Origin of the sequence: Streptococcus sanguinis (genome assembly GCF_013343115.1) — a bacterium.
Taxonomy (GTDB): Bacteria; Bacillota; Bacilli; order Lactobacillales; family Streptococcaceae; genus Streptococcus; species Streptococcus sanguinis_H.
This window is the reverse complement of record NZ_CP054570.1, coordinates 230,685-346,027: the sequence shown is the minus strand read 5'-3', so window position 1 is coordinate 346,027 and position 115,343 is coordinate 230,685. Positions and strand designations below refer to the sequence as shown.

Below are 115,343 nucleotides of genomic sequence, written 5' to 3'. Positions count from 1 at the left end.
CTCATGCTCCATCAGGCTAATCTCTATAGCGGACACACCAGCAAAATGCTCATTAAAAAGCTCCTGAACAGACTCTGCCGAAGCTCCGTTATGTAAATCCAACAAGATAGACTTGAGGACTTCAATGCGTTCAGTAGCCATGCCTAAATCCCCACCACTTCATAGCCGTTTAATTCCAGAGTTTGCTTGATTTTATTAAGGTCAATGCCATTCATACCAGCACCTTTTTTGATAGAAACCACGCGCCCGACTGTATTGCGCATAACGGGATTGGCCAGAGGCGTAAAGCCCAACTCGACCAGAACATCCAAAACTTCTGGCTGCTTCTCAATCACTTCTGCCACTGGGATAGACAAATCAATCACATTATCCATAGCTGCTCCTTCATCGTCATTTTTCTACAATTATACCATAAAAAAGCTATCAAACTCAAAGCAAAAAAAGCAGGAGTGTCTGCTCCTCTTATGCTTATTCAAAAGAAATGGAATAGCGAATTGAGATAGACATGATGACAGACTTCTGCCTTCCATTATTGCCTTAGGAAACGATAAGAAAATATAAAGCACATTTCTTCGTCTTTTTTCCCTTTTGTGATAAGCTAAGATTAGTGAATTGAAAGGGTTCTCGTATGTATCTTGCAGACTTAATGGAAAAGAGTGAAGCGGGACAGTTTATTGTCCTATCTTATTTACAGCAGCATTCTACATCTAGTTTGAAGGACGTTATGTCTGAAACCGGCTTCTCGAAAGCAACCTTGACCAAGTACATTAGCTTGATTAACGACAAGGCTATGGACCATCATGCAGCCTTATCCATCCAGCTTCAGGACGAAACACTCAGTCTGTCCATCGGACCGGATACCAAGGGACGGGACATTCGCAGACTCTTTTTGAGCAATGCTGTCAAATACCAGATTTTAAACCACTTGCTCTATCATCAGCAGTTTTTAGCCCATCAATTAGCCCAAGAGCTCATGATCAGTGAAGCAACACTCGGCCGTCATATATCTGGTTTAAATCAGATTTTATCAGAGTTTGAGCTATCTATCCAAAACGGCCGCTTAAAAGGTCCTGAGCATCAAATTCGCTATTTTTATTTCTGCCTCTTTCGCAAGGTCTGGTCCAGCCAAGATTGGGAAAAAGAACTTCAAAAACCAGAAAGAAGGCAGGAAGTTGCCGTCTTAGAAGAACTCTGCGGAGCCCAGCTCTCTCAAGGGCAGCGATTGGACTTGGCCCTTTGGGCACATATCACACAACAGCGCCTAAGAGTCAATGCCTGTCAATTCCAAAACATTGAGCAGAAAATGCAGGGCTATTTTGAGAATATCTTCTACCAGCGCTTGCATCGCCGGACAAATGATTTCTTTGCCGGTCAGCACATTACCCTGAGTCAGGAAGACGGGGAAATGATGATTTTCTTTTCATTTCTGCTTTCCCATCGGATTCTGCCTCTGCACACCATGGAGTATATACTGGGCTTTGGTGGTGAAATTGCCAGCCTGATTACGCAAATCATTCAAGAGATGAAGTCTCATGACTTGTTAGGTGACTACATTGAAGACCAAGTGACCTACGAACTCAGCCAGCTCTGCGCCCATGTCTTTCTTTTCAAAGGCTGTCTCTTGCAAGACAAATACAAGCATGACTTGGAATTGCGCCATCCTTACTTATGGAGCGAATACGATTATCGACAAGTGGCAGACACTATTTTTAGCAAACTGCCTATTTTCCAGCAGGGAACATCTCTGGATAAAAAGGTGTTGTGGGAATGGCTCCAGCTGATGGAGTACATCGCTGAAAACGACGGTCAAGTCATCAAGATAGGCATGGACTTGATAGATAGTTTTATCGTTGTTTCCAGGATGACGGCCATTTTAAGGCGATACTTAGAGTACAATCGCTTTATTACGATTGAATCCTACGACCTTACCAGAAATTATGACCTCATCATCACCAACAATCCCATCCATCAGGCCCAGCAAGTTCCCATCTATTATTTAAAAAATGACTTGGATTTGGAAGATTTGGCTCAAATCCGTCACATGATATTTCATTAAGAAACTTGGAGAAATCCAGGTTTCTTTGTGATTTTCGCACAATCTCCTCAGATTTTTTTAAAATTTTAAAAAAGTTGATGAACAAGAAAGCGCTTTATTTTATATACTAGTTACTGTAGAGGAAACATCCTCAAGATTTTTACTAGGAGGACAGTTCATGTCACAAGAAAAATACATCATGGCCATCGACCAAGGAACAACTAGTTCACGCGCCATCATCTTTAACAAAAAAGGAGAAAAAGTTAGCTCCAGTCAAAAAGAATTTACTCAGATTTTCCCTCAAGCTGGATGGGTTGAGCACAATGCCAATGAAATTTGGAACTCCGTGCAGTCTGTTATTGCCGGTGCCTTCATCGAAAGTGGAGTCAAACCTAATCAAATCGAAGCAATTGGAATCACCAACCAGCGTGAAACAACTGTCGTTTGGGATAAAAATACTGGTCTTCCTATCTATAATGCTATCGTTTGGCAGTCTCGTCAGACTGCTCCTCTGGCTGAGCAACTAAAAAGCCAAGGCTATGTGGAAAAATTCCACGAAAAGACTGGTTTGATTATTGACGCTTACTTCTCTGCTACCAAGGTTCGCTGGATTTTGGACCATGTAGAGGGAGCGCAAGAAAGAGCTGAAAAGGGCGAATTGCTCTTTGGTACCATCGATACCTGGCTAGTTTGGAAATTGACTGACGGGGCTTCTCACGTGACTGACTACTCAAATGCAGCCCGTACCATGCTCTATAACATCAAGGATCTTAAATGGGATGATGAGATTTTGGAAATCCTCAACATTCCAAAGGCTATGCTTCCAGAAGTTCGTTCTAACTCAGAAATCTATGGTAAGACTGCTCCATTCCATTTCTACGGTGGAGAAGTTCCAATCTCTGGTATGGCTGGTGACCAGCAGGCAGCTCTCTTTGGACAGTTAGCTTTTGAGCCTGGCATGGTTAAGAATACTTACGGAACTGGTTCCTTCATCATCATGAATACTGGTGAAGAGATGCAACTATCTGAAAACAACCTCTTGACAACCATCGGCTACGGTATCAACGGCAAAGTTTACTATGCCTTAGAAGGTTCTATCTTCATTGCTGGAAGTGCTATTCAATGGCTGCGTGACGGTCTTCGAATGGTTGAAAATTCACCAGAATCTGAAAAATATGCTCTCGATTCTCACAACAATGACGAAGTCTATGTCGTACCTGCCTTTACAGGTCTAGGCGCTCCGTATTGGGATCAAAATGCACGTGGATCTGTCTTTGGCTTGACCCGCGGAACCAGCAAGGAAGACTTTATCAAGGCTACTCTGCAATCCATCGCTTACCAAGTACGAGACATCATTGATACTATGCAGGTGGATGCCAAGACTGCTATTCAAGTCCTCAAAGTTGATGGCGGTGCTGCTATGAACAACTTCCTCATGCAGTTCCAGGCTGACATATTGGGAATCGATATTGCTCGTGCTAAAAACTTAGAAACAACTGCTCTCGGTGCAGCCTTCTTGGCAGGCCTGTCAGTAGGTTACTGGAAAGACTTAGACGAACTCCGCACTCTCAATGAAACTGGAGAACTCTTTGAACCATCTATGAATGAATCCCGCAAGGAACAACTCTACAAAGGATGGAAAAAAGCCGTTAAGGCAACCCAAGTCTTTGCAGAAATCGACGACTGATACTGATTTATATTTTGATAATCAAGTCAGTAGAAGCATGAAACGACTAAGTTAGAAAGTGTATAAATATGGAATTTTCAAAGAAAACACGTGAATTATCGATAAAAAAAATGCAGGAACGCACCTTGGACCTCCTGATTATCGGCGGTGGGATTACTGGTGCTGGAGTAGCCCTGCAAGCTGCAGCTAGTGGCCTGGAGACCGGTCTGATTGAAATGCAGGACTTTGCCGAAGGGACTTCTAGCCGTTCTACCAAACTGGTCCACGGTGGTCTTCGTTACCTCAAACAATTCGACGTAGAGGTGGTCTCAGATACAGTTTCTGAGCGTGCAGTGGTACAGCAAATTGCCCCTCATATTCCAAAACCAGATCCTATGCTCCTTCCAGTCTATGAAGAAGATGGCGCTACCTTCAGCCTCTTCCGCCTCAAAGTGGCTATGGACCTCTACGACCTCTTAGCCGGTGTTAACAACACTCCTGCTGCCAACAAGGTCTTGAGCAAGGAAGAAGTCTTAGAACGGGAACCTGAACTCAAGAAGGAAGGCTTAGTCGGCGGTGGTGTCTATCTTGACTTCCGCAACAACGACGCACGTCTCGTAATTGAAAATATCAAACGCGCCAACCAAGACGGTGCTCTCATTGCCAACCACGTTAAGGCAGAAGGCTTCCTCTTTGATGAATCTGGAAAGATTACAGGCGTTGTTGCGCGTGATCTCTTGACATATGAAGTCTTCGAAATCAAGGCTCGCTTGGTCATCAACACAACTGGACCTTGGAGCGACAAGGTGCGCAATCTATCAAATGACGGTGAGCAATACTCACAAATGCGTCCAACCAAGGGTGTTCACTTGGTGGTTGACTCTAGCAAGATCAAGGTTTCTCAGCCAGTCTACTTTGATACAGGCTTAGGAGACGGCCGGATGGTCTTTGTTCTTCCGCGTGAAAATAAAACCTACTTTGGTACGACTGACACTGACTACACTGGTGACCTGGAGCATCCAAAAGTAACACAAGAAGATGTAGATTACCTCTTGGGCATTGTCAATAATCGCTTCCCAGAAGCAAACATCACGATTGACGATATCGAAAGCAGCTGGGCGGGTCTTCGTCCTCTGATTGCAGGAAACAGCGCTTCTGACTACAATGGCGGAAACAACGGTACCATTAGCGACGAAAGCTTCAATGCACTGATTGCGACCGTTGAAAGCTATTTGGCTAAAGAAAAATCCCGTGAGGATGTCGAGGCGGCTGTTACGCAACTCGAAAGCAGCACTTCTGAAAAACACTTGGATCCATCTGCTGTGTCCCGCGGTTCCAGCTTAGAACGTGATAACAATGGCCTCTTGACCCTTGCTGGCGGTAAAATCACAGACTATCGTAAGATGGCGGAAGGTGCTATGGAGCGCGTGGTTGACATCCTCAAAGCAGAATTCGACCGTAGCTTCAAGCTCATCAACTCTAAGACCTACCCTGTTTCAGGCGGAGAGCTTAATCCAGCAAATGTGGATTCCGAAATCGAAGCTTTTGCTCAACTTGGTGTCTCACGTGGCTTAGACAGCAAAGAAGCCTTCTATCTTGCAAACCTTTACGGCTCCAATGCTCCTAAAGTCTTTGCCCTCGCTCACAGCATCGAGCAAGCACTAGGTCTCAGCCTAGCGGATACCTTGTCACTGCATTATGCTATGCGTAACGAATTAGCACTCAGCCCTGTTGACTTCTTGCTTCGCCGGACAAACCATATGCTCTTTATGCGGGATAGCTTAGATGCTATTGTAGAGCCTGTTCTGGATGAAATGGGACGATTCTACGACTGGACAGAAGAAGAAAAAGCAGCTTATCGAAACGATGTTCAAGCTGCCCTTGCAAATAACGATTTAGAAGAATTAAAAAAATAGAAAATACGAGAAGAGGCGGTAGGCAAAACAACTGTCTGCCTCCCCTTCTTTTAAATGGAGTAACATAAATGATGAAAGAAATATTTGGCGAATTTTTAGGAACACTGCTCTTGCTCCTTTTGGGAAATGGTGTAGTTGCAGGTGTGGTTCTTCCCAAAACCAAGAGCCACAATTCAGGCTGGATTGTGATTACCATGGGATGGGGGATTGCTGTTGCCATCGCTGCTTTTGTATCTGGCAACCTTGGCCCAGCCCATCTGAATCCTGCCCTAACTATCGGAGTAGCTCTGAAAGGTGATTTGCCTTGGGCATCTGTTCTTCCTTACATCCTCGCTCAGTTTGCAGGTGCTATGGTCGGACAGTTCCTCGTCTTCCTGCAGTTCAAACCTCACTATCTAGCTGAAGAAAATCCGGCTAACGTCCTGGGTACATTCAGCACAGGCCCAGCTATCAAAGATACCTTCTCTAACCTGATTAGTGAAATCCTTGGAACCTTTGTCCTTGTGCTGACTATCTTCGCTCTCGGACTTTATAAGCTGCAAGCAGGCATTGGTACTTTTGCTGTCGGAACATTGATTGTCGGGATTGGTCTATCACTCGGTGGAACAACTGGCTATGCCCTCAACCCGGCTCGTGACTTAGGACCTCGCATCATGCACAGTATCCTTCCCATTCCAAACAAAGGAAATGGCGATTGGAGCTATGCTTGGATTCCAGTTATCGGACCAATTATTGGTGCCGTCCTTGCAGTCCTAGTCTTCGGTTTATTCTAATATAACTTATTGCTATTTGAGAACACTTGACGAGTGTTCTTTTTTTTACTAAGTGATTAGACGGAGACTAACCTTCCGAACTTACTCTTCCGATAAAAACCATTGTAATTTTGACAAAAGAAAAGACTTAGCCCTGTATTACAAGAAAACTAAGTCCTTTTTAGAATGATTTTGTCAGCTCTTGCGAGCTGCTTACGATTAACTCAAACGAGAGCTATCTCTCTTGGATAATTTCACCACTGCTTCGGTCCGAGCAGTATGCGGAAACATATCAACCGACTGGATATAGTGAACATCGTAGACCTGACAGAGCTTGACTAAATCCCGAGCCAGAGTTGAGACATTACAGGAAACGTAGACCATCTTCTCAGGTGTATAGCGGACAATTGTCTCCAGCAGCTTATCGTCCAGACCAGTTCGCGGCGGATCAACAATCAAGGCATTCGCCCGATAGCCCTCAGCATACCAGCGAGGAATAATCTCCTCTGCCGTCCCAGTCTCGTATAGCGTATTGGTAAAGCCCATCCGTTTCGCATTGCGCTTGGCGTCTTCAATGGCCTCAGGGATGATGTCCATGCCACGCAGAGACTTAACCCTTTTAGCAAAGGCAAAGCCGATGGTCCCCACTCCGCAATAAGCATCAATCAAATGGTCTTCTTTCGTCACATCCAACGCCTTGACCGCCTCCCCGTAGAGCACCTCTGTCTGCTCAGGATTGAGCTGATAGAAAGCTCGAGGTGATAGGGAGAACTCATAGTCCAGCACTCCTTCTTGAATATCCTTCTCGCCCCAGATAATCTCTGTCTTATCCCCATAAATTTCACTGGACTTGCTCGTATGATAATTGACCGCCACTGTCTCCAGCTCTGGAAATTCAGCCACTAGGTCTCGGACGACTGGAGAAAAGTCTAGCTTGCGCCCCGTCACAAAAATCATCTGCACCTGACCTGTCTTTCTAGCCCTGCGAATCATGACCGTTCGTACCCCAGCAGTCTTTCTCTCATCATAGATGGGCAGCCTATACTTGCCTAAAAGCCGAGCTACCTTATTTATGATCTTTTGCGTTACCTTGTCCTGAACCAGACAGTTTTTCAGCGAGACCAGATAGTGGGAATTCTGGGCATAGAGCCCAGCCTTGACCTCATCCTTGAACTTCCGAGTCTGAAACTGCAACTTGGCCCGATAATAGAGCGGCTCCTGCATACCAATGGTCGGACGAATCTCGTAGTTTTCGTAACCAGCTGGCGCAAACTTTTTCAAGGCCTGACGCAGCAAATCTTCCTTAAACTCCAACTGCTTGTCATAGTGGAGGTGCATGATTTGACAGCCCCCACAGCTATCATAAATCTCACAAGGCGCTTCCACCCGGAATTTCGAGCGCTTGTTAATTGTTAAGAGCTTGGCCTCGATAAAATTACGCTGAACCCTGGTCACCTGACAGTAGACTTCCTCACCCTTCAAAGCCCCTGGCACAAAGACCAGCGTTTTCTTATAAAATCCAATCCCTTCCCCATTAATCCCCATTTTCTTAATTTTCAAAGGGATTCTTTGCTTCACTTTCACATTCATGATTCTATTATACCACGCTGCCTCGCATTAGTTGAGAATATGTTACAATAAAAGTATGAAAGCAGAAAAAACATCCCTTCCAGTAGACCATTTTCCTGAGCAAATACGAACTTATCTAGAGGGAGCCACTTTTTACGACAGCTCCTCACATTCTGTAGCCAGTGTTTTCTATGCCGATACGGGCTATTATTTGAAAATCGATCAAAAAGGCCAGTTAGCACAAGAAGCCACACTTGCCAAATGGTTTGAAGAGCAAGGACTCGGTGTGCCGGTCATTCACTACCTAACAGCAGATAAAGACTACTTACTGACTAAAGAAGCCGAGGGTAAGGACGCCCTAGCCTTTCTCCAACAGCCAGAAGAACTTTGCCAAACGATGGCTGTCACACTCAGAAAACTTCACAGCCTCCAACCCCAGCATTTCCCAATCCAGCATCGCCTCCAACACTATAAAGAACAAGCAGAGGAAAATTACCATAAAGGTTGCTTTTATCAAAAAGCTTTACTGCCTCAGTTTCATATCCAAAGCCGTGAGGAAGCATATCAGCTTATCCAAGAACAGGGACACTTACTGACGGTGGATGCCTTGATTCACGGAGATGCCTGCTTACCCAATTTCATTTTGAAAGACGCAGCAACCTTCTCCTGCTTTATTGACCTTGGACTCGCTGGCCTTAGTGATCGCCACCTTGACCTTTACTGGGCAATCTGGTCTCTTACTTATAATTTATCTGACCCCCAATACGCAGAGCTCTTTCTTGACTACTATGGCCAGAAGGATGTTGATACAGACAAACTGCGCTTGATAGCTGCCTTTGAAGCATTTGGCTAAAAGAAAGGATTCTACCAAAATCTCTTATGAAAATCACAAAAATCGAAAAGAAAAAAAGACTCTACCTCTTGGAGTTGGACGGCAGTGAAAAGCTCTATATTACAGAAGACACCATCGTCCGCTTCATGCTGTCCAAAGGAATGGAAATCACAGAGCAGGAACTATCAGAAATTCAAGACTATGCCCAATTTTCTTACGGAAAAAATCTAGCCCTCTATCATCTCTCCTTCAAGCAAAGAACTGCTAAGGAAGTTAAAGACTACTTAACGCCGCACGACATCCAACCAGAAATCATCAGTCAGGTCTTGGACAATCTAAAAAAGGATAATTGGATTAATGATAGAAAGTATGCTAATTCTTTTATCCAATCCAACCTTCTCACTGGTGACAAAGGCGCTTTTGTTCTAAAGCAAAAACTCAGTCAAAAAGGGATTTCTAGCACTATCATAGAAGAGGAATTAAACCAGTTTGATTTTACTGTACTAACAGACAAGGTTGCCGAAAAGCTGCTCAAAAAACACCAAGGAAAACTGCCCAGCAAGGCTTTACAAGATAAAATACTTCAATCTTTGATAAACAAAGGTTTTTCCTATAGCCAAGCCAAAACTGCCTATCAGCATTTGCAAATCGAAGAGGACCAAGAAAATCAGCAAGAGCTTCTCTATAAAGAGCTAGACAAGCAATACCGCAAGTACTCAAAAAAGTATGACGGATATGACTTAAAACAGCGTCTGACCCAAGCTCTCGCTCGCAAAGGCTATGATTTCTCCGACATCGCTAGCGCTCTGAGAGAATATCTTTAAGATTTTCTATGAAAACTTATGCATTTCTATGAAAATATGTTACAATAAAGAAGATAAACTTATAAATTGTAGAAAGTTGGTAAGTTATGAAACTTCCAAAAGAAGGCGACTTTATTACAATTCAAAGTTATAAGCATGATGGGAATCTTCACCGCACCTGGCGAGATACCATGGTACTAAAGACAACAGAAAACGCCATTATTGGCGTTAATGACCACACACTGGTAACAGAAAGTGATGGCCGACGTTGGGTAACACGTGAACCTGCCATTGTCTATTTTCATAAAAAATACTGGTTTAATATCATTGCCATGATTCGAGACAATGGAACTTCATACTACTGCAACCTAGCCAGTCCTTACTATCTGGATAATGAAGCTCTAAAATACATTGACTATGATTTAGACATCAAAGTCTTTGCTGATGGTGAAAAACGCCTGTTGGATGTAGAAGAATATGAACGCCACAAAAGACAGATGCACTATTCTGATGATTTGGATTTCATTCTCAAAGAAAATGTCAAAATCCTAGTTGATTGGATTAACAACGGAAGAGGTCCATTTTCAGATGCTTATGTCAATATTTGGTACAAACGTTATGTTGAACTAAAGAATCGATAAAGTTGTCAAAGAGCGTAAGCTCTTTTTCTTTTATCTAATTCGGCCTCACTAGAGGTCAAATTCTTGCAATCTCAAGCATTTTCGGGTATCATATAAGAAAATCCAGACTGTAAGAAAGGAGTCTCCCATGGCATTTACAAATACTCTCGGACGATATGCCAGCTTTGGCATCATGACGAGCCTCCCTGAAGAAATTGTCGATTCATTCTGGTACATCATTGATAACAATCTCAAAGGAGTCTTCGATCTTCGCCCAGTCCTCAAGTTCGAAATCATCAATAGCCAAGGAAGAGTATCTCTTCGCTTCTCACAAAAGAACTTCAACACCATTATTTCATTTGACTTAAACTATCAATTTGACCCTTTCTTTCCTAGAAAAGTCTACATCGTTGATAACAAGGGTAAAGAAACCATTATGCTATCTGACGAATACTCTTTGATGTAGTAAATCAAACTCAGCACATATAAAAACCTCTGAAAGCAACAAACACTGCTATCAGAGGTTTTTATCTTTAATATTACTCATCTCAAACGGAAAGTACATTCGAGCAGAATGATAGATGCAAAACACCCGAAACACTAGTCTTTAAAATCAATCTAAAGACAGTTAAATAATCAAATCTCTTGCTCCCTAATATAAATAAACACAAAGAGAAAATACAGTAGTTCTAAAAGATTGAATCTCTAATTAAAAAGAACTATAACTAAGAAATCTTAATATCAGAATATCTTAGCTAATTTATGGATACCGAACACACAATTTTATTAAAACAAAAAAGATAGATCAGTATATCTATCTTCTATGTTATCTAGTCGGGAAGACAGGATTCGAACCTGCGACACCTTGGTCCCAAACCAAGTACTCTACCAAGCTGAGCTACTTCCCGGTGCTTAAACAATCTAAAAACGGAGCCCTAAGACTTCGCTTCCAAATGCACCCTAGAGGAGTCGAACCTCTAACCGCCTGATTCGTAGTCAGGTACTCTATCCAGTTGAGCTAAGGGTGCCCACTATTCATATTAAATTAATTATAGCAAAAATAAAGAAAAATTCAAACAATTTAATGCACCCTAGAGGAGTCGAACCTCTAACCGCCTGATTCGTAGTCAGGTACTCTATCCAGTTGAGCTAAGGGTGCTCATCTTCTTCTACTGCCTCTTACAAGTCTATGCCGAGGACCGGAATCGAACCGGTACGATCGTTACCAATCGCAGGATTTTAAGTCCTGTGCGTCTGCCAGTTCCGCCACCCCGGCCGCCTCAAGCGAACGACGGGATTCGAACCCGCGACCCCCACCTTGGCAAGGTGATGTTCTACCACTGAACTACGTTCGCATCCTATTCAAAAATGCCGGCTACATGACTTGAACACGCGACCCTCTGATTACAAATCAGATGCTCTACCAACTGAGCTAAGCCGGCTCATTATTATCTTATATGCGGGTTAAGGGACTTGAACCCCCACGCCCTAAAGCGCCAGATCCTAAATCTGGTGCGTCTGCCAATTCCGCCAAACCCGCTCTTATGACCCGTACTGGGCTCGAACCAGTGACCCTTTGATTAAAAGTCAAATGCTCTACCAACTGAGCTAACGAGTCTCTTACTTTTATTGAAATCTTCTCGACTTCAACGGTCCCGACGGGAATCGAACCCGCGATCTTCGCCGTGACAGGGCGACGTGATAACCGCTACACTACGGGACCTATTCTTTTCAGAATATGGGAGTTAACGGGATCGAACCGCTGACCCTCTGCTTGTAAGGCAGATGCTCTCCCAGCTGAGCTAAACTCCCTTCGCTAAGCGACTACCATATCTCACAGGGGGCAACCCCCAACTACTTCCGGCGTTCTAGGGCTTAACTGCTGTGTTCGGCATGGGTACAGGTGTATCTCCTAGGCTATCGTCACTTAACTATTGAATTAACTGTCCTGTCCTCTCAGACAAGCCTTGTCAACTCAAAATTGAATACAATATCAAATCTCACATTTCTCTAAACCATCCGCTGCACTCTGATGAAGCTCTTATTCTAGGATAAGTCCTCGAGCGATTAGTATTAGTCAGCTCCATGTGTCACCACACTTCCACTCCTAACCTATCAACCTGATCTTCTCTCAGGGCTCTTACTAACTTGCGTTATGGGAAATCTCATCTTGAGGTGGGTTTCACACTTAGATGCTTTCAGCGTTTATCCCTTCCCTACATAGCTACCCAGCGATGCTCTTGGCAGAACAACTGGTACACCAGCGGTAAGTCCACTCTGGTCCTCTCGTACTAGGAGCAGATCCTCTCAAATTTCCTACGCCCGCGACGGATAGGGACCGAACTGTCTCACGACGTTCTGAACCCAGCTCGCGTGCCGCTTTAATGGGCGAACAGCCCAACCCTTGGGACCGACTACAGCCCCAGGATGCGACGAGCCGACATCGAGGTGCCAAACCTCCCCGTCGATGTGAACTCTTGGGGGAGATAAGCCTGTTATCCCCAGGGTAGCTTTTATCCGTTGAGCGATGGCCCTTCCATGCGGAACCACCGGATCACTAAGCCCGACTTTCGTCCCTGCTCGAGTTGTAGCTCTCGCAGTCAAGCTCCCTTATACCTTTACACTCTGCGACTGATTTCCAACCAGTCTGAGGGAACCTTTGGGCGCCTCCGTTACCTTTTAGGAGGCGACCGCCCCAGTCAAACTGCCCGTCAGACACTGTCTCCGTAGATGATAAACCTACCGGGTTAGAGTGGCCATAACACAAGGGTAGTATCCCAACAACGCCTCCATCGAAACTGGCGTCCCGATTTCATAGGCTCCTACCTATCCTGTACATGTGGCACAGACACTCAATATCAAACTGCAGTAAAGCTCCATGGGGTCTTTCCGTCCTGTCGCGGGTAACCTGCATCTTCACAGGTACTAAAATTTCACCGAGTCTCTCGTTGAGACAGTGCCCAAATCATTACGCCTTTCGTGCGGGTCGGAACTTACCCGACAAGGAATTTCGCTACCTTAGGACCGTTATAGTTACGGCCGCCGTTTACTGGGGCTTCAATTCATACCTTCGCGTTTCCGCTAAGCACTCCTCTTAACCTTCCAGCACCGGGCAGGCGTCACCCCCTATACATCATCTTACGATTTAGCAGAGAGCTGTGTTTTTGATAAACAGTTGCTTGGGCCTATTCACTGCGGCTGACCAAAGTCAGCACCCCTTCTCCCGAAGTTACGGGGTCATTTTGCCGAGTTCCTTAACGAGAGTTCTCTCGCTCACCTGAGGCTACTCGCCTCGACTACCTGTGTCGGTTTGCGGTACGGGTAGAGTATGATACAACGCTAGAAGCTTTTCTTGGCAGTGTGACATCACTCACTCGCTACTAAACTTCGCTCCCCATCACAGCTCAACGTTAGAGGTATAAGCATTTGACTCATACCACGCCTCACTGCTTAGACGTACATCCATTCGTACGCACGAGTTAGCCTACTGCGTCCCTCCATCACTTCATACTCTAGTACAGGAATCTCAACCTGTTGGCCATCGGATACACCTTTCGGTCTCTCCTTAGGTCCCGACTAACCCAGGGCGGACGAGCCTTCCCCTGGAAACCTTAGTCTTACGGTGGACAGGATTCTCACCTGTCTTGCGCTACTCATACCGGCATTCTCACTTCTATGCGTTCCAGCGCTCCTCACGGTACACCTTCTCCACACATAGAACGCTCTCCTACCATACCTATAAAAGGTATCCACAGCTTCGGTAAATTGTTTTAGCCCCGGTACATTTTCGGCGCAGGGTCACTCGACTAGTGAGCTATTACGCACTCTTTGAATGAATAGCTGCTTCTAAGCTAACATCCTAGTTGTCTGTGCAACCCCACATCCTTTTCCACTTAACAATTATTTTGGGACCTTAGCTGGTGGTCTGGGCTGTTTCCCTTTCGACTACGGATCTTAGCACTCGCAGTCTGACTGCCGACCATAATTCATTGGCATTCGGAGTTTATCTGAGATTGGTAATCCGGGATGGACCCCTCACCCAAACAGTGCTCTACCTCCAAGAATCTTCATGTCGACGCTAGCCCTAAAGCTATTTCGGAGAGAACCAGCTATCTCCAAGTTCGTTTGGAATTTCTCCGCTACCCACAAGTCATCCAAGCACTTTTCAACGTGCCCTGGTTCGGTCCTCCAGTGCGTTTTACCGCACCTTCAACCTGCTCATGGGTAGGTCACATGGTTTCGGGTCTACATCATGATACTAAAGCGCCCTATTCAGACTCGGTTTCCCTACGGCTCCGTCTCTTCAACTTAACCTCGCATCATAACGTAACTCGCCGGTTCATTCTACAAAAGGCACGCTCTCACCCATGAACGGGCTCGAACTTGTTGTAGGCACACGGTTTCAGGTTCTATTTCACTCCCCTCCCGGGGTGCTTTTCACCTTTCCCTCACGGTACTGGTTCACTATCGGTCACTAGGGAGTATTTAGGGTTGGGAGATGGTCCTCCCAGATTCCGACGGGATTTCACGTGTCCCGCCGTACTCAGGATACTGCTAGGTACAGAATCTATTTAAAATACGAGGCTCTTACTCTCTTTGGCTGACTTTCCCAAGTCATTCTTCTATAAATTCTGAGTCCACAGCGCAGTCCTACAACCCCGAAGAGTAAACTCTTCGGTTTGCCCTTCTGCCTCTTCGCTCGCCGCTACTAAGGCAATCGCTTTTGCTTTCTCTTCCTGCAGCTACTTAGATGTTTCAGTTCACTGCGTCTTCCTCCTCATTCCCTTAACAGAAATGGGTAACAGGCATCAACCTGTTGGGTTCCCCCATTCGGACATCTCCGGATCGAAGCTTACTTACAGCTCCCCGAGGCATTTCGTCGTTTGTCACGTCCTTCATCGGCTCCTAGTGCCAAGGCATCCACCGTGCGCCCTTACTAACTTAACCTTATTTTGACCTTTCAGTCTTAAACTCATTAATATTCACAGCGTTTTCGGTTTATTTTCTTGTTACTATTTGATATCGGTATTCAATTTTCAATGGACAAGTTCTTTATCTAGTCAAACTAGATAATGGAGCCTAGCGGGATCGAACCGCTGACCTCCTGCGTGCAAAGCAGGCGCTCTCCCAGCTGAGCTAAGGCCCCACATAGCCCTCTCAAAACTAAACAAGACGCAAGTGCATTCCGTGTGTCCTTACGGACTCCTTAGAAAGGAGGTGATCCAGCCGCACCTTCCGATACGGCTACCTTGTTACGACTTCACCCCAATCATCTATCCCACCTTAGGCGGCTGGCTCCTTACGGTTACCTCACCGACTTCGGGTGTTACAAACTCTCGTGGTGTGACGGGCGGTGTGTACAAGGCCCGGGAACGTATTCACCGCGGCGTGCTGATCCGCGATTACTAGCGATTCCGACTTCATGTAGGCGAGTTGCAGCCTACAATCCGAACTGAGACTGGCTTTCAGAGATTAGCTTGCCGTCACCGGCTTGCGACTCGTTGTACCAGCCATTGTAGCACGTGTGTAGCCCAGGTCATAAGGGGCATGATGATTTGACGTCATCCCCACCTTCCTCCGGTTTATTACCGGCAGTCTCGCTAGAGTGCCCAACTGAATGATGGCAACTAACAATAGGGGTTGCGCTCGTTGCGGGACTTAACCCAACATCTCACGACACGAGCTGACGACAACCATGCACCACCTGTCACCTCTGTCCCGAAGGAAAACTCTATCTCTAGAGCGGTCAGAGGGATGTCAAGACCTGGTAAGGTTCTTCGCGTTGCTTCGAATTAAACCACATGCTCCACCGCTTGTGCGGGCCCCCGTCAATTCCTTTGAGTTTCAACCTTGCGGTCGTACTCCCCAGGCGGAGTGCTTAATGCGTTAGCTGCGGCACTAAGCCCCGGAAAGGGCCTAACACCTAGCACTCATCGTTTACGGCGTGGACTACCAGGGTATCTAATCCTGTTTGCTCCCCACGCTTTCGAGCCTCAGCGTCAGTTACAGACCAGAGAGCCGCTTTCGCCACCGGTGTTCCTCCATATATCTACGCATTTCACCGCTACACATGGAATTCCACTCTCCCCTTCTGCACTCAAGTTAAACAGTTTCCAAAGCATACTATGGTTAAGCCACAGCCTTTAACTTCAGACTTATCTAACCGCCTGCGCTCGCTTTACGCCCAATAAATCCGGACAACGCTCGGGACCTACGTATTACCGCGGCTGCTGGCACGTAGTTAGCCGTCCCTTTCTGGTAAGATACCGTCACAGTGTGAACTTTCCACTCTCACACCCGTTCTTCTCTTACAACAGAGCTTTACGATCCGAAAACCTTCTTCACTCACGCGGCGTTGCTCGGTCAGGGTTCCCCCCATTGCCGAAGATTCCCTACTGCTGCCTCCCGTAGGAGTCTGGGCCGTGTCTCAGTCCCAGTGTGGCCGATCACCCTCTCAGGTCGGCTATGTATCGTCGCCTTGGTGAGCCGTTACCTCACCAACTAGCTAATACAACGCAGGTCCATCTGGTAGTGATGCAATTGCATCTTTCAATTAATTATCATGCGATAAGCAATTTCATGCGGTATTAGCTATCGTTTCCAATAGTTATCCCCCGCTACCAGGCAGGTTACCTACGCGTTACTCACCCGTTCGCAACTCATCCAAGAAGAGCAAGCTCCTCTCTTCAGCGTTCTACTTGCATGTATTAGGCACGCCGCCAGCGTTCGTCCTGAGCCAGGATCAAACTCTCATTAAAAAGTTTGAGTTCGCACTCATTACTGTCCACTGACAGATTTATTTTCGTTTTTTGACAGGTTACATATCTCTATGTCACCCTGCACTTGGTTCGTCTTGTTCAGTTTTCAAAGGGCTTTGTCTTTCGCGACAACTATATTAGTATATCACCTATACCCACCAACTGTCAATACCTTTTTTAATCTTTTTTGATTTTTTTAAAGTTTATTTTTCAGTTCTAAGTATAAAGTTAATTTCTTTGTGAGCAGGAAGCTGGTTTATGCCACCTGAGTGCATGACTTTCTATAATCTAAAAAGGTTGAGAAACTTGCTCTCAACCTTTTTAGATTATTTATTTGACTTCTAACAGGCCAATATCTCCATCCTCACGACGGTATATAACATTTGTGCTGCTGTCCTCAGCATCGGAATAGATAAAGAAATCATGTCCCAATAAATCCATCTGCAGAATCGCTTCTTCCAAGTCCATTGGCTTCAAATCTATGTGTTTTGAACGAACAACTTTTGACGGAATTTCTTCTGCTTCTTCAGCAAAGGAATCTGTGAAAAGCTGACTTGTAGCAACTTTATTGCGATTCTTTCTTTCAATCTTGGTCTTATTTTTGCGGATTTGGCGCTCAATCTTATCTGTGACCAAATCAATTGATCCATACATGTCCTGAGAGATATCTTCTGCACGAAGAGTGATGGAGCCTAGCGGAATTGTTACTTCCACTTTCGCAGTCTTTTCACGGTAAACCTTGAGGTTCACACGCGCATCAAGTTCTTGCTCTGCTTGGAAATACTTCTCAATCTTCTCAAGTTTAGAAACTACGTAGTCACGGAGAGCATCTGTTACTTCTAGGTTTTCACCACGGATACTATATTTAAGCATATAAGTACCTTCTTTCTAAACATAAATGTTTTATTTATAATATCATTATAACGCTTTCATTCCTTTTTTGCAAATTTTTTCTTATCTTGCGATTGAAAATGTCAAAATTTCTTTCACTCCTGCTTCCAGCAAGATTTGCTTGGCTAATTGCAAGGTTTTTCCAGTCGTATAGATATCATCAACCAGCAAAATTTTATCCGGCAAATCAACTCCATTCTTAATTTTAAAAGCCTGCTGCGTCTGCAGACGCTCCTCACGTGTCTTGCTCGACTGTGCTAGGGTGTCTTTTTTCTCTAAGATATCTCTGTATGACAAGTTTGCAGCATCTAAAATCCCCTGAACTTGATTAAAACCTCTCACTTGAAATTTTTCGATACTGACTGGAATCGGAACAATGGTATGCTCTCTAAACATTTTGACTGCTTTTTTAGCTGCTTTTGCAAATACAAAGCGCAATACATAGTCTCCCTGAAACTTGAATTGACTGAAATATTCCTTCATTGCTTCATTATAGGTAAATAGTGACTGATGCTGGACTTGATTCCCCTCTTTCTCCCATTTTTGGCAATCTGCACATAAATCTGATTGCCCGTTTCGAAAACAGCGTGGGCAATGCTCTTCAGATATGCGTTCAAAATTTTGATAACAAGTGGAGCAGCAGCTTGGTCCTTCTTCTTTTAATAGAAAAAGCCGTAAAAAACTGCCTTTCTCCTTAATTTGCTCCTTACATAAAAGACACTCTGTCATAATCCCGCCTCCTTATTCATATCTCTCATTTCCCGAATTGCCTTTTCCATAGCAAGGGTAGTCCCATCATGAAAAAATAGCAACTGTCCAGTCGGTCTATCCATACTACGGCCAACTCGGCCTGAAATCTGAACCAGAGCACTACGACTGAACAGGCGATGATTGGCTTCCAAGACAAAAACATCTACACCAGGAAAGGTTACTCCACGCTCTAAGATAGTCGTTGTCACCAAAATAGTGATCTCCTTGCGACGAAACTGCTCGACAATCTCTAGGCGATTTTCTGTTGTGGAGGCGACAAAAGCCAGTTTTTCATCAGGCAGAGCTATCTGCAAAGCATGAGCAAAATCCTCTCCTCTTTGAATTTCTGCAGCAAATATTAAGAGAGGAAATTGGGTCTCCCTCTGTTTTTCTATATAGTTCAAAAGTTTAGGTGCTATTTTCTTCTTCTGAAGATGTTTTTGAAAATCAGATAACCAAATTTTCTGAGGGATGGTCAAGGGATTACCATGAAATCTTCTGGGAAGACTCAGGCGTTTCAACTCACCTTTTTGAACTCTTTTATCCAGTTCATCTGTGGAAGTGGCTGTCAGAAAAATAGTTGTAGCATCCTCTTTAACTGAACGCTCTACAGCGTGATACAGTATGGGATTATCCACATAAGGAAAGGCGTCTACCTCGTCCACAATCAACAAATCAAAAGCCCGATAAAATTTTAAGAGCTGGTGGGTGGTCGCAATTACCAAGGAGCTGCGAAAATAAGCTTCTGACTCCCCATGCAGAAGGGCTATTTCACAAGAAAAGTCTTCTTTTAGGCGCCGATAAAGTTCTAAACAAACATCAATCCGCGGACTGGCCAAGCAAACAGACCCTCCTCTATCAATAACTCTTGCAATCACTTGGTAAATCATTTCTGTTTTTCCAGCGCCAGTAACAGCATGCACTAACGTATTCTGTCTTTTCTCTAGCGCATCCAGTAAGCCTTTGGAGACCTTCCCCTGAAACTCTGTCAGTTGCCCCTGCCATTTAAGCACCTGTTTTTTAGGAAAATCCTCTTGAGGAAAATAGTAAAGTTTTTGGTCACTCCGTACCCGGCCCAATATTAAGCATTCTCTACAATAATAAGCTCCAACAGGTAGCTGATTTTCTCGTTCAATCAAGCTGTTGCAGCGTCCACAGTGGAGCTTGCCTTTTTCTTCTCGGATACTGGGAATTTCTTTTGCTTGTGCTCGCAAGCTAGGCTCTAACTGATTTTCTGTAAATATCCGTCCTAAACAATCTTGTAACTCTAACATACTTATTTATTCGTAATTTTTTGGCAAAATTCGTCTTTTTTTGTAAAATATAGTTATGGAATTTAAGACAATTAAAGAAGATGGTATGGTTCAAGAGGAAATTAAAAAATCCCGCTTTATCTGCCATGTAAAACGAGTTTACTCTGAGGAAGAGGCTCGCGCTTTTATCGCTGCTATAAAAAAAGAACATTACAAGGCTACTCATAACTGCTCTGCTTTTATCATTGGAGAAAAGAGCGATATTAAGCGGACCAGCGATGATGGAGAACCCAGCGGAACAGCTGGAGTTCCCATGCTGGGAGTCTTAGAAAAGCATGAATTGACCAATCTTTGCGTGGTGGTTACTCGCTATTTTGGCGGTATTAAACTAGGAGCCGGCGGTCTGATTCGAGCTTATGCCGGCAGTGTTGCTTTTGCTATTAAGGAGATTGGGCTGGTTGAAATAAAAGAACAGGCTGGCCTACGCCTAAAACTGTCTTACAGCCAGTATCAGGATTTTGCAAATTTTCTCAAGGCGGAAAATCTTGCTGAATACGATACTGAATTTACAGATACTGTCTCCACTCTTCTTTTCGTTGACAAAGGTGAAAGAGAACTGCTTAAAGACAAACTGACTGAGTTTTTTAAGGGCAAATTGGAGATGATGGATCAAGGACTGCGCCAAGTAGAAGTCCCCTTGATGTTTTGACATAAAGAAAAGCTATGGCTCTCATAGCTTTTTTATATTTTACAAAGCGCTTGTTTCATTTTATACTAATTCTATTAAATTATATTGAGGTATGTATTCTATGTCACGTATTTATCAAAACATTACAGAACTAATTGGGCAAACCCCCATTGTCAAATTGAACAACTTGGTTCCAGAAGGAGCTGCAGAGGTGTATGTGAAGTTAGAGGCCTTCAATCCTGGTTCTTCTGTCAAAGACCGTATTGCTCTCAGCATGATTGAGGCGGCTGAACGCGATGGCCTTATCAAGCCTGGCGATACTATCGTTGAAGCAACCAGCGGAAATACTGGTATTGGTCTTTCATGGGTCGGAGCAGCCAAAGGCTACAAGGTTGTCATTGTTATGCCAGAGACCATGAGTGTGGAGCGCCGCAAAATTATCCAAGCTTATGGTGCTGAGTTAGTCTTGACTCCAGGTAGCGAAGGAATGAAAGGCGCTATTGCAAAAGCACAAGAAATCGCACAAGAACGAAATGGCTGGCTGCCACTGCAATTTAATAATCCGGCCAATCCAGAGGTTCACGAACGAACTACAGGAGCAGAAATTATCGCTGCTTTCGGTGAAACCGGACTGGATGCCTTTGTAGGCGGTGTCGGAACTGGCGGAACTATTTCAGGTGTATCTCACGCTCTCAAAAAAGTTAATCCGGACATCCAAATCTACGCAGTCGAAGCAGACGAATCTGCTATCCTTTCTGGTGAGAAGCCAGGCCCTCACAAAATCCAAGGACTTTCAGCTGGATTCATTCCAGAGACCTTAGATACAGAAGCCTACAACGGTATTGTCCGCGTAACTTCTGATCAAGCACTGGAATTCGGACGCTATATTGGCGGTCAGGAAGGCTTCTTAGTGGGAATTTCATCTGCCGCTGCTATTTTCGCAGCTATTGAAGTAGCGAAAAAACTAGGAGCTGGTAAGAAAGTCCTTGCTCTGGCTCCTGATAACGGCGAACGCTACCTGTCTACCGCTCTCTACGAATTTGATGCTTAGTATTTTTTGAAAACATGTCCATTTCAATTCAGCACTCGGCTATGATTTGAATGGCAATTCTATCTAAACAAAATATCCTGTTCTCTTATTGAACAGGATATTTTTTAAGCTTCTTCTTTTAAAAATTTTTTTGCCTCTTTGATCCAGATAGGCAGCTGTCTACCTAAAGGCTCAAAACCAATTTTACAGCGGTCGTTTGAGAAGCGGTGGCGTCTAGGGAGGCGGTGCTTTTCTTCTTCCAGGGTCCGCATGGACAGACTGGACTTCCCAGAAAATTCATCATAATCCACAACCTGAACCAAGACTTGCTGGCCAACCTTTACACTATCATGGATATTTTCAATATAACCCGGACGAATTTCTGAGATATGAATCAGACCAATTGTTCCATTTTCCAGCTCAACAAAAGCTCCATAAGGCTGAATCCCTGTGATTTTGCCTTTTAATTTATCACCGATTTTCATCAGTCTTCAACCTCAATCGTTTCAATCACAACATCTTCCACCGGCTTATCCATAGCCCCCGTCTCAACAGCTGCAATCTTGTCCAAAACGTGGTAGGACGCTTCATCAGCCAGCTGACCAAAGACAGTGTGGCGCCGATCCAAATGCGGTGTTCCTCCCTGACTGGCATAGACTTCAGCGATAGCTTCAGGCCAGCCGCCGCGGCTTAATTCCTTAGCTGAATAAGGAAGATTTTTATTTTGAACAATGAAAAATTGACTGCCATTAGTATTTGGCCCAGCATTTGCCATGGAAAGAGCCCCACGAATATTGTACAATTCTGGTGAAAACTCATCTTCAAATTTGTCGCCATAAATAGACTGACCGCCCATACCGGTACCAGTAGGATCGCCACCCTGAATCATAAAGTCCTGAATAATGCGGTGGAAAATCACACCGTCATAATATCCATCTTTAGCAAGGGCAATAAAGTTAGCGACTGTTTTTGGTGCCTGTTCTGGAAACAGCTGAACTTTCATGTCCCCATGATTAGTCCTGATAGTCGCTTTTGGACCTTCTGCTGCTGCAAGTTCTACTTGTGGAAAATGTAATTCTTTTTCTACCATACCTAACTCCTCTAAAGCGGCAAAAATACCGTCTTCTTCTACTGTTTTTGTAATATAATCTGCTCTTTTTCGCAGTTCTTCATGGGAAACGCCCATGGCAATGCCAATTCCGGCATAGTCAAACAATTCCAAATCATTGAGTCCGTCGCCAAAAACCATGACATTTTCAGGTTTGAAGCCCAGATGCTCGACAACCTTGGAAACTCCGGCTGCCTTGGAACCTTCTGTCGGCACGACATCTGACGAATGAGGATGCCAGCGAACCAAACGCAGATGCTCCGCTAACGCCTCTGGCAACTGCAGGCCATCTCCTCTATCCTCAAAAGTCCAAAGCTGATAAATATCCTTGTCTAAATGAAAGTCTGGATTTACAGGCAAATCTGGATAAACCACATCAATGGCCTCTGAAATCAGAGAATTTCGATTGGACAAGGCTGCTCCATGGCTGCCGACCAAACCATATTCAATTCCTTCCTCCCGAGCCCAAGCAATATAGGATGTCGCTCTATCGGACGGGATAACCGTCTGAGAAATCACCTTCCCTTTGCTGTCTTCGACATAAGCTCCATTCAGCGTAACGAAAAAGTCTGGCTGCAAAGCTCTCAGCTCCGGCACGACACCAAACATTCCTCGACCAGACGCAATACCCGTCAAAATCCCTTTGTCTTTCAACTGCTTGAAAACTGTCTGGATAGAATCTGGGATAAAACCTGTATCCTTGACTCGCAGGGTATCATCTATATCGAAAAAGACAATTTTTATCTTTTTTGCCTTATACTTTAATTTCGCGTCCATATCTCCCCTTGTCCAATCTTAATCTTTTCTATTATACCATTAAAAGTCTTCTTGTGGGACAAGATGGTGCTGAAAAGCATAAACAACTGCCTGAGTGCGGTCGCTCACTTCTAATTTGGACAGGATATTGGAGACATGAGTCTTAACCGTTTTGAGGGAAATGAAAAGCTCATCCGCAATCCGTTGATTTTCATAACCCTTGGCTAAAAGCCCCAAAATATCACGCTCGCGAGCTGTCAAATCCTCATGGAGCTCGATATGGTTACGATGGTACTCCACTTTCTTGCTGACCTCTGTTTCAATGGCAAATTCTCCCTTGGCCACTTTTTTAACGGCACGCAGAATTTCTTCAGCGCTGGAAGTCTTAAGCATGTATCCATGAGCGCCTGCATCCAGAACAGGATAAATTTTTTCATTATCCAAATAAGAAGTCAAAATCAGAATCTTTGCTTCCGGCCACTCCTTTAAAATGGCCAGTGTCGCTTCAATCCCATTCATCTCAGGCATGACGATATCCATGATAATCACATCCGGACGACTTGCCAAAGCCTTCTCCACACCTTCTTTGCCATTAACTGCTTCGGATACTTCAGCTATATCCTCTTGCAGTTCCAGGTAACTTTTCAATCCCAATCTGACCATCTGGTGGTCATCCACTAACAATATCTTCATGATCTTCTCCTTCTAGTAAAGGTATTGTGATTTCAATAGAAAGACCTTTTCTGGGGGCTGTCAAAAGCTTAAAGGTACCCGCCATATCCCGTACACGGTCTTCCATATTTTTCAAGCCGTAACTGAGTTCATCCTGAGCCAGCGGATCAAAACCGACGCCATTATCAGATACCTTGATTTTAAGCTCATTAGGCGCCTGATAGAGGTAAATATCCAACCGACTGGCCTGGGCATGCCGCAGTGTGTTGTTGATAATTTCCTGCATGATTCTGAAAACATGCTCCTCCATCTGTTTGGGTAGATGCCCAACCTGATGATTGAAGTGAACATCAATGTCGCTTTTATCAGTCAGCTCCTTGATAATCACATCCATGCCTTCTACCAGAGTCTTATTTTCCAACTCTGTAGGCCGTAGATGGAGCAGAAGAATCCGCAAATCCTTCTGGGCTGTGTCAAGAATATCGGCAATCCCCTTGAGCTGTTTTTGCAGCTTTTCTCCATCAAGCCGTTCTACATTTCCAGCCACTCCTGAAAGAATCATATTGGCTGCAAATAATTCCTGACTGACAGTATCGTGCAAATCGCGCGCAATCCGCCGCCGTTCTTTTTCGATAATTTTCTCTTCCGTCTGCAGGGTTTGGTTCTCAGACTTTTGGAGATTTTCTGTCAGACGGTGCAGCCTTCTCTCAAGCTGATGCAGAGAGCTATCCAGTTCAGGCTGATCTGTCGGCTCCAGCCTCCGTCCATCCAGCAAACGCCGAAGATTTTTTTGCACATGGGCTACCGACAGATATTGTATCAAGCGGGCTGCTATCACAATCAGAATGGTCAGTGATAAACCAATAATCACAACAAAGAAAACAAATGACTGCAACAACTCCAAATCATCAAAGAGCTCCTGCCAAGTAAAATCAAAAATATTGAAAATATAGTGAAAGATGATAAATAAGACAAAGAAAGTATAGAGGAGAATGAGAAAATAATTTGATTTCTTCACTTTCTGACAACCTCCACATTTCCTAAGAAGCTGACGAGGACAATCTTCACTGTCTTATTGGCCCGTTTATAGTCTGGTGTCGTCAGCGAAATGGTTTCATTGCGCAGCTTGCGGGATGGATGATGCAGAAAGTTCAGTTCCCCGTAAAGAGTATTGATTTGCAGCTGAATTTCCACATCCAGCGGCACAATAATCTTGGTATCACCAAACCCCTTTCGAATGACAATGACATTATCATGGTTGACCAAAATCACGTCTTCCAAATGAATGGTGTCTTTCCCAACAATGCGCAAGAGATTGATGTCGTGGAATTGACAGCTATCCTTAGAAAAATGCTGCAGGTCCCCCAACCAGCGATTCTTCTCACTCTGAATTTCCACATCTTCTTCGTAAACGAGATGGGTTTCTTGATTTTCCTTATAAATGTATGGGTAGGCCACAATCATTCCATAAACCAGCGCGAATAAAAGGGCAGCAATGACGTAGGGATTGAGCATGATAATGAAAAACAGCATAATCATGGAAGCAACCAGCAGAAAATTCCCTTTTTGCTTGCCGAAGTAATAATAGAGCAGCAGCAAAAAAAGGACCAAGATAATGACAACTCGTGAAAAATCAGCTGCCAACATGGTCACCAATGCCATGGATAATAAGACTGTTTCAACAAAGACAAATAATTGAACCTTCCACATAGCCGTTTCCTTTCTCTACCTTCCTATTTTAACAAAATTAAACCAAAAAACCTCCGTCCAAGGCATGAAATAGGGAAATTTGTCCAGCAAAAAAGAAAAACCATCCGTTTTAAGCTAAAAAACTTAAAATGGACGGTTTATTAATCAACTATCAGATGAGCTAGAACTTGTTCCATGTCCACTATCTTCAGACGATGAGCTGCTCTTTGAGCTACTGCTAGACGATGATGATGACGAACTAGATGACGATGGTGTTGTTGCTTCTGTCACGTAAAGAGTGATTTTTTCATTAGACTTGAGATCGATTGTCTGACCTGCTGCTGGTGACTGGGAAGTTACCAAGTCTGCCTGAGTCGAAGTGACCGAACGGTCAACAACTCGCTCAATTCGGGAAGAAGAAATTCCCATTTGGATCAAGTAAGACCGTGCATTGGCGTAGGTGTACTGCATGCTGCCAAAGTCAGGCATGGACACACTAGTCACTTCTTTCGCCACTGTCAGCTTAATCTTATGATTAGAAGTCAAATCATAGGTCGAACCAGCTGCCGGAGACTGACGAATCACCTGACCTGGCTCGTACTCGTCCGATTCTTCCTCAACAATCTCAATCAATTTCTCAGAAACATTATAGTTTGTTTTCAGATTTTCAACCACGGCTGATTTTGCTTGTCCGACATAATCTTCCATCACAAAGGTCTTGGGTCCCTTGGAGATAATCAGGTCAATCTTGCTGCCTTCGCGGCGCTGACTATTTGCCTGTGGATCAGTTTTAATGACTTTGCCAGATTCAACATTGTCACTGTATTCTTCCTTCTCCTCTCCGACAACCAGCTTCTTAGCTTCGATAGCGGAGCGAGCCTCTGCCACAGTCTGACCAGAAACATCTGGCACGCTGGTATTGGATGGGCTATTATAAAGAAGGACAACAAAAGCCGCCAAAACCAATAGGACTGCAAAGAAAAGAACCTTGTAACGCGTTCTCAAACGACGTTTCTTTGGAACTTTCTTAACCGCATCAGCTGTCTCTTCCTTAACTTCATCCGCTTCCGTTTTAGCCGGAGTTGGCTTAACAGGTGGAACTGCCGGCTGCGGTACAGGTGAGATTTTTGGCAAGGTCTTGGTGTCTGCTTTCGCAACATCATCAAAGACTAATTTCTTTTCATTCCGGCGCTCATAAGATAAGCTGCTGGACAAGTCAACATACATCTCTGCAACTGACTGATAGCGATCCGTCAGTTTTTTGGCTGTTGCCTTAATGACCACATTTTCCAAGGCCTGAGGCACATTAGGATTTTCAGAAATGATGGATGGCAGCGGCTTTTGGAAATGCTGAAGAGCAATCGTAACGGCACTATCCCCATCATAAGGGATATGACCAGTCAGCATCTCATAAAAAATAATCCCCATCGCATAAATATCACTCTGAACAGTTGCTTTAGAGCCACGTGCCTGCTCAGGCGATAGATAATGAACCGAGCCCAGCATTGAGTTAGTCTGAGTCAGACTTGTCTCCGCAAAGGCCACCGCAATTCCAAAGTCTGTTACCTTGGCATTGCCATCTGGGGTCAAGAGGACATTTTGTGGTTTCAGGTCACGATGGACAATACCGCGTGTATGCGCCAAGCGCATCGCCAGCAAGATTTGTCCCATGATTCTGACTGCTTCTTCATTTGAAATCGGAGAATTCTCTTTGATATAGCGCTTGAGGTCAAGACCTGCCACGTATTCCATAGCCAGATACTGCTGGCCATCTTCTTCCCCAATATCAGTAATCCGAACGATGTGCGGATGGTCCAAGTCAGCCATCGCCTTAGCTTCCCGCTGGAAACGCGCGACAGCGATAGGATCTGTCTGGTAATTGGTCCTAAGAACCTTTACCGCAACTTCCTCACCATCCAAAATCAAGTCTTTGGCCAGATAGACATCTGCCATACCTCCGCGGCCAATCTGCTTGATAATTTTATATCGCCCGGCAAAGATTTTGCCGATTTGAATCATGCCTTATCCTCCTTGTCAAAGCGAACCAGAGCAACTGTGATGTTATCCAGCCCTCCAGCATTGTTGGCAAAGCGAATTAAGGTTTCTGTTTTTTCAGACAGACTGATGTCGCTGGTGACAATGTCACAAATTTCACTGTCTGAAATCATATTGGTCAGACCGTCACTGTTAAGCAGGAGGTAGTCACCATCTTCCAAGGTAATCATGCCATAGTCAGGCTGCACTTCGTCTTTTTGACCAATAGACTGGGTAATGATATTCTTCTGCGGATGACGCTCCGCTTCTTCTGGAGTAATTTGTCCAGCTTTCAACAAAGCATTAACAAGCGAGTGATCATTAGTCAGCTGGCGGTATTCATCACCGCGAATCAAGCCGATACGAGAATCGCCGATATGAGCATAGATGGCTTGATTATCAATGATAGCCAAGGCTTCCAAAGTCGTTCCCATGCCCTTGTATTCTTCATCTTGACCAAATTGATGAATACGCTGATTTTCCTCTTCCAAGTGCTCCGCAAACCATTCACGCACCTGATTCACCGAATCAATCTGTGTATCAACCCAAGCAGCTCCTAAGTCTGTCACAGCCATTTCGCTGGCAATGTTTCCAGCTCTGTGACCGCCCATACCATCTGCCAAGATGATAAGGGTCTTGCCCGCCCGATTCACAAAAAGATTGGCATAATCTTGGTTATTTGTACGCTTTTGACCAACATCTGTTAATAATGAAATTTCCATACTGTCAGTTTCCTCCTCTTATTCCGATATCTTCCTAAATTGACTGATAAAAAATCCGTCGCTTTCATATAATTCCGGCGTAATCAAGATACAGCCGTCTTTGACGATATCTTTTCTTTCATGGTCTAATAAGACTTGCTCAAAGTTCGGATGACTGGCCAGAAATTTCTCGACAACCTCAAAATTCTCTTTGGCCATAATCGTGCAAGTACTATAAGCTATTATACCACCTTTACGTAGACTTTGACAAACGCTGCCTAGTATATCCAGCTGAATTTTTTGTAAATTCTCAAAATCTGCATTTTCTTTATTATATTTTATATCCGGTTTGCGACGAATTAAGCCAATACCAGAGCAAGGAGCGTCCACCAGGATTTTATCAAAAGCATCTGGGCCAAACGTCTCAAACACCTTAGTCGCGTCTAGCTTTTTAGTGGTAATTTTATCTGCCAAGCCCAGCCGTGCTGCATTTTCTTCTACAAGCTCTAACTTATGATCGTAGAGATCTAAGGCTGTAATGTGACCGTTCGTCAGATAGGAAGCCATGTGGACAGTCTTGCCGCCCGGTGCACTGCAGGCATCCAGAATCTGCTCCTCTCCTTCGATGGCCAGAGTCGGAGCCACAAGCTGACTAGACTCATCCTGAATCGTAATCGCTCCGCTTTCAAAGAGCTGGTGCCCAGCAAAATGCCCCTGTTTCTTAACCAAGGCTGACGGAGATAAGAGCGAGTCCTCAGCCCCTAAAAGCTGGCGAAGCTCTACCTTGCGCGACATATCCGTCACGCGAATGCTGGCCTTACTACGAACAAAGAGACTGGCAAAGATAGCTAGAGCCCTTTCTTCGCCATACTCTTCTATCAGGTCTTTGACCAGCCAGACCGGCAGAGAATACTGGATCGAATAGCGCTTGTTTTTGCGCTTGATTGTTTCAAAATCAGCCACACCCTCACGCTCAATCCTACGTAACAAGGCATTGATAAATTTCTCACTGCCACGCTTACGGATTTTCGCAATTTCAACAGCCTCATGAACAGTTGCATGCTGAGGGATTTTATCCAGATAGAGCATCTGGTACAGACTGAGCATAAGCAGAATGTAGAGCCAGTTATCTAATTTGTCCCTATCCTCAATCAGATGTGATAGATACCATTCCAGGGTGATTTTCCGAGCAACTGTGCCGTAAACTAGCTCTGTTACCAGACCTTTATCTGCTTGACTCAGCTTGCTTTGACTCAGAGCTCGGTTTAAGGCGATATTGGAATAGGCTCCTTCTTCAAAAACTTCTTCCAAAATTTCCAAGGCCTGCCAACGGGCCGTTTTTTGCTTACTTTCCAAAAGTATCTCCTATGGACAGGCTGCGGCCCAGTCCATTCAAAAAATCAACGATAGCCATCTTGGGCTTACCAGCAGGCTGAACTGTCTTCAGCGAGAGGGCTCCCTTACCAGCTGCAACCACCAGTTCTTTTTTACTAATAGACAATATCTGTCCCGGCTGACCGCTGCCAGCTACCATATCTGCTTCATAAATCTTAAAGCGTTGTCCCTGCAGCAAGGTATGAGCTACTGGCCAAGGATACATGCCACGAATTTGATTGAAAATTTGTCGGTTTGTTTTGCTCCAGTCTATCCGCTCTTCTTCTGGGCTGATATTCGGAGAGAAAGTGACCTGGCTAGGATCCTGTGGCTGAGGAATAATCTGCCCTGCCCTATAAGCTGGCAGCACATCCAATAACAGATCTCGACCAATAATCGCCAATTTTTCAAAGAGAGTTCCGACATTATCTGTCTCTTCAATCGGCGTCGCCTTGCTGGCTATCATGTCTCCAGCATCCATTTCCTTGACCATTTCCATAATCGTAACACCCGCTTGCTCATCTCCATTGATCAGAGCATAGTGAATGGGAGCCCCACCTCGGTATTTAGGCAACAAGGAGGCATGAACATTCACTGCAAAATCAACACTGTCCAGCAAGCGGCTAGGCAAAAACTGTCCGAAAGCAGCTGTGACAATACCATCTGCTTCTAAGTTCATCAACTCCTCTAAATCCGAGCTTTGAGCCAGCTTTTCCGGTTGATAAACTTGCAGCCCGTATTCCAAGGCCAATTCTTTTACTGGAGTCATGCGAATCTCTCTTTTACGGCCGACGGCACGGTCCGGCTGCGTTACCACTGCTAACACTTGGTATTGACCGCAGTCCAGCAACCCTTTTAGGACAGTCGCTGAGAAGTCCGGTGTTCCCATAAATATTATTTTCATCATTTTCAACTATTGATTCCTTTTTTGTTCCTTCCCTTATTATATCAGAAGTCGCCTACAACAACCTTAACCTCGGCTAAAAAGCTTTACATAAAATTTTGTGGTTCATTATCAATTGTCAGGCGTAAATCTTTATTGTCCCGATTCTGCGTCCAGTCCAAGACTTGATTTAGCGTCGCCTGCAGCTTGTCTTCAAAGCGATATTTGAGCAGAATCTGATAATGATAGAGATTGTGGGTACGGGCAATGGGCTTCGGCGTTGGACCCAGGATTTGCACTTTTTCTGACAGACCGCTTCGCAGAATATCCATAACTTCATAAGCTTTTCGCACTGCTGTCTCTTCATCCTTGTGCGACAGGGTTAGACCGACCGTAAAGTAATAAGGCGGATAACCTAGCTGCCGGCGGATTCCCATTTCATAAACATAAAAGCCCTCGTAATCCTGCTGCTTAGCAAACTCAATGGCATAATGATGAGGATTGTAGGACTGGATAAAGACCTGACCAGCCTTTTCAGCCCGACCAGCCCGGCCCGCCACCTGAGTCAGCAGCTGAAAGGTTCGTTCTGAAGAGCGAAAGTCCGGTAGATTAAGAGCAGTATCTGCATTGAGAACACCAACTAGCGTCACATTTGGAAAATCCAGCCCCTTAGCAATCATCTGGGTGCCTAAGAGAATATCTGCCTTACCCTGACCAAAGCTTTCTAAAATGGCTTCATGGCTGCCTTTCTTACGGGTCGTATCTACATCCATCCGCAAAATGCGAGCCTGTGGAAAGAGCTGAACCAGCTCATCATAAGCTTTCTGCGTCCCTGTCCCATAATAGCGGATGCTGCGGCTGGCACAGTTAGGACAACTCTGAGGGATGTTCTTAGTAAAACCGCAGTAGTGGCAGTTCATGGTCTTGGTGTCCATATGCAGGGTTAGAGAAATATCACAGTTGGGACAGCTGTCAACGGTCCCACATTCCCGACACATGACAAAGCTAGAATAACCCCGCCTATTAAGCATGAGAACCGTCTGTTCTCCCTTATCCAGACGATCTTGAATAGCCTCTAGCAAGACTGGGGTGAAATTACTGGCTTCATGCTGCCCGATATAATCCCGGAAATCCACCACTTCCACTTGAGGAATCTGCGCCAGCGGATTTGCACGCTTACTGAGCAACTGAAAATCATAGACACCACGGCTTGCTCGAGCACGGCTCTCCAGGCTCGGAGTCGCCGACCCCAGCACTAAAACAGCTTGATTGTACTGAGCTCGCAGGAGAGCCACCTCTCTGGCATGATAGCGAGGATTGGAATCCTGCTTATAAGAGGATTCATGCTCTTCATCAATGATAATGGCTCCAATATTTGTCAAGGGAGCAAAAATAGCTGAACGCGCGCCGACAACGACCTGGGCAGCTCCTCGCTCCACCTTGCGCCACTCATCATATTTCTCACCGTCAGACAGACCTGAATGCAAAATAGCAACTTGATCGCCAAATCTAGAAATAAAGCGATCTGTAACCTGCGGAGTCAGAGAAATCTCTGGAACCAGCATGATAGCGGTCTTGCCCTGAGCCAATGCCTCTGCGATGACCTGCAAGTAAACTTCGGTCTTCCCACTGCCCGTAACTCCTTCTAAGAGAACTGGCTGAGAATGACTCTGACCAATTTTCTGAGTGATTGCCGCAACCGCTGCAGCTTGTTCATCGTTTAAGGTCAGACTTTGCTGCTGCCGCTCCTTTTGGAAATAAGCAACAGAACGGCTGATTTCTCTATCCTCAATGCTAATTAGATTTTCTTTGATAAAGTAATTAATAATATCGCGCGAAAAGTTTTCTCGCAAATCAGCCAAAAGCTGGCTATCCTGCTGCTCTAGCAAGACTTCTTTTAATGCTTGTTTTTTCTTAGCCTGTCGGGGAAGGTCATGATTTTGCAAAGCGGTATGATTGACCTGATACCATTTCTCAGTCTTAATATGCTTCTTGTCCGTCGCCTGATACTCCAGCCGAATACGGCCAGTCTGAGTCAGTCGCATCAGCTTAGCCTGGCTTTTCTTGTCCAAATCAGAAAAGCGAAGACTGTCCTCCTGACCAAAGATAGCTGAACGTTCCTCATCATTCAGCAGCTCTGTCGGATAGAGCAATTTATCATAACTGGAGTTGAGAAGACTAGGCAGCATGGCTTTTAAAAGGCTAATTTTATAGGAAAAGACTGACTTGCGCAGCTCGTCCGCCAGCCAGAGCTGTTCCTGATTCAGCACGGGACTGAAATCAAGGACTTCCGCAATCTCCTTCAGCTCTTCTCGGTCTCCCATCTCATCAAAGCCGACCACAATCCCCTGAATCAGGCGATTTCCCTGTCCAAAAGGGACATGGACCCGCATGCCAGCTGCCAGCATTCCTGCAAACTCTTCTGGAATAGCATAGCTATAGGGCTTGTCCGTCTGCATCAGAGGAACATCCACAATAATCTTTGCTAGCTTCACATTCTCACCCCACTTTCCTCAACATCATTACAGAAAAAATAAGATTGAGCATCCCCAACCTTAAATCTTCTCACCTTCTTCTTTTTCTTTAGCGATTTGCTCTTTAATCTTGCGTTCTTCTTCTTCTTTACGCAGGCGCTCTTCTTCTGCCCGACGGCGAACTGCCTCACGCTTGCCTTCTGGATCTGGATGGATAACGACATTGCCGGATTCAATTTCTTCCAAAGCACGAAGAGTGGATTTGACAGACTTGAATTCCTGCGTAGCGGGAGCCCCAGCTTCAAGCTCATGAGCGCGCTTGGCTTCTAAAATAACCAAGGAATATTTTGACGGAACCTTGTCCAGCAAAGTGTCAATAGACGGTTTTAACATCATAATTTTCTACCTAATTTCTAACTTTCTATCGAATAATCGTTTCATTTTTGGGAAGCATGTCCTGATAACGGCCGATAACACGGTCTACTCGGAAATGCTCTGCTTCAATCACGCGCTTGACACGGTCGGCAGCCAGCGGCACCTGATCATTGACAATGGCATAATCATACTCGCGCATAAGGGCAATTTCTTCTTTGGCCTTTTCAATGCGCTGGGCGATAATCTCAGCACTGTCTGTCCCACGGCCGACCAAGCGGTCTTTGAGTTCTTCTAAGTCTGGAGGAGTCAAAAAAATAAAGACGGCATCTGGAACTTTTTTCTTGACTTGCAAAGCTCCCTGAACTTCAATCTCTAGGAAGACATCAATACCTTTATCCAGCGTTTCATTGACATAAGTCAGAGGCGTACCATAGTAGTTTCCTACATACTCCGCATACTCCAGCATCTGTCCCTGACGAATCAACTCTTCAAACTCCTCGCGAGTGCGGAAGAAATAGTCAACTCCATCCACTTCGCCTGGGCGCTGCGGACGAGTCGTCATGGATACCGAGTACTGGAATTGGTTATCAGTGCTTTCAAAAATTTCTCGTCTAACAGTCCCTTTTCCTACACCAGAGGGACCAGAAAAGACGATTAGTAAGCCTCGTTCCGTCATCATGTCTCCTTCACAGTCTTTCTATCTAGTGTAACAAAATTAGACTGATATTTCAAGAGGATAGGAAGAAATGTATGTGTCTAGAGTTTTGAGAAAATAGAAAAAAAGCAAGTAATCATACGGAAAATAAAATAGACCAGCAGAACATTCAAGAAAAAAGCAATCTGTTACCAGACTGCATTTCTTCTTTATTTTGCGTAATCAACGGCCCGCATCTCACGGATAACCGTTACCTTGATATTGCCCGGATATTCCAAGTTGTTTTCGATCTTTTCACGCACATCGTGCGCCAAAATCGTAATCTTGTCATCCTTAATCTTGTCAGGCTGAACCATAATCCGGATTTCCCGGCCGGCTTGTAAAGCAAAGCTGTTCTTGACACCCTTGAAGCTATTAGCGATTTCTTCCAAATCTTGGAGACGCTTGATATAGCTTTCCAGAGATTCACTGCGGGCACCTGGCCGAGCGGCACTGAGAGCGTCTGCTGCAGCTACGATAACGGCAATGACACTTTCTGCTTCCACATCCCCGTGGTGGCTGGCAATGGTATTAACAACGACTGGATGCTCCTTGTACTTACGAGCCAGTTCTGTTCCAATTTCCACGTGGCTGCCTTCAACCTCACGGTCAATAGACTTACCAATATCATGGAGAAATCCAGCACGGCGGGCTAAATTGGCATTTTCACCCAGCTCAGCAGCGATGATACCGGAAAGCTTGGCCACCTCAATAGAGTGCCGAAGGACGTTCTGACCATAAGAAGTTCGGAACTGCAAGCGCCCCATGATCTTCATCAAATCAGGATGCAGGTTAGGAGCTCCGATTTCATAAGCTGCGGCCTCTCCGTACTCACGGATACGATTGTCAATTTCCAGACGGTTCTTCTCAACCAACTCCTCGATGCGAGCTGGGTGAATACGGCCGTCTTTCAAGAGTGCTTCCATAGTCATACGAGCAATCTCGCGGCGAATCGGATCAAAACCTGAGAGAGTGACCACTTCAGGCGTATCATCAATGATGACATCAATACCAGTCAGACTTTCAAAAGTTCGGATATTGCGACCTTCCCGGCCAATAATCCGACCCTTCATACTGTCATCTGGAAGATGCACCGTTGAGTTGGTTTGCTCAGCGACATAATCACCGGCAATACGCTGCATAGCTTGGACCAAGATATTCTTCGCAACCTTGTCAGACCGCTCTTTGATATCTTGCTCCGCATCCCGAATCCTAGTCGCAATCTCTTTAGAAAGCTTGTCCTCGGTCTGCGTCAAAATAATATCACGCGCTTCTGTCTGTGATAGCGAAGCAACTCGCTCCAGCTCTGCTGCCTTCTGCTTTTCAAGTTCCGCTACTTGTTCTTCACGCGCATCAATGTGTTTAGATTTATCTGAGAGACTTTGTTCTTTTTGCTCCAAAGCCTTTTCTTTGTTGCTTAAATTATCGTCTTTGCGGTCAAGGGTAGAAGCGCGCTCTGTCAAGCGGCTTTCGATTTGTTTTAACTCTTGACGTTCAGACTTAAATTCTGCATCAACTTGTTCACGATATTTTCTGGCTTCTTCTTTTGCCTCCAAAAGTGCTTCTTTTTTAAGCGAACTTGTTTCTCGCTTGGCTTCTTTGACAATCAAATCAGCTTCGCGTTCAGCTTGTCCGCGTAAATTGGTTGCTTCTTGTTCAGCATTTAAAAGAGTAAGCTCTGCAGCTTCTTTAGATGATTTCATCTTAGCTGAGACACTTACATATCCAATCACTAAACCAATGATGGCAGCAAAAACAGACATAATTATAGGAAATAGGTCCATGTTTTTACTCCAAATCTATTTAATTGTTGAATTCAAAATTCCATACTATTCTATCACAAATCTAAAAAATTCACAAACCTATTTTTTGAAAAACAAGAAAGCTTTTGTCCATTTTTTAGAGACAAAATCTTCAAAGTTTGTAGAAGCCTGAGTACCAAAACTTTCTCAAACCATAAGCAAGATTGTTCAATTTTTTCATTTTCCTAAGATGTAAACTTTATTCCCAAATAAAAAATTTTTATGCTATAATCAGAGAAGAAAAGGTGTCAATGAGACGGGCTTTTTCTTACCTAACAAGACAAACTTATGGCTTGATCTCACTAGAAAAACCTTCTCGCACTCGCTACATTGTAAAGGAGAAACCATGTCTAAAGAAGTTATCGTTGAAAGCTTTGAGCTGGATCACACCATCGTCAAAGCGCCTTACGTTCGCCTCATCGGAGAGGAAACTGGCCCTAAAGGCGATATCATTTCCAATTTTGATATCCGTCTGGTTCAGCCTAATGAAGATTCCATTCCGACTGCTGGCCTGCATACCATCGAGCATTTGCTGGCTATGCTGATTCGCAAGCGCATTGATGGTATGATTGACTGCTCGCCTTTTGGCTGCCGTACTGGTTTTCATATGATTATGTGGGGCCAACACAGCTCCAGCCAGATTGCTCAGGTCATCAAATCCTGTCTGGAAGAAATCGCTGAGTCAACTAGCTGGGAAGATGTCCCTGGAACAACCATTGAATCCTGCGGAAACTACAAGGATCACAGCCTCTTCTCAGCCAAAGAATGGGCTAAACTTATTCTCAGCCAAGGAATCTCAGATGATGCCTTTGAACGCCATGTGATTTAAAACAATAAAAAGTTCTCGAAATCGAGAACTTTTTTTGTGCATATATAATGAAATTCATCAACAAACTAGAAATCAAGTGAGTCAGCATGACCCGGACCATTTCCGACGAAGTAGCCAGTCTTACAGTTGATACTGAAGAGGTAGGTGCCGTCTGGCTTGAAGAGGTTATAGTAGCCGTTTCCTTTAATAATATTGACGCGTTCCAGGATATAGTTATCACCAGAAATATAACCACGCTCACGAGAAGTTTGCAAAATTTTCTCCAGAACGCCAGGGTTGAATGTCCAAGCTGGATTGTTGACGTCATCAATAGCCGCTTGGTTATAAGGGACTCGACTGAGATCTCTCTGCAGATTTACTCCGTTGCTAGGAAGACCATAGCCAGAGTAAGAGCTGGAAGCCCCTGAACCAGATGCACTTGAACCACCACTTGTACTTGCACCGGTGCCTCCCTGATCAGTAGCAGGCGCTGGTGTTGGTACTTGTTGACTACGTCCTTGGGCAATCGCTGCCTTTAGAACTTCATCGAGCTTAGCATTGCCACTTGATACATCTGAGAAGGTCGCATTTGTATTAGCCTTGGCTTCCTTGTTCAAGACGCCGTCAGTGATAGCTCCGCCGTCAAACTGCGAATTGACACTTTGAATAGCTGAAATTTGTTTCACTAGGGAATCATACTTGCTCTTGGCTGCATCATAGTCTTTGCTGCCTTTTAGCTTTTCAAGTAAGGTTTTTAATTTTTCCAAGTCGCCGAATTTACTGTTTTTGACAGCTGTCTGATTGCTATCTGTGAAAAATGCAGCATACTCATCATTAAAGGACTTCAGATCCTTGGCAGTATTATCAGAGCTAGACGAAGACGAGCTCTTTTTGCTGGACTGCGATGTTGAAGAGCTTGAGCTTGTAACGGTCTTGTGGCCCCAATTATGCCCCAGAGCAAAGTAAAGCCCTGTGCCCGCTACAGCAATCCCGAAAAGTCCTAAAACTGGATAAAGGAAAGCTTTTTTCTTGTAGAAAGGTGCCTTAGGAACCTGTAATTCCTTCTCATCAAGCGGCTCCGGAATAGGACCGTAAGATGTCTTTTGAACGGGAGCAGCGGGAACCGCATCTTCCTGCTCTGAGCGTTGACTGCGAGAACCTAAGGGGTTTGGAGCTGCTTCTGGCTCACTTGCTGTCTCAGTGCCTGTCGACTGAGTTACTAGAGTCTCCTGTTCACTTTCAACCTCTTGCCGTCTTTCTTTGATGAAGTCGGTCAAATCAGAAGAGGCTTGCTCAGCTTGAGCCGCTTCCTGCTCCTGCAGCTTTCTGATTTTCTGGGTTTCAAATTTTCCTGCTTCGATTTCCTGACGGTGCTGCTTGATATACTTATCCAGCACATTGTCGCTTTCATTCACACCGGCTTCCAGCTCCTCTTTCTTACGAGTAGCTTGTCCGACTGTCATTTCCTTGGCCTCTTCAAAATCAAGGACAGACTCTTTCTTTTCTTCTTCCGGTGAGTAGTTTTCTTCTTTCGTCACGGCAAATCCTTTCTAATCTAACTGACGTTTGACCCGCTGGCCAAAATACTGATATAAATCAACTTTTAAAGTTCCATTATAAAGTTTGCGTTTTTTATCGGCCTGACTGCCATATTTGCTTTCAAAAGCTTCATCGCTAGTCAGGATAAACTTGCTCCAGGTTTTGAGCGGAGCAAAGGTTTCTCCCATTTCCTGATAAAGACGAGTCACAGCCTCATCATCTAGGAGGCGCTCCCCATATGGCGGATTAGAGATAATCACACCATTAATCTTATCTGTATGCAAATCCTGCAGACGCATCTGCTTGAAGCGAATCTGCTCTGCAACTCCTGCTTGCTCAGCGTTTTTTCGAGCTAGTTCTACCATACGGCCATCGATATCCGAGCCAGAAATATCCAGCTGAATGGTCTGATCAATCTGACTGAGTGCAGTCGAGCGAGCCTGTGCTACCAGATCTTTATCCACCCAATTCCAGTCTTCAAAGGCAAAAGAACGATGGAGTCCCGGCGCCATCTTCATCCCAATCATAGCAGCTTCGATACAAAAAGTACCAGAGCCGCAAGTCGGGTCTATCAAAGGCTTATCTGGATACCAATTGGACAGGAGTAAAATGGCCGCTGCCATATTTTCCTTGATCGGTGCGCCACCTTTCTCAGCCCGATAGCCACGTTTGAAGAGGCTAGACCCTGTTGTATCAATCATGACCGTCGCTACATCTTTTAGAATAGAAACCTCTATCCTAAACTCAGCTCCATTTTCCTGCAAAGGAACCCCTTCCGGACGTGCATAATGCTTCTGCAGCTTCTTGACAACTGCCTTTTTAGAAATAGCCTGAACACTGGGCTCATTGTGAAGTTTTGACTTGACGCATTTAGCCTTGGCAATAGGAAATTTAGCTCCCAGCGGTAGATAATTCTCCCAATCCAGAGCAAAAACTCCCTGAAAGAGCTCTTCAAAAGTCTTAGCTGGAAAACTGCCAACTACAATCTTAATCCGATCGGCCGCGCGCAACCAGAGATTGGTTTGAATAATGGTACTGACATCACCCTCAAAGCGAATCCGACCGTTTTCAACCTGACAATCAAGCCCCAGCTCTCTGATTTCACGGCCGACGACAGCTTCTAGCCCTGCCGCTGCGGTCGCAATTAAATTAAATTTTTCTTTCATCTTGGCTTTTTAAATGGATTCCAATCTATACAAACAAAGGGAGTGAGACAAAAATCGTGATTTCGTCACATCGATTTTCCTCACTCTCCCTTTTTAGATTTTGGGCTGAGAAGGTTTCACTGCAATTTGTCAATTAACTCATTACTTGAAATGCCCATCAGGCAGATGAAGCAACAGCTAGTTGAACTTGGCAGAGAATAGAGCGCTCAGCCACTCTCTTGCTATTCTATTATAAAATTTAAAGAGGACAGGACTTGCCGTCCCAGCCTCAGCCTATATGCAATTTTCTGTAAGCCATGTTTTGTTCCGGAAATGACTAGGTACCATTTCCTTCGATAATCATCTGTCTACTGTTTCCAGTCAGAGTGCTATGTTCGCTTCCACGCACTCCATGCCCCGACCAAAGTTTGGGTTGCTAGCTTGAGGGGTTTACCGCGTTCCACTTCTTCTGTTTCCAGAAGAACTACGTCACTGTGGCACTTTCAGACCTAATCAGACATATCCAAAGACTTAGCCCTTTCAGTCGCCGTAACGGAAAAATCCGTCCCTAGGCTTATTTCTTCGCCTAGCACAAACACTACCGGCATCACAGCCAGTGCTAGCATGGACTTTCCTCATGAAAATCTAAAATTTCCACGCGATTATCCAAAAATTGCACTGTTCTAAAAAGAACCATTATTCACGATCCAGAATTTGTTTTCCGAATACTTCCTTTTCAAGACGGTTCAAGCGCTTCAAGATATCAAAATTAGTCGCAGAAGTCATCTGAGGGAAGCTTTCTGCAGTTGACTGAGTCGCTTGTGTTGATTGGACAGGCTGAGTTGGCTGAACTGGTGCTTTTTCAACTGGCTTCGCAGCCAACTCTTCCTTGAGACGGCGATTTTCCTCACGCAGCTCCTTTACCAAGGCTGCATAAGTCTCATAATCCTTGATAATATCATCCAAAAACTCATCCACTTCGGACTTACTATAGCCGCGTACTTCGCGTTTAAAATCCTGATCAAAAATATCTTTTGCTGTAAAAATAATACTTGCCATCTTCTCTCTCCAATCTAGTTTATCATATTCAATTATAAACAAAATGCCTAATAAAAATCAAGATTTATCATCTAATTTCCCGAAAAATTTTCAGCCACTTCATTCAGGTCATCAAATGTTAATTTTTTGATAAAATATTGTTCTTGTTTTTTCATTTCTTGGTAAAGATATTTCAATTTTGTCTCCTGTTCTTCATCGTAAAAGAGGTAAGCGCCATCTGTATTTTGAATGATAAATTGATTGTAATCACGAAACTGACTGGGATTTTGATAGGTCGGATAAGCATACTTGACAAAATCGGTTTGCTTAAAAGCAGCTAATTTTGCTTGATTGGCTTCGTTCCAATTTTCACCTTGATTCTCAAAGAGAAAGATGGTTGCCGTCTGAAATTCATAGTCTTTTTTCAATTCATTAGCTAAATCCAAAACCCAAGACTCGAAGCCCAGATTGCCCATAAAAACCAGCCAATCTACTCCATCTTCCAAAAAACGGATTAAGTCCCTCTTAGCGGCTTCTTTTATAATTTTTATTCTCATATCTTTTTCCGTCGAAATGCCGATTTCAAAGGCTTTGTAGCCTGTTATTAGTAGACTGGTCATTTATTCTCCCTTAAAAAAGTTTTTTGTGGTATAATAGAGTGATGCTATTGTACCAATAAGGAGTTTTATGGTCAACTATCCGCATAAGCTAAAGACAAAAAGCAGTATCAACAGGCCTGTTCCCGGCATTGTTAACTTTGCCAATCGTGGGATGTCTTTTGAAAAGATGATCAACGAATCTAACAACTACTATCTAAGCAGAGGACTCGCTGTCATCCATAAAAAGCCCACCCCCATTCAGATTGTCAAGGTTGATTATCCGCACCGTAGCCGAGCCAAGATTGTAGAGGCTTACTTTCGGCAAGCTTCCACAACAGACTATTCTGGTGTCTACAAGGGCCATTATATTGACTTTGAAGCCAAGGAAACCCGACAGAAAAAATCGATGCCCATGAAAAATTTTCATTCGCATCAGATTGAGCACATGGAGGCTGTCCTTGAGCAAAAGGGCATCTGCTTTGTCTTACTGCATTTTTCCAGCTTAAGGGAGACTTACCTGCTTCCCGCTTCTTATTTAATTGAGTTTTACAAGATTGACAAGGGAGGGAAGTCCATGCCCTTAACCTACATTCAAGAGCATGGTTATCCGATTGAAATGCAGCAACTTCCCAGCATCCCTTATCTTGAAATTATCGAACAAAAACTACTAGGTGGTATTATAAATGAATAAACAAACTCTTATGCAGGCTTTGAAATATCTTGCAAGTGCACTTATAACCCTGCTTATGATTGGATTCGTGATTGGCTGTTTGGTATTTACCTACTATGCGGTCAAGGCTCCTAAGCTTTCTGAAAAAGACCTCATCGCGACCACATCCAGTAAGATTTTTGACAGCAATAACAATTTGATTGCGGACCTAGGCGCTGAAAAGCGGGTCAATGCTGAAACTAGTGAAATACCTACGGATTTGGTTAACGCTATTGTCGCCATCGAAGACCATCGCTTCTTCAACCACCGCGGGGTGGACTTTATTCGGATTGCAGGTGCCCTTATCAGTAACATCCGTGGCGGAGGACGTCAAGGTGGTTCAACTCTGACCCAGCAGTTGATTAAGCTGTCTTATTTCTCAACTTCTTCTTCGGACGCGACCCTTTCACGTAAAATCCAAGAAGCTTGGCTGGCTGCTCAGCTTGAGCGTAAAGCAACTAAGCAGCAAATCTTGACCTATTATGTCAATAAAGTCTACATGTCCAACAGTAACTACGGTATGCAGACAGCAGCCCGAAGCTACTATGGCAAGGACCTAAAAGACTTAAGCTTACACCAAACGGCTCTGCTGGCAGGTATGCCTCAGGCACCTAACCAATACGACCCTTACACCCATCCAGAGGCTGCAACCAACCGCCGTAATCTGGTACTTCGTGAGATGCATGATCTCAAGTACATCACAGATGAGCAGTATGAACAAGCTAAGAATACTCCTGTAACCGATGGACTTCAAAGCCTAAAAGCTTCCACTAGCTATCCTGCTTACATGGACAATTATCTTAAGGAAGTAATTGAACAAGTAGAAGAAGAGACTGGCTACAATGTCCTGACAACTGGTATGGAAGTCTATACAAATGTCAACACTGATGCCCAAAAGAAACTCTGGGATATTTACAACACAGGAGACTATGTAGCTTATCCAGATGACGAAATGCAGGTTGCCTCCACTGTTATAGATGTGCAAACTGGTAAAGTCATTGCCCAGCTCGGTTCTCGTAACCAATCTACCAACGTATCCTTTGGTACCAACCAAGCTGTTGAAACCAACCGTGATTTCGGTTCAACAATGAAGCCAATCACCGATTATGCTCCAGCTCTGGAAAATGAAGTCTATACTTCGACAGCTGCTCCTATCACGGATGCTCCATATAATTTCCCGTATTCCAGCACACCAGTCTACAACTGGGATAAGAAATATTATGGCGGGATGACGATTCAATACGCTATTCAGGAATCCCGTAACGTTCCTGCCGTGAAAACGCTGGAAGCCGTTGGTTTGGATGAGTCCCTCAAGTTCCTAAATCGTATTGGGATTAACTATCCTGAAATGTTCTATGTTAATGCCTTTTCAAGTAATACCAGCAAATCCGGCAACGAATACGGAGCCAGCAGTGAAAAAATGGCTGCTGCCTATGCTGCTTTTGCCAATGGTGGTACTTACTACAAGCCTCAGTATGTCAATCGCGTTGTCTTCAGCGACGGAACAGAGAAGACCTTCTCCAACAATGGTTCCAAGGCTATGAAGGAAACGACAGCCTACATGATGACCGATATGATGAAAACAGTCTTGCAGTCTGGTACAGGTACAAACGCTGCTATCTCTGGGGTTTATCAGGCCGGTAAGACCGGAACCTCCAACTATGCTGATGATGAATTAGCCAAACTGACCAAGCCTTACTACTACTCTAGCATTGTCACACCAGACGAGCTCTTCGTTGGTTACACGCCTAAGTATTCAATGGCTGTTTGGACCGGCTACTCTAACCGCCTGACACCAATCCTTGATGACGGGGTTAAGGTAGCAACAGATGTCTACCGCGAAATGATGCTTTACCTAGCTCAAGATGGCTCTGCTTCAGAAGATTGGGAAATGCCAGATGGTCTCTACCGCAGTGGCTCTTATGTCTACCTCAACAGTGGTACTGGCTATAACCGTTACTACAATAACCAGCAGTACTATAACTATTCTAGCTATAGCAGTTACAGTACAGAAGCTAGCTCTGACACATCAGCTTCCAGTGAGCATTCTGGTGATTCAAACAATAGCTCTTCTAACCACAACGACTCATCTTCCGGTAACGGTGGAGATGACTAGAGTGACGAAGATTAAAATACAAACTAAAAGAGTAAGAATGAAAAATTCTTACTCTTTTCTTATTCTCTCATCAAAGCTTACTTTGCCAAAGCCCCCATAGGATCCCACGGAGCTAGGACAAGAGGCTCTGCTTCATAAGCAGCTAATTCTGCGGCTGTCAGAAACTCTTTACGGACGACGATTTGATAGGTATACTCGTCCATCCAAGCGTCAGAGGCTACGAAATAGCCCTTGTTACCAACCTTTTCGCCCCAGGAGTTTTCGACCTTCCATTTCTTAGCCTTGCCATTTTCATCCAAGTCCACCCCTGTCAAGACCATAGCGTGGGTCATGAGGCTTTCGCTATAGTCCAAGCGGCCAGCCTTATCCTGAGTTAGTCGAATATCCATGCTGGCAGTGAAATCGTGCATCCCCTCAGCCATAACACCAGCCTTACGATTGCTAGACTGACCAACATCCGAGCCAAACCAAACGGTCTCACCAGCCTGCATTTGAGCAATAGCCAGCTCTTTTAGTCGGTTCATTTCAACATTCAAATAACGAACCGGCTTACTTCCAACGACATTGCCCAACATCTCAACTGTATAGGACCGTCCATAAGGCTTGTCAGCAGTCGGTGCATTGATGATAGAGACATAGTCAGCTAGCTTGAGATCGACATATTTTTGATAAAAAGTCAGAGGTGTCAATCCGCTCTCGCTGTGGAAATGATTGTCCTTATCGCGATAAGAAAAGTCAAACTGGCGAGGCGGCAAGCCTAAGTTCATAGCTAGGAAGTTAAAGACTTCCTGTAAGAGTTCTTCTTTCTTGGCCTGAAGTTCAGCAGAGTTTGCACCCTCTGCCACTAATTCTCGCAAAATCTGCGCATCTTGACGTAGGAGTTTATTGAGAATTTGATTGAGCTCACGGCTGTTACTGGAAGAAATTGACTCCGGATAGACTGACTTAGGCACGACGCCGTATTTCTCAAAGAGGGAAACAACCATATCCCATTGACCGCCATCCTGCTGAGGCGTATCTAAGAGAAACTTGACCTTACGACTGGTCAATTCTTGGTCAGCTGTCGCAATCACCTGCTCCAAGAACCAGTTGGATTTTTCATATTTATCCCAAAAGAAAGTATGGGCTTGAGATAGCTCAAAATCCTCCAGTTGGAAACCAGCAATCATTTTGTGGCGGAAGGTATTAAGAGCTGCAAACATCCAACAGCGTCCTGAAGCTTTCTGGTCACTGACCTTGTCCTTAGTGAGATCCAGCGAAAAGACAGGTGTATTTTCCACAGCGGCGCTTCGCTTCTCCAAGGATGTCAAGAGACCATTATGGCTGATGGCATTTTCCATTGCTGCAAACTTGGGATTGGCCTCATAAGCAGCATACAACTTATCTGTAAAAACTTGTTCTAACGAATGCATAGAATCCTCCTTGTCATTATACATCTATTATAGAACTTTAAAAGAGGAGCGCAAGTAAAAAGGCTAGACAAAAGAGTCCTAGCCTTTTTCTAAATCGGATTTTAGGATTCCATAGACGGAAAAATCTTTGACTTGTCCTTTATGAAATACAGCCTGACGGAAAGTGCCTTCGTAGCTCATTCCAGCTTTAGCCATAACACGCCCCGAAGCTGGATTAGCTGTTACAAATCTTGCTGCGACACGATTGAATCCTGCGTCTTGCAAGAGGTATTTCAAAACAGCTTTCAAAGCTTCTGTCATCAGCCCCTGCCCCCAATAGTCTTTACTTAGAATGTAACCGACCTCGCAAGCATTGACTGCCTCATCCATGTCCACCATACTGATGTCCCCGATTACAGAATCAGGATTTTCTTTCAGGCAGATGGCCCACTTGTAAAAATCCATGTTTTGATAATTCTCAACCCAGCGAGCAATAGACTGTTGGGTGACTTCAGGACTCTCGTGAGCATACCAGGTCACATGCAGCAAATTATCCGGACGAGAAGCCCAGTTGTCATACATAGCTTGAGCATCCGATTCCAGAAAAGGTCTTAGTAAAAGACATTTGGTTTCAATGGACTGTGTACCTATCTTTTTCATAGCTTCCTCATTTCTTGGCGCGGACTAAAAAGATTCGATAGAGATTTTCACTTCCAAAATTCGTCAAAAATCGTAATCGGCAAATGACGTTTGTGCTGGCCTTTATGCCACCAAGATTCGATAGTTTCTTGAGCTTGGGCTGAAACGGACTTACCTTCAAGATAATCGTCAATTTCATTATAGGTCACGCCCAGAGCGACTTCATCGGCAATCCCAGGTTTTTCTTCTTCCAAATCAGCCGTCGGCACCTTTTCATAGAGAGCCGGATCAGCTCCTAAAGCGGCCAAAAGTTGCTTACCTTGTCGTTTATTGAGACGGTAAAGTGGTAAGATATCTGCTCCGCCATCTCCAAACTTGGTGAAAAAGGCCGTGACATTTTCTGCAGCATGATCGGTCCCAATGACAGCCCCGCTGTATGAACCAGCCAAAGCATACTGGGCAATCATACGGCTGCGGGCCTTGATATTGCCCTTGTTAAAATCAGAGACTTTGGCACCCGTTGCCTCCACAGCCTTTGTCATGGCATCAGCTGATTCCTTGATATTGACTGTCAAACTGACATCGGGCTGGATAAAAGCCAGAGCCTTTTGCGCATCATCTTCATCTGCCTGAACACCGTAAGGCAGACGAACAGCGATAAAGCGGTAGCTATTATCACCAGTCTCAGCCCGCATTTCCTCTACAGCCAGCTGAGCTAAGCGGCCAGCCAAGGTTGAATCCTGACCACCAGAAATTCCCAGAACATAACTTTTCAAAAAAGGGTGTTTCCTCAGATAGGCCTTGAGAAAGTCCACCGACTTGCGGATTTCTTCCTCCGGGTCAATGATAGGTTTGACGCCCAATTGAGCGATGATTTCTTCTTGTAGACTCATTTTTCTGCTCCTGTCTGGTAGGCTTTCTTGCGCATCTGGTCAATCAAGTCCATCTTATCCTGCCAGATATCTCTAGCCAGGTCAACTGGATAATCCTGTGGATTAAGAACCCGCTTGTACTCATCCCAGAGTTTATCAAATTCCTTACGGGCATAAGCTTGAATCTCAGTCAGGCTCGGCTGAGAATAGACCAAATTTCCTTCTTGGAAAATATCCACCAAAAGCGGTACAGCATCAAAATTTTTGACCCTTTTATTGATGTAGGTATAGGTAGGATGGAACATTTCCAACTCTTCCAAGCTATTGACATCAATGCCATCATAGGTAATGTAGTCTCCCTCGGACTTCTCTTTTTCGCGGCTGGTAATACGCCAAACCTGCTTCTTACCTGGGGTCGAAACCTTTTCAGCATTATTGGACAGCTTGATAGTATTGCGCAAAACGCCATTCTCATCTTCAATAGCAACAATCTTATAAACCGCTCCTAAAGCCGGCTGGTCATAGGCTGTAATGAGCTTGGTTCCCACACCCCAGACATCTATCTTGGCTTTTTGCATTTTCAAGTTGAGAATGGTATTTTCATCCAGATCATTGGACGCATAAATCTTAGCGTCAGGGAAGCCAGCTTCATCTAATTGCTGCCGAACTTTCTTAGAAATATAGGCAAGGTCTCCCGAATCAATGCGGACACCCAGAAACTTAATTTTATCCCCTAGCTCACGCGCCACCCGAATGGCTGCCGGAACACCTAGACGCAATGTATCGTAGGTATCTACTAGGAAAACACAGTTATGATGAGTCTCAGCGTAAGCTTTAAAGGCTTCATAATCATTTCCATAGACTTGAACGAGAGCATGGGCATGCGTTCCCAAGACTGGAATGTCAAAGAGCTTGCCAGCTCGGACATTACTGGTACCGTTCGCTCCGCCAATCACCGCAGCCCGAGTTCCCCAGATAGCAGCATCCATTTCCTGGGCCCGGCGCGTACCGAACTCCATCAGAGGTTCATCTTCGATGACAGAGCGTATACGAGCTGCCTTGGTAGCAATCAGGGTCTGAAAATTAACGATATTGAGCAGGGCAGTCTCAACCAGCTGACACTGAGCTAGAGGACCTTCCACCTGCACGATTGGCTCATTGGCAAAAACCAAATCACCTTCCTGAACAGACCTTACTGTCAGGCTCATCTTGAGATTTCGCAAATAATCCAAAAACTCTCCATGATAGCCCAAGGATTGCAAATAATCTAAATCGCTCTGGCTGAACGTCAGATTATTGAGATAGGAAATAATTCTTTCTAAGCCCGCAAAGACAGCGTAGCCGTTATTAAAAGGATTCTTACGGAAAAAAACTTCAAAAACTGCACGCTTGTTGTGAATATTTTGCTTGAAATAAACCTGCATCATGTTGATTTGGTACAAATCAGTGTGCAGAGTTAAACTATCATCTGGGTACATCTTCTTGCTCCTTTACGCTAGATACCTTTTATTATATCATAATTCCAAAAAAGCTAAGCAAATCCTGTCAACTCACTTGAATAGACACGCTTGCTTAGCTTATATTTTTATGCTTGCTCTGCAAGATATTTGTAGGCTTCCTGACTGGCAATGGCACCATCGCCAACAGCCGTCGTAATCTGGCGCAGGTCTTTCTGGCGAACATCACCAATAGCGTAAATACCGGCTACTGACGTTTTCATCTGATGGTCCGTCAGAATCCAGCCAGCCTCATCTGTGATGCCCAAGTCCGCAGCAAATTCGCTAACTGGATCTAGGCCAACATAGATAAAGATGCCACCAAAATCTGCTTGGCTAGTTTCACCTGTCTTGACATTCTTGAAGGTTACACCAGTCACCTTACGCTCATTACCATGGATACTTTCCACTACAGAATCCCAGACAAAGCGAATCTTTTCATTGGCAAAGGCGCGATCCTGCAGCACCTTTTGTGCTCGCAGCTCATCACGACGGTGAACAATGGTCACACTTTTTGCAAAGCGCGTCAAGAAAATAGCTTCCTCTACCGCCGAGTCGCCACCACCGACAACCAGCAGGTCTTCATCGCGGAAAAATGCGCCATCACAGACCGCACAGTAGGAAACGCCGCGGCTGTTGTAGTCTTCCTCACCAGGAACCCCCAGATGACGATGATTGGCACCAGAAGCAATGATGACTGTTTTAGCTTCAAAACTCTCATCTTCTGTGATGATTTCCTTAAAATCGCCTCGGTCTTCAATTTTTTCTACTAGGCCAAATAGATGTTCAACACCTAGATTCTCAAGAGGCTCAAACATTTTCTCTGCTAGCTCAGGACCACTGATATTGGCATAGCCTGGATAGTTTTCAATGTCAGCAGTATTGTTCATCTGACCACCAGGAATGCCGCGCTCCAGCAGGGCAACTTTTAGGTTGCTGCGGGCTGCATAAAGGGCAGCTGTCATGCCGGCAGGTCCCGCTCCAATAATAATTGTATCATACATAACTTTTCTTTCTCCTTGTTGTAACTATAATTATTCTAACAACTTTTCTACAGTTTTACAAGCATTTAAGCTTTTAGGACAATGAGCAGGCCCAACGTCGCAAAAGACAGGACTGGAATCGTCATAATGACAATTAAAAGAACATCATACAGATGGCTCTGGCGCTCCTTGGCTGTCTTGTCCTTGCGGCGAATCATCCGCAGTCCAATCCATAAACCCGCAATAATCCCTACACCGACTGCTGTATAAAGCAGGCTTTCGATATAAAGTGCAAATATTTGATCTAACATGTCAACTCCTCAAAGATCAATCAGCCTCGTAGTGCAAAGAATGGGAGCAACTCCAAACCTAGCCATCTACATAAAACACCCACTAGACAAGAAAACCTGCTCCACAGCACGCTACGACTGAAAACAAACTCAGCTGGTCTAGCCAACTGAGCCTTCACTGTCTCTATTATATCAAATATAGGTCCTTTTGTAACTAGCAAAAAATTCCTTGGTTCTTTCTTCCTTTGGATGATGGATAATTTCATCTGGTGTCCCGGACTCTATGATTTTCCCCTTGTCCAAAAAGAGTACTCTATCCGCAACCTGAGCGACAAAGGACATATCATGACTGACCAGAATCATGGTTTGGCCAGACTTGGCTGCATCAGCGATTGATTTCTCTACTTCTCCGACCAACTCGGGATCCAAGGCTGAGGTCGGCTCGTCTAGCAAAAGAACATCTGGATTCATAGCCAAGGCCCTTGCTAAGGCTACCCGCTGCTTCTGACCGCCTGACAAATGTCTAGGATAGTGATTTTCTCGGTCTGACAAGCCAACTTTTGCTAACTCTTCTTTGGCTATCTTAGTCGCTTCTTGGTCTGACAGTTTCTTAACTACCAGCAGACCTTCCTTGACATTTTCCAGAGCTGTCCGGCGGGAAAAGAGATTAAACTGCTGAAAAACCATGGCTAGCTTGCGGCGCAGCAGCAAGATCTCATCTTTGGAAATCCTTGAAAAATCCACTTTGAAACCATCGATAGTGATTTTTCCGCTGTCTGGCTGTTCCAGATAGTTGAGGCTACGGAGAAAGGTTGACTTCCCAGCACCCGAAGAGCCAATCAAAGCTACCACTTCGCCTTTTTGAATGTCCAAACTGAGATCATCCAGAACCTTTTGACCTGAAAAAGTCTTACTTAAATGTGAAATATTAATCATCAGATTCCTTCTCCTTCTGCTTGCTGAAGCGATTCAAATTTATCCGGCTGTTTGATATCCATCATCTTTTCGATCCAGCGGCCAAGTTGCTCAATGAGAATATTGACTGCCCAATAAATCAGCGAAACCGAAATAAAACGCTCAAAGTAACGGTAGTCCGCCCCCGCGATAGCCTGCGCCTTGGCAAAAATTTCCACTACACCGGCACTAAAGGCCAGAGAAGTTCCCTTGGTTAAGCCAATCAGGGAATTAATCAGACTAGGTGTCGCCACTACTGCTGCATTGGGGATAATGACACGCATATAAACCTGCTTGTTGGTCATTCCTAAGCTGCGAGCAGCCTCGATTTCTCCCGGATCTACGGACAAGATTGCAGCCCGGATAGTCTCACTGGCATAAGCCGCTTCGTTGAAAGCGAAGGCAACAATCGCAAAGACAGACGCTGGAATCTCGTTGATATTAAAGCTTGTGCCATACTTCTGATTGATGGCCTTGAGCAATAAAGGAATCCCAAAATAGGTCAGCATGAGCTGGACCAGCAGCGGTGTTCCCCTCAGAAAGCTGACAAAGAAAGCCTGAATCGGATACAGGACTTTAACCCGATTAATCTTGACGATAGCAAAAACCATGGCAAGCAGAATACCAAAGACTGCACCACCCGCTGTCAAGAGAAGGGTGATTGGCAGATTTTGCAAAATGCCGGGAATAGCCTCAAAAACAGCCCTTAAACTAAATAATTTACCATCTGGAATGAACTTGAGGAACTCCTCATACCAACCAGTTGTCAGAAGATAAGTTGTAACCACCATTATTACTTCCTTTTCTTGATAATGAAATATTTTAACACAATTCTGGAACAAAACAAAGAATTTGCTTCGCTTTTACTGTCTTTTAGCAGTCAAAACGTGAGTAGCTAGTGCAAATCTCGTGTTCCTAAATATCAAATAAGCCACACTAAGCCCAATATAAAAATAGACTAGTTTCACTAGTCTATCATATCTATCTCATAAAGACTAATATATTTTTCTTATCACAGCGATAAGAAAAGTATATCACTAAAAGGTTTGGCGCTTAGCCTTACGCTCTGCCCGGCCACGTGCACGATTCTCTGCTCGCTTGGTCTTGCGGCGCTTTTCGTTAACAGCCCACTGAATTTTTTTCTTGTAGCCTGGCTTGATTTTTTTCTTTTTCTTCTTGACCAGCCCCAGCATTTCCGTGTCCAGCTTCTCCCGACTCTTTTCCCGATTGGCTCGACGGTCTCGGTCGTAGGTATCCTGGAACTCGTCATCTTTTATCATCTTGGGAATGAACTTAATCCCCATCTTTTCTAACTCCCGAATATCTGAGTCATCACTCGGCTGGTAGAGAGTAATGGCTGTGCCAGGAAGACCATTACGGCCGGTCCGGCCTACCCGATGGACAAAGAAAGACAAGTCCTGAGGAATGGCATCGTTGATAACATGGCTGACACCTTCGATATCAATTCCCCGCGCTGCCAAGTCAGTAGCAACAATATACTCAAAATCAAGATTCTTAACCTGATTCATGATGCGCTTGCGCTCCCGCGGAGCAATATCGCCATGAATTTTAGCAACTTTAAGCCCCTGAGCTGTCAGATAGCTGTGCAGTTCATCTGCCCTCGTCTTGGTATTGACGAAAATCATAGCCAGATAAGGCTGCAGAAGCTGACTGATTTGATAAATCTGAGCATTCTTGTCTCGTCCCTTGGTTGATAGGAGCCAGTTTTCAATGGTGTCCGCAATGACCGTCTTGGTCTTAATCTGCTCAATGACTGGATTAGACAGATATTTTTTCAAAAAAGGCTGAAGCTTCTGAGGAATTGTTGCTGAGAAAACGAGAAACTGCAGATCTTTAGGCAACCGGCCTGCAATCTTATCAACCGTCGCCAAAAAGCCCATGTCCAGTGTCATATCGGCCTCGTCAACGACAAAGGTCTTGGCCTTGTGAATGGCCAAATCACCTGACTCTACCAGGTCATAAATCCGCCCAGGGGTTCCGATGACGATATGAGGCTGACTAGACTCTAACTTCCCAATCTGACGAGCCTTGTCTGTCCCACCGATATAGTTGGCCACCCGAATCTCTTTTTCAGAAAAGCTAGCCAACTGCCGAGCAGCCTGATAAATCTGTGCTGCCAGCTCCCGACTTGGAGCTGTAATAACAGCCTGCACAGTGTCTGCTTCCTCATCTAGCATTTGAAAGATTGGCAGCAAAAACGTGTGGGTCTTACCAGAGCCTGTCTTGGACTCCCCAACCAAATCCCGACCTGACAATACGACTGGAATCAGCTTCTCTTGGACCGGAGTCGCTTCAACGAAGTTCAAATCCCTGAGTGCTTCCTGAATATAATCTTTAAACTTAAATTCTGTAAATTTCATCTTGTCCTCTATTCTATTATCCTAACTATTATACCAAAAAATTGACCATCCTGCTTATCCTCAAATCTAAGAAGAAAAAAGCGAGCCAGAGACTCGCTTCTTGCTATAGATATAGGATAGCTAGGGTCAGGAGACTACCCACGATACCGATTCCCCAGAAGAAGAAATCGACTTTCCACTCGCTCCACTCCTTGCCGTGGCCAGTTAGGCCTCCCAGCTCAAAGTGGTGATGAACCGGGGTCATCCGGAAAATTCGCTTGCCGCCGGTCAGCTTGAAGTAAGTCACCTGCATCATGACCGAGGTCGTTTCAAACACATAGACGATACCAATCAAGAGCAGGGTCCACTCTTGATGAAGGGAAATGGAGATAGCAGCCAGCATACCGCCCAAAGCCAGACTTCCTACATCGCCCATGAAGATTTTAGCAGGCTTATGGTTGAAAACAAAGAAGCCTAGCAAGCCACCAATCATACTGATGATGACAATCAAAATATCAAAACGCTTCTGCTCAACAGCAATTACAGCATAGGCCACCAAGCTAATGACCACCGAGATACTGGCCAAACCATCAATTCCATCCGTCAGATTGACAGCATTGGAAAAGCCAATCAGCCAAAAAAGGACGAAAAAGACATAGAGGAAGCCTATCTGGACAGGAACGGTGAAGACATTCAGCTGGTCACCTGCACCGTGCTGATTATAAAAGAAGTAAAAGACAACTCCGCCGACCAGCTGCAGAAACAGTTTCTGCTTGGGATTTAGACCCTCGTTGATCTTACGAAACACCTTGAGGAAGTCGTCCAAAAAGCCGACAACGCCATACAGGACCAAGATAAAAAGAATCATGATGAGGCCGTTGGACAGCTGATGCGAAAACAGACCGATAACAAAGCTAGCCAAAACAGATGTCAAGAGAAAGACTGTGCCACCCATGGTAGGTGTTCCGGCCTTGGCCTGATGCTGCTTGACATCTTCGTGCATCTGTTGGCCTGTGATACGAGCCTTATGGTAAAAACGAATAAAGGCAGGAATGCCGATGATAGTTAGGATAAAAGTTACGATTCCTGCAATAAGAGCAATAAGCATATTAGTCTCCCATTGTAATTGTTATTTTCTTGAGATTTTTCAGCGAAGTATTGGTCTTTTCGCTCTGCTTGACGACCTTGGAGCCCTCTCCTTTGAAAGTGACTTCAATGTCCTGCCACTTCGCAAAACGTTCGACATTGGCCTTGGTCCAGCCGTACATATCAGGCAGACTGTCTAAATCATCTGACAAGATCAAAACCTGCTGGTTGGCCTTGAGATTTTTGCCCTCTTTGACAGATACTTTTTTAATCTTGCCACCTGTTCCTAGTACAATTGGTTGGACGAGGTTGCGGCGCAATTCATCTGCCAATCCGCCAGGACTGATTTGATGTTTTAGCCCTAGTTGCTTGGTCAGATCTTCCAGTGATGGCATTTTATAACTGGTTTCTTCAGTGACTGTTTCAAGAGCTGGAGTTGTCTCTGTCGTCAGATTAAGACTGTCTTTGAGAGCGACAGCTTCTTCCAAGACCGGATTGACCACTTCCTGCCAGAATATTGGCTGGAATTTTTCCTCGGGCTGCTGAACTGTCACATACATGATAAATTCAGGATTTTCTGCCGGTGTCATGGCAACAACTGAATAGATATAGTCGTTCTCACCCTCTAGATAACCATTTTCAGAAGCGATTTGAGCGGTCCCTGATTTGACAGCGACATTCTGACCAGCCACTTGAATGACGGGTTCTCCACCGACATTCAGGGTTCCGTGGTAGGGGTCTGTTCCGACCTGAACCATATAATCCCGAGTGGTTTGAGCTGCTTTTTCTGAGACAGGATTTCCGATAATTTCCGTCGCAGTCTTACGAGCTGTATTGGTTTTAGGATCATGGATAGCATTGATAAACTTAGGTTCTACCATGACGCCGTCATTGGCAATAGATGAGAAGGCACGCAGCATCTGCACCTGGGTCACACCAATCCCTTGACCGAAGGAGCTCATGGCAATCGTAACATAGTTATCACCTGGCAAAGAGCCATAGGTTTCATTGCCCATCCCAAATCGGGTCGGCAGACCAAACTTAAACTTACTCAAGTAGTCCAGCCACTTGTCATTGCCCATCTTCTGTTCTAAAATAGTCATACCAACGTTACTGGAATAGGTAAATCCTTGGGCAAAGGTCAGAGTTTCCCCTTCTGAAATCCCCATGTTGACGTTCCAGTCCCGAATGGTCGCATCCATGACCTTGTACTCTCTACTGTCATAGGTATCGTTAGGATTAAAGCTACCATTATCAATAGCTGAAGCCAAAGTCATGACCTTCATGGTAGATCCAGGCTCATACTGACCTTGATAGAGCATGGTATTCCAATTGCCCAGATTTTTCTCATTCAAGCCTTCCTTGGTATCGGCATTATAGGTCGGCCGTTGAGAGGTAGCTAGGATTTCACCAGTCTTGGCACTGACCAAGGTTGCATTGACAAACTTACCTTTGACTTTTTCTTGAAAGGCGTTCATCCGCGTTTCTAGGTAGGTTTGCAAATCAGCCGACAGCGTTGTATAGACGTCCTTGCCATCCTCTGCCTGTACAGAGACCTTTTCTGATCCAGGAACAACATTACCGTTTCGGTCTTTTTCGTAGGTCACAATCCCATTCTGACCAGCAAGAATCCTATCCAGAGCCTGCTCCATGCCAGAAGTCCCTTTCAGCGTCTTATTGCCTTCCTTATCCTCCTGCAGCTGGGCAAGACCGATAAACTGGGAGGCAAACACACCGTTATTATAACTGCGGTTAGGACTGGTGGTGAAATCAATTCCTTCAATACCAGCCGCTTCAAAGGCTTCCCGCATGGCATTCATATTACTGTAGGTAATGCCATTGCCCTGTGCCCCGAAGGAAACTTGCTTGAGATTTTTCTGCGACAGCTGGGTTTTGACGTAGTCCTTATCCAACTCTAGGTATTGATTGAAAATCTCTGCCACCTTATCGTACTGGGATTCTTCTACATAGAGAATCTTGCCGGTAGCTGACTTGTAGCTCTTGTCAATAATGGCATAGACATTATAAGTCGTGGCATCCTCAGCAATGGGAACCCCATTTCGGTCATAAATTGTTCCCCGCCGGGCAGCGACTGTAACCGTCTTTTGATGGACAACTTCCGCTCCCTTTGATAGATTAACACCGAACTTCTGGTCCGTCCCGATAATAATGGCAAAATTAATCAAGAAAACGAAAAAGAGAAAGATAGCTAAGATACTCATGCTCTTTCCCACTTGCCGCCGATTGTATTCAGGGGTTTGCCTATTTTTCAGGGCGTATTTTTTAATTTTTTCAAAAATTTTATTCTTCATCCGTTGAACTCACTGTTTTACGATTTCCCTTCTGGAGTTTCATATCCTGAGAGCTGGCTAACTGAGACAGTCTTTCATAGCGGGTCAGTTCATTGACTTCCTGCTTGATATCGGCCAGCTCTGTCTGCTCCGCTTCGATCTGCGTATTGACTTCCGTCAAATCCCGATCTACCTGCAATAGTTTGGTCTGCATAAAGACGATGCTGACCGCTAAAATAATGGCAGTCAAAACGATGGAGCCGTAAAAGGCCTTCTCAACTCGGGAAAATTTTCTCATCTGATCTTGAAGCGGGTTTGGTCTTTTTTCTGACATTTCTTCCTCACTTGTGTATCTTACGGGCCACGCGCAGCTTGGCGGAATGAGCCCGATTATTACTTTCTAATTCTTCTTTGCTTGGTAAAATTGGTTTGCGGCTGACAAGCTCTAGCTTAGGCTGCAGTTCATCTGGGATGAAGGGCAGGCCCTTTGGAACATCCACTGTTGACGCCTCCTTGAAAAGCTGCTTGGTCAGACGGTCTTCCAGGGAATGAAAGGTAATGACCGCAATCCGACCGTCCACCGCCAGCAGATCAATAGCTTGCTGAATAGACTCATCCGCCGCTCCCAGTTCATCATTGACCTCAATCCGAATGGCCTGAAAAATCTGCTTGGCTGGATGACCTTTCTTCTTCAGCTCTTTAGCTGGCTTAGCCGACTTGATAATTTCAGCCAGTTCTGTCGTTGTTTCAATAGGCTTGACACTTCTAGCCTGCTCAATCTTGCGAGCAATCTGCTTAGAAAATTTGTCTTCGCCGTATTTAAAAAAGATTCGTACTAAATCCTGATAGCTATAATGATTGACAACCTCAAAAGCTGTCAAGGCTGCCTCGCGGTTCATGCGCATATCCAAAGGCGCATCCTGTTTATAGGAAAAACCACGCTCACGCTGATCCAGCTGAGGGCTGGAAACGCCTAAGTCATAACAAATCCCATCAATTTCTTCCACACCGGCTTCTTGCAAACGACTCTTGAGGTGGCGGAAATTGTCCTTGATAAAGGTTACCATCCCCCGCTCTACATAAGGAGCCAAACGCTTTTTAGCATTGTCAATAGCCATCTGGTCCTGATCAAAGGCATAGAGATGCCCCTCATCCCCGAGCTGACTCAAAAGATATTCGCTGTGACCAGCACCTCCAAGGGTCGCATCGACATAGATGCCGTCAGGCTTAACAGCCAGCTGGTCAACCGTTTCATGAAGAAGAACCGTAATGTGATGAAATTCGTTTGTCATATCTTACTTATTATATCACATTCAAAAGCAAAAAAAAAATTTAAAAGAAAAAGTAATATATTATCCAATAATGGTGTGATGGTTACAAATACCTTAATTTCAACTTTACTTACTAGCATTTTTTTAATCTATCTGTTTCTCGTCGTGAATTTGCTTTATTTTACGACATAATAAAGGTGTATTCAATTGAACCAAAAGATTTAAAGGGGAACAAAATGGCTAGAAAACAACTCAGTTTAGAAGATGTCCTCAATTATGTGGAGACACTGCCTTATACACAATTTAAAAACGTGGTGGAACACTATTATCAAAAGCAAAACAGTGATTTCTCCAGCACACTCAATCAGCTTGTTGTATCTAATTTTGAGCAACGTTTAGAAAGGTTAGAAGTTAATAAATCTTGTCCTTCTTGCGTCTCTGATGCTGTGGTCAAAAATGGAAAGCGTCATAACATTCAACAGTTCAAATGCAAGGATTGTCATAAACGGTTCAATCATTTTACAGACACTATTTTAAAGAAGACACGTTGGCATTGGGATATTTGGGTTAAAGTGTTAGAAATAGTGATAAACCACTATCCTATTCACGATATGATGAATGTCTTGGTGAATGATTATGGATGCGATGGGATTGATTATAAAACTGTGTGGTTTTGGAGAATGAAGTTAATTCATGCCCTGGCTGAAATGCCAATGCCTCCATTAACAGGTGTTGTCCAAGTAGATGAGACCTTTATTAGAGAAAGTCAAAAGGGAAGTCGGCAGTTAGTTTCCACTATCAGTAAGAACACCTACAGAAAACCACGTTATGGCAGGCAACCTTCCCAGTATGGCGTGATGGGTTCAGAGTTCGCCACTGTCATCACAGCTGTTGATAGTAGAGGTTATTGTGTTTGTAAAGTAGCGAGTTTAGGCAAGGTATCACCTGAACTTTTCTTTGATTTGTTTGATGAACACTTTGATAATATTTCTTATCTCTGTAGTGATGCGAATAGTATTTATGAGGATTATTGTAAATTGAGAAATACACCTCACTATGTTCGCCCTTCTAACTATATTAAAATGATTGGGGATCATGGTTACGTGATTTAGACTACAGAAGAATTTGAAAAGAAGGCAAATAAGAAAGTGTTGGAACATCTCTACTATGAAGGGATTAGTGATCATATTACCAATAGGGGAGAAATGCTATTTGATACCTTCACCGAACTAAAATACCAGAATGGCTTATCCCTTGGTTGAGTAAATGGACTCCATAAAGAGATTAAGAAGTATATCTACCGTGATATGAGAAATGTATCCACTAAGTATCTACAAGACTATATTGGTTTTTTCACCTATATTCGTAACTGGAGAACAGAACATGGGATTATCCCACTTCTCAAAAAGATGCAGAATCTATCTTTATTTAGATTTTAAAGACAAAGAAAAACCTTACTTCATCTGAAGTAAGGCAAAAAGAATTAGTATTACCAAAACCAAGTTCCCATTACATGGAAGTTTTGAAGGAAGAAACCGAGAAGGCAAGAGATGCTGTTGACAGCTCTTATTTCAAATTTAACGAGGAAGATGGTGTTCTTTCCTTTAACAAACGTGAATAGGTCCTTGAACTTCCTAAAACGAGACTATATGCCATTGCCAAAGAATGTCATATCCTCCGATATAGAAAACTAGCGAGGTGGTCGCTAGTCTCAATAATTTTAAATCAGAAGAATATTCAAGATATTCTCTATCAGGAATTGGTAGAGGAAAGAGTTTCATTGATCGATGAGGAGAATGTACAGGTGTTGGAGTGGGCCAACATGCGTAATTTAAACTATCAAGGCAGAAAAATATATATTCATAGTTGGATTTTTCCTTCTATTATGATAAAATAAGGATGATAAAGGATGTAAAAATGAGATATATTGGTTCAAAAAAATTACTTCTACCTGAAATTAAAAAAATGGTAGATAAACATACTGATGGCTCTGAGGAAGTGTTCTTAGATTTATTTGCTGGTACAAATGTAGTTGCAAATTATTTTAAACAATTTTACACAGTCTATTCGAACGACATGTTATTTTTTAGCTATGTCAATGCTAAAGCTACAATTGAAAATAATTCAAAACCATCATTTTCTAAACTTATTCAGGCAGGTATCAGTTCTCCTATGACTTATTTACAAAATTTAGAAGTCAACGATGAAACGATAGGATACTACGAAGTTGCTTATTCGCCCACTGGAGAGGCAAATTACCTTTCAGTACATAATGCAAAAAAACTGGATATAATTCGTAGTCAAATTGAGAGTTGGAAGAATCAAAATTTATTAACAGAACACGAATATTATTATCTACTCTCTTCTCTCATAGAAGCATTGCCATTTATTAGCAACACTACAGGAACTTATGGCGCTTTCCTAAAACACTGGGATAAAAGATCTTTAAATGATTTAGAATTACAAGATTTTACTATATTTGATAACTCAAAACAAAACAAAGCATTCAATGAAGATGCGAATGAACTAGTTCAAAAAATAAAGGCAGATATTGTCTATATTGATACCCCTTATAATTCAAGACAATATGCCTCTAATTATCATTTACTGGAAAATGTCGCTAGAAATGAACACCCAACTTTAAAAGGTATTACAAAAATTTTCGATTGGAAAAACCTTAAAAGTGATTACGCTACAAAAGGCAAGGCTCTGGTAGCAATGAGAGATTTAATTCAAAATATAAATTCAACTCATATAATTTTGAGTTACAATAATGAAGGTATTATCTCCGAAGAGGATTTGACTAATATTTTGAAAGAATTTTCTGTTGATGGCATAGTTGATATTAAAAAAATTCCATATCGAAAGTATCAATCAAAGAATGTTTCTAAGAACAAAGAAATTTATGAATTATTATTTTATATCCAAAGAAAGCCATTTTCTAAAAATAAAACTCTGAACAAACCTCTAAATAACGTCAGAGTCAGTTCAACAAAAAAATATATTAAAAGTCCACTTAATTACATTGGAGGAAAATATAAACTATTAAATCAAATACTTCCCCTTTTTCCTAAGAACATTAATACGTTCGTAGATATATTTAGTGGAGGCGCTAATGTAGGCATAAATGTTAAAGCTAAGAAATATATTTTTAATGATATGAATACTCGTATCAACGAAATGTTTCGATATTTTCAAACTCAACCACCTGTCAAATTAGTTCAACAAATCGAAGAAAAGATTGATGAGTGGGGATTGAGTAAAACTAATGAAGATGCATTTTTAGCTTTCAGGAAACATTATAATACAAATCCTAATCCTTTAGATTTATATGTTCTATCCTCATTTAGTTACAATTACCAATTTAGATTCAATAACTCTATGGAATTCAATAATCCTTTTGGTAGAAATCGTAGTCACTTTAGTGAAAACATGAGAAATAATTTATTAAATTTTGTTACTAAGCTTCAAACATTAGATGCCACGTTCACAGATAACTATTTTAATGAATTTGATTTTTCGAATTTGACATCTAATGATTTTATTTATCTTGATCCTCCATATTTAATTACAACTGGAAGTTATAATGATGGAAAACGAGGATTTTCAGATTGGAATAATACTTCTGAAATGAAGTTACTAAATTTTATGGATTATCTAAATCAACATGGTATTCGATTTGCTCTCAGTAATGTAACTGAACACAAAGGTAAAACAAATCAATTGTTAAAAGATTGGGCTTATTCAAGAAATCTAAATGTCAATTATCTTGATCATAATTATAACAATTCGTCTCATAATTCAAAAAGCAAAGGTAGTCAAGAAGTTCTAATAACTAATTATGAAACTAAAACATTTAATCTGCTTAATACAAAATAGAAGAACTACATACTATCCCATACCAACCTCAATACATAATAACTTCAAGCAAGATGAAAAAAGATGCTTTTCAAAACGAAAATCATCTTTTATTATTTAAACAATCCATATCCCGATAACTTCTCTTACTCTATTTCTGCAAGTAATGGAGCATATTCTTCATATGAAATATTATAATCAAGAATACTTTTCTTAACTTCTTTTTTACTCATTTTTTGAGTTTTATAATTATTTGCTAGTAATAACAATTTAACAAACTCTAGTGCCCCACCTAAATGGTTTGTATCTTGCCTAAATTTTTGTAACTGTTCCTTATAATTACCCGAAAAACTCCCAGAAACGTAAGCGAAATATGTATTGTCTAAATGTTCTGGAGCAATATCCCACCACGTTGGCTTTATTTCTTCTTTTCGCTCTGTAAATTGCCTCAAATATCTTCCCATAGCATCTGTGTGGGAGGCAGTGAGTGGAAAGCCTTCTGAGTAAGCTTTTGAATCAAGAATAATTGCACAATCATCATCCCACAGGAGTCCATCTGGTTTGTTGCTTCCTCCTAGATGTTTGCCTGAAAAACCCAACTCATCCGTAAAAATCTTGGTTGATATTGCTTCAAATTCCGTATTTTCAACATTACTGGTTTTCTTTTTACTAGCTATATCAATTCCTTTAAGATAAGAATGGTCAATATTGGTTAGTTCCGTACGCAATTGATTCTTAAATTTTTCAATATCACTTTTTTCTAATACCACATCTTTCTGCACAGGAATTTCAAAATCAAACAATTTATCATTTAACGTTAGCTTATCTCCATCAATCAGAATTTCAATACCAATTCTATTAAGCCCAATACAGTCATCTATCACTTCTTCAGGTGTTATTTCAAGAGTTGGATAATCTGTGTTAATTAAAGTAGCAATCACCTCTGCTTGAATTGGATTTTTCTTTTCAGTAAGGTGTTTTAACATTAGAGATCGTGATGTTTTTTTAGCGATTGCTTCTTTATCCTTTGTTGCTAAGAATTCCCACATCACTCTTTTCCTACTTCGAGGATATCTTGATTTTCCGTTAACCTCCTTTAAGGCAGTTAATCCTTTAGCTGTGATCTGATACACTGTACCAAGAGTAAGTTCAAATTTACGGTTTTTGTATGTATGGGTAACTTTTTTAGTAGTGGAAGTTGCCAATCCTGCAGTAACCAAAACACCAGCTAGCCATCTCATATACTTATCAGAGGTACTTTCGAAGTTTGATTTGATTTTTTGAGCTGCTGTTTTATCGCCATCAATCTCAGCCTGGGCTAGTCCATTTAAAAATATTTCGACAGGGGCTGTTTCAAATCCAAGTTCATCTATAAACCCAAAATGTTCTCCTAAATCAAATTTTGAAAACTGTTTAGAGGGTTGATTCCCTAATAATCTTATCAACCACGCTGCATACGGATACTCAAGTAGCCTTTCATATAAAAATTTGTCCAGTTCTGCCAATTCTTCAGAATCATATAACTTTACTGCTTGAATTCCTATCTCTGAAATCGTGAAAGTTTTATCTGCCCGATGGAATTTCAATAGTCCAAAAGCAACTGCTACACTCACATAATTTTTAGCAGCCCAATCTACAATTGCAAGCCTTGAACATTGTCCTGGAAATACTGCTTGAACTAAACTATTAGCTTCTCTCTTCGTTCTTGTTCCAGTAAGTTGTTTCCAAGTAACTGAAATAGGCGTATTAGTAATTACAGATTTTAATTCATATCGAAGATTTAAATCTGTAACTACTTCTTCTAATCTCGTATCTATCAACCATTTATGAATTTTTGAATCAGGCATAAAAATTGAAGCAACTTTTACTAACTCTTTTAAATCCTGACTAACATCTTGCCCTAAACCAAACGCTAAGTTATTCAAATCACTGTATTCATTAATGCTTATTGTCATATTTCCTCCTAAATTTTTATTTCTTTATTTTTCTATATATTTTTCTTCTGAATCAGACGCAATACCTTATGCACTTTTTCAGTGATTTCATATTTTCCACGTTTATTTTGATAAGGGCAGACAAAGCCGCCTTCAATCAAATCACGCAGAAGTCTATTCGTTTTCAGTTTTACATTTTGTTAATGTTTGCAATCTCTTGTTGAGAGAGCGGTATATAATAAATGACTTTTACTTCAACTTGGTTTTCTTTCAATGATTTAAGTAATTTAAAAGTGTTGTTAGAAAAAGGTTCAAGAGTAAATTCAACCATAGTGAACCTCCTAATGTACCTATTATACCATAATTATCTTTTTAGTTAATAATTCAATTCTTTTTTAAACTCTCATTCTGAACGATAAAATAAGGAAAAACAGCCATTTTTAGCAAAATCTTCTATCAGTGGCTGTTTTATTGTCGAAATACAGAGGTGTTCGCCGATTCAGCTTTTATCCCTCTCTAACTGGATAATATTAAAAAAGTAAGCGGATGAAATCCTTTTTAAAATTTTTTGTCAGATATACTTGACACTTTTTCCAAAAAGTATTATACTAGCATAAAATAAAAGTCAAATATAACTGACAAACTTACTGAAAGTTATCAGTTATAGAATTAGAAAGGAAGGGTGTAATGAATCGTGTCAAAGAATTTCGAAAAGAAAAAAAGATGTCTCAGCTAGAGTTGGCAAAGTCTATCGGGGTATCGCGGCAAACTATCAATATGATTGAAAACAACAAATACAACCCCACCCTCGAGCTCTGTATCAATCTGGCTAGAGCGCTGGATACTGACCTCAACGCCCTCTTTTGGGAACCCCAGCTGACAGATGAAGATTCAAATGACTAAGAGTTTTTTCCTGCAGCAAATTTCATACCTAAAGAAAGGACTAAAAAATGAAAAAAGAAACATTCTCAGACAAGATGATTAAAAGATTTTACGGCATTACTGGACCTTTGGACGAGCAAAAGCGCCAACAGGCTGAGCACTTAGGAAATATAGGCTTTATTTGGCTTTTCTTTATTCTGATTTTTGGCAATGCCATCGCCTTTCCCCTAGCCTTTCGCTGGCCCAACATTATCGCTGTTGCCTATCCTATCCTGCTGGAAATCCTTATCCTCGGCTTCTGTGTCTATATAGTCATTCAAGCACGACGCAAAGGAATTGATGACCTAGAGCTAGGACTTCAGGATGCCAAGGAAAAAAGGGCCATGAAACATGCTGGCCTCAAAGCAGGCTTCTCCTATTGGCTGCTCTTTTACCCTCTCTTCGGCATCATGATAGCTGTCATGGAAAAGAAAGATATCCTACAAGTTTTGCTTCAGCCCAAACTTATTATAACCGGATTAGCTGCTGGTCTTGGATTTGGACTGATTATGCATTTCATTGCCAAAGGAAAGATTCGTCAAGCACAAAAAAAGGAGGAAGAAGACCTATGAGACTTAATCTCAAAGAAAAAATGGATTTAGGGATTCTATCCCTCATTATTGCCATCGCTGCTTATTTCTTTTTCCGTATCACGGAGCCTTGGATTTTCTGGCTGGATGTAGCAATCATCTTTAGCTGCATCTATGTAGCCCTCCGCATTTTGAAAAAACGTAAACAAGAATAAAAGAATCCCTCGACAGGAACTTTCTAGCTTCCTAGCGAGGGATTTTTTATTTATATCTACTTAAGACTCTGGGTCATCCAGACTTCGGCCATGAAGACCTTTCTCGCGCTGAACTTGACGCAACTTCTCAGGTGTCACATCATTGCCATCCTCATCAACAATCTTGATGCCTTCGATGTGATGGCGAACAGAACGACGATAGCCTTCGATATACTCTTCACGAAGCTTGGCCTGCTCTACCTTTTCTTCACCAGTCAGACCAACTGTTTTATTCTTTTTAGCCAGTTCATTGATACGTTCAATTTTTTTAGGATCCATGATTCTACCTCTCTTACCTTTTATTTGGTATTAATCTGATTAAACTGCGCCAGCTGTCCCGCTTTAGCCGTCAAAGACGTCAGGAGAGCTAGGCGATTGTTACGCACAGTCTCATCTTCAGCCATGACCATGGTATGGTCAAAGAAAGCATCAATAATTGGACTAAGCGCAAAGAGTTGGTCCAGATTGGTAGCTAAGTCAGATGTCAGCTCCACTGCTTCAATGGCAGCTGCCAAGTCTTTTTCCTCTTGATTTTCAAAGAGAGCTGGATTGACAGCTGTCTGCCCTTGGGCTTTCTCAGCTAGATTGAAGACACGAGACAGGCTTTCGACTGCTGACTTGAAGTTGTCTTCCTGAGCTTTTTCTGCTAGGAGCGCAGCTGTTTCTACTAAATCGCGTACGACAAAGTTAGTGCTTTGAAGAACAGCCGTCACGATGTCTTTTGGGATGCTCCGATCCATCATTTTCTCAACGCGGGCACGGAAGAAGTCCAGCACCGCCTCTTGATTGTCATAGCTTAGACTATCAAACTTGAGTTCGTAAAGTCGACCAAGAAGCTGAGCCAAGTCAATGTTCCAGCCAAACTTATCCAAAATACGCACGACACCCTGAGTCGCACGGCGCAATGCATACGGGTCATTAGAACCACTTGGAATCAGCCCAACTGAGAAGAAGGACAGAATAGTATCCAGCTTATCAGCCAGAGCCAAGACTGCTCCGACCTTGGTGTCAGGCAATTCCCCATCTGCTGAAGTCGGCATATAGTGCTCCCGAATGGCAGCTGCCACCGCAGCATTCTCACCAGCCAGAAGAGCATACTTCTCACCCATGATACCTTGCAGCTCATCAAACTCACCAACCATGCCAGTCAGCAGGTCAAACTTATAAATAGCCGCTGCACGGGCCAAGTCAGCCGTCTCATCAGCATCCAATCCTGCTTCTTGCGCCAAGAGAGCAGCAATCTTGCCAGTCCGCTCCATGTGCTCTGCCAGAGAGCCAATCTTTTCGTGAAAGGTCACATTGCTCAGCTTTTCAACCAAGTCGGCAATAGCCAGCTTCTGGTCTTCTCTCCAGAAGAATTCCCCATCTTCCAGACGAGCCACCAAGACTTTTTCATTTCCCTTGATGACATTTTCTAGATGCTCTGCATTTCCGTTACGGACAGAGATAAAGTGTGGCAAAAGCTTACCTTCACTATCACGCACAACAAAGTAACGCTGGTGCTCTTTCATGGAAGTTACTAAGACTTCTTCTGGAACCTCTAAGTATTTAGAATCAAAATTACCTAAGAAAGCAGTTGGATATTCTACCAGATTCAACACTTCATTGAGCAAGTCTTCGTCAATTTCGATAGAAACTCCGTGCTCCTCTTCCAGTGCTCGAATCTGCTCGACAATCATATCACCCCGTTCAAGAGGACTGGTAATGACAAACTGAGCCCGCAAGTCATCTTCATAGGAATCCGCTGAAGCAATCTCCGTTTCTTGCCCCAAGAAACGGTGTCCTCGGCTAGTACGGCCGCTCTTGATATCCAAGAAATCCAAATCAAAGGCCTGCTCATCTAGGAGCACAGTCAAGGTGTGAACTGGGCGGATGTATTCAAAGGTGTTGTTGGCCCAGTGCATGCTGACAGGGAAGGTCAAAGCTTGCAGAACTTCCGTTACTGCTGGGATGATTTCCTCTACTGGGCGGCCGATTTCTTCCTTGGTCACATAGACGTATTCCTCACCCTTGATTTCACGGAAAGTAATGTCCTCAACCGTCAAGCCCTTGCCACGGACAAAGCCTTCGGCAGCCTTGGTAAAGTTGCCATCTGCGTCCAGAGCAATTTTCTTAGAAGGACCTTTGAAATCTTCTGTCAGATCAGACTGCTTATCCGCCAAGCCAACCACGCGCACCGCCAGACGACGAGGCGTGGAGAACATTTCAATTTTCTCAAAGGTCAGACGATGGTCTGTCAGAAAGGCTCCCATCTTGTCGCGCAGCTGCTTCATGCTCGGAGTTACGACATAGGCTGGCATTTCCTCCAAGCCTAATTCAACTAATAAATTTTTTACCATGATTATTCTCCCTCCTCTGCCAAGAGTTTCTCGCGAGTCTCTGCATCCAAAAGCGGATAGCCCAGACGCTTGCGCTCAGCCACAAAGGTCTTAGCCACAACACGCGCCAGATTACGAATACGGGCAATATAACCAGCCCGCTCTGTCACAGATACAGCGCCACGCGCATCCAAGAGGTTAAAGGTATGCGAGCATTTGAGAACATAGTCATAGGCTGGGTGCACCAGATGCTCGTCCAGACAGCGCTTGGCTTCCGCTTCAAACTTCTCAAAATTCCCCAAGAGCAAGTCTTGGTCGCTGACCTCAAAACTGTACTTAGAATGCTCATACTCAGGATGAGTGAAAATTTCGCCGTACTTAACGCCATCAGCCCACTCAATGTCGTAGACTGAGTCCACTTCTTGGATATAAGAAGCCAGACGCTCCAGACCATAAGTCACCTCAGCTGTCACTGGTTGAGTAGGCAGACCTCCGACCTGCTGGAAATAAGTGAATTGTGTAATTTCCATACCATCCAGCCAGACTTCCCAGCCCAGACCAGCTGAACCAGTTGACGGATTTTCCCAGTTATCCTCGACAAAGCGGATGTCGTGCTCCAGCGGATTGATACCCAAGAGCTCCAAAGACTGCAAGTAAAGTTCTTGGATATTACTTGGAGATGGCTTCATAACCACCTGAAATTGGTGGTGCTGGTAAAGACGGTTGGGATTTTCCCCATAGCGCCCATCTGCCGGACGACGAGACGGCTCGACATAGGCCGCGTTCCAAGGCTCTGGCCCAATAGCCCGCAGGAAGGTATAGGGACTCATCGTTCCCGCCCCCTTCTCATTATCATAAGCCTGCATGAGCATACAACCCTGATCATTCCAGAACTGCTGTAAAGTCAAAATTATTTCCTGAAAGGTAAGTTTCTTAGACATTAGTTACTCCTTTTGTTTCTTGAGATTCTTGCGAAGCGTTCAAAAGGGAACGATTATTTCCCTTTTGAAAAGCTAGTACATCGCCTAGACAAACCGCCTCATAGCGGTTGTCGTTAGTCAATCGAACCTTTAGGTTCGCAATTGACTTTGGCGAGGTGAAAGGTTAACTTCTTAGACATTTTTTACTCCTTTTGTTTATATCTCTTTGTCTATTATTTTCTGCTGTATGAACCAATCCAACAAGGGAAGTGTTTTATCCGTGTTTGCCCACCGATGATAAGAATCAAAGACCGCTTGCACACTGCCTAGATTTTCTACTAGCTTGTCGACGGTCAAAAAACTGCGCCAGTATTCGTAAAAAATACTAGCATAATTCCCTTGATAAGTTGAAGTGCCGAAATCATTCAATGAGTGCCAACCGTACTTTTTCTGAAAGAGCTCAACAAGAGACTGATTACAAGCTTTTTCCACTCGAAATTCCTCATCTGTAAAGAAATACTTGCGGCTAATATACTCAACCATCCCTTCTTCAAACCAGATATAGGCACCGTATCCATCAAAGTCATCTAAAAAATGCTCCGACCAATGAGCTAACTCATGGCCCACAATCTGCAAGAGAGAATTTTCAGACAAAGACTGATAGTGGTTTGCTATTGCTTGAGTTTGGTGAGAGGACTCGTAATTCTCCAACTGAAGAAGATATAAATCTTTCCAAACCGTCAATTCGGGATTCATAACCATCCGCCTATCATTTGTATAGGCTGGTACAGGAATTTCCCGAATGATCTGCGTAGCAGAATCAAAATCGGACCAAATGATGGCTTGCGGCAAGTCATAAACCGCAAACTCGTCTTTTAAAAATGTTAGATAATCCTGCAACTTTGCGGCATTCTTTGCGACGAAATCTCGAAAAGCTGCTAATTGGTTCTCATCTTTTACAAGATAAAGGTTCTCCACGAATCTCCTTTCTTTCGAACAATAGGCTCAGTACACAAAAGAACCACATCCGACAGTCCTAGGCTATTTCACCTAGGGGCGTCAAGACGCGGTTCCACCCTAATTTATTACTTCATTACTTTTGAAATTATAACTGAAAGCGCCATCTGCACTGCTTCCCTATCCGGCTCACACTATCCCGAACTCGCTAAAAAGTAGACAATGAGAATTCTTTCTAAAAAAGATTATAGCAGAAAATAGGGCCAATGTAAAATACTTATCGAAAAATCCCTCAAGTTTCAACTTAAGGGATTTCTAACTGACTTGAAAACCAATTAGACTTGTTTAGGTTTTTTCGGTCTCACAACTCTTGGCTTTCTGCCATCAAGTTTTCTCTTGGCTGCTCTGAGATTGGCAATGGCTTCTTTGACATCTTCTTGGCTAGCACCTGGATTGGCCAAAACTTCCTTAGCCTGTGCATAAGCCTCTAGATAAGCCGACTTCACCGTATCAGTCGCATAGATAAACTTATTGCTGATGGCTTGGTAATGCACCTCATCATCGACTAGCTTCTTGAGATTGGTAAAGTTAGTCGCCTTGCCATCCAGCTTCTTCTCTGCTGTAGTCAGCTGAGCCAGGGCTGTATCGATTTGCTCCTGGGTCACCTTGTCCTGCACCAAAAGGAGGGCCACTGCTTGGAAGGCCTTGTCATAAGCGCGGCGAGTCTTATCCTTAGCATTGGCATAAACACCTGTCTTAGTGGTAGCAGCATAAGCTTCCACAGCCGCCTTAACCGCAGCAATATCAGAGTCCTTGCCATCTAGATTAGTAGATGCTGTTTCTAGTTTTGCTCTTACGGCATCAACTTGCGCTTGGGTCAGTTTACTTGTCAAAGCTTCTTTGGCGGCCTGATATGCTTGGTCGTAGGCTGTGCGCTTCGCTGCAGAAGCATTGTAATATTGAGCAGTGCCGACTAGACTGGACTGCTGATTGACAGCTGCCAGCAAGCCTGACTTGACGATAACTCCCAGCTTGAGCAGGTTATTCTTACCTTCTTTGACCTCGACAGTCGGCTCAGTTTCCCAGAGTTCATAGCCAGTCGGCAGGTTGACAAAGACAGAGTAGAATCCAGCCGCTACGGATCTTCCGAAGGCATGCTTGCCAAACAGTTCTGCTGGAAGCGTATAAGCATCGCCATTATTATTCTTGAGAACCACTTGAGTACTCTTCGGAACAGCTTGATCAAAGGCAACGCTGACCGGTGCAAAGACCAGCTTCTTGACCAGAAACTCAATCGTCTTAAAGCTATCTTGGGCTGTCAGCTCAAACTCCTGAGTCAGAGCGCTGTAGAAACGAAGCTCATCCTTATCATAAGTAAAGATCTCAGCTGTGTAGCGTCCAAACGGCAGAGCATTAATTTTCTTGCCCTTGTCCAGTTCGACATACTTGCCCTTGCTGTCCTTGATTCGATAGACAAAAGTTGACGATACATCCTGACGTGTATTAGCATCAACCAAAGCAACACGGATACGACCATCATTTTCAGCACTGACTAGTTCTGACAGAGCTATGACATCACGGTTCCCCGCATAGTCCTCTACCACATAGAATATCTTAGACTTGTCCACTCCTTTTGGCAAGGTGTAGCTGCCATCTGCATTGGCTGAGATGTAAACCCGACGCTCGTAATCACGCTCAATGCCAAAATCATCCACTGCTTTATAGGTCTCTTTCCCTTTTTCATCTGCTTGCAGATAGAAGACCTGTTCTCTCAAAATACCGCCGTTGCCAACATCTTTTGACTTACGAGCTGTAAAGGTTTCTGCACCATCCTTGGTACTGATAAAGCCTGAACTAATCAAAGGTTTCTGCGTATCGATCTGCAGCTTAAAGCTAATCTGCTGCTCTTTAGCACCTGGTACATCTGGCGTATAGCGAACCACATAGGTATAGAGGCCATCTTCCAGCTTCTCACCCTTGCTATCACGACCATCCCAGTATGTATCTTCTAGTAGGTAGGACTTAGGATTGTCTGACTGACCACTATAATAGTTCTTGCGGCCTTCTCTAATCGTGCTGCTCTGCCAGATTGGGAAGCGATAGTCCGTATCATCTGCCGTATAGACACTAGCTGTCAGATTATTGATATTGCGATAGAGAACTGTCCGATACTGGATGCTGTCCTGATTGCCATCACCATTAGGTGAGAAGGCCAGACGAATCTTGCCATCCGCTCCCAGCTGCAGCACATGCTTACCATCCGCATTTTCTGCAGTTCCCAGTACAATTGAGCTGCGAGCAGCTGTTCGACCGGTCGAATAGAGCTTGTCATTGGATTCCGTCACAAGCGAAGAGACATTGTCATCAGACAGGATACTCTTGTCCTCTGGCACTCGGTAATAGAAGCCTGACTTGCCTTCTTGGACCAGATCATAGATTGGTCTTTCTACAGCTGGCAGATCTTGGAATTGCCCGCGGAAGCCCATAAATGGCAGACTAACAACATCGCCGTCATCTGCTGGATCCACAAAGCGGACAAAGCCTTCTAAGAAATAGCCGTTCGGCATCTGCTTGATCAACTCTTCCGCAAACTTAGCAGTATTTACCTTGACCGTCACTTTCTGGCTGCTGTGAGCCTTGACTGTAACTTCTGGCCAGACTGTTTCGGTTAATTTGCGAGGTGTCAGAGTATAGTAACCATCCTTAACCGCATCCGTATTGGTATTAACAATCATCTTCAGCGTCCGGTCCTTATCTGTGATATTATGAACCGTAACGTCAAAAGTGAAGCTGTCTTGGACATTGCCCAAGGAAACACTAGGATATTGGTTATCCCCTGTCACATAGAGGCCCGTAGAAATAGCCGCTGCCGTATCTACGATACCTGCACCCTGCTGACGCGGAGAGGTGTAGACACCAGTTTCCTTGTTGACGTGCAGCTTGGCTGTAGACATAATGAGCGCTTTGACTAAATCGGCATTCTGGGCAGGTGTCAGGTCTGGATAGTGCTGAAGGAGATATTCCTTGACCAGAGCCGCTACACCAGCCACATGAGGCGTAGCCATACTGGTTCCCTTCATAGATCCATAGGTATTGTCATTAAGCGAAGAGTAAATATCGCCACCTGGTGCTGTCACATCTGGCTTGAGCAAGCCATCTGTCGTTACACCCCAACTAGAGAAGTCAGACAGACTACCAGCTCCTGGATGCGGCCGATTGACCTTAAGACCATTAAAGACCACCTTGTAATTACCAGCTGCCAAAGCCTCTCCATATTCCTTACTAATAAAGGCTGACGGAACCTTTTTAGATTCACTGTCTAGGCTCATCGTTAGGTTAGCTCCGTCGACATTATTGTAGATCAGAGCACCAACAGCACCATGGCTAATAGCATTTCTAACTTTTTCAGCAAAGGTAAAGGAACCACGCTGGATAAGAGCCAGCTTACCTGTCAGATCCTTACCAGCAAAGTCCTCTTCACGGCCAAGACCAACATGAACATACTCATATTCCTTGCCCTTTTCAAAGGTTGCATTTGTCTCACCCATGGAGTAGCTGAAATGACCGTTCAAAAGCTTATCGTTCTTTTCCAGACCACGCACTTCCATGACTTCCTCTGTCAGGACAGTATTATTGACAGAGGCGACTGAGATAGAGCTTTCTGCTGTTGAAGGACTGCCAACTAGACCATAGTCTGGATTTTCAACCAGCGGTTTAGAGTATTCACTTCCGAAGGTGTTATCATTACCCGCCGCAATGATCACGCTCACTCCCTTAGCCCGAGCGCGCTCAATAGCCGCCTGCAGACTAGGGCTGACATCAACCGTTGAACCTGTTGCTGAACCTAGACTCATATTGATGGTATCAGCTCCCAAAGCTACTGCATCATCAATGGCTTTGATATAGATAGCGTCGCTTGTTGTGCGTTGACGGTCTGAGAAGACCCGCATAAACATAACTTGTGCTTCTGGTGCAACACCATAGACATACTCATTATTAGGCGCTTTCTTGTTGGGATTTCCCGCTGTAATCCCTGTTACGTGCATACCATGCGAGTAACTGTTCTTTTCCTTGATATTGTCATCACCGTCAATATAGTTATAGGCATAGACAACCTTGCTATTGTACCACTTCCCGTAGTCAATGCCGGCCTTTTTCTTGGCTTCTTCCAGAGCTGCCTCTGTCTGATACTTGGCCTTTGATGGATCAGAAATCTTCAGAACCTCATGATGGACATCCAGACCTGAGTCGATAATCGCTACCAGCCGGCCTTGACCTTTATAGCCCTGAGACCAGGTCTGAGGAACCTTGATAATCTCATTGGTACTGATGCTGCTTGGTTTAGCATCCCGAGAAGTTGGTGACTCTGCTACTGCATCAGGATTAGCAGCAGACTTGTCTGAGTTTGCGGCTGCCGGAGACTCTGCTGTCGGACTAGCTGGAGCTGTCGGATTGGTCTCTGTGGCAGATGGTTGAGTTATCTTCTCAGCACTTGAAGAAGCCTCTTCTGATGAAGAAGTCGCTCCTTTCTCTACAGGAGCTGCAGATGCTTCCTTAGCCTCTGTCGTAGAAGGCTGGCTAGCATGCTCTGTACTTGAAGTAGCCGATTCAGAAGAAGCTGGTGCTGCTTTCTCCACAGTAGCTGAACTTGCCGGCTGACTCTCAGGTGTAGCTGCTTGAGAAGCGGACTCAGTCGCTGATACCACAGCAGTAGATGTCTGACCTTGCCCTGACGAACTAGCTGTCGCCTGCTCATCCGCCTGAGCCTGTCCCGCACCAAAAACCAGAGCAGTTCCCAACAGAACAGAAGCCAGACCGAACTTGTATTTACGGAGTGAAAAACGTTGTCTTTGCATAGAAGTCTCCTTACTTTATTTATAAACCATATTATAATAAAAATTTTCTGACAATTCATACACATATAACAAATGTAACAAAAACGTAATAATGACGAATGTTCTAGCCAAGAAAAGCTATATGATAAAGTTTCAAGTCTCTATTTATTTGAAATTTAGAACAAATACATTTTAAAATTCGGAAATAAGAAAAACCAATCAGAACTAGCGCAGAGTGCACCAGTTTGATTGGTTTGTTATGGGATGTTTATTAAGATACTATTTCTCAAACTCAGCCAAAAACTTCTCCAGTTCCTACTGAGCTTCAGGCGTTGTGCCTCTGAGCTGACCCAGCATGTCTATAAGTTCAGCTTTTTTACTTTCAATCTCCTTATTAGTATGATTGATCTTAGTCACAATCTCAGTCAATGGCTCGACTTCTTCTTCCTCAAAAGTATCTACGTAGCGAGGAATATTAAGATTGTAGTCATTTTCGACAATTTCTTCAAAGCTGGCCAGATGGGCAAACTTATCTACATCTTCCCTAGCCTTATAGGCTTTCAGAATCTTGTCAATATGAGCATCCGTCATGATATTCTGGTTCTTGCCCTTGTCAAACTCCTTAGACGCATCAATGAAGAAAACATCGCGGTTAGTCCGGTCTTTCTTTAGAATGATGACAGTCGTCGGAATGCTGGTATTAAAGAAGATATTAACTGAGAGAGTGTCATTCCATTTTTATTATAACACCTTCTTCAGAGCTTCCCTTAATTCTTCATCAACAGCATAAATATATAGACCATTTACACCACGCGTTAACAAAACATTTAGTTCATTTCGCAACAGGCTTTCGCCATAGTTGACTTTTTTACCATTCGCAAGTTTACGGTTTTGAACAGCACCTTTATTTTTACTTTCAGAAATATCATAAATAATTTTGCCGTTTCGATACTTTACAGATGGTCCGATAATAACACCTACATAATTCAAGTCAAATCCTTGAACTGTGAACGTAGAGCCTACTTCATTAATTGTTTGAGGCTGCTCTATCCAAGATAATTTGTCAAATTCCTTCTCTGGCTCTAATTGTAGATTCCAAGGGGCCTTCCAATTACCTATTTCAACAAACCATTTCGGAGTTGCTTGTTTCTTATTTTCTCTAACATATGGCCAATCATATGTTGCTACCAATCTAGAAATACCTAGTTTTTGATTAGCATTCTTAGATTTGATAGCATTTTGTAGTTCCAAAGGAGAATCAAAAGATTTAATATCATATTGAGCATCTTTTTTAAATTTCTTAATTTCACCTTCATCAATAATACAACGAATCCAATCAATAGTTTTAGAATTTGCGCTAATTCTCATTTGATTGCGTAATTCAATTAAATTTCCTTCCAGATTAACCTCATGCTCCAACTCTAAAAATGTATTATCAGTCCATATTTGAGATTTATTCATAATCTGTTTATCATCATAAACCAGAACAACTACTTTTGATTGTGCTAGTAAATCCTTTAAATGATTTCCACCAAGATATGACTGATTTTTCGCAGTAAGCAGTAGGTGGCCTTCGTCAACTATAACCACTCCTGCCTTAATAGCATTTTTCTTCAGTGCATTTAAAAATTGAGTAGGCTTGTTAGCTACTTCTAAACTAGAGCCACTATTCCAATCTAATTTTCTTTCAATTTCTTTGTACACTTTTAATTGATGATCATTGTTTACAACGATATTAATGAAATTATTATCTTTGATAAATGAAATATCATCAGAGTTTAATAAATCATCCACAAGCGAACTCATTAAAACTGTTTTCCCCGCTCCAGCTTCTCCTTTAACTAGAATGAGTATCCCATCTTGATTTTTACTAATCGAGGCACTTATTTTATTAATAATAGTGTTTTTAGCTTCGATCTGTTCTTCGGTCAATTTATGAAACGGAGACGCTTTGAAAATTGCTGAATTTCGAACAATACTCTCAACAGGAAATAAATGTTTGTTACTCTTTCTTAGCAAACGCCAAATTTTTGAAAAAATTGAATCTAACTCATCGGATGTAAAATATTTATTTTGGGGATTTCCTCTTCGATTTTGAATACTGGAAACTATATCAACACTTGAAAGATAAAGCATTAAACGATTTTCTATGTCTAGAGTTAAAGACTTATTAAAATGATTGTGACCAATTATAAACATCTTTGTTGTCGAAGATGTTGCAAAGTCTCTCCAATCATCTCTGTTTTCTTTCTTTATATCATCTGTTAAGTGTTGGCTAGTTCGCCGAATTATATCAGCTGTTTCTCCTACATATACACTAAATTGATCATTCTTCTCATCGTTAACAATATAGACAACTGGATAATCAAATAAAAATTTTATATCATTTTTATGTTCACTAGATTTAAGTTGACTTTTAAGATTTACCAGTGAATTGCTTGAATACTCTATCTCTCTTACAATTGGACTTTTTATTTTAACCATTATTTCTCCAACTCAGTATATTTTTTATTATTCCCTTTACTTAACTTTACAGGATATTTCCGATTATTATCAACTAATTTATCTTCAATAATCTTTTCTACATCTAATTGTAAATTATCAGCCAACATAAAACTATAAATTAAAACATCTGCTAACTCTTCAGCAATTTGATCTAATGAATGACTGACAACTTCATCTGACTGTTTCCATTGGAACAACTCCAAAAGTTCACTGGCTTCCAGTGAAATAGATATAGCTAAGTCTTTTTCATTGTGAAACTTTCTCCAATCACGATCATCTCTAAATTTATTTATTTTTTTTATTAATTCATCCATTTGTTCTTAACCTCAATTAATTTCGATAAATCTAAACTGTTATAATTTAAGTAACATTATAGCATTTTTAACTATCCTTTTAAATTCTTAAGTAATTCACTCTAATACATTCTGTATGGTAGCTTAAAATAGTAATAATATCTTAAACTCTATTAGTTTACTTGCTACATTACTGACACTCACTTTTAGAGGATAAGAAGTTAGATTTTTATCGTAAATTATTGATTAAAACTATTTTTAAAATCAATCCAATTAAATCCCCAGCTCTTTTCAAACTGGGGATACCTTTATATTTTTAATTCATACACTTCCTGCCAGCCGACTGATCCTAATATGCGCTGGGACTGTTTGCTAAAACCAGTCTCTCGGTAGAGGTAGGAAGCGACTTGATTTCTCTCATTGACACCTAGTATGATGCTTTTATACATAGGCAAATGCTCTCTTATGAAATCAGGCAAGAGCTTCAGCGTCTGACTACCGTACCCTCGCATCTGAAAGTCTTCATCCGTTGAAAAGCTACGAAGGAGCAGGCTATCTGGCTGACCGCCATAAGTATACTTCTTTTCCCCAGCGTCCAAGATTAAAAAGGTTACGATTTGGTGTTCTTCAATACCCAAGATGGCATAGCGATTTTCCAAGTCAGCGACAGCCTGGCTCGGATGACTGGTAAATCTCAAGTCGGTTAAATGGTAAGACTGCAAGGCTTCTCTATCTGAACTTCGATAGAATCGGATTTTCATCTAAAAATCCATTTCATCAGGATTTGGTGCGCCACCCGCCAGGCCACTGATATTTTTGAGGACTTCTAAGTCTGCTGGATCTAGCTCGATGTCAAAGCAGTCCAGATTGCTGGCAATCCGGCTCGGAGTAACCGACTTAGGCAGGGGCAGGAAGCCTTCCTGCAAACTCCAAGCTAAAGCGACTTGGGCAATGGTCTTGCCATACTTGTCTGCCACAGCCTGCACGGCTGGATTTTGGAAGAGCTCACCTTGGCCAAATGGTCCCCAAGCTTCCAGTAGAATCTCATGCTCACGGCAGAAGTTCACCGCCTCTGTCTGATAGACACCCGGAGCCAGACGGATTTGATTGACAGCAGGAGTCATGTGCGCTGTTTCAAGCAAGGCTTCTAAATGATGAGACAGGAAATTGCTGACGCCAATCGCTCGAATCTTGCCGAGATTATAAAGATCTTCCATAGCCCGCCAGACCTCAGCATTGCGCTTTTTCCAAGCATCATTTTCCCTCAGGGGTTTGGGATTCGGCCAGTGGATGAGGTAGAGATCCAGATAGTCCAGTCCCAACCGCCCCATTGAGGCAGCAAAGGCCTCTTGAGCCTCCGCATAAGTATGAATGTCATTCCAAAGCTTGGTCGTGATGAAGAGCTCCTCCCGCGGGATGCCGCTGTCCTTGATTGCCCGTCCGACACTCTCTTCGTTCTTATAGATGGCTGCCGTATCAATGTGACGATAGCCTGCCTTGAGAGCGGCTAATGTTGCTTGATAGGCTTCTTCGCCATCCTGAGCCTTCCAAGTACCGAAGCCCAGCACCGGAATGCCAACACCATTGTTCAAAAGATATTCTCTCATCTCATGTCTCCTTTATAAGTTCCATCTACTGCCTTCAGTAAGGCAGCTGCTACAGTGATTACAAGAGCAGAACTGCTCACTTCTTTTCCTTTTTCTTCAGTATTGGCTTAGGTTTGAAGATATTTTCCTTGGTCGGCTCCATGCCTTTACTGAAAAAACTATAGATAATGAAAGCTGCTCCTGCGACAAGGATTAAGATTCGTCCAAAGATCAGTCCCGCCAGCAGCAAAACAAGTCCCATTATCAAAAATTTCGCATCAATTCGTTTCATAGCTTACTCCTGTTTACATTATAGTCTCATTATATCACGCCTAAGAAAGCAATTCAAATCTAGGAGAAGGATATCAAGTAGCTTGCCAATCAAAAAGAACAGGTTTCCCTGCTCTTTCTGAAAAATATAAGGAGACTAATTTAAAACACCTGCGGTTCTCATACATGGAATCGTTCTTGACCATCAAGATAAGTAGCTACCAACTCTAAATCTTTATCTAAAACGATAAAGTCAGCATCGTAGCCTTCCTTGATCTGTCCGCAGACATCATCAATATGGACGGACTTCGCCGGAATCAGGCTAGCCATCATGACCGCCTGATGAGGATTGGCAATGCCCCATTTGACCACATTTTTCAATCCGTCCTTGAGTTTAAGGATAGAGCCAGCTAGATTGCCCGTCGACTTGAGCCGAGCTGTTCCTTCCGCCACAACCACTGGAAATTCTCCCAGCATGTAGTCACCATCTTCAAGACCTCCTGCGGTCATACAGTCAGTAATGAGAGCAATATTTTCATGTCCCTTCTGCTTGAGCAAGATGTCACAGGCCTTAGGGTCCACATGGTGGCCGTCACAAATCAGTTCCGCATAGGTGTGGGGCAACTCATACATGGCACCAACCATGCCTAGCTCCCGATGAGTCAAGCCCCGCATACCATTGTAAGCATGCACCCAGACACTGGCACCTGCTTCGACCGCAGTTTTGGCTTCATCAAAGGTTGCGTTAGAATGCCCCAGGGCAACGGTCACGCCTTCATCAGTCAGCGTACGGACAAATTTCTCAACGCCATCACGTTCTGGCGCGAGAGCAATTTTATTGAGCAAGCCATTTGCGGCCTTTTGCCAAGCACGAAACTCATCCATGCTAGGATCTTTCATATAGGCCGGATTTTGAGCGCCTTTATACTTTTCGGTGAAATAAGGCCCTTCAAAATAGAGTCCGCGAATCTTGGCTCCGCTGGCTTCTTGATAGCGTGCACCGATATTTTCAGTAACCGCTAAGAGCCGCTCATAGGACGATGTCAGGGTTGTTGGTAAAAAGCTGGTCACACCGGTAGTCAAGAGACCCTCACTCATGGTATGAAGAGTTCCTTCGATGTTATTGTCCATTACATCAACACCGCCGAAGCCGTGAATGTGAGTATCCACCAGACCCGGCGCAATCGAGTAGCCGCTGTAGTCTATGACTTCTGCATCCTGCGGAACAGACTGTACCAGCTTGCCAAACTTGCCGTCAATCAGCTCTAAATAACCGCCTTGACGGATTCCCTGAGGATAGAAAAATTGATCTGCTTTAATATATGTAGGCATAAGACTGCCTCCCTTTTCTTGACTTCTGTATTCTCTGCCATTCAAAGCGGAATTCTGTGATAGAGCTAGCATCTTTCTATAGCTACTTTCTACCCCCCCCCCCCCCCCCCGCTTTTGAATCTCTGAGTTTTCTTGACTATATTATAACTCTTTCTTTTTTATTTGTAAATGGTATATACCTATTTTTGCAAAAAATTATTATATTAAATTTAAAAAACAGAAAACCCAGCCATGACAGCTGAGTTTCTGCTTTATTTTTTCTCTAAATCGCGCAGCATCTGGTCGATTTTATTGCCATACTCGATGGATTCGTCCTTGACAAAGGTCAAATCTGGAATCTTGTACATCTTCAGATTGTGACCCAGCTCTCGTTTGATGGTACCAGTCGCTTTTTCCAGACCGGTTTGAGCTTTTTGATTATCAGAGGCCAGATTGCTCATAATCGTGTAGTAGACCTTGGCCATGGATAGGTCGCCCAGCATTTGGACATCGGTAATGGTCACACCTTGAACACGCGGGTCACGAACTTTCTTCTGCAAGATTTCATTGACTTCGCGCTTGATTTCCATGCCTACACGGTCTGTACGAAAATTGTTTGCCATGAGATTTCCTTTCTAATTTTTCTTTTCTGCAATATAAGCTAGGCTAGGCCTAGCTTATATTTTAGTTTTAATGAATGAAATTCGATCTAAACTCTTTGTGAAAAAGATGTGGAACTAGAAGTATCAACTTCCACCAAATATGATTTCACTGCGAGTTTTTAACCTACTTCTTATCTTATTTCTTAATTTCTTCCATGATATAGGCTTCGATCGTGTCATCTACTTGGATGTCATTGTAGCCATCAATCATGAGTCCACCTTCACGGCCGTTGGCAACTTCCTTAACATCATCCTTGAAGTGCTTGAGGCTGGCAAGCTCACCATCGTAAATCACGACGCCGTCACGGATAACACGAACCTTGGAATCACGGGTCACTTTACCGTTGATAACCATAAATCCACCGATAGTACCAACCTTGGAAACCTTGAAGGTCTCGCGGATAAGAGCTTCCCCGATGATTTTTTCTTCGTATTCCGGATCCAGCATTCCCTTCATGGCATCTTCCATTTCTTCGATAACCTTGTAGATAATGCTGTGGAGACGAATTTCGACATCGTCAGCTTCTGCCTGTTGGCGAGCTTGAGATGTAGGACGAACGTTAAATCCGATGATGAAAGCATTTGAAGCTTCCGCCAGTGTTACGTCTGACTCATTGATAGCACCAACCGCTGAGTGGACAATAGTAATCTTAACGCCTTCCACTTCAATTTTTTGCAGGGAAGCAGACAGGGCTTCTACAGAACCTTGCACATCAGCCTTGATGATAACATTGACAGACTTAACTTCACCAGCTTTGAGGGTATCAAAGAGATTTTCCAGACTGACGCGGTGAGTAGCTTGACGCTGTTTGAGAAGGGCACGTTTGGCACGTTCTTCACCAGCTGCACGCGCAGCTTTTTCATCTTCATAAACTGCAAAGTGGTCACCAGCCATCGGAGTTTCATTGAGACCAGTGATAGAAACCGGTGTAGATGGTCCTGCCACCTTAACACGGCGGCCCAAGTCGTTGGTCATAGCCCGAACCCGACCGAAGGTATTTCCAACAACGATTGGATCCTGCACATTCAGAGTTCCCTGCTGAACAAGCAAGGTTGCAACCGCACCTTTTCCTTTATCCAAACGGGCTTCGATAACTGTACCAATCGCTCGAACAGTCGGATCTGCCTTGAGTTCTTGGATTTCTGCCACCAAGAGGACTGTTTCCAACAAGCTGTCAATATTTTGATTGAATTTCGCTGAGATTTCAACAAATTCAGAATCTCCGCCCCAAGCTGTTGACATGACACCGTGCTCAGCCAATTCACCAATCACGCGCTCAGGATTCGCTCCTGGCTTATCGATCTTGTTGATGGCTACGATGATTGGGACATCAGCCGCCTTGGAGTGGTTGATAGCTTCAATCGTTTGCGGCATAACACCGTCATCAGCCGCTACGACCAGGATAGTGATATCCGTAACAGAGGCACCACGGGCCCGCATAGAAGTAAAGGCCGCGTGTCCAGGCGTATCCAAGAAAGTAATCTTCTTGCCGCTTTCCTCGATCTGGTAAGCACCGATGTGCTGAGTAATACCACCTGCTTCACCTGTAGCTACGCGAGAGTTACGCAAGGTATCCAAGAGGGTTGTTTTACCATGGTCAACGTGTCCCATGATGGTTACAACTGGCGGACGCTCTACCAAGGCATCTTGGTTGATATAACCTTCTTCTACGAAGAAGCGCTCAATGTCAGCTGTGTCAACTTCCACCTTCTTCTTAGCTTCGATACCGTAGTCCACCATAAGGAGCTCAATAGTATCGCCGTCAAGAGATTGGTTTTGCGTTGCCATAACACCCATCATAAAGAGCTTCTTAACAATTTCAGCTGGCTCGCGCTTGATGCGTTTTGCAATTTCTGCAACGGTCATTCCGTCTGTATATTCAAATTCAGTTGGCAACTCATGGAACTTACGTTCTGTAACAGGTTTTGGTGCCTGATTATTGTTGCCCTTTCCTTTTTTATTTTTCTTGTTTTTATTCCAATTACTATTTCTTTGATTTCTCACTTGATTTTGACTGCTTCGATTCTTTTGTTGTTTTCTTGGACCTTCTTCTTCGCGATCAAAATCATCGCGCTTCTTATCTGGTCGAGCTTGCTTCTTACGACGCGTATCCACAGCGGCTGGCGCTGGGCTTGGATTCGCTGCTGGCGCAGATGGAGCTGGTGCAGGCTGAACTGGTACACTTGCTTCTGCCTTAGGCTGCTCCTTACGGCGATTTTGCCGTTCCATAACTTCTTTTGCTTCCTGAGCTTGCTTAAAGCGTTCCTCGCTGGAGCGAGCGTATTCAGCATTCTGCTCTGCTTTCAAAGCTGCTGCCCGGGCCTTAAAGTCAATCTTGGGTCCTTGAGGCTGTTGGCGGTTTTGACCATTAAATCCTTGATGATTCTGACCATTTCGGCGGCCGTCTTGACCACGATTATCGCGACGGTCATTTGGACGATTGCCCCTATCTCGGTCGTTGCGGTTTCCGCGATTCTTATTTCGATTATCGCGATCCTCGCGCTTGCCTTGCTCTTTGTTTTGCGGTTTGCGGTTGCCTTGCTGCTTACGACGTTCTGCCTCTTCTTTGGCTCTCGCTTCACGTTCTGCCTTAAAGTTCCGGCTTTGCGGGCGCTTGACTGGCGCAGCTGTTTCTGTTTTCGCTTCTGGCTTAGCAGCTGCTTTTGCTTCTGTCGGTTCTGCCTTGACTGGCGCCGCCTCTTTGGCAGGAGTTTTTTGCGGCGATGGCTGAGCTGCTACAGGCTTTTCTGCAGGAGCTTGAGGTGCGGCTGCTTTCTTGAAGCTGGATTTGATTCGCTCACCAGCGTCAGCTTCTACGCTGGATGAATGACTTTTGACATCCAATCCCAGCTCCTTCGCACGAGCCACTACCTCCTTGCTTTCTTTTCCCAGTTCTTTGGCGATTTCATACAATCTTACTTTAGACAAATCTTGTCCTCCTCTTCTATTACATAAGAGACCTCATTTTCTTTGTAAAACCAGCATCTGTCACGGCGAGCACTTTTCTGGCCTTGCCAATGGCAGAGCTTAATTCCAGTGTTGAAAACACGGTTGATACTTCTACTTGGTAGTAACGACTTTTATCAGTGATTTTCTTGCTGAGATTAGGAGCTGCATCCTGGGCCAAAAAGACCAGATGTGCTTTTCCCTCCTGGATAGCTTTGACGGTCAGCTCCTCACCAGAAATGATGCGGCCAGCCCGCTGAGCCAGTCCCAGCAAATTTGCAAGTTTCTCTTTATTCAAGACCTAACTCTCTTCTTTTGACCTTATGATCGACATAAGCGATTAACTCATCATAGAAAGCCTCGTCCACTTCCATACTGAAGCTGCGGTTAAAGACCCGCTTCTTCTTGGCTTGAAGAGCTTCCTGATTATCCAGCTTGATATAGGCTCCACGGCCATTGGCCTTGCCTGTCGGATCGATAAAGACTTGACCTTCCTTGTTCTTGACAATCCGCAATAAATCGCGCTTGTCAATCACTTCGTTGGACACCACTGATTTTCTTAAAGGGATTTTTCTTGTTTTTGCCATTCCAGCCCCCTTAATCTAGTTCTTCAACTTCGCTTTCTAAACCAGCTGTTTCCAGTACAGTTTCCTCTGCAGCTGCGTCAAAGTCTGTTGCTTCTGCTGCTGAAACTTCTGTCTCTAGAACAGCTGCTTCCGCAAGAATTTCTTCTGCTTCCTGAGCGAATCCGCCCAGTTCATTGGCTGCTTCCATTTCTTCAAACTCTGTGGCAGACTTGATATCGATTCTAAAGCCTGTCAAATGAGCTGCCAAGCGTACGTTCTGTCCGCGACGGCCGATAGCCAGAGAAAGCTTGTTGTCCGGTACAACAACCAAGGCCCGCTTGTTATCTTCTTGGTTAAAGATAACTTGGTCAACCTCTGCAGGAGCAATAGCGTTGTAGATAAATTCAGCTGGATCTGCTACCCACTCGATGACGTCGATATTTTCTTCAGTCGGCACCATACGGCCACTCTTCGGATCGTATTTGGCAGGATGGAACTTGCTCGTAATTTTCTTGATATTAGCTCCACCGCGTCCGACGATTGTTCCGATGGCATCCACATTAGGATTGTGGCTGCGAACCGCTACCTTGGTCCGATCGCCTGCTTCCCGTGACACGCTCATGATTTCCACAGTTCCGTCATAGACTTCAGGGATTTCCTGCTCCATCAAGCGCTTGATCATTTCTGGATGGCTGCGGCTGACAAAGACATTGACACCGCGAGGATTATCTTCTACCTTGTAGACAAAGACTTCGATGCGGTCATGAGAGGCAAAAACCTCACCAGGAATCTGGTCTTGTTTCGATAACTGCGCTTCAATGCTGCCAAGATTGACATAGATAAAGCGATTGTCAAAGCGCTCCACAGTTCCTGACATGATTTCATTTTCATGCTCTTTATAGGTATTGTAGGTAATTGCTCGGGTCTGCTTGCGCATCTTTTCCATGATGGTTTGCTTGGCTGACTGAGCAGCGACACGGCCAAATTCAGCTGGTGCTTCTTCAAACTTGATCTTGTCTCCCAACTCATAGGCTGAACTAATAGCCAGGGCATCTTTGAGACTGATTTCCAAACGGCTGTCAAAGACCTCGTCCACGACTTCGCGAACAGTATAGACACGGAAATCTCCTGACTTTTCGTCAAACTCAATAGCTGCGCTGTCTGCCTGACCATAGCGACGACGATAGGCTGAGCGGAGTGACTCAGTCACTGCGTCAATGATATCTTCTTTCTTGATTCCTTTGTCTTCTTCCAAAATGCGGAAGGCCTCTAGCATTTCTTTACTCATTTTCATGTGACTTTTGCCGAAACAAAAGTGTTCCTTTCTTTTCTATATTGCTTCTGCGGCTAAAACTTAACGGCTAATCTGGCTTTGGAAACCAGACTGTAGGGAATTTCGACTTCTTTTCTGCGAGTCTTGTCCAGATATTCCATGTGCAGAACTTCCCCTTCAAAGCTCAGCAAGGTGCCTTCAAAGACTTTCTGCTTGTCAACAGCCTTATAGAGACTGACATGGATATAACTGCCGACGGCATCGGCCAGCTGTTCCTTGGTCTTGAGCGGGCGCTCCAAGCCTGGACTGGTCACTTCCAGAAAATACTGTTCTGGGAAAGGATCTGGCTTGATTTGATCCAAGAGCGGACTGATAATATCCGTCAAATCCGCTGTATCATTGACCGTAATGCCCTCAGGCTTATCTACAAAGACACTGAGAACGTAGTCTCCGCCCATCTTTCCGTACTCAATATCAACTAATTCATAGGGGGCCAAAATGGCTGGCTCAATAACCTCCCTCACCAATTCAACAATCGTTGTGATATGACGACACCTCCTCACAGATAAGAGGCGAAGATACTTCCTCGCCTCTCTTTCCTTATTCATTACTAGTATTATAGCACGACAAGTCCCAGAATGCAAGGGAAATATGCTGTGCAAGCTTTTAAAGACGGAATTCCGCTTAAAAAACTCTTATTTTTAAGCAAAATTCTTTCCCAATAAAAAGTCTTCAAGGAGTATGTCCTCAAAGACTCTTTCTTATTCAAACGCTGCTTCCACCCGATAGATGACTTGTCCCTTGTTAGCAAATTTCTGCTCATACTCAGTCAGGACATTGTCTTCAAAGTCGCTGGCATGCAAATCTAACCACACGCCCTTTAACTTCATACCATACTGTGAAAAGCTTACTAGGCTATACTCAAAAAGACCGCGGTTGTCCGTTTTGAAGTGGATTTCTCCATTTTCTGGCAGAATCTGCTGATAGGTTGCCAGAAAGGACTGATAGGTCAGACGGCGCTTTTCATGGCGTTTCTTGGGCCAAGGATCTGAGAAGTTCAGATAAAGGCGGTCAATCTCGCCCTCTTCAAAATAATCAGTCAGATCCGAACCGTCCACCCATAGAAGCTTGATATTGGGCACATCCGTTGCTAGCACCTTGTCCAAGGCATAGCTGAGAACCGATTTCTGAATATCAATCCCAATGTAATTGATCTCTGGATTGGCCTTGGCCATGCCGGATACAAAGGCTCCTTTACCGCTGCCAACCTCTACATGAATGGGGTGATCATTGCCAAAAATCTCCTGCCATCTGCCCTTGGCGTCTGCCGGATTCAAAATCACATACTGGGGATGCGCCTCTAGCAGTTCCGTCGCTCCCTTACGATTCCTTACTCTCATTGTCCTCTTCCGTATTTGGAACGGAAGTTTCGTAATGCGTAAATCTCCCGGTTCACATTTTCTAAATCATTGTTTTCATAATATTTGGCAATCTGCATCAGATAAGAATACTGACCAAACCAGTATAGCTTATTGAAAACAGTCTGATTATACTTATAACCATAGGCGCTCAGCCACTCTTGCCAACCTGAATCAGGCACATAATGGCTCAAAATATGAGCTACATCCATCATCCTATCTGTCAAACGCACAGAATCCCAATCTACCAAGTAAATAAGCCCGCTGTCGGTCTCTACCCAGTTGCTGTGGCGCACATCTCCGTGAACAATGGTCGCATAATCCTCACGAAAGGCCGGCACTGTCTGGCGTAGGTCGCGGATAACAGATTGAAGATATTGATTATTTCTCAAAGCAAGCGGCACTTGATTGAGCCAAGCATTCAGCAAATCAGTTGGCGTTTCCAGTGTGTAGCCCAGCTTGGTCAGCTGCGTCATCAATGGGCGCGAGCGATGCAGCCGAGTCAAAATATTGATTACCTGCTTTTTGGACATATCATTTGGGGTCAGAATAGTGCCTGAAAGCCACTCCTGCCCGCTCATAACGTTGCCGTCCGGCATCCGGCGGCTCCACAAAAGCTGCGGTGCGATTTGTTCTCGAGCTAAGCCTGCTAAGATAGGGGTTGTATTCATCTTGACGAAAACGCGCCCCCCGTCCGGATAAGTCCCCATATAGGCCTTTCCGCTCTTACCAGCTATCGGTGTCAGGGTCAGCTCGTTATCAACCAAGTCCATATTTCCCCTCCGTAAAAAGTTTCTTTATCATTTTACTAATTTTACCTCTTTTAGTCAACCAATCTTCGTAACTTAAACGGCAGATAGAACAGATAGAGTAGGGCAGTCGCTCCCAGCATGGCCAGCACTGCTGTCTTGTCTTGAAGAAATAGCAAAGCAGTCATCACTTCACCCAAAAGGACACTGCTGCCAATAGATGTGATAATTTGTCTTGCTCCCTTCAGCTTTTCCCCTCTTTCTATCGGAAAAAGCTGGGTCAAAAACTGATAATCAAAAGCTTCGTACAAGGCTGTCAATTGGAAGAGCAAGAGGTAATTGAACAAGACCGCAAAAGCCGCAGCAATCCAAGCTTGACTGACAAAAATCAAGGCCAAAAGAGCCAAAAAGAGTAGTCTCAAGGTAAGAGCAAAGAAGTCTCCATTTCGCAAGTAAGAGCGCAAAAAGAGATTCTGCCAGGTCTTGCTATGCTGCTTGCCCACAAGTCTCATCAAACCATCCAGATAGGCCCGGCGCTTGACACTGTTTGAAATGCCTTTAACATTGGTAAAGAGAGCAAAGAAGCGCAGAATCGTCTGTTTTCGGGCTGCTTCATAAGCTACCAGAGCCTGCCAATCTAAGCCATTTTCAGTAAAGAACTTCTTGGCCTTAGCCTGAAACAAAAACCATTTCAAAACTAGCATAAAGATGCAGTAGAGCCCGAAGCCCCAAATAGGCAATCCCAGAGCCAGAAAAAGCGGAGCTAACAGTAGCAATAGCCCAGTCTGTAAGACTGCGTACAAGAGATAGGAACGTAGAATCTGAGCCTTGATAAAAGCCCTGACTTCTGCTTCTCTGACCAAGAGAAAGAGAGCATCCGGCTTTTCCAGATAGGTCGCAATCCGTCCAAAAGGCAAGATAAAGACCGATAGAATAACTAGACTAGCAATAATCGGGAGATGATTGGTCGGAAAATGTCGCAAAAGCTGACTGTACTGAACACCTAAAAATCCCATAAAAATCAACAGAAAGAGTACGAAATGATCATTAAAAACATAGCGCAGGTACTTTAAACACTGCTGACGAAAATCCTGTTTTCGTTTGGCAAATAATTCTTTCATAGCGCCGCCTCTTCTGTCAGGGCTAGATAGATGTCATTCAGACTAGCATCCGGCATTTGAAATTGGGCCCGCAACTCAGTCAAGCTGCCCTTGGCCCGCACTTGACCCTTGTGCAAGATTACAAAACTATCGCACATCTTCTCTGCAGAGTCCAGAACATGGGTGCTCATCAGAATGGACTTGCCCTTCTTCTTTTCCTCATCCAAGAGCTGGATAAGGTCTGCAATAGCTACCGGATCCAGACCCAGAAAAGGCTCATCTACGATAAAAAGGCTGGGATCAACTACAAAAGCACAGATAATCATCACTTTTTGCTTCATCCCTTTTGAAAAGTGAACAGGGAACCAATCCAGTTTTTCCTTGAGTCGGAACATTTCCAATAACTTATCCACGCGCTTAAAAGCTGTTTCCTGCTCGATGTCGTATGCCATAGCTACCGTTTCAATGTGCTCGCGCAGGGTTAATTCTTCGTAGAGACTGGGCGTTTCCGGAATAAAACCGATTTTCTTGCGGTAATCACTGGGATTAGTCCGCAGCTCCAGCCCATCAATTTGAATCTGCCCCTTATAAGGCGTCAAAAGACCGATAATCTCATTGATAGTCGTGGACTTGCCCGCACCGTTGAGACCAATCAGACCAACCAGCTGGCCATTGCCCACTTCAAAGCTGACATCCTTTAAAACCGGGATATTAACATAGCCGCCCGTAAGCTCTTTGATTTCTAACATATTTTCTCCGAATTCTGGTATAATGGTTCTTATATTATAACAAAATCTAGCGAATAGAGGTACCATTTATGGCTGATTGTATTTTTTGTAAAATTATTGCCGGAGAAATCCCTTCTTCTAAAGTCTACGAAGACGAGAAAGTCCTTGCTTTTCTGGATATTTCCCAGGTAACACCAGGTCATACCTTGGTTGTTCCTAAAGAGCATTTCCGAAATGTGCTGGATATGGATGCCGACAGCACCAGTCAGCTCTTCGCTCGCGTACCTGACATTGCTCGAAAGGTGATGAAAGCCACAGGTGCAGCTGGTATGAATATCATCAACAACAACGAAGAAATTGCTGGACAGACTGTCTTTCACACTCATGTGCATTTGGCACCACGCTACAGTGATGCAGATGATCTCAAGATTACTTTCGCAGCCCACGAACCAGACTTTCCAGCTCTGGCCGAATTAGCTGAGAAGATTGCGCAAGCTTAAGGAGAGACTATGAAACTTTCAAATATTTTCCTATTTATCGGTGCCGCAGCAGCCAGTTACAAGCTGGTTGAAAACCGACAAAAAATTCAAGAAGAAATCATTGAAACAACAGATAGTCTAGACAAAGTAAAGGACAGTCTAGCCAATATCCAACGAAATATTGCCATCATTCAAGAGCAAAGAGAGCAAGTCAAAGACATCGCTCAAGATCTTACTTATAAATATAAAGTCCTTGAAAACCAAGCTCAAGTGCAGATCCAGCAAGTCAAAGACATCTGGGAAAAGTACGAGTCTTGATAGAGAAAAGGTGGGTGATAGGGAAACAAAAACTCCAATCCACTACCGCGTCAAGAACCTCCAGTCATTACCAAAAGAGACCGAGACATTTTGTCCCGGTCTCTTTTTATATTTAACTTTTTACTCTGTAGTCGCATTGACTACTGGCTGACTTTGTGGGGTGCTGACACTGACATCTGCAGCTGGGGCAGAGGAAGCCGCTGGAGCAACTGGAGTCGTATTCGTAGTTCCAACTGTTGTATCTGTCGTCGGATAAGAATAATTTTCATAACCATTATTATAAGTAGGCTGACTATAAGAATTCTGGTAACTGCTATAGCTTTCTGTGCTACTAGATGTACTACTGCTATTGCTACTTCTTAGACTGTTGCCACCCATAATATCTTCATAGAGAACAGCATTGGTCTTCAGACTCTTAACTGTGTCCAAGCCCAGAGACTTACGGATTAGATTCTGCATGCTCAGCAGATGCTCTGACGTCACAAGCTGATAGCTTCCACCATCAGGCAAGGTCGCATCTTCTCCACGCAGCTGCTCAGACTTGATGTTTTTAAAGGCATCCTGATAGCCTAGCAGTTGTGGAATGCTTTTCGAATCAAGCGCGATATTGGTCTGCATGTTGCTGCTGACAGCTTTTAAAATAGCCTGATAATGGCTGACACTGTTGAGACTGAGAACTTTTTCAACCACTTTCTTAATTACTTCACGTTGACGCTTTTGGCGGCCATAGTCACCCTCTGGATCCTGATAGCGCATGCGAGCATAGACCAGCGCCTGATCACCATTGATGGTTTGCTTGCCAGGTTCCACCTTAGCAGTATACTCAGGCTCATTATCCTCAATAGAAATTGGGAAGTCAAAGGTATTATTGACCTCAATACCGCCTACTGCGTCTACTAGTTGAACCAAGCCCTGCATATTGATCATCACATAGCGGTCGATGTGGATATTCATCAAGCCCTCAATAGTCGAAATGGCTAACTCTGCTCCGCCTGTCGCATAGGCAGCATTCAGCTTGGCTTCAACTGTTTGACCATTTTCATCAATCTGAGTCAGAATATCACGTTCCAAACTCATCATGACTGTTTTCTTAGTCTTTGGATTGACACTCAGGAGAATCATGGTATCGCTGTTCCCAACCCAAGTATCCTCGCGGGATCCGCTCCCTGTATCTACACCCATCAGCAAGATAGTCATGGGCTTAGTTGCAGAAATAACATCTGTCTCATTTCCCAAACCTTTATAAGTCTTGGACAGTTCATCTGTTGACTGACCATAAATCGTCCAAGCATAAGTACCGATACCAGCTGTCGTTACGACAAGGAGGCTGAGAAACATCATTATAATCTTTTTAAACATATCTTTTTTAGTCTATCAGTTTACCCATCAGGTAAACATCAAGAAATTTCCCTTCTTTTAAATAGGCTCCTCTTTTTTGTAAGCCTTCAATTTCAAATCCTAAATCTTTATAAAGGTGAACCGCTCGTTCATTTCTAACCTGAACGCTCAATTCCAAACGTCGAATAACTTGAGAATCCTCTGCCCAAGTCAGTGCCTCTTCCAGCAGTATGCGTCCCAGTCCTTGGTTCCAGAATGCTTTCTTCACCACGACAAAGACTTGACCAATATGGCGAATTCGCTCGTGGAAATCAGCTGTGATGCTGACAAGACCGGCAATCTCACCATTTAAAAGAGCCAACAAGTAAAGCTGATTACTGGAAGCAGTCTGATGCTCAATGAATGAAGCCATCTCCTCTTGATTCATCAAAATTCCAGCTTCATCCAGCGTCATATAATCTGACTCAGACCCGACCTGATTGAGGAAGGCAATCAGCTCAGCAGCATCTGTTTTTTCCGCTTCTCGCAAGCATAATTCATATTCAGTCATTCTGCAGTCCCTCAAGCAGCTCTTGGGCTCGCTTTCCTTTGGCTTCAAAAAACAATTCACGCCCGTCTTCCTTTTTCAAGAGGCTTAATTTGAGATAGTCTTCAGGCAGATTTTCTCCCAGCAGCTCGCCCCATTCAATGACTGTCACACCCTCCCCAAAGAGAAAATCATCCAAATCAATGGAGTCCGGATCGTCTCCGATGCGGTAGACATCCAGATGATAGAGTGGCAAGCGCCCCTCGTATTCCCGAACAATGGTATAGGTTGGACTTTTAATCATCTGACTGATGCCCAAACCTAGAGCCAGACCCTTAGTAAAGGTTGTCTTCCCTGCTCCTAAATCTCCCGTTAAAACCAGTACGTCCCCTGCCTGAAGCAATTTGCCCAGACGCTGACCCTGCTGGATTAATTCTTCCTCATTATGACTAAACATTCTCTTATTATACCAGAAAAAATTTTTTTCTGCTTAATTTTGCAAAAGAAAAATCAGCCAGGAAAAGCTGATTTTTTATACTGAAAATATAAGCTATCCAAACTTTACTAGACACAAGGAAATCCAGCAATGTTTAGACCTAATTTAAAGCCAAATTTACGAAATTCAAAATAAAGAGAAGATCCAAAATCCAAATCATAGAATGCACATCCTTAGCTTGACCTTTGAAGATTTTGACCAAGGTGTAGGTAATAAACCCAGCTGCTATCCCGTGAGTGATAGAATAGGCAAATCCCATAAAAATAGAAGTAAAGAAAGCTGGAATGGCTTCTGTCATATCATCCCAATGGATATTTTTTAAGCTAGCCAGCATCATAATCCCCACGATAATGAGAATCGGTGCAGTTGCAGCATTAGGAACAATAGCCAAGAGTGGGCTAAAGAAGCTTGATACCGCAAAGCAGATGGCTACGACCAAGGCTGTCAGACCTGTTCGGCCTCCAGCTCCGATACCAGCTGCAGACTCCACATAAGTCGTCACGTTAGAGGTTCCAGCAATGGCGCCAATAGAAGTTCCGATGAGGTCCGAGTAAAGAGCCTTATCCAAGCCTTCTGATTCATGGTTTTCCCCAGAAGTCGCCACAATCCCGACCTTTTCACCTGTCCCAATCAAGGTACCAATGGTATCAAAAATATCTGTCAAGGAGAAAGCCAGAATAGCCATACATGTCTGGGGCCAGCGAGCTGAATCTGCTAAAAGGGCACCCAGACCTTTCGGACCTACTGCCACCCCAAAAATCTGCCCCAGTTCATTAACAGCAGTACCAATGTTATTCTGCCCAAAGTCAATGGCTGACAAATCAACCAAGCCAACCAGAATAGCCACAACTGTCGTGACTAGAATGGATAGGATAACACCACCCTTGATGTTTTTCACAATAAAGAAGATTGTGATGGCCAAACCGACCAGGGCTACTAGGACCGCTGGATTGTTAAAGTCTACCAAACCAGGAGTTGCTCCTGAATTAGCCGTAATAGCTGCTGCGGCCTTATCTGCCCCTTTGCCAGCTACTGTATAGTTACCTGGATCGATTGAAAACTTGAGCAAGCCAGCATTTTTAATACCTACATAAGCAAGAAAAACCCCGATCCCTGCCGAGATAGCTGCTCGCAAGGAGCCTGGAATTGACTCGATGATCATCTTACGCACCTTGGTCAAAGTGATAATGAGCGAAATAATCCCGCAGATAAAGACCATAGCCAAGGCTTCCTGCCAAGTGTAGCCTAAGGCAAAGACGACCGTAAAAGTGAAAAAGGCATTCAGACCCATGCCCGGTGCCTGCGCATAAGGCAGGTTGGCAAAGAAGGCCATCATCAAGGTACCTGCAACAGCCCCGATAATCGTAGCTAGAAAGACACCCTGCTTGGGCATACCTGTCTGAGCCAACATAGCCGGATTGACGAATAAAATGTAGGACATGGCAAAGAAAGTCGTCAGACCAGCCAAAACTTCTGTCCGGACATCTGTCCCTTTTTCGGTCAGTTTGAAAAATTTATCCATTTTTCAATAAATCTCCTTTTGAGTAAAATTTCTAATATCTAGTTCAAAAAATAAATAAAAACAAATTTAAAACTACTTATTTGCGAACGATATTTTAAATTATAATAAAAAACATTCACTTTTTCAAGATGAATGTCTCGCTGTTCTTATTTTTTATTATCTCTCATCAGAAATACCAAACTCATAAACTGTAAAAAAGTAAAACCAAGAATGAAAGGCAGTCGATCAGGCTGCAAAGTTTGCAAAAGCTTCTGTATAACCAGCTGTGGATGAAGTAATAAATCCCAGCTATTGAGGCGATCATAACGTCCTATGTAGATAGCCAGACTGGACACAGCCGACAGAGCTGCCGTCAGCAATAGATCCAAATACCAGTTAAGCTTCCAACCTTCCTTGATGACATACCAGCTCTCCATACCACAGAAAATCCCGAATAAAATACTGGAAACAAAAGCTAAAAAGAGCAGAAAAACACTTGGCTTACTCAGAACATCTGCCACCCAAGTCATATGAATCAAATCAGTAATCATATAGAAAGTGTTGGGGAAGAAAAGCAACCACAACAGGAAAAGAAGAGGATAAGCCCACTTCTGCTTCTTGAATAAAAGCGTCAAGACAGCTGCATCATAGCTGATTAAGGCCAAGGTCATATTCCAGATGAGATAGGTTGGACCCCCATTTAGAGATTGGATATAGATAAAAAAGGCAATCATTAGAAAAAGAGCATGAATCATGAACGGTTTACGCATACGAAAAGCTCCTCCTTGCTGTGTCATAATTGTGACTGATTAGAGCACCATTATAACATAAGTCGTGTTATTTACACTGAATTCTGTTATAATAGTCTGTATTATCACTGAAAAGAGACTCACATGACAAAAAAAGTAATCGCTGTGGATTTGGACGGAACCTTGCTGGATTCTAACAGCAATCTGTCTGACTTCACCAAAGAAACCATCAAAAAAATTTCCCAAAAGGGCCACAAGGTCATCATCACAACAGGACGGCCCTACCGCATGGCTTTGAAATATTATAAAGAATTAGAGCTTAATACGCCCATGATTAACTTCAACGGCTCTTTGACTCATATTCCAGAAAAGAAATGGAACTTTGAAAAATCGCTGACGCTGGATAAGTCCTTTCTGCTGGATATGGTTAAGCGCAAGGATGAGATTGAAGCAGATTTCATTGCTGGCGAATACCGCAATAAATTCTATATCACCAATCCTAATGAAGAAATTGCTGATCCTAAGCTATTTGGCATCGATGCTTTTAAGCCTGAAAACCAGTTTCAAGCCAATCTGGTAACGGAGAATCCTAACGCCATTCTCCTGCAGACACGAGCAGCTGATAAATATGCTCTGGCAGAGGAAATGAATGCTTTTTACCAGCATGAACTTGCTATCAACTCTTGGGGCGGGCCACTCAACATTCTCGAGTGTGCTCCAAAAGGGGTCAATAAGGCCTTTGCCCTTCAGTACCTTCTTAATGTTCTCAATGTAGATCGTAAAAATCTGATTGCCTTTGGCGATGAGCAAAATGATACTGAGATGCTGTCCTTTGCTGGTACTGGCTATGCCATGAAAAATGCCAATACTGACCTGCTGCCCTTCGCTGACCAGCAGTTGTCTTTGACTAACGACCAAGATGGCGTCGCCCACGAGCTAAACAAACTCTTTTTATAAAAGTAGACAATTAGGCAAACTCTGTTCGAGAGTTTGTCTTTTCTTTTTTGTCTTCTCTCGACCTCAATCATGCTCAAAAGCTTTAAAAATCGGAGCTTATCCGCCGTATCATAGTTTTAAAGGTTACTTTCGCTCATATTTGTAAGTGTTTGCTATTTGTTTGAGTTTGTGATATAATTAACATAATTAAAAACTAAATAACAGGAGGAAACTACTTATGAAAGCAGTTGTTGTAAATCCAGAGGGAACTAATGTCCAACTCATAGAAAATAAGGAACTTCGTCCTCTTGAAACAGGGGAAGCTCTCGTTGACATCGAATACTGCGGTGTCTGCCATACGGATTTGCACGTCGCGCATGGTGACTTTGGTAAGGTACCGGGCCGCGTTCTCGGACATGAAGGTATTGGTATTGTCAAAGAAATCGCTCCAGATGTAAAAAGTCTCAAAGTCGGAGACCGCGTCAGTGTTGCATGGTTCTTTGAAGGCTGCGGCGCTTGTGAATACTGTACAACTGGCCGCGAAACCCTTTGCCGTACAGTAAAAAATGCTGGTTATTCTGTTGATGGTGGTATGGCAGAGCAATGTATCGTAACAGCTGATTACGCTGTCAAAGTCCCTGAAGGACTGGATCCTGCACAAGCTTCTTCTATCACTTGTGCCGGTGTAACGACCTACAAGGCTATCAAAGAAGCTCAGCTTCAACCAGGCCAATGGACAGTTATCTTTGGAGCAGGTGGATTGGGTAACCTAGCGGTTCAATATGCTAAGAAAGTCTTTAACGCACATGTTGTCGCTGTTGATATCAACAATGACAAGCTCGCTCTGGCCAAAGAAGTCGGTGCTGACATCGTCATCAACGGCCATGAAGTTGAAGATGTCACTGCTCTTATCCAAGAAAAAACTGGCGGTGCGCATTCTGCCGTAGTAACAGCCGTTTCTAAAGTTGCCTTTAACCAAGCTGTTGACTCTGTTCGTGCTGGCGGTCGGGTAGTTGCCGTTGGATTGCCATCTGAAATGATGGACCTCAGCATTGTCAAAACTGTTTTAAATGGTATCCAAGTCATTGGTTCCCTCGTTGGTACACGCAAGGACTTGGAAGAAGCCTTCCAGTTTGGTGCTGAAGGATTAGTGGTTCCTGTCGTTCAAAAGCGCCCTGTTTCAGATGCTGTGGATGTCTTTGACGAAATGGAAGCGGGTACTATTCAGGGACGTATGGTCCTTGACTTCACACACTAATACTTTAAAACATATCAATCCCAACATTTACCAAACTTTTGGAAACTTATGATAGACAGACTTAATATTATTAGAAACTTTTGCCATTATAGATGGAGGCTAAAGACATAAGATGCGAATTCTTGTCTTTGGTCCTCCTCTTTCTTTTTTGATAAACAAACACTTTCTCAAACACGATTCTTTTCTTTTATTTCAAAAGTCTCTTTCATATTATTTCAACATTTTTTCATATATTAATCTGTTATATTTTCTGTTTTCCTAATTTATTAAAACATTTCTATAGCTATGGTTTGCTTATACCTATATTTATCAGGCATTCAGTGAATACTGACATTTTTGAAAGAAAAAGTCGTTTTTAGGAACAAACGCTTGCATTTTTCATGAAAACGTTTTATAATAAACTTGCCTTAAAGTTTTCTTAAAACTTAAGTCAAACATTTTATAAGGAGGAATGTCAATAATGAGTATCGGAATCATTATTGCTAGCCACGGTGAATTTGCTGCTGGTATTCATCAATCAGGTTCTATGATTTTCGGTGAGCAGGAAAAAGTACAAGTTGTAACTTTCATGCCCAACGAAGGACCAGATGATCTCTATGCAAAGTTCAATGACGCTGTGGCTTCGTTTGATGCGGACGATGAAGTGTTGGTCTTGGCTGACCTTTGGAGTGGCTCTCCATTCAACCAAGCTAGCCGTGTCATGGGTGAAAATCCTGACCGCAAGTTCGCTATCATTACAGGCTTGAACCTGCCTATGCTGATTCAAGCTTATACAGAAAGGATGATGGATGCCAACGCCGGCGTTGAAGCTGTTGTTGCTAACATCATCAAAGAAGCCAAGGAAGGAGTCAAAGCTCTGCCTGAAGAGCTAAATCCTGCTGCTGAAGAAGCAAATGCTCCTGCTGCAGCTGCTCCAGTTGCCCAAGCAGCTATCCCTGAAGGGACTGTAATAGGTGACGGCAAGCTCAAAATCAACCTTGCCCGGATCGACACACGTTTGCTGCATGGTCAGGTAGCAACAGCTTGGACGCCAGATTCAAAAGCAGATCGTATTATCGTTGCTTCTGACTCAGTAGCTCAAGACGAACTTCGTAAAGAGTTGATTAAGCAAGCTGCACCAGGTAATGTCAAAGCCAATGTTGTCCCAATCGACAAGTTGATTGCTGTTTCAAAAGACCCTCGCTTTGGCAACACTCATGCCTTGATTCTGTTTGAAACTCCTCAAGACGCCCTTCGTGCTGTTGAAGGCGGTGTGCCAATCAAGACCCTTAATGTCGGTTCTATGGCTCACTCAACTGGTAAAACGATGGTCAACAACGTACTGTCAATGGACAAGGAAGACGTTGCCACTTATGAAAAACTGCGCGACCTTGGCGTTGAATTCGACGTACGTAAAGTACCAAATGACTCTAAAAAAGATTTGTTTGATTTGATTAAGAAAGCCAACGTGCAGTAGAATCAAACGTTTTGCTTTTATTAATTTACGAAAGGATTTAGAACATGTCTATTATTTCTATGGTTTTAGTAGTCTTTGTTGCCTTCTTAGCTGGTCTAGAAGGTATCTTGGACCAATTCCAATTCCACCAACCGCTGGTTGCTTGTACCTTGATTGGACTGGTAACTGGTAATTTGGCTGCCGGTGTTATGCTGGGTGGCTCTCTCCAGCTGATCGCTCTTGGCTGGGCTAATATCGGAGCTGCTGTAGCACCTGATGCCGCCCTCGCTTCTGTTGCCGCTGCCATCATCATGGTACTGGGCGGAGACTTCTCAAGCAAAGGAATCGCTGTAGCACAAGGTGTTGCTATTCCACTTGCTGTTGCTGGTCTCTTCTTGACTATGATTGTCCGTACTTTGTCAGTTGGTTTGGTTCACGGTGCAGATGCTGCTGCGAAAAAAGGAGACATTAAAGGAGTTGAACGCGCTCACTTTATCGCTCTTTTCATGCAAGGAGCACGTATTGCTATCCCTGCAGCACTTCTTTTGATGATTCCTGCTGAGTCTGTTAAATCTGCTCTTGAAGCTATGCCAGCTTGGCTATCAGAAGGTATGCAAATCGGTGGTGGTATGGTCGTAGCCGTTGGTTATGCCATGGTTATCAACATGATGGCAACTCGTGAAGTATGGCCATTCTTCGCTATTGGTTTCGCTTTGGCTGCTGTCAGCGAACTCACTCTGATTGCCCTCGGTGCAATTGGTGTCGCTATTGCCCTCATCTACCTCGCTCTGTCTAAAAAAGGCGGAAATGGCGGTGGCGGAGCAACAGCTTCATCTAACGATCCAATCGGCGACATCCTGGAAGACTACTAAGAAAGGAGACACACTATCATGACAGAATTAAATACTGTAAAACCTGATGAGTCAGGAAAATTGACTCTTTCAAAGGCTGACCGTCAAAAAGTTTGGTGGCGTTCTACTTTCTTGCAAGGCTCTTGGAACTACGAACGTATGCAAAACTTGGGCTGGGCTTATTCACTGATTCCAGCTATTAAGAAGCTTTATACTAAAAAAGAAGATCAAGCTGCTGCTCTTGAGCGTCACTTGGAATTCTTCAACACTCACCCATATGTAGCAGCTCCAATCATCGGAGTTACACTTGCGCTTGAAGAAGAGAAAGCAAATGGTGCAGCAATTGACGATGCGGCTATTCAAGGGGTTAAAATCGGTATGATGGGACCTCTGGCTGGTATCGGAGACCCTGTCTTCTGGTTCACAGTTCGTCCTATCCTTGGAGCACTTGGTGCATCTCTTGCTTTGACTGGAAATATCATTGGTCCACTTATCTTCTTCTTAGCTTGGAATGCTATCCGGATGGCTTTCCTCTGGTACACACAAGAATTGGGCTACAAGGCTGGTTCTGAAATCACTAAAGACATGTCTGGTGGTATCCTCCAAGACATTACCAAAGGTGCTTCAATCCTAGGTATGTTTATCTTGGCTGTTCTGGTTGAGCGCTGGGTATCTATTAAGTTTGTCTTTAACGTTTCATCTGTTAAGCTAGATGATAAAGCATATATCCATTGGGACAAATTGTCTAGTGGCTATAAGGGTATCCAAGAAGCCTTTGCTCAAGTAGGTCAAGGACTATCTCAAACCCCTGAAAAAGTTACAACTTTCCAACAAAACTTGGATTCCTTGATTCCTGGTTTGATGGGACTACTTCTAACTTTCGCTTGTATGTGGTTGCTTAAGAAGAAAGTATCCCCTATCACTATCATCATCGCTCTCTTTGTAGTTGGTGTACTAGCTCACGTTGCTGGTTTGATGTAATCAAAAAGAAGGTTTCGGCCTTCTTTTTATTGTGGTATAATAGCTATATTATTTAAAAGGGAGTTACTCTATGGCACAGTCACAAAACAAAACAGTTGAGTTTAATACCACTGGCGTTTCCTATCTTGGATTAGGCGGAAAGGTTGGGAAATTTTTAATCGGCGAGACAGCTCTGGAGTTTTATGCTGATGCCAATGTAGAAGATTATATTCAGCTGCCTTGGTCTAGCATCACTACTATCGGTGCTAATGTTTCTGGCAAAAAAGTCAGCCGCCATTTTGAAATCTGGACTGACAAGGGAAAGTTTCTCTTTGCCTCCAAAGACTCTGGTAAGATTCTCAAAATTGCGCGAGAACATATCGGCAACGACAAAGTTGTGAGATTGCCGACTCTGTTACAAAAAATTGTTGGAATCTTTAAGAAGAAAAAATAGGGTTGAAAAAGTTTCAACCTTATTTTTTATATTTTCGACTAAGACAAAAGCTGCTTGTATCAGCAAAATGGAGCTAGCACAAAAAATTGAAAAGTGAAACAGGTTTGAGAATGCACTATTTCAGTCCCTTGAAATGATTGGATGAAGTAAGCTGATATTATCAATGCAAGACCGCATCATTAGATTTTCAAAAAGTATAAACATCAGCTAATTTTTTCTCGAAAGTCCATGTCTTGACACCTTCAACTTCACGGACATCTAGTTGTTTAAATCCGTTCTTTTTGTAAAAACGACAGTTGCTTTCTGTATGAGTAATCAAAGTAAGCCGCTGGCATTTCTCTTCTTTTGCAAGCAACTCAAGTCCTTTTGAGATAAAAAGACCGCCAACTCCCTGTCCTTGATAATCAGGCAGCACACCCAGCAATTCAAGATAAAGAGTTGAAATCCCCCTTTTTTTAGCTTCTTTACTGCCCTCCCCAAAGACTTTTTGAAAGGCTAAAAGCTGGGGAATATATTGCCACATCCTCCATGCTCCTGCCCGCAAAAAGGAAAGTATACCGACAGGATGGCTACCGAGCTTATGAATAGTAGCGACTGCCATAAGATGCCCGTCCACTTCAGCAAGCAGACAAATATGATGACGCATCGCTGCCTTAACCATAACTGCATGCAATCTATTTAGAAAATCAATATAAGACTGGCTACTGCCAAAGAGAGGACGAAATTTTTCTCTGTAGATCTCATGCTCAGCAAAAGCAGCAGTTAAAACTGAGACCACAGCATCAAGATCCCTTTCATCTGCTCTTCTAAAACGAATCATGATAGCTACCTCTTCAAATCTTTTCCGCTAGTTTTTCTAAAAAAGCCTGCCGTTTTTCAGCTGTAGACTGAGAAATATTCCCGAAATTCAACCAACGGCGCTGTCTAGCACCGATAGACTTAAAGGTATGGCCCAACATGGCTTTCTTGACGACATCACCACAGAAATACTTAAGATAGAAGGTCGGTGCTGCTGAAGTAGTAATAGCCAATACCTCTTTAATATTGGTCAGACGACCAACTAACTGGCGAGTTTTGCTCTCCTCGTAAATCTTATTTTTCAAAAAAACCTTATCTTCAAAGCCCTTGACAATAGCTGGCATATCCGCCCACCAGATAGGAAAAATCATGATAAGGCGGTCACAGGACGCAAGAGCTTCCTGATATTTTAAAACCAGTGGGTCTAGTGCCTGCCCTTTATTAAAAAGCGCTAGCTCTTCCTTGGTATAGACTGGATTAAAACCATCCTCATAGAGATCAATCAGTTCATAGGTCTGACCTTTCTTCTCCAACAAGTCCTGAACCTGCTCTAAAATAGCATGGTTAAAGCTTTTATCATAGGGATGTGCATAAACAATGAGATTTTTACTCATATTTGTAACCTCCTAGTAAATCATTGAACATTGAGCGATAGATTTCCTCATCAAAAGGCTCCAAGCCTTTGGCAATAAAATGGCCATAGCCTGTGATGAAAGTGTCCAGCTTGAGCAAGAGAATCTTTTTTTCTTTCTGACTCTCAATAGGCAGCCGATCCAGATAAGCCACTGTCTTGTTCCCGATTTCCAGAAGCTCACCTTTCCGATAAGCCTCTGTCGCCACAGGGCTGAAAAAGAGAAAATCCATCATCTGACTGTTAGTCTTATATTCCGATAAAAGAAAGAGTCCTATCTGCCAAATGCAATCCAGAGGATCAGAGACTCCATCTAGATACTGCTCCTCTAAACGCTTAAGCTGCCTCTGGTTTTCCAAAAGACAGACCTGATAATAAAGATCCTCCTTATTCTCAAAAGCCTTGTAAAAAGCACCAGTCGTAACTCCCAGCAGAGATGCCAGTTTTCTCAAGGGGATATTCTGATAGCCATACTCTCTGATAAGCTGGCTTGCCTTCTCAATCATACGGTCGCGTGTTGTTTGTTTTACCATAAGAACTCCTTCAGATAACTGTGTTACCTTTATTTAAAGATAACATAGTTATCTTTTTCTGTCAAGATTTTTCCTATCCTGGGATTTACATTTTCCTGAAAATCTTGTATAATAGTTGAAACGGATAAGTACTATTGGGCACTTTTCAGAAAGTCTGCGGTGGCTGTGAGCAGATAAGGAGAAAATAGGAAATTCTACCGTTAGTTTAAAAATGAATAATTAAGCAAGTGCACTTTTGTGAAGTTGGATGGAACCGCGGCTCTGCCGCTCCAACAGTTTCATAAAGTGCTTTTATTTTTGGAGGTCTCTATGTTAGATTTAAAACGTATCCGTACAGATTTTGATTCTGTAGCTGAAAAATTAGCTACACGAGGTGTTGACGCTGCTACCCTTAACCAAATGAAAATCATTGACAAAGAACGCCGGGATTTATTGGTCAAGGTAGAAGAGCTCAAGGCTGAGCGCAATACTGTTTCTGCTGAAATTGCTCAAGCTAAACGCAACAAAGAAAATGCAGATGACAAGATTGCTGCTATGCAAAAACTTTCTGCTGAGGTCAAGAACTTAGATGCAACCTTGGCCGAGCTAGACGCTAAGTTGACCGAGTTCACCACCACACTACCTAATATTCCGCACGAAAGTGTTCCTGTCGGAGCAGATGAGGACGAAAACGTTGAAGTTCGTCGCTGGGGTACACCGCGCCAATTTGACTTTGAAGCTAAAGCTCACTGGGATTTAGGTGAGGATTTGGACATCTTAGACTGGGAGCGTGGGGCAAAAGTTACTGGTGCTCGCTTCCTCTTCTATAAGGGGCTGGGAGCTCGATTAGAGCGTGCTATCTACAACTTCATGCTGGATGAGCATGGCAAAGAAGGCTACACCGAAGTCATCACTCCTTATATGGTAAACCACGATTCCATGTTTGGGACTGGGCAGTATCCTAAGTTCAAAGAAGATACGTTTGAACTAAGCGATACTAACTTCGTTCTGATTCCGACTGCTGAAGTTCCACTGACCAACTACTACCGAGACGAAATTTTAGACGGCAAAGAATTGCCAATCTACTTTACAGCTATGAGCCCATCATTTCGCTCTGAAGCTGGCTCTGCTGGTCGTGACACGCGCGGTCTGATTCGTCTGCATCAATTCCATAAGGTTGAAATGGTGAAATTTGCCAAGCCAGAAGAATCTTATGAAGAGCTGGAAAAGATGACTGCCAACGCTGAAAACATCCTGCAAAAGTTGAATCTGCCTTACCGCGTTGTAGCACTCTGTACTGGAGATATGGGCTTCTCAGCTGCTAAGACCTACGACTTGGAAGTCTGGATTCCAGCACAAAACACCTACCGTGAAATCTCTAGCTGCTCTAACACAGAAGATTTCCAAGCTCGTCGAGCTCAAATCCGCTACCGTGACGAAGCAGATGGCAAGGTCAAACTCCTTCATACTCTCAACGGTTCTGGACTGGCTGTCGGACGCACAGTAGCAGCTATCTTAGAAAATTACCAAAACGAAGATGGCTCTGTAACTATCCCAGAAGTTCTACGTCCGTACATGGGTGGATTAGAAGTTATAGCGCCAAAATAAAAAGCAGATTATCCTGATACTTTGCCTGTATCATTAGGTCTGAATGCAGACTTATTTTGCTAAAATTAAAAAATCCGAGATCAACTCAGAGAAAATCAAAAACAAATTTTCAAAGAGTATCATCTCGGATTTTTTGTTATCTTTCTGGCTCGCAATGAGACTGTATAGTAAAAACAAACATAGAAGACAATTACGAAAGCTAGCAGAGCTTCAGCATGACTTAGCCAAACAAGCCAGGTCCAACCTAGATAATCAAGTCCCAGTTTCAGGGCAAAAGCTGTATTGACAAGAGGAAAGGTCAAGGCTGACCAGCTAAGCTGAGGTCCCAGTCGGAAAATGCGAGGTAAGAGGCATAGGACCAAGAGATAAAAGGCCTGCGATAAGAGGAGCAGCAAGGCAACAAACCAACCTTCAGCATCAGAACCAGCCAGACGGATATAACTTCCCAGTAGGAGCGAAAAAGGTGCACAGTAAATGGCCCACTGCGGCTTTAAAACATCAGGCAGCCTTTGTGACCGCCTAGCCCTGTAAAATAAGGGATATAGAATCAAACTCAGTAGCAGAGCAAAAAACCAAGCTACATAGCCCAAAAATGGCTGATGAACTACACCCTGAGTCAAGCTTGCCATGGCCAATCCAACATATAGGACCGTCCAGCTCGGGGTCAAAGATAATCCCTCGGCCTTAAGGACATACTTCCAAGTAAAGATAGCTATTAGAAAAATATGCAGCAGCAAGGCTATATACCAAAGAAACTGGCTCACCAAAAATAAGCCAAGCTTGCTTAGGTAAGCAGCTAAGAGCATACTAGCCATAGGATAAGTCGCAAAGCTCGATAAGAAAGGGGCCTTTTGCAAATCTTGCCGATAGTCCGAAAATGACAGCACTAAAGCCAGTGTCAGATAAAGCCAAAGTATCAAAGCTAGACCATTCAAGAAGTGGAAAAAGATAGAATGGTAGTTCAGTAACAGATTACCTAGGCCAAATAGGCCAAGAATCAACCCAGATAAAAGAATGGGCGGTCGTTTGCTGTTCACGAAGCAACTCCTTTATAGTAATGTTTTGAAGTTCCTTTTCAATGACAGTCAAACATTTATTTGCCATCATTTCTATGAAACTTCTAAAATATGCCGCAGCTGGACTGCACTCGGTGAGACAATGGGAAGAAATGCTCCTTCGTTCCAACGACGGATAAAGCCAGAAGTCGAATTACTCAAATATCCTCTGCCTCCACTAGCCTGCAACTCCAAGAGCAGACTTTGGGCTACCACATCAACTATATCAATTCGCAGCTGGAAGAGCTCCTTAGGACGCTCAACAAAATAGCCAGGCTGGAGAAGACCTCTATAGAGCTGTTCCTGGATTTCAGTCAGAGCAGCCACTTGCTCCTCCCACTCCTCTCTCAAAATGGAGCGGACTGACAGATTAGCTTCGACCTCCTCCAGCGATTTCTCTGCTAGGCCAAGAGCCAGACCAAACTGATAACCTAGAAAAGCTGGGCGATTTTCTGCCAAAAAGGCCTGGGCATCTTGTGCAAGAATCCATTCCTCTTGTAAAGGCACATGATTAAAGGTCAGGGCAGCTGTATTTCCCCCTTGCAAAGATACAAACTCTAGATCCGCTGAACGGGAGAAATTCTCCGCGTCAGACGGCACAGCCAGAACCAGCGGCTGGCGGCTCCCATCTTCGAAACCAGCAACAAATATGCTGAGGAAGCGATCCGCGCGAGCATTGGTCACCCAAGGCAGACGTCCCTTGAGATAAAGCTGTCCGTCTTCCTCCACAATAGAGACATTTAACTCTTCTAAGTCCGACAGAAATTTGACAGCATTGGACAGGGCTGTCGCACCTGCATATTCCCCTGACAAGAGCCCTTCCAAATAGTGGTCTCTAAAGTAGGGATTAGGAGATTTTAAAATGTTATCAATAAAGGTCCTTTGCCCCCAAGAGATAAAGGAAGCGGTCAAAGAATGGTGAGCCAGCTCCTTGAGCACTTCAATCACATCCGTATCATTGCCACCTCGGCCTCCCAGCTCTTCTGGAACGCCAACCCGAAAGGCTCCTTCAGCAGCGATACGCTCAATCAGTTGATTGCCTGCTGCACAGGATTCTTTGTCAATTTGGTCAGCATGGTCATCCAACCAGTTGATAAACTCTTCTGAAAAAAATGTCATTTGCCACCTCCCCAAAGACTAAGCATAAGGTTGCAATTCCGGATTAATTGGCGTGTTGGCCAGATTATTGGCATAATTGCAAAGAGTCGCAAGGCTGACACCCAGAACTACATCCAGAGCATTCTCATGCGTATAGCCCGCTTCTAGGAAGTCTGCCAAAGCTTCATCTCCGACCCGTCCCTTGGTATTGATGACTGCAATGGTAAATTTAGCAAGTGTATCTAACTTCGGATCTGTATCAATCGGAGTACGATTGCGCAGAGCCTCCAAAAGATCATCATTCATTTGAATCTGCTTGATTGAAAAAGCTGTATGACCCGCTACACAGAAAGCACAGCCATTAGTAACTGCAGCCGTTATCTGCACTACTTCACGCTCAGTCGGTGTCAGGCTGTTACGACGGTTGATGGCTCCAACCGTCCGATAAGTTTCTAAGGCCGTTGGCGCATTGGCTAAAAGACCTATAAGATTGGGAATGTAGCCACCATTATCTTTTTGAACAGTTTCCAGGACTTCTTTTACCTCAACTGGTGCGGACTCAATCGTGTGGATAGTAAATTCTGACATATGAAACCTCATTTCTTTTAATTAGAAACTATCTTAACATAGGACGAGTGGCTTGTATAATATATATTTTATATAAGTCCTATAAAGAGAATATAATGCGATTTTTCAAACTAAAATATATTTCCCTCGTAAGGTAGCTCCACATCAATTCCAAACAAGAATCCGAAACGAGAAAAAGAAGCCTTTTGGCTTCGATTTTTTAATATTTCCTGAATCGCTGGTAGCGATTTTCCAGTAATTGTTCCAAGGGCAGCTGAGACAGACTATCCAACTCCGTTGTGATTTCTTCTTTCACTGCAGCCAGTAATTCATGGTTGTTAAAGCCTCTTTCAGGAATGACCTTATCCACCACTTCCATCTGCAAGAGCTCATGTGAAGTAATTTTCATCAGCTCTGCCGCTTCCATAGCGCGACTGCCGTCTTTCCAGAGGATAGAAGCAAAGCCTTCCGGACTGAGAACTGCATACATAGAGTTTTCCAGCATCCAGACCTTATCTGCTACAGCCAAAGCCAAGGCTCCGCCTGAGCCACCTTCACCAATGATGATGGCAATAATCGGTACTTTGAGATTGCTCATTTCCATCAAGTTACGGGCAATAGCTTCCCCTTGCCCACGCTCCTCAGCACCGACACCAGGATAAGCACCTGCCGTATTGATAAAGGTTACCACAGGACGGCCAAATTTTTCCGCCTGCTTCATGAGGCGTAGGGCCTTGCGGTAGCCTTCTGGATGCGGCTGTCCAAAATTACGGCGCAGATTGTCTTGCAAATTGCGGCCTTTTTGAATACCGACCACCGTTACAGGCTGACCGTTTAGCGTCCCAATACCGCCAATCACTGCACCGTCATCTCGAAAAGAGCGATCTCCATGCAGCTCGACGAAGTTTTCAAAAATTCCTTGTGCAAAATCCAGCGCAGTCAAACGAGCCTGATCACGCGCTTCTTTAATAATCCGAGTGATTTTTGTCATGCTTGACCTCCATGGAATGCTAATAAGGTAGCAAGTGTATCTCTCATATCACCACGCTTGACGATGGCATCCACAAAACCATGCTCCATGAGAAATTCAGCCTTTTGAAAATCATCTGGCAGCTTCTCACGAACCGTGGACTCAATAACTCGACGCCCAGCAAATCCAACCAGAGCCTGTGTTTCAGCCAGAATAATATCACCTTCCATTGCGAAAGAGGCTGTAACACCACCAGTTGTCGGATCTGTCAAGACGGTCAGATAGAAGAGACCTGCTGCAGAGTGACGTTGTACCGCCGCAGAGACCTTAGCCATCTGCATCAAGCTCATAATGCCCTCTTGCATTCGGGCACCGCCAGAAGCCGTAAACAGAACGACTGGCAATTTATGCTCTGTCGCATACTCAAAGAGACGGGTAATCTTTTCACCCACAACGGTCCCCATAGAAGCCATGATAAAGTTTGAATCCATGATTCCAAGAGTCGTTTTATGCCCCTTGATACTAGCTGTTCCAGTCAGAACCGCCTCATCTAAGCCTGTCTTCTCTCGGGTAAGAGCCAATTTCTCCTGATAGTTAGGGAAGTTCAGAGGATCCTTGGTTTCAATTCCAGTGAACATCTCCTCAAAACTGTTCTCATCCACAGTTAGATTTAAGCGCTCATGAGCAGAAATACGGAAATTATAGCCACAGTTAGGACACACACTATCATTTCCAAGATCTTTTTGGTAAATGGTATGCTTACAACCTGGGCATTTCGAAAAGAGTTCGTCTGGAACCTCAGGCTTTGCTTGAGGCTTTTCCCGACTCGCTCGATTAGGATTGATACGGATATATTTATCCTTCTTTGAAAACAAAGCCATCGTTTACGTCTTCTCCTTTTCAAGATTTTATACTCAGGCACATCAAACTCTTTCGAGTTTGCAGAGCAGCTCTTATATGTCGTATCTATTGTTTCTCTTGATAAGCCGGAAGGAACTTCTCCATGAGAAAGGCGGTATCATAATCACCAGCAATTACATTGGGATCTGAGATTAAGTCCAATTGGAAGCCGCTATTGGTCACAACACCGTCAATTTCTAATTCATAGAGTGCACGTTGCATCTTCATGAGAGCATCAAAGCGATTTTCCCCATGAACAATTATCTTCGCAATCATGCTATCGTAATAAGGCGGGATGGTATAGCCAGGATAGACGGCTGAATCCACGCGCAGCCCCACTCCACCGCTTGGAAGATAAACATTTGAAATCTTACCAGGACTCGGCGCAAAGTTAAAGGCTGGATTTTCAGCATTGATTCGACACTCAATTGCATGCCCTCGGATTTCAACATCATCCTGACTGAAGGACAGCTCTTGACCGTTTGCAATCTTGATTTGCTCTTTTACAATATCCACACCGGTAACAAACTCGGTGACTGGATGCTCGACTTGCACCCGAGTGTTCATCTCCATAAAGTAGAATTCGCCCTTGGCTTCATCAAGCAGAAACTCAATCGTTCCAGCATTTTCATAGCCGACAGACTGAGCAGCCCGAACAGCTGCTTCACCAATCTGCTGACGCAAGGTTTTCCCAATCGCCACAGACGGACTTTCTTCCAGCACTTTCTGATTATTACGCTGCAAAGAGCAATCCCGCTCGCCCAAGTGGACCACATGTCCCTGCTGATCTGCCAAAATCTGCACTTCAATATGGCGCGCTGGATAGATGACTCGTTCCATATACATGGCACCATTACCAAAGGCCGCTTTTGCTTCGCTAGATGCAGACTCAAAGGCCGCTACTAAATCCTCAGCCTTTTCAACCTTACGAATGCCCTTGCCGCCGCCACCAGCAGAAGCTTTGAGCATGACTGGATAACCAATCTTTTCGGCGACTTCCAAAGCTTCTTCAGAGGTATGAACTTCTCCATCAGAGCCTGGGATAACTGGCACTTTCGCCTTAATCATCTGAGCCCGAGCATTAATCTTGTCCCCCATCATGTCCATAACAGCACCTGAAGGCCCAATAAACTTAATGCCGACTTCTTCGCACATGGTCGCAAATTTAGAGTTTTCGCTCAAAAAACCAAAACCAGGATGAATGGCTTCTGCACCTGTCAGAACAGCAGCAGACAGGACTGCATTCATATTCAGATAAGAATCTGTAGACTTGGCTGGACCGATACAGACAGCCTCATCAGCCAGTAAGGTATGGAGTGCTTCCTTGTCAGCTGTTGAATAAACAGCTACCGTATCAATTCCCAACTCGCGGGCTGCACGAATAATTCTGACCGCAATTTCCCCACGGTTAGCAATTAAAATTTTACGAAACATGGTGAAAGCTCCTTTTATCTACTGGCCAATCGCAAAGGTCAAGGTACCGCTGGCTGCAAGTTTTCCGTCAACTTCTGCTTTCGCCTCTACAACCGCAATGGTTCCGCGGCGCTTAACAAACTTAGCTGTCATAATCAACTGATCACCTGGTACAACTTGCTTCTTGAACTTAACCTTGTCCATGCCAGCGTAGAAGACCAGTTTGCCCTCATTTTCTTCTTTGGACAATTCCAGTACGCCGGCCGTTTGAGCCAGAGCTTCCATGATTAAGACACCTGGCATAACAGGATATTGAGGAAAATGTCCATTAAAGAAAGGCTCATTGACTGTCACATTTTTCAGAGCAACAATCTCATCTTCGCTAACTTCCAAAACGCGATCCACCAAAAGCATCGGATAGCGGTGCGGAAGTGCTTCTTTTATTGCATTGATATCAATCATTTGATGCGTACCAGCCCTTTCCCAAATTCAACCATTTCTTCATTCTGAACTAGAATTTCTGTAACCAGACCATCTTTCGGTGCTGGAACTTCATTCATGACCTTCATTGCTTCAATAATCATCAGGGTTTGACCTTTTTTAACTTGGTCTCCAACTGATACAAACGGCGGCTTGTCTGGACCAGCTGCTAAGTAAGCCACACCAACCAAAGGGCTTTCCACAACATCACCTTCAGCAGCAGGTGCCGGAGCTTCTGAAGCTATTTCTGGCTCTGCAGACGGAGCTGCTTGAGGAGTTGGCTCAATCACAGGCGCACTTGCAGCCTGCAAAGGTGCAGCAATTGGAGCAGCACTGGCTGTTGGAACTGGAGCCTGACCTTCATTCTTACTAAAAGTCAGCTCATCGCTCTGATTTTTGTAAGAAAACTCACGCAGACTAGACTGGTCAAACTGCGCCATTAAATCTTTAATTTCGTTGATATTCATAGGTTTTTAAGCCTCCCAGCGTTTAAAGGCAAGAACTGCATTGTGGCCGCCAAAGCCAAATGTATTGGAAATCGCATAAGGGATTTCCTGTTCCTTACCTTGACCGTAAATAACGTTGGCTTCAATATAGTCTGGCAGCTCTGTTGTACCAGCTGTTTTTGGCACATAGCTATGACGCATTGCTTCAATCGTTGCAATAGCCTCAACCGCGCCTGCTGCACCGAGCAAGTGTCCTGTAAAGGATTTAGTAGAAGACACCGCTACATCTTTACCAAAGACAGAAACAATGGCTCCGCTTTCGCCTTTTTCGTTAGCAGGGGTTGATGTACCGTGAGCATTGACATAAGCCACATCTTTTGGCTCAATTTCAGCTTCTTCAACCGCCTGTTTGATCGCCTTGATAGCGCCCAAACCTTCTGGATGCGGAGAAGTCATATGGTAAGCATCACAAGTATGACCATATCCTACCACCTCAGCCAAGATAGTCGCTCCGCGTTTCTCAGCATGTTCCAAACTTTCCAGAACCAGCATACCAGAACCTTCACCCATGACAAAACCATTGCGGTCCTTGTCAAACGGAATAGAAGCACGCTTAGGATCTTCTGTGGTAGAAAGAGCAGTCAGAGCTTGGAAACCAGCAATCGCAAATGGTGTAATGGAAGCTTCTGAACCACCGACCAGCATTACATCTTGATAGCCAAATTTAATTGAGCGGAAAGCTTCACCAATCGCATCGTTTGCTGATGCACAGGCTGTATTGACCGACTTACAGATACCATTGGCTCCAAAGCGCATCGCTACATTTCCTGCCCCCATATTTGGCAGGGCTTTTGGCAAGGTCAAAGGTTTGATACGTTTAGGACCTTTTTCATGCAAGCGAACAACCTGCTCTTCAATTTCCTGAATCCCACCGATACCTGAAGCCACAATGACGCCAAAGCGATCCTTATCCAACGCATCTACATCTAAGTGAGCATTGTTAACCGCTTCCTGAGAAGCATAAATCGCATAAAGTGTGTAATTATCATAACGGTTGGTATCCTTTTTGACAAAATATTTATCAAAAGGGAAATCCTGAATTTCCGCCGCATTGTGAACACTGTATTCACTATGATCAAATTTAGTAATTGGACCGATTCCAATATTGCCTTCTTTTAAATTATTCCAGAATTCTTCTGGAGTATTTCCGATAGGTGAAGTTAAACCGTATCCTGTTACAACAACTCGATTAAGTTTCATATTGAGCTCCTTTATTTAGATGAATCAACTGATTTTCTACTCGTTAATATTCAAAAACTGTGACTTACTGCATAGTAAAGCCGCCATCAATCGTGATGACTTGACCTGTCAGATATTCTTGACCCGCCAAGAAGAGAGCAACATCTGCTACTTCTTCCGGAGTACCAAAACGCTTCATCGGAATGAGCGCCAGAGACGCTTCCTTAATTTTTTCTGGGAGCACATCTGTCATATCAGATGCGATAAAGCCAGGGGCAATGCAGTTCACACGGATATTACGCGCTGCCACTTCACGGGCTACTGACTTAGAAAAACCAATCAGACCGGCCTTGGAAGCTGCATAGTTTGCCTGACCGATATTTCCAGCCAAACCAACGACACTCGATAGGTTGATAATAGCACCCTGACGAGCTTTTGTCATCGGTTTCAGGACTGATTGTGTCATATTGAATGTTCCAGTCAAGTTCACTTTCAGCACCTGCTCAAAATCTTCTTCCGTCATTTTCAGCATGAGCTTATCACGGGTAATACCAGCATTATTGACCAATACATCAACAGACCCCAGAGCCGCAACAGCTTCTTCCACTATCCGCTGAGCATCCGCAGATTTAGACACATCCCCAATAACAGCTACGACTTTACCAGAATAGCCGGCAAATTCAGCCAAAATATCATCAGAAATCCCGCTTAGTCCGTTTAAAATAACATTGGCTCCGACACTGGCAAATTTATGCGCAATTGCCAGCCCAATCCCACGAGCGGACCCTGTAATTAACACATTCTTGTTTTGTAATTCCATGATGATTCCTCATTATTTTTCTAGAAGAGCATTCAAACTTTCTACATCTTCAACTTGGCGTACATCCGCAGATTTATCAATTTTCTTAATAAAACCAGACAGAACTTTGCCAGGACCGATTTCGATAAATTCAGTCACACCTGCTTCCTGCATCTTAGCAATACTGTCATAAAAGCGCACTGGCTCCATTACCTGACGAGTCAAAAGCTCTCTGACTCTTTCTTTTTCCATCACAGTTGCTTCAGTATTTCCAACTAATGGCCGTACAAAACCTGAAAATTTAACTGTTTCCAATACTTCTGCCAATCGTTCACTGGCTGGCTTTAAAAGCGCTGTATGGAAAGGTCCGGATACATTGAGCGGAATTAAGCGCTTGACGCCGGCATCTTTCAAAAGCCCCACAGCCTTGTCTACTGCTGCCACTTCTCCACCAATAACAATCTGACTAGGCGTATTATAGTTGGCTGGTGAGACTACACCAATAGCACTTGCTTCTTGACAGACCGCTTCAATGAGAGAAACTTCTGCATTTAAAACTGCGACCATTTTCCCTGAACCAGCTGGAGCTGCCTCTTCCATGAAGCTACCACGCTTAGCAACCAAGCCCACTGCAGTCTTAAAATCAAGGGCGCCCGCAGCCACCAAAGCAGAATATTCTCCAAGCGAGAGACCTGCTACCATATCAGGCTCGATTCCCTTATCAGCCAAGAGCCAATAAATAGCTACTGAAGTTGTTAAAATAGCCGGTTGCGTGTAGCGAGTTTGATTGAGCTTTTCTTCATCTTGATCGATCAAAGCTCGGACATCATAGCCTAGAACTTGGCTAGCTTCATCAAAAGTTGACCGCACAAGCTCATACTGATCATAAAGCTCACGCCCCATTCCAAGGTACTGCGCTCCCTGACCGGCAAAGAGAAAGGCTCTTTTAGTCATTTCTAGTTACTCCTGCCCAACGTTTTGCTTCCTGCTGAATCTTCTCAGCAGCACCATAGTAGATATCTTTGAGGATTTCTTCGACTGTTTCTTCCTTACTGATTAAACCAGCAATTTGACCAGACATGACGGAACCATTTTCCACATCTCCGCGAACAACCGCATTGGCCAAAGCACCAGCTCCAAGATTTTCAAAAACAGTCAAATCTGGATTTTCTTGCTTGAAGGCTTCTTTTTCTGCCTTTTCGAAATCACGCGTCAGCTTATTCTTGATAGCACGAACCGCATGACCAAAATGCTGGGCAGAGATAGTCGTATCAATATCGCGAGCCTTCAAAATCATATTCTTGTAGTTCTGATGAGCATTAGATTCCTTAGCAACGACAAAGCGAGTTCCGACTTGAACGGCCTCTGCTCCCAGCATAAATCCAGCCGCAGCCCCAGAACCATCTGCAATACCACCAGCAGCAATAACCGGAATGCTAACTGCTTCTGCAACCTGACGAACCAAGGACATGGTAGTCAATTTCCCGATGTGACCACCAGCTTCCATTCCTTCTGCAATGACTGCATCCGCACCGATTTTTTCCATCCGCTTAGCCAAGGCCACACTTGGCACAACAGGGATAACTGTAATTCCCGCTTCATGGAAACGAGCCATGTGCTTGCTTGGATTACCCGCACCAGTTGTTACTACTTTTACTCCCTCTTCAATGACGAGATCAACAATGTCGTCCGCAAAAGGAGACAGGAGCATGATGTTAACCCCGAAAGGACGGTCTGTTAAAGACTTAATCTTGTCAATATTAGCCTTTACCACTTCCTTGGGTGCATTTCCGCCACCGATGATACCAAGACCACCGGCTTTTGAAACTGCGCCAGCCAAGTCACCATCAGCAACCCAGGCCATTCCGCCTTGGAAAAT

The 115,343-nt window shown here is 43.7% G+C and carries 106 protein-coding genes, 11 tRNA genes, 3 rRNA genes, 1 other RNA gene and 1 pseudogene (2 of these 122 cut by a window edge); 27 read left to right on the top strand and 95 right to left on the bottom strand.

Annotation, left to right across the window (positions count from 1 at the left end):
* Together FOC72_RS01725 and FOC72_RS01720 are read right to left on the bottom strand one after the other, a co-directional pair.
* A protein-coding gene (locus FOC72_RS01725; RefSeq protein WP_002894546.1) for a DUF438 domain-containing protein crosses the window boundary here: on the bottom strand, positions 1 to 141 show its 5' portion. It extends 1,221 nt beyond the left edge of the window; 141 of the gene's 1,362 nt are visible here — the first part of the coding sequence; it begins with the start codon at positions 139 to 141; its stop codon lies beyond the left edge, outside the window.
* A 2-nt stretch (positions 142 to 143) separates the two neighbouring features.
* Positions 144 to 374: a DUF1858 domain-containing protein gene (locus FOC72_RS01720; RefSeq protein WP_002894544.1), complete on the bottom strand. Its 231-nt coding sequence runs from the start codon at positions 372 to 374 to the stop codon at positions 144 to 146.
* A gap of 254 nt (positions 375 to 628) precedes the next feature.
* On the opposite strand from FOC72_RS01720, the gene FOC72_RS01715 reads away from it, so the two are divergent.
* From FOC72_RS01715 to FOC72_RS01700, 4 genes are all read left to right on the top strand, one after another.
* Entirely contained in the window at positions 629 to 2,056 is a 1,428-nt protein-coding gene (locus tag FOC72_RS01715) for an AcpB/EbpR/MafR family transcriptional regulator (RefSeq protein ID WP_002894532.1), read from the top strand.
* Positions 2,057 to 2,213: 157 nt separating this feature from the next.
* A complete protein-coding gene (gene glpK / locus FOC72_RS01710) occupies positions 2,214 to 3,722 on the top strand; it encodes a glycerol kinase GlpK (RefSeq protein ID WP_002894531.1) in 1,509 nt (502 codons plus the stop codon).
* A gap of 68 nt (positions 3,723 to 3,790) precedes the next feature.
* A complete protein-coding gene (gene glpO, locus FOC72_RS01705; RefSeq protein ID WP_002894530.1) occupies positions 3,791 to 5,617 on the top strand; it encodes a type 1 glycerol-3-phosphate oxidase in 1,827 nt (608 codons plus the stop codon).
* Between the two features lie 68 nt (positions 5,618 to 5,685).
* Positions 5,686 to 6,390: an MIP/aquaporin family protein gene (locus tag FOC72_RS01700; protein WP_002894529.1), complete on the top strand. Its 705-nt coding sequence runs from the start codon at positions 5,686 to 5,688 to the stop codon at positions 6,388 to 6,390.
* Positions 6,391 to 6,588: 198 nt separating this feature from the next.
* On the opposite strand, the gene rlmD is transcribed toward FOC72_RS01700, so the two are convergent.
* Positions 6,589 to 7,959, bottom strand: coding sequence for a 23S rRNA (uracil(1939)-C(5))-methyltransferase RlmD (rlmD, locus tag FOC72_RS01695; protein ID WP_002894528.1), 1,371 nt, complete (start codon positions 7,957 to 7,959; stop codon positions 6,589 to 6,591).
* Between the two features lie 55 nt (positions 7,960 to 8,014).
* On the opposite strand from rlmD, the gene FOC72_RS01690 reads away from it, so the two are divergent.
* The 4 genes from FOC72_RS01690 (at position 8,015) to FOC72_RS01675 (ending at position 10,659) form a co-directional block, all read left to right on the top strand.
* A complete protein-coding gene (locus FOC72_RS01690) occupies positions 8,015 to 8,791 on the top strand; it encodes an aminoglycoside 3'-phosphotransferase (RefSeq protein WP_002894527.1) in 777 nt (258 codons plus the stop codon).
* Positions 8,792 to 8,817: 26 nt separating this feature from the next.
* Positions 8,818 to 9,594: a recombination regulator RecX gene (gene recX, locus FOC72_RS01685; RefSeq protein ID WP_002894526.1), complete on the top strand. Its 777-nt coding sequence runs from the start codon at positions 8,818 to 8,820 to the stop codon at positions 9,592 to 9,594.
* Positions 9,595 to 9,680: 86 nt separating this feature from the next.
* Positions 9,681 to 10,214 carry a nucleoside tri-diphosphate phosphatase gene (gene ntdP / locus FOC72_RS01680; protein WP_002894525.1) on the top strand — a complete coding sequence of 178 codons (534 nt, stop codon included), beginning with the start codon at positions 9,681 to 9,683 and terminating at the stop codon, positions 10,212 to 10,214.
* A gap of 127 nt (positions 10,215 to 10,341) precedes the next feature.
* Positions 10,342 to 10,659, top strand: a complete 318-nt coding sequence (locus FOC72_RS01675; protein WP_002894524.1) for a DUF960 domain-containing protein — start codon at positions 10,342 to 10,344, stop codon at positions 10,657 to 10,659.
* A gap of 368 nt (positions 10,660 to 11,027) precedes the next feature.
* On the opposite strand, the gene FOC72_RS01670 is transcribed toward FOC72_RS01675, so the two are convergent.
* From FOC72_RS01670 to FOC72_RS01590, 17 genes are all read right to left on the bottom strand, one after another.
* Positions 11,028 to 11,101: transfer RNA gene (locus FOC72_RS01670), tRNA-Pro, on the bottom strand.
* Between the two features lie 46 nt (positions 11,102 to 11,147).
* Positions 11,148 to 11,221, bottom strand: a tRNA-Arg gene (locus FOC72_RS01665).
* A gap of 57 nt (positions 11,222 to 11,278) precedes the next feature.
* Positions 11,279 to 11,352 (bottom strand) — tRNA-Arg (locus FOC72_RS01660).
* Between the two features lie 31 nt (positions 11,353 to 11,383).
* Positions 11,384 to 11,469 (bottom strand) — tRNA-Leu (locus FOC72_RS01655).
* A 7-nt stretch (positions 11,470 to 11,476) separates the two neighbouring features.
* Positions 11,477 to 11,548, bottom strand: a tRNA-Gly gene (locus tag FOC72_RS01650).
* Positions 11,549 to 11,562: 14 nt separating this feature from the next.
* Positions 11,563 to 11,635: transfer RNA gene (locus FOC72_RS01645), tRNA-Thr, on the bottom strand.
* A gap of 16 nt (positions 11,636 to 11,651) precedes the next feature.
* Positions 11,652 to 11,733 (bottom strand) — tRNA-Leu (locus FOC72_RS01640).
* 5 nt (positions 11,734 to 11,738) lie between these two features.
* Positions 11,739 to 11,811: transfer RNA gene (locus tag FOC72_RS01635), tRNA-Lys, on the bottom strand.
* 32 nt (positions 11,812 to 11,843) lie between these two features.
* Positions 11,844 to 11,916: transfer RNA gene (locus FOC72_RS01630), tRNA-Asp, on the bottom strand.
* A 16-nt stretch (positions 11,917 to 11,932) separates the two neighbouring features.
* A tRNA-Val gene (locus FOC72_RS01625) sits at positions 11,933 to 12,005 on the bottom strand.
* Between the two features lie 3 nt (positions 12,006 to 12,008).
* A 5S ribosomal RNA gene (gene rrf, locus FOC72_RS01620) occupies positions 12,009 to 12,124 on the bottom strand.
* A gap of 116 nt (positions 12,125 to 12,240) precedes the next feature.
* A 23S ribosomal RNA gene (locus tag FOC72_RS01615) occupies positions 12,241 to 15,140 on the bottom strand.
* A 126-nt stretch (positions 15,141 to 15,266) separates the two neighbouring features.
* Positions 15,267 to 15,339: transfer RNA gene (locus tag FOC72_RS01610), tRNA-Ala, on the bottom strand.
* 64 nt (positions 15,340 to 15,403) lie between these two features.
* Positions 15,404 to 16,951, bottom strand: a 16S ribosomal RNA gene (locus tag FOC72_RS01605).
* Together the 16S, 23S and 5S rRNA genes with 11 tRNA genes alongside form the textbook arrangement of a ribosomal RNA operon.
* 330 nt (positions 16,952 to 17,281) lie before the next feature.
* Positions 17,282 to 17,824 (bottom strand): ribosome hibernation-promoting factor, HPF/YfiA family, encoded by a 543-nt coding sequence (gene hpf / locus FOC72_RS01600; protein ID WP_002893481.1) that lies wholly within the window; start codon positions 17,822 to 17,824, stop codon positions 17,282 to 17,284.
* 81 nt (positions 17,825 to 17,905) lie between these two features.
* Positions 17,906 to 18,571 carry a ComF family protein gene (locus tag FOC72_RS01595; protein WP_002893482.1) on the bottom strand — a complete coding sequence of 222 codons (666 nt, stop codon included), beginning with the start codon at positions 18,569 to 18,571 and terminating at the stop codon, positions 17,906 to 17,908.
* Positions 18,568 to 19,866: an ATP-dependent helicase ComFA gene (locus tag FOC72_RS01590; RefSeq protein WP_002893483.1), complete on the bottom strand. Its 1,299-nt coding sequence runs from the start codon at positions 19,864 to 19,866 to the stop codon at positions 18,568 to 18,570. Before FOC72_RS01590 ends, FOC72_RS01595 begins: the two co-directional genes overlap by 4 nt.
* A gap of 55 nt (positions 19,867 to 19,921) precedes the next feature.
* Here FOC72_RS01590 and FOC72_RS01585 point away from each other — a divergent pair, with 55 nt between their 5' ends.
* Together FOC72_RS01585 and cysK are read left to right on the top strand one after the other, a co-directional pair.
* The gene (locus tag FOC72_RS01585; RefSeq protein WP_002893485.1) at positions 19,922 to 20,554 is read left to right on the top strand and encodes a YigZ family protein; all 633 of its coding nucleotides are present in this window, start codon (positions 19,922 to 19,924) and stop codon (positions 20,552 to 20,554) included.
* Between the two features lie 100 nt (positions 20,555 to 20,654).
* The gene (gene cysK, locus FOC72_RS01580; RefSeq protein WP_002893488.1) at positions 20,655 to 21,584 is read left to right on the top strand and encodes a cysteine synthase A; all 930 of its coding nucleotides are present in this window, start codon (positions 20,655 to 20,657) and stop codon (positions 21,582 to 21,584) included.
* 104 nt (positions 21,585 to 21,688) lie between these two features.
* Here the strand turns inward: cysK and FOC72_RS01575 are convergent, their stop codons facing one another.
* The 13 genes from FOC72_RS01575 to FOC72_RS01515 form a co-directional block, all read right to left on the bottom strand.
* Positions 21,689 to 22,048 (bottom strand): S1 RNA-binding domain-containing protein, encoded by a 360-nt coding sequence (locus FOC72_RS01575; protein ID WP_002893490.1) that lies wholly within the window; start codon positions 22,046 to 22,048, stop codon positions 21,689 to 21,691.
* A complete protein-coding gene (locus FOC72_RS01570; RefSeq protein WP_002893492.1) occupies positions 22,048 to 23,448 on the bottom strand; it encodes a bifunctional Cof-type HAD-IIB family hydrolase/peptidylprolyl isomerase in 1,401 nt (466 codons plus the stop codon). The genes FOC72_RS01575 and FOC72_RS01570 overlap by 1 nt, the downstream gene beginning before the upstream one ends.
* Positions 23,449 to 23,487: 39 nt before the next feature.
* Positions 23,488 to 24,120, bottom strand: coding sequence for a response regulator transcription factor (locus FOC72_RS01565; protein ID WP_002893493.1), 633 nt, complete (start codon positions 24,118 to 24,120; stop codon positions 23,488 to 23,490).
* On the bottom strand, positions 24,098 to 25,117 hold the full coding sequence (locus tag FOC72_RS01560; protein WP_002893495.1) for an envelope stress sensor histidine kinase LiaS: 1,020 nt from the start codon (positions 25,115 to 25,117) through the stop codon (positions 24,098 to 24,100). The genes FOC72_RS01565 and FOC72_RS01560 overlap by 23 nt, the downstream gene beginning before the upstream one ends.
* Positions 25,114 to 25,809 (bottom strand): cell wall-active antibiotics response protein LiaF, encoded by a 696-nt coding sequence (gene liaF, locus FOC72_RS01555; protein WP_002893496.1) that lies wholly within the window; start codon positions 25,807 to 25,809, stop codon positions 25,114 to 25,116. Before liaF ends, FOC72_RS01560 begins: the two co-directional genes overlap by 4 nt.
* 144 nt (positions 25,810 to 25,953) lie before the next feature.
* Entirely contained in the window at positions 25,954 to 27,807 is a 1,854-nt protein-coding gene (gene pknB / locus FOC72_RS01550) for a Stk1 family PASTA domain-containing Ser/Thr kinase (protein ID WP_002893497.1), read from the bottom strand.
* Positions 27,804 to 28,544, bottom strand: coding sequence for a Stp1/IreP family PP2C-type Ser/Thr phosphatase (locus tag FOC72_RS01545; RefSeq protein WP_002893499.1), 741 nt, complete (start codon positions 28,542 to 28,544; stop codon positions 27,804 to 27,806). The genes pknB and FOC72_RS01545 overlap by 4 nt, the downstream gene beginning before the upstream one ends.
* 18 nt (positions 28,545 to 28,562) lie before the next feature.
* Positions 28,563 to 29,879, bottom strand: a complete 1,317-nt coding sequence (gene rsmB / locus FOC72_RS01540; RefSeq protein ID WP_002893500.1) for a 16S rRNA (cytosine(967)-C(5))-methyltransferase RsmB — start codon at positions 29,877 to 29,879, stop codon at positions 28,563 to 28,565.
* Positions 29,869 to 30,804, bottom strand: a complete 936-nt coding sequence (gene fmt, locus FOC72_RS01535; protein WP_032913960.1) for a methionyl-tRNA formyltransferase — start codon at positions 30,802 to 30,804, stop codon at positions 29,869 to 29,871. The genes rsmB and fmt overlap by 11 nt, the downstream gene beginning before the upstream one ends.
* A gap of 83 nt (positions 30,805 to 30,887) precedes the next feature.
* Positions 30,888 to 33,275, bottom strand: a complete 2,388-nt coding sequence (locus FOC72_RS01530; RefSeq protein WP_002893502.1) for a primosomal protein N' — start codon at positions 33,273 to 33,275, stop codon at positions 30,888 to 30,890.
* 60 nt (positions 33,276 to 33,335) lie between these two features.
* Positions 33,336 to 33,650: a DNA-directed RNA polymerase subunit omega gene (gene rpoZ / locus FOC72_RS01525; protein WP_002893503.1), complete on the bottom strand. Its 315-nt coding sequence runs from the start codon at positions 33,648 to 33,650 to the stop codon at positions 33,336 to 33,338.
* A gap of 25 nt (positions 33,651 to 33,675) precedes the next feature.
* On the bottom strand, positions 33,676 to 34,308 hold the full coding sequence (gene gmk / locus FOC72_RS01520; protein WP_002893505.1) for a guanylate kinase: 633 nt from the start codon (positions 34,306 to 34,308) through the stop codon (positions 33,676 to 33,678).
* 185 nt (positions 34,309 to 34,493) lie between these two features.
* Positions 34,494 to 36,107: a ribonuclease Y gene (locus FOC72_RS01515; protein WP_002893506.1), complete on the bottom strand. Its 1,614-nt coding sequence runs from the start codon at positions 36,105 to 36,107 to the stop codon at positions 34,494 to 34,496.
* Positions 36,108 to 36,471: 364 nt separating this feature from the next.
* On the opposite strand from FOC72_RS01515, the gene FOC72_RS01510 reads away from it, so the two are divergent.
* A complete protein-coding gene (locus tag FOC72_RS01510) occupies positions 36,472 to 36,954 on the top strand; it encodes an S-ribosylhomocysteine lyase (RefSeq protein ID WP_002893508.1) in 483 nt (160 codons plus the stop codon).
* A 65-nt stretch (positions 36,955 to 37,019) separates the two neighbouring features.
* Here the strand turns inward: FOC72_RS01510 and FOC72_RS01505 are convergent, their stop codons facing one another.
* The 5 genes from FOC72_RS01505 to FOC72_RS01485 form a co-directional block, all read right to left on the bottom strand.
* A complete protein-coding gene (locus tag FOC72_RS01505; RefSeq protein WP_002893510.1) occupies positions 37,020 to 38,471 on the bottom strand; it encodes a cell division site-positioning protein MapZ family protein in 1,452 nt (483 codons plus the stop codon).
* A 12-nt stretch (positions 38,472 to 38,483) separates the two neighbouring features.
* Positions 38,484 to 39,638 carry a THUMP domain-containing class I SAM-dependent RNA methyltransferase gene (locus FOC72_RS01500; RefSeq protein WP_002893511.1) on the bottom strand — a complete coding sequence of 385 codons (1,155 nt, stop codon included), beginning with the start codon at positions 39,636 to 39,638 and terminating at the stop codon, positions 38,484 to 38,486.
* Between the two features lie 285 nt (positions 39,639 to 39,923).
* Positions 39,924 to 40,291: RNase P RNA component class B (gene rnpB, locus FOC72_RS01495), an RNA gene on the bottom strand.
* A gap of 22 nt (positions 40,292 to 40,313) precedes the next feature.
* Positions 40,314 to 40,676 carry a cell division regulator GpsB gene (gene gpsB, locus FOC72_RS01490; protein ID WP_023917285.1) on the bottom strand — a complete coding sequence of 121 codons (363 nt, stop codon included), beginning with the start codon at positions 40,674 to 40,676 and terminating at the stop codon, positions 40,314 to 40,316.
* 71 nt (positions 40,677 to 40,747) lie between these two features.
* Positions 40,748 to 41,275 (bottom strand): SLOG family protein, encoded by a 528-nt coding sequence (locus FOC72_RS01485; RefSeq protein WP_002893513.1) that lies wholly within the window; start codon positions 41,273 to 41,275, stop codon positions 40,748 to 40,750.
* Positions 41,276 to 41,342: 67 nt separating this feature from the next.
* Here FOC72_RS01485 and recU point away from each other — a divergent pair, with 67 nt between their 5' ends.
* Positions 41,343 to 41,945: a Holliday junction resolvase RecU gene (recU, locus tag FOC72_RS01480; protein WP_002893514.1), complete on the top strand. Its 603-nt coding sequence runs from the start codon at positions 41,343 to 41,345 to the stop codon at positions 41,943 to 41,945.
* Positions 41,938 to 44,079, top strand: a complete 2,142-nt coding sequence (pbp1a, locus tag FOC72_RS01475; protein ID WP_002893515.1) for a penicillin-binding protein PBP1A — start codon at positions 41,938 to 41,940, stop codon at positions 44,077 to 44,079. The genes recU and pbp1a overlap by 8 nt, the downstream gene beginning before the upstream one ends.
* 77 nt (positions 44,080 to 44,156) lie before the next feature.
* On the opposite strand, the gene pepC is transcribed toward pbp1a, so the two are convergent.
* The 13 genes from pepC to rsmH all read right to left on the bottom strand — a co-directional run bounded on the left by pepC (position 44,157) and on the right by rsmH (position 57,733).
* Positions 44,157 to 45,491: an aminopeptidase C gene (pepC, locus tag FOC72_RS01470; protein ID WP_032913962.1), complete on the bottom strand. Its 1,335-nt coding sequence runs from the start codon at positions 45,489 to 45,491 to the stop codon at positions 44,157 to 44,159.
* A 78-nt stretch (positions 45,492 to 45,569) separates the two neighbouring features.
* Positions 45,570 to 46,130, bottom strand: coding sequence for a GNAT family N-acetyltransferase (locus FOC72_RS01465; protein WP_002893517.1), 561 nt, complete (start codon positions 46,128 to 46,130; stop codon positions 45,570 to 45,572).
* Positions 46,131 to 46,177: 47 nt separating this feature from the next.
* Complete coding sequence (gene nadE / locus FOC72_RS01460; protein WP_002893519.1) at positions 46,178 to 47,002, bottom strand: NAD(+) synthase; 825 nt, start codon at positions 47,000 to 47,002, stop codon at positions 46,178 to 46,180.
* Positions 46,999 to 48,459: a nicotinate phosphoribosyltransferase gene (locus tag FOC72_RS01455; protein ID WP_002893520.1), complete on the bottom strand. Its 1,461-nt coding sequence runs from the start codon at positions 48,457 to 48,459 to the stop codon at positions 46,999 to 47,001. The genes nadE and FOC72_RS01455 overlap by 4 nt, the downstream gene beginning before the upstream one ends.
* A gap of 107 nt (positions 48,460 to 48,566) precedes the next feature.
* Positions 48,567 to 49,481, bottom strand: coding sequence for a thioredoxin-disulfide reductase (gene trxB / locus FOC72_RS01450; RefSeq protein WP_002893521.1), 915 nt, complete (start codon positions 49,479 to 49,481; stop codon positions 48,567 to 48,569).
* Between the two features lie 65 nt (positions 49,482 to 49,546).
* Entirely contained in the window at positions 49,547 to 49,771 is a 225-nt protein-coding gene (locus tag FOC72_RS01445; protein WP_002893522.1) for a DUF4059 family protein, read from the bottom strand.
* A gap of 171 nt (positions 49,772 to 49,942) precedes the next feature.
* On the bottom strand, positions 49,943 to 50,686 hold the full coding sequence (locus FOC72_RS01440) for an amino acid ABC transporter ATP-binding protein (protein ID WP_002893523.1): 744 nt from the start codon (positions 50,684 to 50,686) through the stop codon (positions 49,943 to 49,945).
* The gene (locus FOC72_RS01435; RefSeq protein ID WP_002893524.1) at positions 50,686 to 51,495 is read right to left on the bottom strand and encodes an amino acid ABC transporter permease; all 810 of its coding nucleotides are present in this window, start codon (positions 51,493 to 51,495) and stop codon (positions 50,686 to 50,688) included. The genes FOC72_RS01440 and FOC72_RS01435 overlap by 1 nt, the downstream gene beginning before the upstream one ends.
* Positions 51,496 to 51,741: 246 nt before the next feature.
* Positions 51,742 to 53,085: a DEAD/DEAH box helicase gene (locus FOC72_RS01430; RefSeq protein WP_002893525.1), complete on the bottom strand. Its 1,344-nt coding sequence runs from the start codon at positions 53,083 to 53,085 to the stop codon at positions 51,742 to 51,744.
* 103 nt (positions 53,086 to 53,188) lie between these two features.
* The gene (gene mraY, locus FOC72_RS01425) at positions 53,189 to 54,172 is read right to left on the bottom strand and encodes a phospho-N-acetylmuramoyl-pentapeptide-transferase (protein ID WP_002893527.1); all 984 of its coding nucleotides are present in this window, start codon (positions 54,170 to 54,172) and stop codon (positions 53,189 to 53,191) included.
* A 1-nt stretch (position 54,173) separates the two neighbouring features.
* The gene (gene pbp2x / locus FOC72_RS01420; RefSeq protein ID WP_002893528.1) at positions 54,174 to 56,462 is read right to left on the bottom strand and encodes a penicillin-binding protein PBP2X; all 2,289 of its coding nucleotides are present in this window, start codon (positions 56,460 to 56,462) and stop codon (positions 54,174 to 54,176) included.
* A complete protein-coding gene (gene ftsL / locus FOC72_RS01415; protein ID WP_002893529.1) occupies positions 56,452 to 56,775 on the bottom strand; it encodes a cell division protein FtsL in 324 nt (107 codons plus the stop codon). Before ftsL ends, pbp2x begins: the two co-directional genes overlap by 11 nt.
* Positions 56,776 to 56,782: 7 nt before the next feature.
* Positions 56,783 to 57,733 (bottom strand): 16S rRNA (cytosine(1402)-N(4))-methyltransferase RsmH, encoded by a 951-nt coding sequence (gene rsmH, locus FOC72_RS01410; RefSeq protein ID WP_002893530.1) that lies wholly within the window; start codon positions 57,731 to 57,733, stop codon positions 56,783 to 56,785.
* Positions 57,734 to 57,948: 215 nt separating this feature from the next.
* On the opposite strand from rsmH, the gene FOC72_RS11525 reads away from it, so the two are divergent.
* Positions 57,949 to 58,824: a transposase-like zinc-binding domain-containing protein gene (locus FOC72_RS11525; RefSeq protein ID WP_235787839.1), complete on the top strand. Its 876-nt coding sequence runs from the start codon at positions 57,949 to 57,951 to the stop codon at positions 58,822 to 58,824.
* 805 nt (positions 58,825 to 59,629) lie between these two features.
* Positions 59,630 to 61,591 (top strand): Dam family site-specific DNA-(adenine-N6)-methyltransferase, encoded by a 1,962-nt coding sequence (locus FOC72_RS01400; protein ID WP_235787840.1) that lies wholly within the window; start codon positions 59,630 to 59,632, stop codon positions 61,589 to 61,591.
* A 125-nt stretch (positions 61,592 to 61,716) separates the two neighbouring features.
* Here the strand turns inward: FOC72_RS01400 and FOC72_RS01395 are convergent, their stop codons facing one another.
* Both FOC72_RS01395 and FOC72_RS11520 read right to left on the bottom strand, forming a co-directional pair.
* Positions 61,717 to 63,525 (bottom strand): restriction endonuclease FokI C-terminal domain-containing protein, encoded by a 1,809-nt coding sequence (locus tag FOC72_RS01395; RefSeq protein WP_002893535.1) that lies wholly within the window; start codon positions 63,523 to 63,525, stop codon positions 61,717 to 61,719.
* 169 nt (positions 63,526 to 63,694) lie between these two features.
* Positions 63,695 to 63,835, bottom strand: a complete 141-nt coding sequence (locus FOC72_RS11520) for a hypothetical protein (RefSeq protein ID WP_002893536.1) — start codon at positions 63,833 to 63,835, stop codon at positions 63,695 to 63,697.
* A gap of 356 nt (positions 63,836 to 64,191) precedes the next feature.
* Between FOC72_RS11520 and FOC72_RS01385 the strand changes: the two genes are divergently transcribed.
* The 3 genes from FOC72_RS01385 to FOC72_RS01375 are packed head-to-tail and all read left to right on the top strand — an operon-like array spanning position 64,192 to position 65,170.
* Entirely contained in the window at positions 64,192 to 64,407 is a 216-nt protein-coding gene (locus tag FOC72_RS01385; protein WP_002893537.1) for a helix-turn-helix transcriptional regulator, read from the top strand.
* Between the two features lie 47 nt (positions 64,408 to 64,454).
* Entirely contained in the window at positions 64,455 to 64,997 is a 543-nt protein-coding gene (locus tag FOC72_RS01380) for a DUF3278 domain-containing protein (protein ID WP_002893538.1), read from the top strand.
* Positions 64,994 to 65,170 (top strand): hypothetical protein, encoded by a 177-nt coding sequence (locus FOC72_RS01375; protein ID WP_002893541.1) that lies wholly within the window; start codon positions 64,994 to 64,996, stop codon positions 65,168 to 65,170. Before FOC72_RS01380 ends, FOC72_RS01375 begins: the two co-directional genes overlap by 4 nt.
* A 60-nt stretch (positions 65,171 to 65,230) precedes the next feature.
* Here the strand turns inward: FOC72_RS01375 and FOC72_RS01370 are convergent, their stop codons facing one another.
* From FOC72_RS01370 to FOC72_RS01265, 22 genes and pseudogenes are all read right to left on the bottom strand, one after another.
* On the bottom strand, positions 65,231 to 65,488 hold the full coding sequence (locus tag FOC72_RS01370) for a DUF896 family protein (RefSeq protein WP_002893542.1): 258 nt from the start codon (positions 65,486 to 65,488) through the stop codon (positions 65,231 to 65,233).
* Positions 65,489 to 65,508: 20 nt separating this feature from the next.
* A complete protein-coding gene (glyS, locus tag FOC72_RS01365; RefSeq protein ID WP_002893544.1) occupies positions 65,509 to 67,548 on the bottom strand; it encodes a glycine--tRNA ligase subunit beta in 2,040 nt (679 codons plus the stop codon).
* A 2-nt stretch (positions 67,549 to 67,550) separates the two neighbouring features.
* Positions 67,551 to 68,468: a glycine--tRNA ligase subunit alpha gene (glyQ, locus tag FOC72_RS01360; RefSeq protein ID WP_002893545.1), complete on the bottom strand. Its 918-nt coding sequence runs from the start codon at positions 68,466 to 68,468 to the stop codon at positions 67,551 to 67,553.
* A gap of 195 nt (positions 68,469 to 68,663) precedes the next feature.
* Positions 68,664 to 69,425 carry a hypothetical protein gene (locus FOC72_RS01355; protein ID WP_002893546.1) on the bottom strand — a complete coding sequence of 254 codons (762 nt, stop codon included), beginning with the start codon at positions 69,423 to 69,425 and terminating at the stop codon, positions 68,664 to 68,666.
* A gap of 314 nt (positions 69,426 to 69,739) precedes the next feature.
* Positions 69,740 to 74,260, bottom strand: a complete 4,521-nt coding sequence (locus tag FOC72_RS01350; RefSeq protein ID WP_002893547.1) for a S8 family serine peptidase — start codon at positions 74,258 to 74,260, stop codon at positions 69,740 to 69,742.
* A gap of 294 nt (positions 74,261 to 74,554) precedes the next feature.
* Positions 74,555 to 74,962 (bottom strand): annotated as a pseudogene (locus FOC72_RS01345) (N-6 DNA methylase); the annotation flags it as partial.
* Between the two features lie 18 nt (positions 74,963 to 74,980).
* A complete protein-coding gene (locus FOC72_RS01340) occupies positions 74,981 to 76,723 on the bottom strand; it encodes a DUF2075 domain-containing protein (protein ID WP_002893549.1) in 1,743 nt (580 codons plus the stop codon).
* Positions 76,723 to 77,058, bottom strand: coding sequence for a nucleotide pyrophosphohydrolase (locus FOC72_RS01335; protein WP_002893550.1), 336 nt, complete (start codon positions 77,056 to 77,058; stop codon positions 76,723 to 76,725). The genes FOC72_RS01340 and FOC72_RS01335 overlap by 1 nt, the downstream gene beginning before the upstream one ends.
* A 287-nt stretch (positions 77,059 to 77,345) precedes the next feature.
* Positions 77,346 to 77,798 (bottom strand): GNAT family N-acetyltransferase, encoded by a 453-nt coding sequence (locus tag FOC72_RS01330; protein WP_002893551.1) that lies wholly within the window; start codon positions 77,796 to 77,798, stop codon positions 77,346 to 77,348.
* Entirely contained in the window at positions 77,799 to 78,644 is an 846-nt protein-coding gene (locus FOC72_RS01325) for an aldo/keto reductase (protein WP_002893552.1), read from the bottom strand. It lies immediately after the preceding gene.
* Between the two features lie 76 nt (positions 78,645 to 78,720).
* A complete protein-coding gene (locus FOC72_RS01320; protein WP_002893553.1) occupies positions 78,721 to 78,915 on the bottom strand; it encodes a hypothetical protein in 195 nt (64 codons plus the stop codon).
* Between the two features lie 158 nt (positions 78,916 to 79,073).
* Positions 79,074 to 80,225 carry an N-acetylglucosamine-6-phosphate deacetylase gene (gene nagA, locus FOC72_RS01315; protein WP_032913965.1) on the bottom strand — a complete coding sequence of 384 codons (1,152 nt, stop codon included), beginning with the start codon at positions 80,223 to 80,225 and terminating at the stop codon, positions 79,074 to 79,076.
* 251 nt (positions 80,226 to 80,476) lie between these two features.
* The gene (gene rbfA / locus FOC72_RS01310; RefSeq protein ID WP_002893555.1) at positions 80,477 to 80,827 is read right to left on the bottom strand and encodes a 30S ribosome-binding factor RbfA; all 351 of its coding nucleotides are present in this window, start codon (positions 80,825 to 80,827) and stop codon (positions 80,477 to 80,479) included.
* 175 nt (positions 80,828 to 81,002) lie between these two features.
* A complete protein-coding gene (gene infB / locus FOC72_RS01305; RefSeq protein WP_002893556.1) occupies positions 81,003 to 83,795 on the bottom strand; it encodes a translation initiation factor IF-2 in 2,793 nt (930 codons plus the stop codon).
* A gap of 19 nt (positions 83,796 to 83,814) precedes the next feature.
* A complete protein-coding gene (locus FOC72_RS01300; RefSeq protein WP_002893557.1) occupies positions 83,815 to 84,111 on the bottom strand; it encodes a YlxQ-related RNA-binding protein in 297 nt (98 codons plus the stop codon).
* Positions 84,104 to 84,400 carry an RNase P modulator RnpM gene (gene rnpM, locus FOC72_RS01295; RefSeq protein ID WP_002893558.1) on the bottom strand — a complete coding sequence of 99 codons (297 nt, stop codon included), beginning with the start codon at positions 84,398 to 84,400 and terminating at the stop codon, positions 84,104 to 84,106. The genes FOC72_RS01300 and rnpM overlap by 8 nt, the downstream gene beginning before the upstream one ends.
* 10 nt (positions 84,401 to 84,410) lie before the next feature.
* A complete protein-coding gene (nusA, locus tag FOC72_RS01290) occupies positions 84,411 to 85,667 on the bottom strand; it encodes a transcription termination factor NusA (protein WP_162044189.1) in 1,257 nt (418 codons plus the stop codon).
* A 59-nt stretch (positions 85,668 to 85,726) separates the two neighbouring features.
* The gene (rimP, locus tag FOC72_RS01285; protein ID WP_032909188.1) at positions 85,727 to 86,215 is read right to left on the bottom strand and encodes a ribosome maturation factor RimP; all 489 of its coding nucleotides are present in this window, start codon (positions 86,213 to 86,215) and stop codon (positions 85,727 to 85,729) included.
* A gap of 198 nt (positions 86,216 to 86,413) precedes the next feature.
* Positions 86,414 to 87,052 carry a tRNA (guanosine(46)-N7)-methyltransferase TrmB gene (trmB, locus tag FOC72_RS01280; protein WP_002893561.1) on the bottom strand — a complete coding sequence of 213 codons (639 nt, stop codon included), beginning with the start codon at positions 87,050 to 87,052 and terminating at the stop codon, positions 86,414 to 86,416.
* Complete coding sequence (gene ccrZ, locus FOC72_RS01275; RefSeq protein ID WP_002893562.1) at positions 87,049 to 87,843, bottom strand: cell cycle regulator CcrZ; 795 nt, start codon at positions 87,841 to 87,843, stop codon at positions 87,049 to 87,051. The genes trmB and ccrZ overlap by 4 nt, the downstream gene beginning before the upstream one ends.
* 50 nt (positions 87,844 to 87,893) lie before the next feature.
* Positions 87,894 to 88,940 (bottom strand): ABC transporter permease, encoded by a 1,047-nt coding sequence (locus FOC72_RS01270; protein WP_002893564.1) that lies wholly within the window; start codon positions 88,938 to 88,940, stop codon positions 87,894 to 87,896.
* A complete protein-coding gene (locus FOC72_RS01265; RefSeq protein WP_032911853.1) occupies positions 88,937 to 89,668 on the bottom strand; it encodes an ABC transporter ATP-binding protein in 732 nt (243 codons plus the stop codon). The genes FOC72_RS01270 and FOC72_RS01265 overlap by 4 nt, the downstream gene beginning before the upstream one ends.
* A gap of 68 nt (positions 89,669 to 89,736) precedes the next feature.
* Between FOC72_RS01265 and FOC72_RS01260 the strand changes: the two genes are divergently transcribed.
* Both FOC72_RS01260 and FOC72_RS01255 read left to right on the top strand, forming a co-directional pair.
* Positions 89,737 to 90,147 (top strand): HIT family protein, encoded by a 411-nt coding sequence (locus FOC72_RS01260; RefSeq protein WP_002893566.1) that lies wholly within the window; start codon positions 89,737 to 89,739, stop codon positions 90,145 to 90,147.
* Positions 90,148 to 90,156: 9 nt separating this feature from the next.
* Positions 90,157 to 90,444 (top strand): hypothetical protein, encoded by a 288-nt coding sequence (locus tag FOC72_RS01255; protein ID WP_002893567.1) that lies wholly within the window; start codon positions 90,157 to 90,159, stop codon positions 90,442 to 90,444.
* A 120-nt stretch (positions 90,445 to 90,564) separates the two neighbouring features.
* Here the strand turns inward: FOC72_RS01255 and lytR are convergent, their stop codons facing one another.
* The 5 genes from lytR to FOC72_RS01230 all read right to left on the bottom strand — a co-directional run bounded on the left by lytR (position 90,565) and on the right by FOC72_RS01230 (position 95,102).
* On the bottom strand, positions 90,565 to 91,803 hold the full coding sequence (gene lytR / locus FOC72_RS01250) for a glycopolymer--peptidoglycan transferase LytR (RefSeq protein ID WP_002893568.1): 1,239 nt from the start codon (positions 91,801 to 91,803) through the stop codon (positions 90,565 to 90,567).
* Positions 91,804 to 91,810: 7 nt separating this feature from the next.
* Entirely contained in the window at positions 91,811 to 92,332 is a 522-nt protein-coding gene (locus FOC72_RS01245) for a GNAT family N-acetyltransferase (protein ID WP_002893569.1), read from the bottom strand.
* Positions 92,325 to 92,765, bottom strand: coding sequence for a tRNA (adenosine(37)-N6)-threonylcarbamoyltransferase complex ATPase subunit type 1 TsaE (gene tsaE / locus FOC72_RS01240; RefSeq protein WP_002893571.1), 441 nt, complete (start codon positions 92,763 to 92,765; stop codon positions 92,325 to 92,327). The genes FOC72_RS01245 and tsaE overlap by 8 nt, the downstream gene beginning before the upstream one ends.
* A gap of 139 nt (positions 92,766 to 92,904) precedes the next feature.
* On the bottom strand, positions 92,905 to 94,326 hold the full coding sequence (locus tag FOC72_RS01235) for an NCS2 family permease (RefSeq protein ID WP_002893573.1): 1,422 nt from the start codon (positions 94,324 to 94,326) through the stop codon (positions 92,905 to 92,907).
* A gap of 146 nt (positions 94,327 to 94,472) precedes the next feature.
* Positions 94,473 to 95,102: a DUF1361 domain-containing protein gene (locus tag FOC72_RS01230; RefSeq protein ID WP_002893574.1), complete on the bottom strand. Its 630-nt coding sequence runs from the start codon at positions 95,100 to 95,102 to the stop codon at positions 94,473 to 94,475.
* Between the two features lie 96 nt (positions 95,103 to 95,198).
* On the opposite strand from FOC72_RS01230, the gene FOC72_RS01225 reads away from it, so the two are divergent.
* The 6 genes from FOC72_RS01225 to FOC72_RS01200 all read left to right on the top strand — a co-directional run bounded on the left by FOC72_RS01225 (position 95,199) and on the right by FOC72_RS01200 (position 100,948).
* A complete protein-coding gene (locus FOC72_RS01225) occupies positions 95,199 to 96,011 on the top strand; it encodes a Cof-type HAD-IIB family hydrolase (RefSeq protein WP_002893575.1) in 813 nt (270 codons plus the stop codon).
* A 217-nt stretch (positions 96,012 to 96,228) separates the two neighbouring features.
* A complete protein-coding gene (gene adhP / locus FOC72_RS01220) occupies positions 96,229 to 97,248 on the top strand; it encodes an alcohol dehydrogenase AdhP (protein WP_002893576.1) in 1,020 nt (339 codons plus the stop codon).
* Positions 97,249 to 97,708: 460 nt separating this feature from the next.
* Complete coding sequence (locus FOC72_RS01215) at positions 97,709 to 98,704, top strand: PTS sugar transporter subunit IIB (protein WP_002893577.1); 996 nt, start codon at positions 97,709 to 97,711, stop codon at positions 98,702 to 98,704.
* A 44-nt stretch (positions 98,705 to 98,748) separates the two neighbouring features.
* Positions 98,749 to 99,555, top strand: coding sequence for a PTS mannose/fructose/sorbose transporter subunit IIC (locus FOC72_RS01210; protein ID WP_002893578.1), 807 nt, complete (start codon positions 98,749 to 98,751; stop codon positions 99,553 to 99,555).
* An 18-nt stretch (positions 99,556 to 99,573) separates the two neighbouring features.
* Entirely contained in the window at positions 99,574 to 100,515 is a 942-nt protein-coding gene (locus FOC72_RS01205) for a PTS system mannose/fructose/sorbose family transporter subunit IID (protein WP_002893579.1), read from the top strand.
* Positions 100,516 to 100,585: 70 nt separating this feature from the next.
* Positions 100,586 to 100,948 (top strand): DUF956 family protein, encoded by a 363-nt coding sequence (locus FOC72_RS01200; RefSeq protein ID WP_002893580.1) that lies wholly within the window; start codon positions 100,586 to 100,588, stop codon positions 100,946 to 100,948.
* A gap of 187 nt (positions 100,949 to 101,135) precedes the next feature.
* Here the strand turns inward: FOC72_RS01200 and FOC72_RS01195 are convergent, their stop codons facing one another.
* From FOC72_RS01195 to FOC72_RS01185, 3 genes are read right to left on the bottom strand one after another with little or no spacing between them, the layout of a single operon-like run.
* Positions 101,136 to 101,768 carry a GNAT family N-acetyltransferase gene (locus tag FOC72_RS01195; RefSeq protein ID WP_002893581.1) on the bottom strand — a complete coding sequence of 211 codons (633 nt, stop codon included), beginning with the start codon at positions 101,766 to 101,768 and terminating at the stop codon, positions 101,136 to 101,138.
* A 13-nt stretch (positions 101,769 to 101,781) separates the two neighbouring features.
* Positions 101,782 to 102,360, bottom strand: coding sequence for an NAD(P)H-dependent oxidoreductase (locus tag FOC72_RS01190; protein ID WP_002893583.1), 579 nt, complete (start codon positions 102,358 to 102,360; stop codon positions 101,782 to 101,784).
* Positions 102,353 to 102,910: a TetR/AcrR family transcriptional regulator gene (locus FOC72_RS01185; RefSeq protein WP_002893584.1), complete on the bottom strand. Its 558-nt coding sequence runs from the start codon at positions 102,908 to 102,910 to the stop codon at positions 102,353 to 102,355. The genes FOC72_RS01190 and FOC72_RS01185 overlap by 8 nt, the downstream gene beginning before the upstream one ends.
* A 309-nt stretch (positions 102,911 to 103,219) precedes the next feature.
* Here FOC72_RS01185 and serS point away from each other — a divergent pair, with 309 nt between their 5' ends.
* On the top strand, positions 103,220 to 104,497 hold the full coding sequence (gene serS, locus FOC72_RS01180; protein ID WP_002893585.1) for a serine--tRNA ligase: 1,278 nt from the start codon (positions 103,220 to 103,222) through the stop codon (positions 104,495 to 104,497).
* Between the two features lie 119 nt (positions 104,498 to 104,616).
* Here serS and FOC72_RS01175 read toward each other — a convergent pair whose 3' ends face one another.
* The 12 genes from FOC72_RS01175 to fabK all read right to left on the bottom strand — a co-directional run.
* Complete coding sequence (locus FOC72_RS01175) at positions 104,617 to 105,534, bottom strand: TDT family transporter (RefSeq protein ID WP_002893586.1); 918 nt, start codon at positions 105,532 to 105,534, stop codon at positions 104,617 to 104,619.
* A gap of 72 nt (positions 105,535 to 105,606) precedes the next feature.
* Positions 105,607 to 106,671 (bottom strand): acyl-CoA dehydrogenase family protein, encoded by a 1,065-nt coding sequence (locus FOC72_RS01170; protein WP_002893588.1) that lies wholly within the window; start codon positions 106,669 to 106,671, stop codon positions 105,607 to 105,609.
* Between the two features lie 18 nt (positions 106,672 to 106,689).
* Positions 106,690 to 107,238 carry a carboxymuconolactone decarboxylase family protein gene (locus tag FOC72_RS01165; protein ID WP_032913970.1) on the bottom strand — a complete coding sequence of 183 codons (549 nt, stop codon included), beginning with the start codon at positions 107,236 to 107,238 and terminating at the stop codon, positions 106,690 to 106,692.
* A gap of 199 nt (positions 107,239 to 107,437) precedes the next feature.
* Complete coding sequence (locus tag FOC72_RS01160) at positions 107,438 to 108,208, bottom strand: acetyl-CoA carboxylase carboxyl transferase subunit alpha (protein ID WP_002893594.1); 771 nt, start codon at positions 108,206 to 108,208, stop codon at positions 107,438 to 107,440.
* Positions 108,205 to 109,068 (bottom strand): acetyl-CoA carboxylase, carboxyltransferase subunit beta, encoded by an 864-nt coding sequence (gene accD / locus FOC72_RS01155; RefSeq protein ID WP_002893595.1) that lies wholly within the window; start codon positions 109,066 to 109,068, stop codon positions 108,205 to 108,207. Before accD ends, FOC72_RS01160 begins: the two co-directional genes overlap by 4 nt.
* 85 nt (positions 109,069 to 109,153) lie before the next feature.
* Complete coding sequence (locus FOC72_RS01150) at positions 109,154 to 110,521, bottom strand: acetyl-CoA carboxylase biotin carboxylase subunit (protein WP_002893598.1); 1,368 nt, start codon at positions 110,519 to 110,521, stop codon at positions 109,154 to 109,156.
* Between the two features lie 18 nt (positions 110,522 to 110,539).
* Positions 110,540 to 110,962: a 3-hydroxyacyl-ACP dehydratase FabZ gene (gene fabZ / locus FOC72_RS01145; RefSeq protein ID WP_002893600.1), complete on the bottom strand. Its 423-nt coding sequence runs from the start codon at positions 110,960 to 110,962 to the stop codon at positions 110,540 to 110,542.
* The gene (gene accB, locus FOC72_RS01140) at positions 110,959 to 111,447 is read right to left on the bottom strand and encodes an acetyl-CoA carboxylase biotin carboxyl carrier protein (protein ID WP_002893601.1); all 489 of its coding nucleotides are present in this window, start codon (positions 111,445 to 111,447) and stop codon (positions 110,959 to 110,961) included. Before accB ends, fabZ begins: the two co-directional genes overlap by 4 nt.
* Before the next feature lie 6 nt (positions 111,448 to 111,453).
* The gene (gene fabF, locus FOC72_RS01135) at positions 111,454 to 112,686 is read right to left on the bottom strand and encodes a beta-ketoacyl-ACP synthase II (protein ID WP_002893606.1); all 1,233 of its coding nucleotides are present in this window, start codon (positions 112,684 to 112,686) and stop codon (positions 111,454 to 111,456) included.
* Between the two features lie 64 nt (positions 112,687 to 112,750).
* Positions 112,751 to 113,485 carry a 3-oxoacyl-[acyl-carrier-protein] reductase gene (gene fabG / locus FOC72_RS01130; RefSeq protein ID WP_002893608.1) on the bottom strand — a complete coding sequence of 245 codons (735 nt, stop codon included), beginning with the start codon at positions 113,483 to 113,485 and terminating at the stop codon, positions 112,751 to 112,753.
* 12 nt (positions 113,486 to 113,497) lie between these two features.
* Positions 113,498 to 114,418 carry an ACP S-malonyltransferase gene (fabD, locus tag FOC72_RS01125; protein ID WP_002893609.1) on the bottom strand — a complete coding sequence of 307 codons (921 nt, stop codon included), beginning with the start codon at positions 114,416 to 114,418 and terminating at the stop codon, positions 113,498 to 113,500.
* A protein-coding gene (gene fabK, locus FOC72_RS01120; RefSeq protein WP_002893610.1) for an enoyl-[acyl-carrier-protein] reductase FabK crosses the window boundary here: on the bottom strand, positions 114,411 to 115,343 show its 3' portion. It continues 42 nt past the right edge of the window; 933 of the gene's 975 nt are visible here — the last part of the coding sequence; its start codon lies beyond the right edge, outside the window; it ends in the stop codon at positions 114,411 to 114,413. The genes fabD and fabK overlap by 8 nt, the downstream gene beginning before the upstream one ends.

Excerpts from the sequence above, each read along its gene's own strand:
- FOC72_RS01500 (WP_002893511.1), bottom strand. The coding sequence starts at position 39,638 with ATGAAAGAAAAATTTAATTTAATTGCGACCGCAGCGGCAGGGCTAGAA.
- hpf (WP_002893481.1), bottom strand. The coding sequence starts at position 17,824 with ATGCTTAAATATAGTATCCGTGGTGAAAACCTAGAAGTAACAGATGCT.
- adhP (WP_002893576.1), top strand. The coding sequence starts at position 96,229 with ATGAAAGCAGTTGTTGTAAATCCAGAGGGAACTAATGTCCAACTCATA.
- FOC72_RS01245 (WP_002893569.1), bottom strand. The coding sequence starts at position 92,332 with ATGACTGAATATGAATTATGCTTGCGAGAAGCGGAAAAAACAGATGCT.
- FOC72_RS11520 (WP_002893536.1), bottom strand. The coding sequence starts at position 63,835 with ATGGTTGAATTTACTCTTGAACCTTTTTCTAACAACACTTTTAAATTA.
- accD (WP_002893595.1), bottom strand. The coding sequence starts at position 109,068 with ATGGCTTTGTTTTCAAAGAAGGATAAATATATCCGTATCAATCCTAAT.
- rpoZ (WP_002893503.1), bottom strand. The coding sequence starts at position 33,650 with ATGATGTTAAAACCGTCTATTGACACTTTGCTGGACAAGGTTCCGTCA.
- trmB (WP_002893561.1), bottom strand. The coding sequence starts at position 87,052 with ATGAGAGTAAGGAATCGTAAGGGAGCGACGGAACTGCTAGAGGCGCAT.
- accB (WP_002893601.1), bottom strand. The coding sequence starts at position 111,447 with ATGAATATCAACGAAATTAAAGATTTAATGGCGCAGTTTGACCAGTCT.
- FOC72_RS01545 (WP_002893499.1), bottom strand. The coding sequence starts at position 28,544 with ATGGAAATTTCATTATTAACAGATGTTGGTCAAAAGCGTACAAATAAC.
- ntdP (WP_002894525.1), top strand. The coding sequence starts at position 9,681 with ATGAAACTTCCAAAAGAAGGCGACTTTATTACAATTCAAAGTTATAAG.
- fabZ (WP_002893600.1), bottom strand. The coding sequence starts at position 110,962 with ATGATTGATATCAATGCAATAAAAGAAGCACTTCCGCACCGCTATCCG.
- FOC72_RS01350 (WP_002893547.1), bottom strand. The coding sequence starts at position 74,260 with ATGCAAAGACAACGTTTTTCACTCCGTAAATACAAGTTCGGTCTGGCT.
- FOC72_RS01565 (WP_002893493.1), bottom strand. The coding sequence starts at position 24,120 with ATGAAGATATTGTTAGTGGATGACCACCAGATGGTCAGATTGGGATTG.
- tsaE (WP_002893571.1), bottom strand. The coding sequence starts at position 92,765 with ATGTTTAGTCATAATGAGGAAGAATTAATCCAGCAGGGTCAGCGTCTG.
- glpO (WP_002894530.1), top strand. The coding sequence starts at position 3,791 with ATGGAATTTTCAAAGAAAACACGTGAATTATCGATAAAAAAAATGCAG.
- trxB (WP_002893521.1), bottom strand. The coding sequence starts at position 49,481 with ATGTATGATACAATTATTATTGGAGCGGGACCTGCCGGCATGACAGCT.
- FOC72_RS01340 (WP_002893549.1), bottom strand. The coding sequence starts at position 76,723 with ATGGTTAAAATAAAAAGTCCAATTGTAAGAGAGATAGAGTATTCAAGC.
- pbp2x (WP_002893528.1), bottom strand. The coding sequence starts at position 56,462 with ATGAAGAATAAAATTTTTGAAAAAATTAAAAAATACGCCCTGAAAAAT.
- FOC72_RS01720 (WP_002894544.1), bottom strand. The coding sequence starts at position 374 with ATGGATAATGTGATTGATTTGTCTATCCCAGTGGCAGAAGTGATTGAG.
- FOC72_RS01265 (WP_032911853.1), bottom strand. The coding sequence starts at position 89,668 with ATGTTAGAAATCAAAGAGCTTACGGGCGGCTATGTTAATATCCCGGTT.
- lytR (WP_002893568.1), bottom strand. The coding sequence starts at position 91,803 with ATGTTTAAAAAGATTATAATGATGTTTCTCAGCCTCCTTGTCGTAACG.
- FOC72_RS01585 (WP_002893485.1), top strand. The coding sequence starts at position 19,922 with ATGGAATTTAAGACAATTAAAGAAGATGGTATGGTTCAAGAGGAAATT.
- FOC72_RS11525 (WP_235787839.1), top strand. The coding sequence starts at position 57,949 with ATGGCTAGAAAACAACTCAGTTTAGAAGATGTCCTCAATTATGTGGAG.
- FOC72_RS01195 (WP_002893581.1), bottom strand. The coding sequence starts at position 101,768 with ATGATTCGTTTTAGAAGAGCAGATGAAAGGGATCTTGATGCTGTGGTC.
- FOC72_RS01370 (WP_002893542.1), bottom strand. The coding sequence starts at position 65,488 with ATGGATCCTAAAAAAATTGAACGTATCAATGAACTGGCTAAAAAGAAT.
- FOC72_RS01465 (WP_002893517.1), bottom strand. The coding sequence starts at position 46,130 with ATGAAAAAGATAGGTACACAGTCCATTGAAACCAAATGTCTTTTACTA.
- pknB (WP_002893497.1), bottom strand. The coding sequence starts at position 27,807 with ATGATTCAAATCGGCAAAATCTTTGCCGGGCGATATAAAATTATCAAG.
- FOC72_RS01570 (WP_002893492.1), bottom strand. The coding sequence starts at position 23,448 with ATGGACGCGAAATTAAAGTATAAGGCAAAAAAGATAAAAATTGTCTTT.
- recX (WP_002894526.1), top strand. The coding sequence starts at position 8,818 with ATGAAAATCACAAAAATCGAAAAGAAAAAAAGACTCTACCTCTTGGAG.
- FOC72_RS01190 (WP_002893583.1), bottom strand. The coding sequence starts at position 102,360 with ATGAGTAAAAATCTCATTGTTTATGCACATCCCTATGATAAAAGCTTT.
- nusA (WP_162044189.1), bottom strand. The coding sequence starts at position 85,667 with ATGAGTAAAGAAATGCTAGAGGCCTTCCGCATTTTGGAAGAAGACAAA.
- FOC72_RS01375 (WP_002893541.1), top strand. The coding sequence starts at position 64,994 with ATGAGACTTAATCTCAAAGAAAAAATGGATTTAGGGATTCTATCCCTC.
- FOC72_RS01690 (WP_002894527.1), top strand. The coding sequence starts at position 8,015 with ATGAAAGCAGAAAAAACATCCCTTCCAGTAGACCATTTTCCTGAGCAA.
- FOC72_RS01715 (WP_002894532.1), top strand. The coding sequence starts at position 629 with ATGTATCTTGCAGACTTAATGGAAAAGAGTGAAGCGGGACAGTTTATT.
- FOC72_RS01675 (WP_002894524.1), top strand. The coding sequence starts at position 10,342 with ATGGCATTTACAAATACTCTCGGACGATATGCCAGCTTTGGCATCATG.
- fmt (WP_032913960.1), bottom strand. The coding sequence starts at position 30,804 with ATGATGAAAATAATATTTATGGGAACACCGGACTTCTCAGCGACTGTC.
- rlmD (WP_002894528.1), bottom strand. The coding sequence starts at position 7,959 with ATGAATGTGAAAGTGAAGCAAAGAATCCCTTTGAAAATTAAGAAAATG.
- FOC72_RS01515 (WP_002893506.1), bottom strand. The coding sequence starts at position 36,107 with ATGGACCTATTTCCTATAATTATGTCTGTTTTTGCTGCCATCATTGGT.
- FOC72_RS01385 (WP_002893537.1), top strand. The coding sequence starts at position 64,192 with ATGAATCGTGTCAAAGAATTTCGAAAAGAAAAAAAGATGTCTCAGCTA.
- FOC72_RS01230 (WP_002893574.1), bottom strand. The coding sequence starts at position 95,102 with ATGACACAGCAAGGAGGAGCTTTTCGTATGCGTAAACCGTTCATGATT.
- FOC72_RS01430 (WP_002893525.1), bottom strand. The coding sequence starts at position 53,085 with ATGAAATTTACAGAATTTAAGTTTAAAGATTATATTCAGGAAGCACTC.
- fabF (WP_002893606.1), bottom strand. The coding sequence starts at position 112,686 with ATGAAACTTAATCGAGTTGTTGTAACAGGATACGGTTTAACTTCACCT.
- liaF (WP_002893496.1), bottom strand. The coding sequence starts at position 25,809 with ATGTGGAAGGTTCAATTATTTGTCTTTGTTGAAACAGTCTTATTATCC.
- FOC72_RS01435 (WP_002893524.1), bottom strand. The coding sequence starts at position 51,495 with ATGGTGGTTACAACTTATCTTCTGACAACTGGTTGGTATGAGGAGTTC.
- FOC72_RS01455 (WP_002893520.1), bottom strand. The coding sequence starts at position 48,459 with ATGTACCCAGATGATAGTTTAACTCTGCACACTGATTTGTACCAAATC.
- FOC72_RS01325 (WP_002893552.1), bottom strand. The coding sequence starts at position 78,644 with ATGAGAGAATATCTTTTGAACAATGGTGTTGGCATTCCGGTGCTGGGC.
- FOC72_RS01270 (WP_002893564.1), bottom strand. The coding sequence starts at position 88,940 with ATGAAAGAATTATTTGCCAAACGAAAACAGGATTTTCGTCAGCAGTGT.
- FOC72_RS01165 (WP_032913970.1), bottom strand. The coding sequence starts at position 107,238 with ATGTCAGAATTTACTATCCACACGATTGAGTCCGCACCAGTTGAGGTA.
- pbp1a (WP_002893515.1), top strand. The coding sequence starts at position 41,938 with ATGAATAAACAAACTCTTATGCAGGCTTTGAAATATCTTGCAAGTGCA.
- FOC72_RS01200 (WP_002893580.1), top strand. The coding sequence starts at position 100,586 with ATGGCACAGTCACAAAACAAAACAGTTGAGTTTAATACCACTGGCGTT.
- nagA (WP_032913965.1), bottom strand. The coding sequence starts at position 80,225 with ATGCCTACATATATTAAAGCAGATCAATTTTTCTATCCTCAGGGAATC.
- FOC72_RS01575 (WP_002893490.1), bottom strand. The coding sequence starts at position 22,048 with ATGAAAATCGGTGATAAATTAAAAGGCAAAATCACAGGGATTCAGCCT.
- fabG (WP_002893608.1), bottom strand. The coding sequence starts at position 113,485 with ATGGAATTACAAAACAAGAATGTGTTAATTACAGGGTCCGCTCGTGGG.
- gpsB (WP_023917285.1), bottom strand. The coding sequence starts at position 40,676 with ATGGCAAGTATTATTTTTACAGCAAAAGATATTTTTGATCAGGATTTT.
- FOC72_RS01590 (WP_002893483.1), bottom strand. The coding sequence starts at position 19,866 with ATGTTAGAGTTACAAGATTGTTTAGGACGGATATTTACAGAAAATCAG.
- nadE (WP_002893519.1), bottom strand. The coding sequence starts at position 47,002 with ATGAGTCTACAAGAAGAAATCATCGCTCAATTGGGCGTCAAACCTATC.
- FOC72_RS01170 (WP_002893588.1), bottom strand. The coding sequence starts at position 106,671 with ATGACATTTTTTTCAGAAGAGTTTATCAACTGGTTGGATGACCATGCT.
- FOC72_RS01215 (WP_002893577.1), top strand. The coding sequence starts at position 97,709 with ATGAGTATCGGAATCATTATTGCTAGCCACGGTGAATTTGCTGCTGGT.
- rsmH (WP_002893530.1), bottom strand. The coding sequence starts at position 57,733 with ATGACAAACGAATTTCATCACATTACGGTTCTTCTTCATGAAACGGTT.
- FOC72_RS01235 (WP_002893573.1), bottom strand. The coding sequence starts at position 94,326 with ATGGATAAATTTTTCAAACTGACCGAAAAAGGGACAGATGTCCGGACA.
- ftsL (WP_002893529.1), bottom strand. The coding sequence starts at position 56,775 with ATGTCAGAAAAAAGACCAAACCCGCTTCAAGATCAGATGAGAAAATTT.
- glpK (WP_002894531.1), top strand. The coding sequence starts at position 2,214 with ATGTCACAAGAAAAATACATCATGGCCATCGACCAAGGAACAACTAGT.
- rbfA (WP_002893555.1), bottom strand. The coding sequence starts at position 80,827 with ATGGCAAACAATTTTCGTACAGACCGTGTAGGCATGGAAATCAAGCGC.
- glyS (WP_002893544.1), bottom strand. The coding sequence starts at position 67,548 with ATGGTAAAAAATTTATTAGTTGAATTAGGCTTGGAGGAAATGCCAGCC.
- FOC72_RS01225 (WP_002893575.1), top strand. The coding sequence starts at position 95,199 with ATGACAAAAAAAGTAATCGCTGTGGATTTGGACGGAACCTTGCTGGAT.
- FOC72_RS01400 (WP_235787840.1), top strand. The coding sequence starts at position 59,630 with ATGAGATATATTGGTTCAAAAAAATTACTTCTACCTGAAATTAAAAAA.
- FOC72_RS01260 (WP_002893566.1), top strand. The coding sequence starts at position 89,737 with ATGGCTGATTGTATTTTTTGTAAAATTATTGCCGGAGAAATCCCTTCT.
- cysK (WP_002893488.1), top strand. The coding sequence starts at position 20,655 with ATGTCACGTATTTATCAAAACATTACAGAACTAATTGGGCAAACCCCC.
- FOC72_RS01210 (WP_002893578.1), top strand. The coding sequence starts at position 98,749 with ATGTCTATTATTTCTATGGTTTTAGTAGTCTTTGTTGCCTTCTTAGCT.
- FOC72_RS01255 (WP_002893567.1), top strand. The coding sequence starts at position 90,157 with ATGAAACTTTCAAATATTTTCCTATTTATCGGTGCCGCAGCAGCCAGT.
- FOC72_RS01380 (WP_002893538.1), top strand. The coding sequence starts at position 64,455 with ATGAAAAAAGAAACATTCTCAGACAAGATGATTAAAAGATTTTACGGC.
- FOC72_RS01330 (WP_002893551.1), bottom strand. The coding sequence starts at position 77,798 with ATGAAAATCCGATTCTATCGAAGTTCAGATAGAGAAGCCTTGCAGTCT.
- ccrZ (WP_002893562.1), bottom strand. The coding sequence starts at position 87,843 with ATGGACTTGGTTGATAACGAGCTGACCCTGACACCGATAGCTGGTAAG.
- rnpM (WP_002893558.1), bottom strand. The coding sequence starts at position 84,400 with ATGGCAAAAACAAGAAAAATCCCTTTAAGAAAATCAGTGGTGTCCAAC.
- FOC72_RS01510 (WP_002893508.1), top strand. The coding sequence starts at position 36,472 with ATGTCTAAAGAAGTTATCGTTGAAAGCTTTGAGCTGGATCACACCATC.
- fabD (WP_002893609.1), bottom strand. The coding sequence starts at position 114,418 with ATGACTAAAAGAGCCTTTCTCTTTGCCGGTCAGGGAGCGCAGTACCTT.
- FOC72_RS01700 (WP_002894529.1), top strand. The coding sequence starts at position 5,686 with ATGATGAAAGAAATATTTGGCGAATTTTTAGGAACACTGCTCTTGCTC.
- FOC72_RS01205 (WP_002893579.1), top strand. The coding sequence starts at position 99,574 with ATGACAGAATTAAATACTGTAAAACCTGATGAGTCAGGAAAATTGACT.
- gmk (WP_002893505.1), bottom strand. The coding sequence starts at position 34,308 with ATGATGACGGAACGAGGCTTACTAATCGTCTTTTCTGGTCCCTCTGGT.
- FOC72_RS01595 (WP_002893482.1), bottom strand. The coding sequence starts at position 18,571 with ATGACAGAGTGTCTTTTATGTAAGGAGCAAATTAAGGAGAAAGGCAGT.
- mraY (WP_002893527.1), bottom strand. The coding sequence starts at position 54,172 with ATGCTTATTGCTCTTATTGCAGGAATCGTAACTTTTATCCTAACTATC.
- recU (WP_002893514.1), top strand. The coding sequence starts at position 41,343 with ATGGTCAACTATCCGCATAAGCTAAAGACAAAAAGCAGTATCAACAGG.
- glyQ (WP_002893545.1), bottom strand. The coding sequence starts at position 68,468 with ATGTCTAAGAAACTTACCTTTCAGGAAATAATTTTGACTTTACAGCAG.
- serS (WP_002893585.1), top strand. The coding sequence starts at position 103,220 with ATGTTAGATTTAAAACGTATCCGTACAGATTTTGATTCTGTAGCTGAA.
- FOC72_RS01485 (WP_002893513.1), bottom strand. The coding sequence starts at position 41,275 with ATGACCAGTCTACTAATAACAGGCTACAAAGCCTTTGAAATCGGCATT.
- FOC72_RS01185 (WP_002893584.1), bottom strand. The coding sequence starts at position 102,910 with ATGGTAAAACAAACAACACGCGACCGTATGATTGAGAAGGCAAGCCAG.
- FOC72_RS01440 (WP_002893523.1), bottom strand. The coding sequence starts at position 50,686 with ATGATTAATATTTCACATTTAAGTAAGACTTTTTCAGGTCAAAAGGTT.
- FOC72_RS01395 (WP_002893535.1), bottom strand. The coding sequence starts at position 63,525 with ATGACAATAAGCATTAATGAATACAGTGATTTGAATAACTTAGCGTTT.
- FOC72_RS01160 (WP_002893594.1), bottom strand. The coding sequence starts at position 108,208 with ATGACAAAAATCACTCGGATTATTAAAGAAGCGCGTGATCAGGCTCGT.
- FOC72_RS01445 (WP_002893522.1), bottom strand. The coding sequence starts at position 49,771 with ATGTTAGATCAAATATTTGCACTTTATATCGAAAGCCTGCTTTATACA.
- FOC72_RS01150 (WP_002893598.1), bottom strand. The coding sequence starts at position 110,521 with ATGTTTCGTAAAATTTTAATTGCTAACCGTGGGGAAATTGCGGTCAGA.
- FOC72_RS01320 (WP_002893553.1), bottom strand. The coding sequence starts at position 78,915 with ATGAAACGAATTGATGCGAAATTTTTGATAATGGGACTTGTTTTGCTG.
- FOC72_RS01335 (WP_002893550.1), bottom strand. The coding sequence starts at position 77,058 with ATGGATGAATTAATAAAAAAAATAAATAAATTTAGAGATGATCGTGAT.
- pepC (WP_032913962.1), bottom strand. The coding sequence starts at position 45,491 with ATGCATTCGTTAGAACAAGTTTTTACAGATAAGTTGTATGCTGCTTAT.